This is a genomic window from Polaromonas sp. P4_F4 (assembly GCF_056401355.1).
In genome coordinates this window covers 112729-226276 of sequence record NZ_JBFUJO010000006.1, presented here as the reverse complement: position 1 = coordinate 226276, position 113548 = coordinate 112729, and the positions used below count along the sequence as shown (strand labels likewise).

Genomic DNA, 113548 nt, shown 5'->3' with positions numbered 1-113548 from the left:
CGCTCCCAGGCTGGCAGGACATAGCTGAAGATCCAGGCGATCAGGGCGCCGAGCAGGGTGTCGGCCAGCCGTTCGCCCACCGCGAAAGTGAATTGCTCGCCGGCCAGCAGCAGGTGGGCCTGCAGCAGGCCGGAAACCGTCGCGGCGATGGAGGTGAAGAGATAGCGGCGCAGGGCAAAGGCATGCGCCAGCCCCATGCTCAGCGCCACCACGAAGAAGATGCTGCGGGCGCCCGGATGGATGGCCAGTATCGCCATGACCAGCCCGCAGCCCAGCAAGGTGCCGCCCACGCGCGCATTGCGGCGCTGCACGGTTTGCGCGAGGTTGCCGCGCATCACGACGACGATGGTGAGCAGGATCCAGTATTCATGCGCCACCCAGGGCAGGCGCAGGGACACGAGGTAGCCGGCGCCGACTGCCAGCGTGGCGCGCAGCGCATAGCGCAGCGTGGGCGCGCGCCAGGTCAGCTGGCCCAGCAGCGGCTTCCACGACCAGGTGGTGGCGCTGACAAAGAGCTGCCATTGCGTGCGCACGGCCGCCAGCTCGGGTGCCAGGTCGCCACGCGCCAGGGTGGCAATTTTCACCGCCTCGTCGTTGATGTGGCCGATGCGGTCCGCCATGTTGTGCAGCAGCGCCACGGTATCGGGTAGCTGTGTTTGCAGCGGATCGGGCTCCAGCGCGTTCAGCAGGGCGGTGCGCGGCGGCAGCACGCCGGCCAGCTGCGCGCGCAGGTCGTCCATGGCGTCAATCGCATGGCCTGATTTGCCCAGCAGCAGGGACAGGCTGAGCGCCTCCAGCCCGCTGGCGGTGGCATTGAGCGCCTGCTGCAGCGCCGGCAGGGTAGCGGTGCCGGCGCTGTGGTCCAGCAGGATGTCGAGGTCCAGGTCGCAGGCCAGCTGGTGGTCGCGCGCTTCGAGCAGGCTGAGCAGCATGGCGGCCAGGCGCTGGCGCGGCGGCGTGGTGGGCGACTCCAGCACCACGTCGCGCGTGTTTTGCAGGTGGTCTGCCAGCTCTGCCTGCTGCTGCAGCATGCTGGCCAGCAGCGCCTGGTGGTCGGGCTGCGGGGCGAAACGCCGGGCCTGGGTGCGCAGGATTTGGGCAAAGCTGTTCAGGCATTCGGCCAGCAGCTGGGTGCGATAGCGCTGGTTGAGCAGGTGGGTGGTGAGCACGGCCCAGAGCAGGTACAGCACGGCGCCGGCCAGAAACCAGCCGGCATCCAGGGCGATCTGCTCCAGCGAGTCGACAGGTGGCGCGGCCATCGAAAACAGCATGGCGAACATCAGTGAAAAGCAGATGGGGCCGCCGCGCTTGCCCCAGGCCATCATCATGACGGCCAGGAAGGTGCCGGCTACCAGCACCACGCCCAGCAACACCGCGTCCTGGCGCACCAGCTGCACCAGCACGAACAGCGGCACCCCCAGCAGCGGGGCGGGCAGCATCTGCATGATCTTGCGCTTGCGCGGGGCGGGTACATCCGGCAGGCTGGTGACCAGGACGCCGACCGCGGCGGTAGAGGCCGCGGCCAGGCCGGCAGCCTCGAAGATGGCCAGCATGATCAGCACCAGGCCCAGCGAGACCGTGAGGCCATTGGCTACATACTGGCTCAGGACGACCCGCAACCAGCTTTTCGCCTGGCCCTGCAGGCGTGCTGCCAGCGGCAGCGGGGTGTTCAGGGCAGGCTGGGTGCGGTTCATGGTGCGTTGCACACACTTTACCCAATGGCGGCTGGGTGATGTGCGGCAAGTGGGGTGCTTGATGCGTGGTAAATTGCCCTGGTTGCCGGAATGCCGTCAATTCATTGCAATTGATGCCTATCCCACTCCAACGAAAGAACGCAATGACCGAACAGAGTTCACCGACCCCTACAATCCCGGAAACCCTGAGCGAATGCGACGTACTCGTGATCGGTGGTGGTCCGGCGGGGGCCACGGCAGGGGCGCTGTTGGCGCAACGGGGGCACAAGGTGGTGGTCCTCGAAAAAGAACACCATCCGCGCTTTCACATCGGCGAGTCGCTGCTGCCGGCCAACTTGCCATTGTTTGAAAAACTCGGCGTGGCTGATGCCGTCAAGGCCATCGGGATGGAGAAATGGGGCGCCGAATTTGTCTCGCCCTGGCATGAGGCCAAGAGCCAGACCTTCAAATTCGGCGACGCCTGGGACAAGTCCATGCCGTTTTCCTACCAGGTGCGGCGCTCCGAGTTCGACGAAATCCTGATCCGCAATGCCGCCCGCCTGGGCGCCGAAGTCATTGAAGGCTGCCGCGTCAAGGACGTCGCGTTTGCGGCCGACCATGGCAGCGCTACGGTGCATGCGCAGCACGAGGATGGCCGCGTCCAGCACTGGCGCGCCCGCTTTGTGGTGGACGCCTCGGGGCGGGACACCTTGCTGGGCAAGCAGTTCGACGTCAAACGCCGCAATCCCAAGCACAACAGTTCTGCGCTTTATGGTCACTTCACCGGTGCCAGCCGGCATCCGGGCCAGGACGAAGGCAACATCACCATCTTCTGGTTCGAGCATGGCTGGTTCTGGTTGATCCCGTTGGCGGACGGCTTCACCAGCATCGGTGCCGTGGTCTGGCCGCATTATTTGAAGAGCCGCACCACGCCCGTCAGGGATTTTTTCCTCGACACGATTGCGATGTGCCCGGCCCTGAGCGAGCGGCTGGCCCACGCGACGCTGGCCTCCGAAGTGGAGGCGACCGGCAACTTCTCTTACGCCTGCGACCGCACGCACGGCCCCAACTACGTGATGATTGGCGATGCCTTCACCTTCATTGACCCGGTATTTTCGTCCGGCGTCATGCTGGCGATGCAGGGCGGCTTTGTCGGGGCCGAGACGGTCGATACCTGCCTGCGCGAACCCGCCAAAGCCGCGTCGGCACTGGCGCATTTTGACCAGCAGGTGCGGTTGGGCCCCAAGGAGTTTTCCTGGTTCATCTACCGCGTGACCAACCCGACCATGCGCGACATGTTCATGGATCCGAGCAATGTGTGGCGCGTGAAAGAAGCGTTGCTGTCAATGCTGGCCGGCGATATTTTTGGCAAAACACCGATCTGGCGGTCACTGGCGGTGCTCAAGGGCATTTTCTACATTGCATCAGCCTGGAATCTCAAACGCTCGTGGCAGGCCATGCGCATGCGCAAGGCCAACATTCGCGTCGTAGAGGGTGCTGAAACGGCTGCGCGCTAGGGCCGGCCACAGGCCTGACTTTATGGAACACAAGCCCCATGCTGTGCTGAACGAACACCTCAAGCTGCACGCCGCTCGCAGGGCCCTGCATGAAACCATCAGGCTGCACTTGGGCTTCGCGCTGCTGGGCGTGATCTGCCTGACCGTGACCTTGCTGGCCTTGCCGATGCGCGCGCTCTTGCCGCGCGCGCTGAGCAAGCGGATAGGCCGCAAGCTGGTCAACCTGCTGGCCCGGGGTTACTTGCGTTTTCTGGTACTCATGGGGGCCTGCCGCTTTGACCTGGCCGCGCTTGATGTGCTGCAGGGAGAGCCGGCCATGTTAATAGCGCCCAATCATCCCTCGCTGCTCGACGCCGTGATGATTTTGTCGCGCCTGCCCAATGCGGCCTGCATCATGAAGGCCGAACTGGTCAACAGTGTCTTTTTTGGCGCGGGGGCACGGCTGACCGGCTACATCCGCAACACGCCGATCCGTACCATGGTGCAATTGGGCGTTGCCGATTTACGCCAGGGCAGCCATTTGCTGCTGTTTCCGGAGGGCACGCGCACCAACCGGTTTCCAGTGGGTGCGATGCAGGGGACGACGGGGCTGATCGCCAAAAATGCCGGCGTGCCGGTGCAGACGGTGTTTATCGAAACTGATTCGGCTTTTCTGGGCAAAGGCTGGTCGGTGTTCTGGACGCCTAAAATGCCCATCACTTACAGGGTCCGGCTTGGCAAGCGGTTTGATCCGCCCCAGCATACGGCGCATTTTGTCAGCGAGCTGGAGCAATACTTCCAGGCGGAGCTGGCGCATGCGCAGTTGCCCGACTTTCCTGCCAAGGCGCCGCCGGCCTGAACCGGGCCGCTTTCGCTTTTTCTCTATCTTTCTTTCCTGTCCATGAATGCTTTGTTGCCCAGCGCGTCCCGCACGCATCTTGTCCTGATTCCCAGCTACAACCCCGGCCCCAAGGTCTATGACACGGTGCGTTCGGCGCGCGCGCAGTGGACGCCTGTCTGGGTGGTGGTCGATGGCAGCACCGATGCCAGCGCCGAGGGCCTGCAGGCGATGGCGGCGCAGGATGAAGGCCTGCGGGTGATCGTGCTGCCGCACAACGTCGGCAAGGGCGCTGCCGTGCTGCACGGGCTGGACCTGGCCGCGGCGCAAGGCTTCACGCATGTGCTGACCATGGACTCCGATGGCCAGCATCCGGCGCCGCTGATTCCCGACTTCATGGCCACCTCCGCCGCCCAGCCCGCCGTCATGGTGCTGGGTGAGCCGGTGTTCGCGGCCGATGCGCCGCGCCTGCGCGTCAACGGCCGCAAGCTGTCGAACGGTTGGGCCAACCTGGAGACCCTGTGGGCCGGCATTGGCGATTCGCTGTTCGGCTTTCGCGTCTACCCGATTGCGCCGCTGCGCGAGGTGATGCATGGGCAGCGCTGGATGCGCCGTTTTGACTTTGACCCCGAGGCGGCGGTGCGCATGTGCTGGCGCGGCGTCAAGCCGGTCAACCTGCCGGCCACCGTCAGATATTTTCGCGCCGACGAAGGCGGGGTCTCGCACTTCAACTACCTGCGCGACAACCTCTTGCTGAGCTGGATGCACTCGCGCCTGTTTCTGGGGTTTGTGCTGCGTCTGCCCGTGTTGCTGGCGAGGCGCTTGTTCGGGCGCCCATGAACAATCCTGGGAGTTTTTTGCTGGAGCGGCAGCTGAGCGCAGCCAGTGGGTGCTGGCGGTTCAGGCTGGGCTGGCGCTTCTCCCCCTGGTGACGGTGTTCGTCCCAAAGCCAGTGTTCATGATGCCTGCCTTCCTGCGGCAGGCCGTCAACTGGCGTTCCCGGGTTTGATCGCCTGGTATTCCGAAAACACGCCAACCTCCAGGTGTTGCTTGACCTGCGTCAGCCCGGCCGCCCTCAGTGTGGCCATGACCTGTTCGGGAGGGACGCAGGCTTCTATGCTGTCCCAGTAGTAACGCCAGATTGTTGCTGTATCTTTTTCCCGGGAAATAAACCGTGTCAGCAGCGGTATCACACCCCGCATGTAAGTTTTGAGCAGCCACTGTCCCAAGCCGCTTTTCGCCTGGGTTATTTCAAGGATGCACAGGCGGCCTCCGGGCTTCAATACCCGTTGAAACTCTGCAAACGCCACACCCAGGTCACTGATGTGGCGAAGTGCATAGCCCATGCTCAGGAAATCAAAGTGGTTGTCCGGAAAGGGCAATGATTCGGCCCGGCCCTCCATCAGCACCATGGTCTTGGGCAGCTTGCTGGCTGCCATCATGCCGGGGCTGGGATCAACCCCGGTGACCAAGGCGGGATCGCCGGCCAAGAGGCAGGCCTGCGCAGCAACCAGGCCGGTTCCCACGCCCACATCGAGCACTTTCATGCCCGCTTGCAAACCGCCCCGGATCAGGGCCTGGTGCCGGTAACGGGAACCGGTGCCCCATGCCAACATCGCCTCGATACGGTCGTAATCCGCAGCGGTATTGTCAAAGATCTTGCGCAAATAGGCTTGCCTATCCTGCTCTGTCTGGTAGTAATCAGTGAGCGGAATATGGGGTGCATGCGTCGTAGGGACGGGTTCGGAAGTCTTCATGGGGTATTTACCTCTAGACCTGAAACGGCAGTTGGACGCGCCGGGGGTGGGCCGTCATGGGCGTGCGTTGGCAAGGTGCGACGATGACGCAGGCTGATGTCTGCAAGGAGGAGCAACGCGGCCAGGCGTGCCCCGGGGGGCTTGATGGGGTGCGTTGTGCTCTCCCCTTGAGGTGATTGCCCTTGACGCTGGATCAGCCAGTTTTACACGTCTTTTTCAACAGTCAAGCGGATAACTGCTGGTTCGGGGGTCAGATCATGCCGCCATTGATGGAAATGATCTGCCCGCTGATGTAAGCCGCCCGCTCTGATGCCAGAAAACCGACGAGGTCGGCCACTTCATCGGCCCGGCCGGCCCGCTTCATCGGCACCATGCGTTCGATGACGTCGGAACTGAAGCTGCTATTGCTCATGGCCGTGTCAATGATGCCCGGCGCCACGGCGTTGACGGTGATGCCGCGGCTGGCCACTTCGAGGGCCAGCGATTTGGTGGCGGCGTGCAGGGCTCCCTTGGCCGCTGAATAGTTGACCTGGCCCCGGTTGCCGGCCACGGCGGCCACGGAGGTGATGGTGATGATGCGGCCCCAGCGGGTCCGTATCATCGGCAGCGTCAGGGGTTGGGTGACGTGAAAAAAGCCGTTGAGCGACACATCCAGCACGCGCTGCCATTGGGACAGCTGCATGCCGGGGAACACGGCGTCGTCGTGGATGCCGGCGTTGTTGACCAGCACCTGGATGGGCCCCTGTTCGAGCAGGGCCTCCAGTGCAGCCGCCGTGGCGGAGGCATCGGTGACATCAAAAGCCACGGCCTGCGCCTGACCGCCGTCGGCCGCGATGCTGGCCGCCACGGCCTGCGCCGTGGCCAGGTGGCTGTTGGCATGAACAATGACGCTGAAGCCGTCGGCCGCCAGGCGCCGGCAGATGGCCGAGCCGATGCCGCCGCTGCCGCCGGTGACAAGTGCACGTTTGAGGGGAGGGGTCATGAAGGTGTCCTGGAAAGGCCGGAGGGTTCAGCCCGCGCTGCCGCTGCCGTTGTTGACGGGGCTCGGCAAGAGGGCCGCATCGAGCACGACAACCGCACGCCCGCTGAGCAGGGTCTGGGTTCCGGCCTGCACCGTGAAGCTATAAAGCACGGTGTTGGCGTCCCCGGTCATCCGCTCCGCGCTGACGGTCAGGGGGCCGGGCACCGTGTCCAGCCGTTCGACATACAGGTTCACGCTACGCATGCTGGCCAGGTAGCCGGCGCGCGGTGGCGAGCTGCCGCCGACAGTGCCCGCAGCCGCCTCCGTCACCAGGGTGCCGTGCACCGCCATGGCTTGCGCCGCATATTCCACGCCGCAGGCCGCTCCCAGCCGGCCATGAGCCCGCAGCGGGTGGTCGGGGGCGCGATGGCTGCTGGCCTGGCAACGGATGTGGCTGTCGTCCCAAGCCGTGACGGTGTCGAGCAGGCACATGCTGCCCTGGTGGGGAATGCGGCGGGCGATGTCGTCCCGGTTCAGGGGCTGCCTGTTCATGGCGGCGCGACTTCCAGCGCCAGTTGCGTGCCTTCCAGGTAATCCAGTACCAGCGCTGCCGCCTGCTGTTGGGCAAGAGCCTGCAACAGAGGCAAGGCGCGGGCGGCCGGAATGGTCTGGCGCAGGAACTCCAGCCCGGCGTCGCTCATCACAGTGGCCGCAGCCGTGGTCAGGCCGTTGCCGCCCTGCAGCGTGATGCGGGCCACGCTGCGTGCGCTGGCGCCGGGGCGGATGACCAGCGCCACGCCCATCGTGTCGGGAACCGGCCGCTTGCTGCGCAGCGGTTCCGGGTAATCGGTGTCGTAGGCCACCAGCAGCACCGGGGTGTCGTCGATGACGGCCTGCGTCATCGCTTCCAGCAAGCTGGCGGCAAAGCTGCCGTCGTAGGCGCACAGCACCGACGAAGAGGGCATGGCGCCGGTGGAAATACTCCAGTAACCTGACGCCGCGTTGTGCACCGAGTTGTGAAAGCGGGTGGGTGAAATCAGCCGGTCGCTGGAGGCCAGCGCCGAGCAGATCTCGTGGCAATTGACACCGTCACCACTCGAGGACGTGAATACCGAGGGCAGTTCGGCGGCGCTAAGTCCGGCCGCGTCAACCGCCTCATGGCCGACCGCCAACGAAACCTTGATGACCGCACCGGCACGCCGGCGTTCCGCCGGTGGCAGCGACATTGGCGAGGGAAGCAGGGTTTTTTGCGGGGCATAGGGCGCCAGGCCAGCCAGGTGCTGGCGGCCTTCTTCCCAGCTGGAAAAACCGGGGCCTAACAGTCCTATGCCCTCGACAAAAACCGTGAGCGGGTTGGCGGCGGGTGGGTTGGATGCAGTCATATCCGGCGTTTCACGTATTCGGCATTCAGCCGGCGCGGCCAAAAACAAGGCTGCAGTTGGTGCCGCCGAAACCGAAAGAATTGCTGAGCACATGCGTCAGCGCCTGATCGCGGTTTTCCAGCAGGTAGTTGACCGGCAGGCTGGGGTCCACGCTGTCGGTGTTCACGCCGCCGGGCATGAAGCCCTGTTGCAGGGCCAGCGCGCTGATCACGGCCTCTATGCCACCGGCGGCTCCGAGCGTGTGGCCGGTCGCCCCCTTGGTGGAGCTGCAGGGCAGCGCATGCGCGCCAAAAACGGTGGCGACGGCCTTGCTCTCCGCCGCGTCGTTGGAGGGGGTGGCCGTGCCGTGCAGGTTGATGTAGTCGATCGCGCCGGGCTGCAGGCCCGCGCTGGCCAGTGCCTGCCGCATCGCCATGACTGCGCCCAGCCCGTCCGGATGCGGCGCCGACATGTGGTGCGCGTCGCTGGATTCACCGGCGCCGCGCAGCAGCACCGCGCTGGCGTCCAGACTGCCAGGCGTCCTCTCCAGCAGTGCAAAGGCCGCACCTTCGCCGATGGAGATGCCCTTGCGCGCGGCGTCAAAGGGTTGGCACGGGCTGCGCGATAGCAGATCCAGCGAGTTGAAGCCGTACAGCGTGGTCAGGCACAGCGAATCCACCCCGCCGACGATGGCCGCGTCAATCAGCCCGGCGGCCATCATGCGGCGGGCCGAAGCAAAGACCTTGGCGCTGGAAGAGCAGGCCGAAGACACCGTCACCGCCGGTCCTTCGAGACGGAAATACTCGCGCACGAAGGCTGTCACCGAGAAGGGGTTGTGCGTGGATGCATAAATAAAGCTGGCGGGCAGCGCGCCGGTGGCGGGGTCCAGGTCGCGGTAGGCGAGCTCGGTCTGCAGGATGCCGGAGGTGCTGGTGCCCAGAAAGATGCCGATTCGCCGGTGTCCTACGCGTGCGGCCACGTCCTGTACCGCCTGCTCGAAATTGTCTTGCCGCAGGGCCAGCCGGGCCAGCCGGTTGTTGCGGCAATCGAATGCCTGGAGTCCGGCAGGCAAGGCTTCGTCGGCCAGGCCCTCGACGGCCCCAATCCAGGTGGGCAGGTCAGCCGAATCGAAATCGCAGGGCTTCAGGCCGCTGCGCTGCGCCCGCAGCGAAGCCAGCGTCTCGCCCAAGCCTTGGCCGATGCAGCTGGTGGCGGTGAAATGGGAGAGCCAGAGCGGGTTCAGAAAAAACTAGCCAATCAAAAGATGAAGTGAGATGTTAGCAAATACAGGCGTGGGGGCGTCGGGCGCCGCTAAAAAGAAGGCTTGGGCAAAGGAGGAGCCTCAGCGCCTGCCTGAAAAACAGGCATTGACCCCCGCCCAACGAGACCCCAAGGACAGGGAAAATGGCCAAATAATGCTGTTTATTGATGTTTCCTAAAAACATGACAACCGCCGAGCAACTCGAGCGTTATGTCTCCCAGGAACGATCCTGGAGAATGTTGGCATGGTGCAAAAGCGATTGAGCGAAGCGGCGAAGAAGCGCTTGCGGGCCGGGCACATGCTGCTGGCGGGCAAGGGCTGCGCGGAAGTGGCATTGGCCGTGGGCGTGGCGCGGCAAACCGTGTACACATGGAAAAGGCTGCTCAATGAGGGCGGCATCGATGCCTTGCGAGCCGTGCCAGAGCGCGGGCGGCCGGCCCAGTTGGATGAGCAGCAGCTGGCGGCTGTGCGAAAAGCCCTGCTGCAAAGCCCGACCGAGCATGGATTCGGAACCGAGTTGTGGACCCTCAAGCGGGTGGGTGCCGTCATCGATCGTATGCACGGCGTGCTCTTTGGCCAGACGCAGGTCTGGCGCATCCTGGGCAGCCTGGGCTTCAGCGCGCAAAAACCCGAAAAGCGCGCCATCGAGCGCGACGAAGAAGCGATGCGGCAGTGGACGCGGCGCACTTGGCCCGCGCTCAAAAAAAGGCCCAGCGAGAAGGCCGGCTGATCGTCTTCATCGACGAATCGGGCATCAGCGAACGCCCAACTCGAGTGCGTACCTGGGCCCCCAAGGGGCAAACCCGCCGCTGCTTGTCATCTGGGATGGCCTGAAGGCGCAACGCAGCCGTCTGGTGCGCGACTACCTGGACAGTCTGAACGGGCACATCCAGATCGCGTTTCTGCCGCCGTACGCACCCGATCTCAATCCGATGGAGTACCTTGCAGGACGCCTCGCAGCGTTCGAACGGCGATTTCTTCTAGCCCGGCGTTGATTAGAACTTGCAATAGAGGCTGAACCTGATGTGCTAGGTCCGGTCTGAATGCAAACGGAAATTCTTCATCCATGTATAGGCTTTGGCACATCTCCAGTTGAATGGCATGAATGCTTTGGTCTGGATTACCGTAATGCCGGGTGATATAGCCCCCCTTGAAGCGGCCGTTCAAAACGTACGAGAAATCATGTGATTTGTTCGGCTCGGTCAGCGGCTTGAGCACGGCCGCCATGATTGATGCTGAGCACGTTGCGCCGGCATTGGTGCCGAAATTGAAGTCCGGCAGCTTGCCTTCGAACAGGCGCGGCAGCACGCTGGCAATGGAGTGCGCTTCCCACAGCAGCACCTGGCCGTGCAAGGCCCGGAGCCGGTCCAGCTCGGCGCGCAGGGCGTCGTGGTAGGGCTGCCAGTAGGCGGCGCGGCGCCGGCTGATCTCGGCGGCATCGGGTTCGCGGCCCGGGGCGTAGAGGGGCACGCCCTTGAAGGTTTCCGTGGGGCACAGGCCCGTGGTGGTCTGCCCGGGGTAGAGGCTTTCGCCGTGGGGCGGGCGGTTCAGGTCGATGGCGTAGCGCGAGACCGTCGCGCCCAGCACCGAGGCGCCCATGTCCTTGGCAAAGGCATAGAGCCTGTCCAGGTGCCAGTCGGTGTCGCTGACGATGCCGGCCTCGGGTGAGAAGGCGGAGGCGATTTCATCCGGCAACAAGGTGCCCAGGTGCGGGATGGAAATCAGCAGCGGGGCATCGCCCTGGTGGAGCGTGAACAATGGGTGGGTCATGGTGGGTGGGCTTAGAACGTGTTTACGATCTCTTTGGGGGTTCAGAAACCAGAATGGCATCGACTGGCAGCTGGGGCATGCTCTTGCGTATCGCGGGCAGCGTGTCGTGGTTGAGCGCGGTTTGGGTGATGCGGACAATGTCGTCGGCCATCGGCGACCATTCTTCTTCACGGCACAGCAGGTAGAAGTCGCGGCGGCCCAGGCCGGCGCCGGGGATGGCCAGCAGATCAACCTGGCCCAGCCAGGCGCGCGATTGCCACAGGCATAGCGGCGTGCTGATGGCCCAGCCCAGACCGGCGGCGACCAGGCTCAGCATGGGGTCGGTGGCATCGAACTCGAAGCGCCTGGGCGCGTCCACGCCCAGGTGGCGCAAAAAGCGTTCGATCTGTTGGCCAATCACGGAGCGCTGGGAGTAGCGGATCAGCGGCAAGTCTCCCGCTATGGCAGCCTTCAGCCCACGGGCTTCGGCCAGTGCCGACGGCGCCGCGCCGCGCGGAAACACGGCCACCCAGCTTTCTGAGAACAGCAGGCGCTCGGTGATGCGGGGGTCCTCCTTCGGGACTTCGGTGCAGATGGCCAGGTCCAGTTCACGCGCCAGCAACTGCTGGTTCAGGCCAGGCGTCAGGCCCGACCAGAGCTGCAACTGCCGCGCCGACCCGGACAGCGCATGCACCAGCGCCGGCCCCACCGTGGCGGCAAAAGAGTCCACACAGCCCAGGCGCAGCTGGGTGTGGTCCAGGCGGATGCTGGCACGCAACTGCTCGGACACGGCGCGGGCGCTGGACAGCAAGCCGTCGGCCATGTCCAACAGCCGTGTGCCGGCGCGCGTGGGGCGAGCCGGGCGCACCTCGCGGTCAAACAGGGTCACGCCATAGTTGCCCTCCAACACGCGGATCATCTGGCTGACGGCACTCTGGGTGATGCCCAGGCGCTGGGCGGCCAGCACCATGGAGCCGGCTTCACACACCGTGACAAACGTTGCCAGCGCCCGTAAATCGGGCAAAACCTGACCGCGCCGCGCGTTGTCGGGCGACGCCGCGGTTGGCGTGGGCAAGGACGAAGAAGGCGGCTGTTGGCTGCGCATGGTGTACCCCGACGATGGTGGTCGCTCCATGGTTGCAAGAGCAACTTATGAAGCAAAACTAATATTTTGAATTAGTTTTCGTTTATCTCCAAAGTGCAGCCGCCGCCCTATTTACGCTTGCAGCTATTCAAACCTCCTGGGAAATTGACATGGAAAACTTCGATGCCATCGTGATCGGTGCTGGCGTGATCGGCAGCTCGGTCGCCTACCATCTGGCGCGCCTGGGGTGCACCAAGGTGCTGGTGCTGGACCGCACGCAAATCGGCGCGGGAACGACCTCGCAGTCCAGTGGCATTCTGCGCACCCACTATTCCGTGATTGAAAACGTGCGCATGGCGCAGGCCTCATGGAGGGTGTTCAATGATTTCGCCAACTACCTAGGCGATGAAGACGCCGCCTCTGGCATGGTCAAGTGCGGCTATGTCATCGCCGCGCCTGAAGGCCCCAAGCTCGCGCCATTGCACGCGGCATTGGAGGCCCAGCAGGCTCAGGGCATCGAAGTACGCTTCCTGGGGCAAAGCGAGGCCCGCAGCCTGTTGCCGATTGCGCGCTTCGACGATGCGGCGCTGATCGGCTACGAGCCCGAAGCCGGCTTTGCCGACGCCTACCTGGTCGCAACCAGTTTTGCGCGCAGCGCCCGCCGGCTGGGCGTGAAGATCAAGGAAGGCGTGGAAGTCCACAAGCTGCTCCTCGAAGGCGGCAAGGTCGCCGGCGTCGAAACCTCGCAGGGCACCTTCCGCAGCGGCACGGTGATCAGCGCGCAGAACATCTGGGCCACCGACATTGAACGCTGGACAGGCATTCCGAGCCCGGTAGTGCCCGAGCGCCACAGCGTGCTCGCCCTCGAGGGCCCTGAGGCCTACACCTTCAAGATGCCGGTCTACAAGGACCTGGGTTCGCCAGGCATGCTGTACTGCCGCAGCTACGGCGGCAAGCAGATGCTGGTCAGCGAGGGCGTTGTGGGCGAAACCCTGCCCAAGCCCGACAACGAGCAGGGCGACATCAGCATGGATTACATGGTGGAAGTCGGCGCCCAGGTGGCCGAGCGTTTCCCCAGCTACGAGACGGCGGGCGTGGCCTCGTCATGGACCGGTGTCTATGACGTGACGCCTGACTGGAACCCGGTGCTGGGCCGCCTGCCCGATGTGCCAGGCTTGGTAGTGGGCTACGGGTTTTCCGGCCATGGCTTCAAACTCTCGCCGGCCGTGGGCCTGGTGCTGGCGCAATCGGCCCTGGGTCTCGCGACCGAGGTCGACATCGCGCCTTACGCACTGGAGCGTTTTCGCACCGGCCAGCAACTGGTCGGCAAGTACGGCCTGGGCGCCGTGTCCTGATCGGCCCTTCCTCCCTTCCTCCTTTCTGAAGTCATCCCATGCACATCCTCGTTCTCGTCAAGCGCGTCGTCGACCACAACATCAAGGTCCGCGTCAAAAGCGATGGCTCGGCCGTCGACACGGCTGGCGTCAAGATGTCCATCAACCCCTTCGATGAGGTCGCGCTGGAGCAGGCCGTGCGCCTGAAGGAGCAGGGCCTCGCCAGCCGCGTGACGGCCGTGACCTGCGGCGCGCCCATCGCGCAGGACGTGCTGCGCACCGCGCTGGCCATGGGGGCCGACGCCGCCATCCTGGTCGATGCGCCCGCCGCGCTCGACCCGCTGGGCGCCGCGCGCCTGTTCCGCGCCCTGGCCGAGCAGGAGGGCGCCGGCCTCATCCTCTGCGGCAAGCAGGCCATCGACGACGACCTCGGCGCCACCGGCCCCATGCTGGCCGCTTTGCTCGACTGGCCGCAGGCCGTCGCCGTGAACCGGCTGGCGATTGAAGCGGACGAGTTGCAGGTCTCCACCGATGCCGATATGGGCGCCGAGCAACTCGCGCTCAGCCTGCCCGCCGTGCTCAGCGTCGACCTGCGCCTGTGCGATCCCCGCAACATCACCTTGCCCGCCATGATGCGGGCGAAAAAAGCCACCATCACCACGCTGCCCGCCGCCTCGCTGGCCGAGAGCGGCCAGCCCTGGGTGCAGCTGCTGGGCGTGGCCGAGCCCGCGGCGCGTGCGCCCGGCGTGCGACTGGCTGGCATGCCCGCGCTGGTCGATCGCCTGCGCGGCCTGCCGGCCTTCCAGGCGGTCTGAACCTTTCGCCCGTCCGCTCATTCGCTGAAATTCCCGGAGTCTTCTGATGAACATCCTCGTCCTGGCGGCCTGCGACGGCCTGCAACTCGACCCCTCTACCGCCCACGTGGTGAAGGCGGCCACACGGCTGGCCGCTATCGCTGATACGCAGGTCCACCTGCTGCTCATCGGCCACGGCCTGACGGCCGCTGCCACCCAGGCCGCGCAGCTGCACGGCGTGGATATGGTGCTCGTGGCCGATGACCCCGCGCTCGCGTCGCCCGGCGCCGAAACCCGCGCCCGCCAACTGGCCGCCATGGCCGCCGGTTATGGCTGGGTGATCGCTGCGCACACCCTGGCCGCGCGCGCCGCGCTGCCGCGTGCGGCGGCCCTGTGCAACGCGGCCTACCTGTCGGATGTGACGCGTGTCGACGGCGACACCCTGGAACGCCCGGCCTATGCCGGCGTCGTGTTGACGCAGGTCCGCTCGACCGCGCTGATGACCTTTCTGACGGTGCGCGCCAGCAGCTTCAAGCCGGTGGGCCACGCCGAATCAGCCGTGGCCATCACCCCGGTGCCCGCCGTGGCGCCGGACACGCGCACACGCCTCCTCAGCCGGGAGGCGGCCGCCAGCACGCGGCCGGACCTCGGCCGGGCGCACATCGTCGTGGCCGGCGGCCGGGGTGTGGGCTCGCGGGAGAGCATGGCCAGGGTCGAGGCGTTGGCCGACTGCCTGGGGGCCGCCGTGGGCGCCTCGCGCGCCGCGGTGGACGCGGGCTTTGCCGCCAACACCGTGCAGATCGGCCAGACCGGCAAGACCATCGCGCCGCAGGTCTATGTGGCGCTGGGCATCTCCGGCGCCATCCAGCACCTGGCCGGCATCAAGGACGCCGACTGCATCGTCGCCGTCAACAAGGACCCGGACGCCCCCATCTTCCAGATCGCCGACTACGGCGTGGTCGGCGACCTCTTCGACGCGCTGCCGGCCCTGCAGGCCGGCCTGCCGGCTGCGCCGGTCGCATCGCTTGCATCGGCCGCGGCCTGAGCCATGAACGTCGCCGCTTTGCCCGCGGGGCTGCGCCGTTTTGCCGTGTCGGACCTGGTGGCCGAGCCCTGGCGCAATGGCGGCGGCCAGACACGGCAGATCGCCGCCTTCGGGACGGGTGATGGCGGCTGGGACTGGCGCGTCAGCCTGGCGGACATCCGCCGCGACGGCCCGTTTTCTGTCTTTGCCGGCATGGATCGCCAGGCGCTGCTGGCCGATGGCCGGCAGCTCACCTTGCGCGCCGATGCCGCTGCCTTGCGGTTCACCCGGCTCGGCGACGGCCATGCCTTCGACGGCGAGCTGGCGCTGGCCACCGAGCTGGGCGAGGGCCCGGTGCGCCTGTTCAATGTGATGACGCGGCGCGGCCAGGCAACGGCCGCCGTCAGCGCCCACCGGAGCAGCGCCGAGCTGTCGCTGGCTGAAAGCGGCGCCCTGGTGGTGCTGGTGGCCTTGGGGGAGTTCAGCCTGTCGTTTCGCGGCACGCGTGCGGCCTCGGCTATCGAGCAGCATGTGGGGCTGGGCGAAGGCCTGCATTTCCATGGCTTGGCGGGCGCCTTGCGCGTGGAGGCGCTCAGCCTCGATGCCTGTCTGCTGGTGGCGCAGCTCAGCCCTTGAACGCCGGCTTGGCGTTGTCGCTTTCTTCCCCCAAAAACAATTCAAGCCCACCCCGATGAACACCGAAGAAATCCTGGCCCAGTTCGGCCCCCGCGAAGCGATGGAATACGACGTGGTCGTGGTGGGCGGCGGCCCCGGCGGCCTGGCCACGGCCATCCGGCTCAAGCAGCTCGCCGCTGAAAAAGGCACGGAGCTTTCCGTCGTCGTGCTCGAAAAAGGCTCCGTGCCCGGCGCGCACATCCTCTCCGGCGCCGTGATGGACCCGAAGGCGCTGACCGAACTCTTCCCCGACTGGAAAGAACTCGGCGCGCCCTTGAACCAGCCCGTCACCGCCGACGAAGTCCTCTTCCTCAGCGAGACCGGCGCCGTCAAGATACCCGACTTCTTCGTGCCCGCGTGCTTCTACAACGAAGGCAACTACGTCATCAGCCTGGGCAACGTCGTGTGCTGGCTCGCGCAGCAGGCCGAGAACCTGGGCGTGGAAATCTTCCCGGGCTTTCCCGCCGCTGAAGTGCTCTACAACGACGACGGTTCCGAAGATGGGGGCTTACCTTCGGTAAAAGGTGTCGCTACCGGCAACCTCGGCATCGGCAAGGACGGCCAGCCCACCGACAATTTCCAGCTCGGCATGGAGCTGCACGGCAAGTACACCGTGTTCGCCGAAGGCGCGCGCGGCCACCTCGGCCGCCAGCTCATCAATCGCTTCAAGCTTGACGAAGGCAAGGATCCGCAGTCCTACGCCCTCGGCGTGAAGGAGCTCTGGGAAATCGATCCGGCCAAACACAAACCCGGCCTCGTGATCCACACGGCCGGCTGGCCCATGGCCAGCGACACCTACGGTGGCGGCTTCATGTACCACCTGGAAGACAACAAGGTCACGCTGGGTTTGGTCACGGGTTTGGATTACACCAATCCCTACCTCAGCCCCTTCGAGGAAATGCAGCGCTGGAAAACGCACCCCAGCATCAAGGCTTATTTGGAGGGCGGCAAGCGCGTCAGCTACGGCGCGCGGGCTATCACCGCGGGCGGCGCGCTCAGCCTGCCCAAGACGGTGTTCCCCGGCGGCGCCCTGGTCGGCTGCGAAGCCGGTTACCTCAACGCCAGCCGCATCAAGGGCAGCCACGCTGCGATCAAGTCCGGCATGCTCTGCGCCGAAGCTGCTTATGACGCCGTCATTGCCGGCCGCCAGCACGACGAACTCGCCGGTTACCCCAAGGCCTACGCCGAGAGCTGGCTGGCCAAAGAGCTGGACCGGTCGCGCAACTTCAAGCAGTGGTTCAAGAAGGGCGTGTATGTCGGCTCATTCATGACCGGCATCGAGCAGTGGCTGCTGCCCAAGCTGGGCATCAAGAGCCCTCCCTGGTCTATCCACCGAACCGAGCCCGACCACGCGCGCCTCAAGCCCGCGGCCGAGTGCAAGTCCATCGCCTATCCCAAGCCGGACAACAGGCTCACCTTCGACCGCCTGAGCTCGGTGTTCGTCTCCAACACCAACCACGAAGAGCACCAGCCCGCGCACCTGACGCTCAAGGATGCGAGCGTGCCGGTGACCATCAACCTGGCGAAATACGCCGGCCCCGAGAGCCGCTACTGCCCGGCGGGCGTCTACGAGTTCGTGAAGAACGCCGACAACACCGACCGCCTGCAGATCAACGCGCAGAACTGCGTGCACTGCAAGACCTGCGACATCAAGGACCCGACGCAGAACATCGTTTGGGTCACGCCCGAAGGTGGCGGCGGGCCGAACTACGCGGGCATGTGAAGCGTCTGGCGCGTAGGCGTTTTGTGCGTTAAATAAAAGAGGCCAGCTTGATGGCCTCTTTTTCATTCCGGGTTGCGCGGATAAATGATGATGGAAAGGAACTTGATCGGGCATTGCGTCAGGTTCTCCGGCCCGTGCGGCACGTCGCCCTGAAAACTCAGCGAGTCGCCCGGCTGCAGCACATAGGTCTGCTGGCCACAGCGGTACTCGATCACACCTTCGAGCATGTACAGGAATTCCGTGCCGGGATGCTGGAAGGTCGGGTAGCGCTGGCTGTCGTCGTCGATGGTGATGAGAAAGGGCTCGAAGAGTTTGACGGGCCCTTGGTCGTATGCCAGAAGGTGGTAGGTGTGCCCGTCTTTGGTGCCCCGACGCACCACTTCCATGCCTGCACCACTTTTGACGTGCTGCGCGGTTGCAGCAGTTGCGTCGTACTTGCTGAACAACATGGACATGGACACGCCAAGCGCGCGTGCAATGCGAGCCAGTGTGTCCATGCCAGCCATGGTGCTGCCGGTCTCTATCTTCGAGAGCATTCCCCTGCTAAGGCCGGCCTGTTCAGCGATCTGGGCGATGGTCAGACCGTCGCGCAGGCGCAGCTGGCGGATGGCCGCGCCGACGGATTCTTCGAGGGAGGGGGGCTGGATTTCAACGGGAGTGGTCATGGTGGGCAGTGCTTTTGAGCAAGTTTAATGCACCAAAAAAATAGTTCGCAGTAGGCATAAATGTTGCATCACAGGAATTAATGCGATAAGCTTCAACCATGGAGCAAGTCGTTCCCCGTAGTGCGTTGCACTATTTTGTTAAGACCCAAGGAGCTTGTTCCATGAAGTCAGATCCCACCTCCCGCCTGGCCGCGCCGGCCGGTACGCTGGTCCCCTCGCCACGCTTCGACACGGTCGAGGCGGCGCAGGCCTATTTGCTTGAGCAGGGCGTCAGCTACGTGCTGGCCCAGTTCGTAGACATCCACGGCGTGGCCAAGGCCAAGTCGGTACCGGTAGCGCATTTGCCTTCCATCATGAAAGAGGGCGCGGGCTTCGCCGGTTTCGCCATCTCCGGCGTCGGCATCGAGCCGCACGGCCCCGACTTCATGGCCAAGGGCGACCTCTCCACCCTGTCGCTGGTGCCTTGGCAACCGGGTCTGGCACGCATGGTTTGCGAAGGCCATGTCGAGAACGAGCCTTGGGCCTTCGACAGCCGCGTGGTGCTGCGCGGCCAGATCGAGCGACTGACGGAACGCGGCTACACGCTCTTCACCGGCCTGGAGCCCGAGTTCTCGCTGCTGCGCCGCGACGACAAGGGTGCGCTCGCACCGTGCGATCCCAGCGACACGCTGGCCAAGCCCTGCTATGACTACAAGGGCTTGTCGCGCACGCGTGCCTTCCTGGAGCGCCTGTCCAACGACTTGCGCGCCGTGGGCATGGACGTCTACCAGATCGACCATGAGGATGCCAACGGCCAGTTCGAGCTGAACTACACCTTCACCGACTGCCTGACCTCGGCCGACCATTTCGTCTTCTTCAAAATGGCGGCGTCGGAGATCGCCAACGACATGGGCCTGCTGTGCTCCTTCATGCCCAAGCCGTTTGCCAACCGTCCCGGCAACGGCATGCACATGCACATGTCCATCGGCGACGGCAAGAGCAACCTGTTTTGCGATAAGAGCGATGCACGCGGCCTCGAACTCTCCGAGCTGGCTTATCACTTTCTCGGCGGCCTGCTGGCGCATGCACCGGCGCTCACCGCGCTGTGCGCGCCCACCGTCAACTCCTACAAGCGCCTGGTGGTTGGTCGCTCGCTCACCGGCGCGACCTGGGCACCCGCCTACATCACCTACGGCGACAACAACCGCTCCAGCATGATCCGCATCCCCAAGGGCCGGCTGGAGCTGCGCCTGCCGGACGGTGCGGCCAATCCCTACCTGGCCACCGCGGCCGTCATCGCCGCGGGCCTCGACGGCGTGGACCGCAAGCTGGACCCGGGCGTGCCGCGCAACACCAACCTCTACGAGTGGAGCGAAAGCGAACTCAGCGAGGCGGGCATCGGCCTGCTGCCGCAGAACCTCGGCCTGGCACTCGACGCCCTGGAAGCTGACACGCTGGTCTGCGATGCGCTGGGCCCGGTCGCCCAGGAATTCCTCAAGCTCAAGCGGATGGAGTGGCTGGAGTATCAGCGTCACGTCTCCGATTGGGAAATCAAGCAATACCTCGAATTCTTTTGAAAGGGAAACGCCATGTGCGGAATAGTTGGACTTTTGGTGAAAACGCCGGCGCTGCGTGAGCAGCTCGGCGAACTCATGGTGCCCATGATGATCGGCATGACCGAGCGCGGCCCCGACTCGGCCGGCCTGGCCGTCTTCACGCCGCCGCTGGCCGATGGCCGCCGCAAGGTCAGCGTGTTCTCCGGCCTGGTCAAGGGTGGTGCTACGTACGACTGGCAGGCCCTCGTCGCCGCGCTGAACGGCGCGTTCGGCGTGAACGCCTCGGTCGAGGCCAAGGGCAACCACGGCATCATCGCCTTCGACGGTTCGCCCGACACGGTCAAGGCCTGGCTGCACGGCTACCAGCCGCTGCTGCAGGTGTTCTCCGCAGGCCAGAGCATCGACCTCTACAAGGACATCGGCACGCCCGCCGAAGTCGCGGCGCGCTACCGCTTCGCCGACTTCAAGGGCAGCCACCTCGTCGGCCACACCCGCATGGCGACCGAGTCCGCTGTAACGGCCGACCGCGCTCATCCGTTCACCGCCGGCGAGGACTTCTGCCTGGTGCACAACGGCTCGCTGTCCAACCCCAACGGCATCCGCCGCATGCTGGCGCCTTACGGCATCCAGTTCGACACCGACAACGACACCGAAGCGGCGACCCGCTTTCTGGAGTGGCGCCTGCGCGAGGGCGACAGCCTGAAGGACGCGCTGCAAAAGGGCTTCGAAGTGCTCGACGGCTTCTACACCTTCCTGATGGGCACGCCCAACGAACTCGCGCTGATCCGCGACCCCTTCGCCTGCAAGCCGGCGGTGGTGGCCGAGACCGATGACTACGTGGCCATCGCATCCGAGTTCCGCTCGCTGGCCCACCTGCCCGGCGTCAAGCACGCCCATGTCTTTGAACCCGCCCCGGAGGAGATGTACGTATGGAAAGCATGAAATTCGACCTCGCAGCCACGCCGCTGCGTGAGGTGAACCAGTTCCTGCACAAGCAGGCCAAGCCCGGCCTGTCGGTGCAGATCGACAACCCCAACGGCGCCCATGCGATTGCAGCCGGCATGAATGCCGACGTCAGCATCACGGTGGAAGGCCATGCCGGCTACTACGCCGCTGGCATGAACCAGATCGCCAACGTCATCATCAACGGCAGCGCCGGCACCGGCGTGGCCGAGAACATGATGAGCGGCAAGGTCCACGTCAAGGGCTTCGCCTCCAACGCCGCCGGTGCCACGGCCCAGGGCGGGCTGCTGGTCATCGACGGTGATGCCGGCCTGCGCTGCGCGATCTCGCTCAAGGGCGCGGATGTGGTGGTGGGCGGCTCGGTAGGCAGCTTCTCGGCCTTTATGGCGCAAGCCGGCAACCTGGTGGTGCTCGGCGACGCCGGCGAAGCGCTGGGCGACTCGCTCTACGAAGCCCGCATCTTCGTGCGCGGGAAGGTCAAGAGCTTGGGCTCCGACTGCGAGCAAAAAACCATGGGCGAGGCCGAGCGCAGCATCCTGGCCGACCTGCTGGCCAAGGCCGGCCATACCGACGTGGACACCGGCGCCTTCAGGCTTTTCGGGTCTGCCCGCACTCTCTACAACTTCCATGTTGACAACGCAGGAGCCTACTGACATGAACGCACCCATTTCCGCCCAGACGCTGGCCGCGCCCGTCGCCGCACAGACTCCGCCGCGCTTTTCGGCAACCTTCGATCCGGCCACGCTGGCCGAGATTCGCCGTGCTGCAGCCACCGGCATCTATGACATTCGGGGCGGCGGCACTAAACGCAAGCTGCCGCACTTTGACGACCTGCTGTTCCTTGGTGCGTCGATCAGCCGCTATCCACTCGAAGGCTACCGCGAGAAGTGCGGCACCGACGTGGTCCTGGGCACGCGCTTTGCCAAGAAGCCCATCCACCTCAAGACGCCGGTCACCATCGCCGGCATGAGCTTCGGCGCGCTGTCGGCCCAGGCCAAGGAAGCCCTGGGCCGCGGCGCCAGCCTGGTCGGCACCAGCACCACAACCGGCGACGGCGGCATGACGCAGGAAGAGCGCGGTCAGTCCAAGACCCTGGTCTACCAGTACCTGCCGTCGCGCTACGGCATGAACCCCGACGACCTGCGCAAGGCCGACGCCATCGAGGTCGTGATCGGGCAGGGCGCCAAGCCGGGCGGCGGCGGCATGCTGCTGGGCCAGAAGATCAGCCCGCGCGTGGCCAAGATGCGCTGCCTGCCCGAGGGCATCGACCAGCGCTCGGCCTGCCGCCATCCGGACTGGACCGGCCCGGACGACCTGGAGATCAAGATCCTCGAGCTGCGCGAAATCACCGACTGGGAAAAACCCATCTACGTGAAGGTCGGCGCGACGCGCCCCTACTACGACGTGGCCCTGGCGGTGAAGGCCGGCGCCGACGTCGTGGTGCTCGACGGCATGCAGGGCGGCACGGCCGCGACGCAGGAGGTCTTCATCGAACACGTCGGCATTCCCATCCTGGCGGCCATCCGGCCGGCGGTGAAGGCGCTGCAGGACCTGGGCATGCACCGCAAGGTGCAGCTCATCGTCTCGGGCGGCATCCGCAACGGCGCCGACGTGGCCAAGGCTCTGGCGCTGGGCGCCGACGCGGTAGCCATCGGCACCGCCGCGCTGGTGGCCCTGGGCGACAACGACCCGCGCTGGCAGGACGAGTACGCCCGGCTGGGCACCGTGGCCGGCGCCTACGACGACTGGCATGAGGGCAAGGACCCGGCCGGTATTACCACGCAGGACCCGGGCCTGGCTTCGCGCCTGGACCCGGTGCAGGCGGGGCGCCGCCTGGCCAACTACCTGTCGGTGCTGACGATGGAAGCCCAGATCATTGCGCGGGCCTGCGGCAAGTCCCACCTGCACAATCTGGAGCCCGAAGACCTGTGCGCGCTGACCCTGGAGGCCTCTGCCATGACGCAGATTCCCATGGCTGGCACGAGCTGGTACCCGGGCGTTCAGGGCTTCTGAACGGTAGTGCGTCGGGTCATCTGGCGGTCGTTGAACATTGAGCTCAATGAACGAGCCGAAGCGCCGCATGGCGGCTTCGGTCCAGATGCGCCGACGGCTGTCCTGCACGTTCTCCTCGACCACGCCTTTTTTCCAGCCCGGGGCGACGTTGCAGAAGTCGGGGTCGAACAGGTAATGGCAGACCATAGCGCCAAAGCGAGCGTTGACGTTACGCGGCTTGCCGCGTCGCACCCTGGCCACGGCAGCATAGCTACAAACATGCGCAAGTTGAATGAGATGATCGAAAAGTTCCTGTCAGGAAAAACTGGCATGGACGTTGCTGAAGGTCCTGCGCACTTTTTCAACCCTTAAAGGACTTTTGCCATGAAAAGATTTCCTGCGGCGCTTGCCATATGCAGCGCCTTCGTTCTCAGCTCGGTCGCCTACGCGGCCGACGCTGCGCCACTGCCCAACAAGGGCGATACCAGTTGGATGATTGTTGCAACCTTGCTGGTCATCATGATGGCCGTGCCCGGCCTGCCCCTGTTTTATGGCGGCATGGTGCGCACGAAGAACATGCTTTCGGTAATGATGCAGGTCATGGTGACCTTCGCTCTGCTGGGCGTGTTGTGGTGCCTGTATGGTTACAGCCTGGCTTTTACCGAAGGCAACGCCTTCTTTGGGGGCTTCGACCGTGCGTTTCTCAAGGGTGTCACGCCCGACAGCGTGATCGCCACGTTCAGCAAGGGCGTGGTGATTCCGGAATTCATCTACATCGCCTTCCAGATGACGTTTGCGGCCATTACGCCCACCCTCATCATCGGATCGCTGGCCGAGCGCGTGAAGTTCTCGGCAGTGCTCGCCTTCATGGTGTTGTGGTTCACCTTCAGCTACCTGCCTATTGCCCACATGGTGTGGTACTGGGCCGGCCCTGACGCTTACACCAGCGCCGAAGTGGCCGACAAAGTCGGCGCCACAGCAGGCTTCCTGTTCCAGAAAGGTGCCATCGACTTCGCGGGCGGCACGGTTGTGCACATCAACGCGGCAATGGCTGGCATCGTGGGCGCTTTCCTGATTGGCAAGCGCGTCGGTTTCAACAAGGAACCCATGACACCGCACAGCCTGACGATGACAATGATCGGCGCCTCACTGCTGTGGGTGGGCTGGTTCGGCTTTAACGTCGGCTCCAATCTGGAGGCGAGCGGCACGGCGACCCTGGCATTCGTCAACACGTTCCTGGCCACCTGCGCGGCCACCGTATCGTGGGTCTTTGCGGAATGGATCCGCAAGGGCAAACCCTCCATGCTGGGTGCGGCATCTGGTGCGATTGCCGGCCTGGTGGCCATTACGCCCGCCTGCGGCTATGTTGGCGCCATGGGCGGCCTGGTGATCGGCTTGCTGGCCGGTTTGGCCTGCTTCTGGGGCGTTACGGGGCTCAAGCGCATGCTGGGCGCGGATGACAGCCTGGATGTGTTCGGCGTGCACGGCGTGGGCGGCATTCTGGGCGCCTTGCTCACCGGCGTATTCGTGTCGCCCAAGCTGGGCGGTACCGGCGTCTACGACTACGTGGCCAACAAGGTCGCCGACTTCGACATGACGACCCAGCTCATCAGCCAATTGTGGGGCGTGGGTGTGTCGATCGTCTGGTCGGGCGTGGTGTCGTTCATCGCCTTCAAGCTGGTCGATATGACCATCGGCTTGCGCGTCACGGAAGACGAAGAGCGCGAAGGCTTGGATATCGCCTCGCACGGCGAAAAGGCCTACGACCACTGAGCCGGAATTCGCAGATTCTGTGGCCAAGGCCCTGGCGCTGGGCGCCGACGCGGTAGCCAGGATGGCCGTCAAGGCATGGATCGTGCTTAAGTATTATGGTATTCCATAATATTAGAAGACGGTAAGGGTGGTTAAATCCACGCCACAGGGCTTCTGAAAGCCACATCCGCTGGCCACAGGCAGTCGCTGGCTCGGGGAGCCGCGGAGGGCCGGCCTGCATCGCCAGGCACTGTGTGTGTTTGCCGTGAGCGGCCCGAGAGCCGCAACGGTCGATGCGCAAGGGATTCATCGTTTTTGACATTTACTTTTTGTTGTCGCCATGAAAACTCTGTCTCTTCCTTCCTCCGCCACCTTCGGCCGCCTGGCCGCGCTGGCGGCCAGTGCCTTCGCGTTCTGCCTCGCGCCTACCTTCTCTGCGCAGGCGGCCTGGCCGGAGCGCAGCATCACGCTGCTGGTGCCTTTCGCGCCGGGTGGCAGTTCGGACAACGTGGCGCGTACGATCGCGCCCTTGCTGAGCGAAAAGCTCGGCAAGCCGGTCGTGATCGAAAACGTGGCCGGTGCGGGCGGCATGCTCGGCACCCAGCGTGCCGTGCGTGCAACACCTGACGGCTACACCATCTTCCTGGGCTCTGGCTCCGAAATCCTCATCAACAAACTGATCAATCCCAAGGTGGGTTATGACGGCATGAAGGACCTGTCGCCCGTGGTGTTTGTCGCCACCGGCCCGATGGTGCTGGTGGGCAGCCCCAGCCTGCCGGCCAATTCGGTCGCTGAAGTCCTCGCGCTGGCCAGGGCCAAGCCGGGGGCGCTGAGCTATGCCTCCGCAGGCAACGGCACGCCGATGAACGTGGCCGGCGAGTTGCTGAAGATGCGTGCCGGCATCTTCATGACACACATCCCCTACCGGGGCGCGTCGCCGGCCCTGGTCGACGTCATGGGCGGGCAGATCGAGCTGGGGGTCTCCACCCTCAGCGCCGCACAGCCCTTCATCAAGTCGGGCAAGCTCAAGGCTTTTGCCGTCACCGCGACCAAGCCCAGTGAACTGGCGCCGGAGATTCCCGCCCTGGGGCAAATCAAGGGTCTGGAGGGTTTTGACCTCGGCGTGTGGTTTGGTCTCTTTCTGCCCAACAAGACGCCGCCGGACATCCTGCAGAAAATCCAGCAGGCAGCGCAGCAGGTGTTGACGGATGCGCAGGTCCAGAAGCGGCTGACGGAGCAGGGCATTGTGGCCTCTGGTGCCTCTGCCGAGGCGCTGGGCAAGTTCATGGCCTCGGAAGTCGAGAAGTACCGCTCGGTGGTGAAGGCGGCCAACATCCGCGCCGACTGACGCTCACGCAGATCTGTGCCCTGGCTCAAGAACTTCACGATGCGCCGTTGAAAAGGCGGCCTGGGTGAAGGAGGGGGCCTCAGCCCCTGCCTGAAAAACACGCATCGCATTCCACCAAACGAGACGCCAGGGACAAGGCAAATGGCTGGATAATCTTGTTAGGTATTATGGTATACCATAATACCGAAAACGGTAAAACATGATCCAATCAACGCAAAAGGAACTTCTATGAGCGCTCTCCAACTCCGAAAAATCGTCACCTACACCGAAGACATTCGCCTCGAGGGTGGCCGTGTGGCGGCCCGTCCGCTGCAACTGTTTGCCGCGGCGGCCGTGCTGGCCAACCCTTGGGCCGGGCGCGGTTATGTGGACGACCTGAAGCCTGAAATCCATGCCATTGGCCCCCAACTGGGCAAGCTCCTCACCGACAGCATCCTGTCCATGGCAGGCTCGGGCGAGGTGGTCGAGGGCTACGGCAAGGCGGCCATCGTCGGAACATCGGGCGAGCTGGAGCACGCCTCCGCGCTGATCCACACGCTGCGCTTCGGCAATCTCTACCGCGAAGCCGTCGGCGCCAAGAGCTACCTGGCCTTTACCAATGTGCGCGGCGGCCCGGCCTGCCCGATCGCGATTCCGCTGATGCACAAGCATGACGAGGGCATGCGCTCGCACTACCTGACGATCCAGTTCTCCATCGTCGATGCACCGGCTCCTGACGAAATCGTCGTGGCACTGGGCGCCTCGATTGGCGGCCGCCCACACCACCGCATCGGCGACCGCTACCAGGACATCAAGGAGATGAACGCCAATGCAAGCTGATCTGCACGCCGATAGGGGCGTTGGTTCGCGTGCTGATTTTTCACCGCCGACGCCGACCGCCTCCGGGGTGACGCCCCAGGGCACGGCCTGGCGCCGCTACGGCCACGGCGCGTCTGTGGTGCTGATCCACGGTGTCGGCATGGCCAAGGAGGTGTGGACACCCCAGGTCAACGACCTGGCCGCGGACTTCGATGTACTGGTCTACGACATGTGGGGGCATGGCCAAAGTGCTTTGCCCGAAGGACCGTTGGCGCTGAGCGAATATGCGCAGCAGCTCCTGGACCTGATCGACATGCTGGGCCTGCCCCGGGTGCGCGTGGTTGGCCACTCCATGGGCGCCCTGGTGGCACTGGAGTTCGCGCTGGAGTACCCCTCGCGCTGCGCCGGTGTGGTGGCCATGAACGCGGTGTTCTCGCGCAGCGAAGAGCAGCGTTTTCTGGTGCGGCAACGCGCCAGCGAGCTGCTGCGCCACGGCACGCAGGCCAACCTGGACGACACCCTCAAGCGCTGGTTCGGCAGCCCCGGCAACCCGGACACCGCGATGGCCGAAGCGCTCTCGCGCAAGCTGCTGCAGGAGGTCAACCACCAGGGCTATGCCACGGCCTACCAGGTCTTTGCCACGGCCGATGCGGTGCACGCCGCGCGCCTGCCCAGCCTGCAGCCGCCGGCGCTGTTCTTCACCGGTGAGCTCGACCCCAACTCGACGCCAGCCATGTCGCACGAGATGGCCCGTCTGGCGCCGCGTGCTGCGGCACATGTGCTGAAGGGGAACCGTCACATGATGAGTCTCACGGCACCGGAGGAGGTCAGCCTCGTCCTGCGCGATGCATTGAACAACTTCACGGAGCAGGTGCCATGAACGACAAACCCCAAGCCTCTCAAGTCCAAGAGGCCCCGCAAACCATCGATGTCCGCTCCTTCCGGGACGGACTCGGTTGTTATCCCACCGGCGTCACCGTCGTGACGACGCGCGATGCCGACGGCCAGCCGCGCGGCTTCACCGCCAACTCTTTTACTTCGGTGTCGCTGGCCCCGCCGCTGGTCTCCGTCTGCCTGGCGAAGACCGCGCACAGCCATGCAGTGTTTTCTGCGGCGCCGGCCTTTGCCATCCACGTGCTGAGCGAAGCGCAAAAGCCCATTTCCAGCCTGTTCGCATCGAAGGCTGCGGACAAGTTCGAGCAATGCCAGTGGACCGAAGGCCGCTCGGCCGTGCCGCTCATCAAGGACAGTCTGGCCACCTTCGAGTGCAAGGCCTGGCAGCTGGTCGATGCCGGTGACCACACCATCCTCATCGGTGAGGTCGTCGGTCTGGAGCACAGCCCGGGCCGGCCTCTGGGCTATTGCCGCGGTGCCTATGTCGGTTACCAGGATGTCGCCGCGGTCAACGCCAGCGGCAGCGGCAACGCCCACATCCATGCGCTGATCGAAACTGACGCCGGCGTGGTTCTGCTGCGCCATGGCGACGGCGGCTACGAGTTGCCCGGAGCCTCGCGCCTTGGCACGCCCAGCGGCAACGACGGCCTGTATGGTGTGCTCAAGGCGCTCGGCCTGCATGCCACGCTGGACTTTGTGTTCTCCGTCTATGAAGACGCGCAAGGTCCGTGTGTGATCTACCGCGGCCGCGCCCCTGACGCCGGCCACGGCGACGCGCGCCTGCACCACGTGGCGCTGCAAGACCTTGCCGGCCTGAAGGCGGTCGACGACGCCACGGCCGCGGTGCTGACGCGTTATGCGCGCGAGCGCGCCGAAGACAGCTTCGGCGTCTACGTCGGCGATGCACAGCGCGGCGACGTCACCCCGCTGGCCCACGCCGCCTGATCCCGGCCTGCCTCCCGGTCACCGACTCCAGACTTCAACCTCCCACAAAGCCCGCCATGAAATTTTCATTGTTCGCTCACCCCGAGCGGTATGACGACAGCGTTTCCCATCACCAACTGCTGGAGGAACTGACCGAACTGACGCTGATCGCCGAGCGTGGCGGTTTCGAGACCATCTGGGTCGGTGAACACCACGCGATGGAGTACACCATCGCCCCCAATCCGTTTGTGAACCTGGCCTACCTGGCCGCGAAGACCTCGCGCATACGCCTCGGCACGGGCACCATCATTGCGCCGTTCTGGCACCCGGTGCGACTGGCCGGAGAAGCCGGCCTCTGCGATGTGGTCAGCAACGGACGGCTGGACCTGGGCATCGCGCGCGGCGCCTACCTCTTCGAATACGACCGCCTGCTGCCCGGCCTCGACGCGATGAGCGCCGGCGCCCGCATGCGCGAGATGGTGCCCGCGCTGCAGAAGCTGTTTGCCGGCGACTACGCGCACGACGGCGAGTTCTGGAAGTTCCCTGTCAGCACGCCTGTGCCGCGCCCGATCCAGCAACCGCATCCGCCGATGTGGATCGCCGCGCGCGATCCGATGTCGCACGACTTCGCCGTCGCCAACGGCTGCCATGTGCAGGTCACCGCGCTGGCCGCCGGCGATGCCGAAGTCGCCGAGTTGATGAACCGTTTCGATGCCGCCTGCGAGGCTCACCCCGAAGTGCCGCGCCCCGAGATCATGATGCTGATGCACACCTATGTGGCCGAGACCGAGGAAGAGCTGTCGCGGGGTGCACTGGACCTGCAGAAGTTCTACACCTACTTCGGAAAATGGGCGCGCCGCGAGCGGCCGATCAAGAACGGCTTCATGGAAGCGGTCCGCCAGGAAGAGCTGGACGCCGCGCCGGCCTTCGCCCCGGACAAGCTGCGCCAGAACCTGGTCATGGGCACGCCGGCGCAAGTCATCGAACGCCTGAAGGCGTATGAAGCCCTGGGCTACGACCAGTACAGCCTGTGGCTGGACAGTCATATGGACTTCGAGCGCAAGCGCCGGTCGCTGCAGCTGTTCATCGACGAAGTCATGCCTGCCTTCGCCTGAGCAAGCCTCTCCTCAAACCGATTGACCATGGCCATGCAGCAATTCCAGCAATACATAGACGGCGCTTTCGAACACGCGGAAGAGTCGTTCGAAAGCCTCAACCCTGCCAGCGGCCTGGCCTGGGCCATGATGCCTTCGGCCAGCGCCGCCGACGTGAATCGCGCAGTCGAAGCCGCGCACCAAGCCTTCAGCGATTCCGCATGGTCACGACTGCGTCCCACGCAGCGCGGAAAACTCCTGCATCGCCTGGCCGACCTGCTGGCGGTTAACGTCGAACGGCTGGCCGCGCTGGAGACCACGGACACCGGAAAGATCCTGCGCGAGACCCGTGCGCAGATCCTCTACATCGCGGAGTACTACCGCTACTACGCGGGCATGGCCGACAAGTTGCAGGGCGCGCACTTCCCGATCGACAAGGAGGACATGGAGGCTTATACGCGGCGCGAACCCATCGGCGTCGTGGCCGCCATCGTGCCCTGGAATTCTCAGCTCTTTCTGAGCGCGGTGAAGCTGGCGCCAGCATTGGCGGCCGGTTGTACCGTGGTGCTCAAGGCTTCCGAAGATGGACCCGCGCCGCTGCTGGCCTTTGCCGAACTCATTCATGAGGCCGGTTTTCCTGCCGGTGTGGTCAATGTGCTGACCGGCTTCGGCGCGACCTGCGGCCTGACGCTGACCAGCCATCCGCTGGTCTCCAAGATCGCCTTCACGGGCGGGCCGTCGACCGCGCGCCACATCCTGCGTAACTCGGCCGAAAACCTCGCCACCACGTCGCTGGAGCTGGGCGGCAAGTCTGCGGTGATGGTGTTCGAGGACGCCGACCTTGACAGCACCGCCAACGCTATCGTGTCGGGCATCTTTGCCGCCTCCGGCCAAAGCTGCGTGGCTGGGTCGCGTCTGCTGGTGCAGGCTAGCGTGCATCAGGCTCTCGTTGAAAAACTCGTAGCCAAGGCCCAGGCCATACGCATCGGTGACCCGCAAGACCTCGCCACGGAAATGGGCCCCTTGGCCACGGCGCGCCAGCGCGAACACATAGCGCGTGTGGTGCAAGCCAGTGTCGCGGCGGGTGCCCGTTTGCTGACGGGTGGCCGTGTACCCCCGGCGCAGGCCTCTGGCTTCTATTACGAACCCACCATTCTCGATTGCGATAGCCCGAAGACACCCTGTGTGCAGGAAGAGTTGTTCGGCCCGGTGCTGAGCGTGTTGAAGTTCGATGATGAAGAGCACGCCTTGCGGCTGGCCAACGACAGCCGTTATGCGCTGGCTGCGGGCGTGTTCACCCAAAACATCGCGCGTGCGCACCGCCTCGTGCGCCAGGTGCGCGCCGGTGTGGTGTGGGTCAACACCTACCGTGTGATTTCGCCCATGGTGCCCTTCGGAGGTTATGGCGAAAGTGGGCTGGGCCGTGAGGCCGGCATGGAAGCCATGCTCGACTACAGCCGAACCAAATCGGTCTGGATCAACACCAGCGATGCGCCCATCGCTGATCCCTTTGTCATGCGTTAACCCGAGGGCAATGTCATGTTTTATGAACTGCGGACCTACCGTCTCAAAATCGGTGCCGTGCCTGCCTACATTCAGTTGGTGCAGGAAGAAGGACTGGCGATTCAGAAGCGCCATCTGGGGCAACTGGTGGGCTACTTTTCGACCGACATTGGTGCGCTCAATCAGATCGTTCACCTCTGGGCTTTCGAGAGCCTCGATGACCGCGACAGACGTCGCACGGCTCTGCTGATGGACCCGCTGTGGAAGGCATTTTTGCCCAAGCTGCAGATCTTGATTGAAGAGATGGAGTGCAAGATTTTGAAGCCCATGCCGTTCTCGCCGCTGGTGTGATCGGCACGGCAATCAGTCCTATTTCTTTTACACGCGCTTGAACTGGCCCTGTTATTGCAAGCGTGACACGCGTAGTTCCCTTGGTTCCGTTCGATATTCAACACATGGAGTAGTTATGAAAACACTGTCTTTGAGCCGCCGCCATCTGACGGCCCTTGCCCTCCTCTCCCTTGCCTCCCTCGCCATTCCATTGGCAGGTCATGCGCAATCATCGCAAATCGTCTTCACCAGCTGGGGTGGCACGACGCAGGCGGCGCAGAAGAAAAGCTGGACCGATCCTTTCACCGCCAGCAGCGGCGTGAAGGTCGTGATGGACGGCCCGACCGATTACGGCAAATTCAAGGCCATGGTCGAAAGCGGCAATGTAGTGTGGGACGTGGTCGATGTCGAGGGTGACTTCGCCGCCCGCGCCGCCAAGGACGGCCTGCTCGAACCCATTGACTACAACGTGGTGCAAAAAGCCAGCCTGGACCCGCGCTTTTCCGGCACGCACCAGGTCGGCAGCTTCTACTACTCCTTTGTGCTGGGCTACAACAAGGACACCTTCAAGACGGCCCAGCCCGCCAACTGGACCGACCTCTTCGACATGAAGGCCTTTCCGGGCAAACGCACGCTGTACAAGTGGTCCGCCCCTGGCGTGCTGGAGCTGGCCTTGCTGGCTGACGGCGTGCCGGCCGACAAGCTCTATCCGCTGGACCTGGACCGTGCGTTCAAGAAGCTCGATACCATCAAGAGCCAGATCGTCTGGTGGACGGGCGGCGCGCAGTCGCAGCAGCTGCTGGCGTCGGGTGAAGCACCCCTGGGCATGTTCTGGAACGGGCGCATCAATGCCATCGAAAGCACCGGCGGCAACGTCGGCATGTCCTGGAACCAGAATCTGACGGCCGCCGATGTGCTGGTGGTGCCCAAGGGCAGCAAGAACAAGGCGGCCGCGATGAAGTTCCTGGCTGCGGCGAGCAGTGCCAAGGCGCAGGCCGACTTCGCGGTGGAGACTTCCTACGCCCCCATCAACAAGGACGCCAAGGCCATGATGCCGGCGGCCGCCGTCAAAAACCTGCCCGACCAGTTCACCAAGACGCAGATCAACCTGAACATGGCGTACTGGGCAGAGAACCGCGACGCCATCGGAAAACGCTGGTACGCCTGGCAAGCCCAGTAAACCGGGCCGGGCAGGGTGAAGCCGAGCGGTCGTCGACACGGCCGGCTCTCTTCACCGGCCCGTGATTCCGGCCGCATTTTTGCCACGTCGAAGACGACCTCAACACGCTTATTTGCCATGCCCAACCCCAGTTCCGCTTCCCTTCCGTACGGCGCTGCCAGGCCGGCCCCGTCGATCAACCCGGCCGGACGGGTCAAGCGCGCCTCCGGCTTTGCCTGGCTGTGGCCGGTGCTGAGCCTGCTGGCGCTGTTCTTTGTGGTGCCGGTTCTGATGCTGCTGCTGCGCAGCTTCATGGAGCCGCAATGGGGCTTGCAGAACTACCGGGAACTGGTCGGTTCGTGGACCTATGCCAAGGTGATGCTCAACACCTTCACGGTCGCCAGCCTGGTCACGGTGTTCACCGTGCTGGTGGGTTTTCCGGTGGCCTGGCTGCTGGCGATTCTTCCGCGCGGCTGGGCCAAGCTGCTGATGAGCGTGCTGCTGCTGTCGATGTGGACCAACCTGCTGGTGCGCACCTACGCCTGGATGGTGCTGCTGCAGCGCACCGGGGTCATCAACCAGATGCTCGTGAAGTGGGGCGCCATCGATGCGCCGCTGCCGCTGGTCAACAACCTGGTGGGCGTAACGATAGGCATGACCTACATCATGCTGCCCTTTCTGATCCTGCCCCTGCACGCAACGATCAAGGCGATCGATCCATCGACGCTTCGCGCTGCCACCATTTGCGGCGCCAGCGCCTGGCAATCCTTCTGGCGGGTGCTGCTGCCGCTGGCGGCGCCTGGCCTTGCCAGTGGCGCGTTGATGGTGTTTGTGATGTCACTGGGTTATTTTGTGACGCCGGCCTTGCTGGGCGGGACCAACAACATGATGCTGGCCGAACTGATCGCGCAGCTGGTGCAGTCCCTGCTGAATTGGGGGCTGGGCGGCGCCGCGGCACTGGTGCTGATGGTTGTGACGCTGGGTCTATATGCGCTGCAGTTGCGCCTCTACGGCGGTGTTCAAGGCAAGCGTAACGCTGCCGCCTGATTGACTGGAACTCCCGACATGCTGCTCGAATTTCCCCATATCGGCCGGCCCCTCAAGGTGGGGCTCCTGTTCATCGCTGTTTTGACCGTGGTGTTTCTGCTGGCGCCGATTGTGTTCATCGTCGCCTTGTCTTTCGGCAGTTCGCAGTGGCTGGCCTTTCCGCCGCCGAGCTGGACCACACGCTGGTACCAGCAGCTCTGGGCCGAGCCGGGCTGGATAGAAGCGACCTGGAACAGCCTGAAGATCGCCGTCCTCGTCAGTGTGCTGTCGGTGGTGCTCGGCTTCTTCACCGCCATGGCTTTGGTGCGCGGACGATTCCGCGGCAAGGCCATCCTGCGGGCCTTCTTTCTGACGCCAATGGTCATGCCCGTGGTCGTGCTGGCCGTGGCGCTGTATGCGGTGTTTCTGCGCATCGGCCTGACCGGCACCCTGCCGGGTTTTGTGCTGGGCCACCTGGTCATCGCCTTGCCGTTTTCGATCATCGCGATCTCCAATTCGCTGGAGAGTTTTGACTTCGCGCTGGAAGACGCGGCGCGCATCTGCGGCGCCAGCGAATGGGCCGTACGCTGGCGTGTGACGCTGCCGTCGATCCGGCTGGGCCTGGGCGCCGCCGCGCTGTTCTCTTTCCTGATCTCCTGGGACGACGTCGTGCTGGCCATCTTTATGGCGACGCCGGGCGCGGAAACCCTGCCGGTGCGGATCTGGGCCGCGCTGCGCCAGGACCTCTCGCCGGTGATCGCCGCGGCCTCGGCTCTGCTGATCGGCATCACGCTCCTGTTCATGCTGCTGTCCGCGCTGCTGGGCACCAGGGCCACGAAATCCCCCACCTGATTGATTGCCATGTCCACACCCAACGATGTATTTCTGAGCCTGCGCGACCTGCGCAAGACCTACGGAGCCGCGGTCGCGATCGACCATGTTTCGCTGGATATCCAGCGCGGCGAGTTCATGACCTTTCTCGGCCCCAGCGGCTCGGGCAAGAGCACGACGCTCTATATCACCGCCGGCTTCGAAGACCCGACCGAAGGCAGCGTGGTGCTCAACCAGAAGAACCTGCTCAGCGTGCCGCCCAGCCAGCGCAACATCGGCATGGTGTTCCAGCGCTACACCTTGTTTCCGCACCTCAGCGTGGCCGAGAACATCGCCTTTCCGCTGCGCGTGCGCAAATGGAGCGAAGACAAGGTCCGCGAGAAGACCGCGCGTATGCTCAAGCTGATCCACCTCGATGACTTCGGCCATCGCAAGCCCGCCGAGCTGTCAGGCGGCCAGCAGCAGCGTGTGGCCATCGCCAGGGCGCTGGCCTATGACCCGCCCATCCTGCTCATGGATGAGCCCTTGTCTGCGTTGGATAAAAAGCTGCGTGAAGAGCTGCAGAGCGAGTTGCGCCGCATCCACCAGGAAACCGGGGTCACCGTTCTCTACGTGACGCATGACCAGGAAGAAGCGTTGCGCCTGTCGGATCGCATCGCCGTTTTCAACAAGGGCCGCATCGAGCAGGTTGGCTCGGGCACCGATTTGTACGAGACACCTGCCACGCGGTTTGTCGCCAGCTTTATTGGCAACTCCAACTTTCTGCCCATAGAGCTCAGCTCCCGCGGTACGGACGAGACGGTCTACACGCTACCGAATGGCGGCCGTGTCAGATCCGGTGCCGCAAGCCAAGTAGTGGAGCAGGGCCGCAAGGCGGTACTCATGGTGCGTCCCGACTGCATGCGGCTGAAATCGGTCGCTCAGGCCGGCGACGGCGCCAGCCTGGCGGTGCGGGTGCGTGATCGCAGCTATCTCGGCGACACCATCCAGTACTCCGTGGTCACACCGTGGGACCAGGAAATCACCGTGCGCATGAACGCCAGCATGAGCGATGGCAAGATCTGGAACAACGGCGATGAAGTGACCGTGGCCTGGGACGCCTCACGCGGCATGGCGTACCACGACCCGGCCTGAATGCAATGCCGAAGGCCAACATGAAACTCCTGCCACCCGCAGCGCTTCCCGTGCCGGGAGCCTTTGCCGATAATAGACACGATGCAGTGCGCGTTCACAAGACGCGCACACCCGAGGATATCCAGAGTAGAGGAAAGATCGTGACACCCATGGCCGATAACATCAAGGTAGACCGGAACCAGAAGACACTTCGCGAGCTCACGCTGGAGAAAGTTCGTTCGGCGATCTTTTCCCAGTATTTCAAGCCTGGCCAACGCCTGGTGGAGAGAGCCCTGTGCGAAGAGCTGGACGTCAGCCGAACGGTGGTGCGGGAAGTGCTGAGGCACCTGGAAACAGAAGGCCTGGTTGAGTCTGTGCCCCAGCAGGGGCCCATCGTTGCCGTCATCGACGCGGACACGACCCGTCAGATCTACGAACTGCGCGCCCTGCTCGAAGGCCATGCGGCGGCGGCCTGCGCCCTGCGCCGTGACGAGGCCAGCCTCATCCGCATGACGTCCACGCTGCAGCGTATCGAGGCCGCCTTTGAAGCCAATGACCTGCAGGGCGTCATGGAGCAGACCGGAATTTTCTACCACACGATGTTCCAGGCGGCCGGGGACACCGTGGCCTGGGGCGTGGTGAACTCACTGAACGCACGTATCAACCGTCTGCGGATGATCACCATCGCCAGCCGCCAGCGTGGCTCGGCGGCGCCTGCGGAAATGCACCGCCTGTTGTCGGCCATCCGCGACCAGGACCCCGATGCCGCGCGGAACGCCGCGCAAACCCACATCCTGAACGCACAGGCCATCGCCATGGCCAGCCTGGAAAACAACGCGGTCTGATGCCTGTGGCCTAGGTTTTCTCTAGGTTTTCTTCTTCCCTCCGTCAACCTTCATTAACCCGTCCTCCCTGCTGATCAGTGCTGGCTTCTGCCAGCCCTGGAGGGCGGGGTTAGCCTCCGGAATTGCTTCATGACCACTGCCGCTTCCTCCTCCTCTCCCTTCACTGCACTGCGTGATGCCAGCCTTCTCCAGACTCATGCACTTATCAATGGCCACTGGGTGGCCGGCGCGCAACGATTCGACGTGATCGATCCGGCAACCGGGCACAAACTGGCTGATGTGGCCAACCTTAGCGCAGCCGAGACCGACGCCGCAATTGCCGCCGCGAATGCCGCTTGGCCAGCCTGGCGCAGCAAGACTGCCAAGGAGCGCAGCATCATCTTGCGGCGCTGGTTCGACCTGTTGATGGCTCACCAGGATGACATCGCCCGCATCATGACGGCCGAGCAGGGCAAGCCCTTTGCCGAGGCCAAAGGCGAGGTGGCCTACGGTGCGAGTTTTGTCGAGTGGTTCGCCGAAGAAGCCAAGCGCGTCAACGGCGAAACCCTGCCGCAATTTGCCGCCGACCGCCGCCTGATGGTGCTCAAGCAGCCCATTGGCGTATGCGCGGCGATCACGCCGTGGAATTTCCCGCTGGCGATGATCACACGCAAGGTGGCTCCAGCACTGGCGGCGGGTTGCACGGTCATCATCAAGCCGGCCGAACTGACGCCGCTGACGGCACTCGCGGCGGCCGAACTGGCCCTGCGGGCCGGCATTCCGGCCGGTGTGCTCAACGTGATCACCTCCGACAGCCAGAATTCCATCGCCGTTGGCAAGGCCCTGTGCGCCAGTGATGTGGTGCGCCACTTGAGCTTTACAGGCTCCACCGAGGTCGGGCGCATCCTGATGGCCCAGTCGGCACCCACGGTCAAGAAAATGTCGCTCGAACTGGGCGGTAACGCCCCTTTCATTGTGTTCGACGACGCTGACATTGACTCAGCGGTCGAAGGTGCGTTGGTCAGCAAGTACCGCAACGCAGGCCAAACCTGTGTCTGCGTCAATCGGTTTTATGTGCAGGACGGGGTGTACGACGAGTTTGTCAGCAAGTTCGCAGCCAGAGTAAAGGCCATGAAAGTAGGCAATGGCTTCGACGAGGGTGTGGTGCAAGGTCCGCTGATAGAAAGCGCTGCAGTGGACAAGGTACAGCGGCACATCGATGACGCTGTAAAAAAGGGCGGCAGATTGGTGACCGGTGGTCACAGGCTGCAAGGCCTGTTCTTCGAGCCGACAGTAGTCGCCGATGCAACGCCTAACATGCTTTGCGCGCGTGAAGAAACTTTCGGCCCGTTGGCACCTGTTTTCCGTTTTAGAACCGATGAGGAAGCTATCCTCGCGGCCAACGACACTGAGTTCGGATTGGCGAGCTACTTCTACAGCCGCGATATCGGCCGCATCTATCGGGTGGCTGAGGCGTTGGAGTACGGAATGGTTGGCATCAATGTCGGCATCCTTGCCTCAGAGCACGTGCCATTCGGTGGCGTCAAGCAATCCGGCCTGGGCCGAGAAGGCTCGCATCACGCTATGGACGACTATCTGGAGATCAAATATCTGTGCATAGGCGACGTTCTTTGAGTGTTGTTGTCAGTTGCCGAAAGTCGAATGGGTGGATTTCTCAGATGCGGAGCTCTCGGGTTGTGATTTCCGGGAAGCGGTCTTTGTCGGTGGTCATCGAGCGACAACAACTATGGATGCCTGCGATGCAGTGACAGCCAGGCGGCCAGCCCGCCGAGCACGAGGCCTCCGGCGACGTCCACCACCACGTGCTGACGGACTGCCAGCGTCGAATAGATGATGCCGGCGCACCACGTCCAGTTGACCAGGTGTATCCACAGCGGCGCACGGAATCGCCGCATCAGGTGATGCAGCCAGAAACCCGAGAAAAACGCGGTGGCGACATGCAGGGAGGGGCAGGCATTGCCAGAGGCATCGATATTTTTGAGAAGGCCCATATCGGGATACCGGGTCCAGTCGATATCGGGCGTGGGTGCGGCCGTGGGCCAGAAATAAAAAATGGACAAACCGGCCACGCACATCAGCGCCATGGCGGCGCCATACCGGTAGAGTTCGCGCCGGTTTGCAAAAAAGGCCGGCAGCATGGAAACATAGACCCACAGCGACACATACAGCGGCAAGGCCAGCGGTTCAAAGCGAATCAGGTGATCCAGCCCGGTGACAGGCATCACCGTCGTTGCGTAGGCAGGGTTCCTGAGCAGGTAGAAGTAAGCGCCAAAAAACAGGCTGATGAAAATCGTCGTGCCGATGCTTTTCAGATACAGGTGTCTGGGAATCACCTCGGCAGCTTGGTGGTACCAGGCTGCCTTTGGATTGTTTGGATTGTCTGGACTGTTGTGGATCACGGCGCGTACTCCACCGGTCGGCTGTTGCCTGGCCACCCTCCGGGCAAGCCGGCTTGATGCAGGCTTGCTGGCCGGCAACAGCGGGTGGTCATGACAGGGCCTGGCGCAAGGTGACAACACGCAGACCGGCGGCTGCAGCGGCGTCGAGCACGGCGGGCAGCACTTCAAGAATGATCGGGACACCCCGGGATGTGCGCGCGGCATGGCCATCGTGCAGCAGCAGGATGGCGCCCGCCCGCAGGCCGCGCAGCAGGCTGCTTTTCACGCGCTCGGCATCGTCGATGCGGGTGTCGAAACCCCGCGCGGACCAGCTGGCGAGCCTGAGCCCGAACCGGGCCAGTACCGGCTCCAGAAAGGGGTTGCGCAAGCCGGCCGGGGCACGGAAGAACAAGGGGCGCTGACCGCAGATCCGGGTGAGCGTCTCTTGCGCGGCGTGCAGTTCCCGCGCCAGGCCGCGTGGGCCCATCACGGAAAAATAATGGCGGTGATGCTGGCTGTGGTTTTCGACGGCATGTCCGCGGCTGACGATTTCGCGGCACAGGTCCGGGTAGCGCGCGGCCAGTTCGCCGATGCAGAAAAAGGTGGCCTGCACCGCATGGCGATCCAGCAGGTCCAGCACCTGCGGGGTGACGACGGGGTCGGGGCCATCATCGATGGTCAGGGCGATTTCATTTCTGGCCGTGGCGGCGGCGGGCAGCCGTGTCCAGTTCGGCCCCAGCCAGTGGCTGCGCGGCCACAGGCCAGCGGCGGCAATCAGCAGGTGATTGGCCACCACGGCGGCCAGCGCCCAGGGCCACAGCCCGGGTACGGTGACGACGGCGACCAGCGCCAGCCCATGCAGCGCAAGGGATGCGCGGATCAGCGGCGTGGAGTGCCAACGCGGATCAGGCACGGGATGGCCTCGCAAAAATCGCTGCGTACACCAGCGCCAGGATGACGCCCGGTGCCACGGTGACACCCATGGCGTGCAGTATGGATACCTTGGAAAAAGCCAGCAGCCCAAAACCTGCAACGGTGGTGAGGTTGGCCAGCAGCATCGAGGCAAGGGTGCGGTGGGAGATCGGCTCCAGCGGCTCGGGGCGGTCAAAAAACAGCGCGTAGTTGGAGCCCACGGCCACCACCAGCAGCAGGCCCACCAGATGCAGGATGCTCAGTTGCTGGCCAAACAGGGCCAGCCCCGCGGTGACCGTAACCACGGCGGCAGCCAGGGGGGCGATGGTGCGCAACACGCGCTGCGGCGATCGGAACACCACCAGCAGCAGCCCGACAATGGCGACCAGCCCGCCCAGCGAGAGCAGCGTGGCTTCATGCAGGTAGCCCGAATACAGCCGGTCGGATTCGGCTTTCATGTCGACAAACAGCACGTTCGGCAGGCCCGTGGCGCCCAGGGCGGCGCGAATCTTCCCGGCGTTGATGCCGGCGCCTTCAGGGGCCTTGAGCGGCAGCAAGGCCGTCCAGCCGCGGTCTTGCCGGAGCAGCAAGGCATCTACCGCCATGGCCATGGAGGTCCGCTCCAGGTCGCCCGCCTGCAGCAAGGGCCTGCTGCGGGTGACTTCAACGTCGGCAAGAAATGGCGTGAACAGTTGCGCGCGCACCGGCAGCCCCTGAACGGCCTCTGCCAGGCGCACCTGCAGCGGGCCGGGCGGGGGCAGGCTGGCCTGGCGGGCGCGTTGGGTCGCCGCGCTCGGGAGATAGCGGCTGGGGCTTTCAAATCCGGCGAGTTCGCCCTGATCAACCTGCGTCTGCAGCAGCGTGGCCACCTGCTCGGAATAATGCAGCACGGATTCCCGGCTTGTGCCGGACACCACCACCAGGTAACGCACATCAGGCGCGCCCATGTCGGCACGCAGGCGCTCGTCCAGCGCCACCTCAGCTTGCGACACCGGGCTCAACGAGGAAATCTTCTCATTGAGCAAGGTGGCGCGCTGGCTCACGAGGACGGCGCAGGCGCCCAGCAAGAGGATGGCCGCCGGCCAGCGCAGTGCCCCGGCGCGCAGGGTCAAGCGGCTCAGCACGCGGCCTATGGCCGATACATCATGGATGCGAAACTTTGCCGGCAGCAGGTGCGGCAGCACAAAACGGGTCATGGTCGCCGCCGCGACCAGGCCGGCAATCGCATACAGGCCAAGTTGCGCCAGACCCGGAAAGCCCGACAGCAACAGCGATGCAAAGCCGAATATTGAGGTCAGCACGCCGAGCCGCACCGTGGGCCAGAAGCGCTTGACCCAGTTTTGCGGGTCGGCACCGGCCTGTTCGGATTGCACAAAGAGGTAGATCGAATAGTCCACCGCCTCGCCGATCAGCGCCGTGCCGAATCCCAGGGTAATGCCGTGCACCGTCCCAAAGCCCAGGCTCACGGCCGCAATACCGGCCAGCACACCGCTGAGGACGGGTAAAAAACCCAATGCCAGCGCCGTCAGGGAGCGGTAAACCAGCAATAGCAGCGTGGCAATGAGCACGACGCTGATCAGCGACAGGCGGCTGACCTGGCTCTGGATGGTCTCGCGTGAGGTCACGGAAAACACGCCGGGGCCGCTCATCACCAGCCGCGCGGCGGGGCTGGCCTGGGGTGCCGCGTCAAACGCCTGCCGGATGGCGGCCATGGCCCGCTGCTGGGCATCGGTGTCGGAGCCTGCCGCACGTGTTTGCAGCAGCATCAGGGCGCGTGCACCGTCGCGTGAAGCCCAGGCGCCGTCGACCAATGGCGGGCGTTTGCCGCTGTCGAGTTCGCCGAGCAGCTGCACCATTTCACCGGTCGGGTCGCGGGGCAGCAAGGACTTCATCAGCAAGCCGGCCGGCGAGGCCAGCAGGTCGATGCTTTCGCCCAGGGCCGCATGCAGACCCTCGGCGCTGAAGCGTTCAGGCGTCACGGCGGAGCTGAGCAGGTAGCGGTTGTTGAACAGGTAGGCGCGGTCGCGCTCGGTGTTGACGGGCTCGCCATTGTTGACGGAGATAAAAGCAGGATCGGTGCGCAGGCGCTGGGCGACCTCTTTGGAAAGCCTGGCGCGGGTGGGGGCGTCCGCACCTTCGATGCCCACCAGAATCAGGCGCGAGGCCAGGCCCTCACGCAGTTGATCCATCAGCAGTTGCTGCTCGGCCGTGGGATTGCGCGGCAAAAATGCCGACAGGTCGGTGGTGATGGTGGTCCGGCTGATGATGGCGCCGCAGGCCAGCAAAAATGCCAGCCAGATCCAGACCGGCAAGAACTGGCGCCGGAACAACCTTGCCATCATGGCGCGGCCAGCTTGTCGATGAGCATCACCGAGCGGTCCTTGTCGGTCTGCTCGATTTCAATCGACTTCACCTCGGCACGGCTGCCAGCAATGCGGATGCGCTGCACCACGTCCAGCATCTTTGTTTCGATCGGACGCAAGGTCAGCGTCCAGCGCTCCTCGCTGCCTTCCAGGTCCAGGTTGTAGATGCGTTTGAGCGCGACCGTGTCGCCGGCCAGGGTGCCGCGTATGCTTTCGGTGAACGCGGCCAGTTCGGGATGTTCCTGCAGGCTCAGCACCATGCGGCGTTTGCCGCGCTCGACGGTGAGGTTGCCGCCTTCAATCAGCAGCGACTCGGGCCTGGGCTTGAGGGTGCGTTTTTCCAGCCGGTCGGGGGCGGTGTAGAGCAGCTCGCCGGATGATTCCACCGGCTTGTCGAGCAGCGCGATGTATTTGGTTTCGACAAAGCTGGCGCGGCCCGACTTGTTCTGGGCCAGCCCCTGCATCAGCTGCGCCACATCCCAGGCGGCGAGGGCCGGTGCGCAGCACAGGCCCAGCAGCAGGCCGACCCCGGCCAGAAAGACCTTCAGGCCTGGCACGGGCCTGATCATCCGGGATTGCGTTTCTGGCGTTTCAAGCGTTTGAATCATGGGGGGAAACCGGGTTTGCGGCGGGCAACGGATTGTCCGCCAGCCAGAAGTCAAAAAAGTTGAACCAGTTGTACGGCGCCGTGCGGCAATGCTGCTCCAGCAGCAGCGCGTAACGTGCCATCGCGGCCTGCACCGCGGCCTCGCGTCCGCCCGCGGCAATGCTGGAAAAATCGGCCAGCGTTTCAAAGTGGATATCGTAGCGATTGCCGCCACGGTACAGCCCGACCATGAAAAACACCGGACGCCGCAAGATGGCCGCCATCCGGAACGGCCCCACGGGAAACTCGGCGGGCTCGCCAAGAAACGGCACGGGACGGGTTGCGTCACGGTTCAGGCGGCGGTCGGCGAGCATGCCGACAACGCTGCCGGCCGACAGCAGGTCGTTGACGCGGAGCATCGAATCGGCATGGCCCAGCGGGACGATGTCCTGCTGCGCTGCCGGGTTGATGGCGCTCAGGGCGGCGTTGAGTTTGCGCGCGTTTTCCTCGTACATCACCATGGCCACGCGCAGGCCGGGTTGCCGGCGACCGATAGCGCGCAGGACTTCAAAACTGCCGGCATGGGCGCCCATCAAAAACACGCCTTGGTGCGCAGCGGTGAGTTCAGCCACCAGGTGTTCCTGGTGAACGCGGATGTCGAACAGGTTGAAGCGGTCGTTGATCAGGTAGATCCGGTCATGAATGGTCGAGGCAAAGCTCAAAAAGTGCCGGAAAACATGGCGCCAGCCGACCCGTGCAGCACCGGGCAGCCCGAGCACGCGGCGCAGGTAATCCCGGGAGGCCCGGCGCGCCGCCGCGTCGGCAAGCAGGAAATAGGCAGCGATGCCGTAAAGCACAAAGCGGCCGGCACTGCGGCCCAAACGCAGCGAAATCCACGTCATCACGCGCAGCATCAGCATGTTGCTGGGCTCCGGGCGTTGCCGCCAGGCGGCTTGTTGCTTCGTCCCGTCGGGCGACCGGAGCGAGCCTTCTGGTGGGTGGCCCGGCGAAGGGTTCATGGAGTGGTCCCGAAGACAAAAGTGCCGCTCGCCACCGGGCGTTGGCCGCAGGCGATCTCAAAGCGGGCGGGGCCCTTGTCGGTGCGGGTGTAGGCGATGGTCAGTGTCTCGCCGGGCTGCACCGGGCTCAGGAATTTGGCCGAGGCAATCTGGCAATGCAGGGCTGGCCCGGCCGCCGGTTGCTCGCCCGGGGTCTGGCGCGCCTGCTCCACCGCATGCAGGGCCGCATCGAGCAGCACCACGCCCGGCACAATCGGCCTGCCCGGAAAGTGCCCGGGGAACGCCGGGTGATCGGCGGCAATGGTCAAGGTGGTTTCACCCCGCATGGTGGCCCGCTCCCCGGCCCGCAGGCGCCTGATGCAGCCGGGCCAGCGCCTGGAGCGCTTCGCGCGGGAGTTTTCCGGTGCTGTTGCGCGGCAGGGCGTCCAGCAACACCAGGGGGCGTGGCAGGAAGACCGGGTCAATGCGCTCTTTCAGCGCAGCCTGCAGTTCGGCAGCCGACAGGCCGGGCGCTACCGCAAAGGCCATCAGGCGCACCACGGCGCCGTCACTGCTGTCGTCGGGCATGAAAAAAGCGCCGTCCAGCACGCCGGAAATGCAGGTCAGTTGATGGTTCAGGTAGGCCAGCGAATTGCGCTTGCCGGCGATGTTGATCAGGTCGCCCAGGCGCCCATGCAGCAAAAACCGCCGGTCGTCGATCAGCTCGAGCACGTCGTGCATGGGCATGGCCTGCGCGACATGGCCCCCGCCAGCCCAGATGCGGTCGCCCCGCGGCGTCAGGCTGACGTCGGGGAACAGTTCCCACTCACGGGTCTGGGCGCTTCGCCGCGAGGCGATCTGGCCGGTTTCGGTGGAGCCGTAAATTTCAAATAGCGGGGCGGCAAAACGGCTTTCGCAGGTTTGCGCCAGTTGGGGCTCCAGGGGCGCGGTGGCCGACAAGAGCAGGTCCAGCGCAGGCAGGTCAGCGCCTGAGGACATCAACACCCGTAAATGCACGGGCGTGGTGACGAGCAGCCGGGGGCGGGCGACGGCGCGGATGGCACTGACGATGTCGGCGGGGTAAAACGGGTGTCCGGCGTGGATGGCCGCGCCGCTTTGCAGCGGCAACAGCACCGTGGATTCAAAGCCGAACATATGCTGGGGCGGCACGGTGCCCACAATGCTGTAAGGGCGGCCTTCATCCAGGCCCAGGCCCAGGCCCAGGCCCAGCCGCAGCGCCTCGGCGCGAGCACCCTGCGCCAGCGCCCCCCAGGTCTTGCGGTGCGGCAGCGGCACGCCGGTCGAGCCCGAAGTGAACACATCGGCCACCGGCTGGTCACCGGGAAGGTGCGGAATGTCGCAGGGCGCGTCAGCGTCGACCTCTGCCGGACCTTGTGCAAAGGCTTCCTGGTAAACAAAGCGCGGCAGGCTTATCTCATGAAAGGTGTCGGACAGGCAGAACACATCGGGTGCAATGGCCTGCATCTGGCGCATCATTTCCGGCGTGTGGGTTGGCGGCAGCAGGCTGATTTTCCGGGTCAGCAGCGCAGCGCCCAGACCCACGGTGAAGTGATAGCGGTCGGTGCAGGCATTGAGCATGTGCTTGCCGGCCGGCAGCGCGGCAGCCAGATGCCGGACGTCGCCGAGAAACTGGCGCACGGTGATGCCCTGGCCGTCGCGCCAGGCCAGGATGTCGTCAGAACTGCGGTGGGTCAGGAGCGCAAAAGTGGGCATGGACAAAGGCGGCTTCTCAGGAACTTCTCAGGAAGATGGCGGCAGCCCGCCCGAGCTGGCCTGGCGGTAGGCGCGAATGGCCTCCAGCGGCCCGGCCCGGTCGGCGGGCGCCAGAAGGCACAGGCGTGCCACGTACTCCGCCGCAAACATGACGATCAGCAATGGCAGGTTCAGCAGGTTGGCAAAGGCTGACCAGATGGCGACCGGCGCCAGCCAGAACAGCAGCAGCGACAGGGCCGTCATCGCACCGAAATACAGCGTCCAGGCCCAGGTGACCTGGCGGGTGTAGCGCGCCAGCGCGGGTGACAGGTGGCCATGCACGATGGCTGCGAAACGCGACACCATCGGGACCTGGCCGGCGCGCAGCGTGCGGCCGAAGGCCAGGCCGAGCAAGGCTTGTATGCCTGCGTGCTGCAGCAGAAAAACCCAGTTGTAGTGCTGCACCAGCCAGTCCGCCATGCCGTAGAGAGTGGCCGAGCCCGCCAGACACAGCAGCAGCATCCAGGGCCGCTGCGGCGAACGCCAGGCCAGCACCAGCGCCAGGCCAATCAGCGGCGCAATGGCCACGGCCGCATCAAGCAGGTCGGGGGTGGGGTCCGCCGCCGCCAGATGGGCGAGGATGGAGTAGGCAGCGCAGAAGGCGGCAATGGCCGCCCAGCGAGCGCTGCGCAGCAGTGTTGCCTTCAAGCCGGGTTTCACTTCGTTCTTTGCAGCGCGATGTGTTCGCTCAGGCTGCGCAGCGACTGGAAGATGGCGGTGTTGTCTTCATGGTCTGCGCGCAGCTGCAGGCCGTAGCGTTTGGACACTACCAGGGCGATCTCCAGGATGTCGATCGAATCGAGGCCCAGGCCGTCGCCATACAGCGCATCGTCGGGCTGGATGTCGGCGGCTGCTGTTTCGAGGTTGAGCGAGGAAACCACCAGTTCGGCGACTTCGCGCATCAGTGCGGCATCGGCTGCAGGGGTGGTAGCTGGTTGTGAGGAAGATTCAGGCATCGAGGACATGGACATGGGTTTTCAGAATTTTCGGGTGACGCGCCGGGGGTGCCTGCACCAAGGTTCGGTTATGTTTTTATGTTTTGATGGTAACTGACATTCACTGCCTGTCATCAGCGGGGTCGCTGCAGGTGTACAGCCCTGCAGGGCGCCAGCCGCAGACGAAACAAGACGTAACCCGTGTGATTGGCGCACGCCGCTTTTTGGACTGCCGCGACGGGGCTGGTGAAACAGAAGGCGCAAAGTGGCCGGAACGAGCCGGGCTTTGCGTGGAATGCCCCGTATTATCCTATGGATGCGCCAGCGCGGCCGGCCCCAGCGTGAACGCGAATGTCGTACGTTCGCCCGGCGTCGACTCGGCACGGATGCGCCCGCCATGGCGCTCGATCAGCCGCTTGACGATGGACAGGCCCACGCCGGTGCCGGCGAAATCTTCAGCGCGGTGCAGGCGCTGGAAAGGCGCGAACAGCTTGTCCGACTGGGCCGCATCAAACCCCACGCCGTTGTCGCGCACGAAAATTTCGGTGCCGTGCGGCCCCTCCTGCGTGCCGATCTCCACGCGCGGCGGGCTTTGCCCGGCGGAAAACTTCAACGCATTGCCGATCAGGTTGTTGAAGACCTGGCCCATCAGCGTCGGGTCGGCCTGCACCACGGGCAGCGGGCCGGCACTGATGTGGCTGTTCGGACAGGCTGGTGCCAGCTCGCGTACCAGCTTGCCCACCAGCTCGTTGAGATCGACCGGCCGGAAGGTCATCTCCACGCGCTCGGCGCGTGAGCACGCCAGGATGTCCTCGATCATGCGATCCATCATCGCCGCCCCGGCGATGATGCGGGCCAATTTGTGACGCCCGCTGTCGGACAGGGCGGATGCTTCCGAGCGTTCCAGCAGCATGGCAAAGCCGTTGACGGTGCGCAGCGGGCCACGCAGGTCGTGCGACACGCTGGCGCTGAAGGCTTCCAGGTCGCTGACGGTGCGCTCCAGCGCCGCCGTGCGTTCCTTGACCAGTGCTTCCAGGTGATGGCGGTGGAGGTCCAGTTCGGCGCTGATGCGGCTGCGCTCGGTGATGTCGCGCGAGATGCCGAAGACGCCGGTCACCTCGCCCGCCGTGTTGCGCAAGGGGCCCTTGGTCGTGAGGAAGGTGGACAGCCCGCGCGGAGTGGGGAGTTCCACCTCGTAGCTGACGGTGCGGCCCTGCGTCATGGCTCGCGCATCGCTGGCGGCCAGGCGGGCGGCTTCGGCGGGCGGAAACAGCGCGCGGTCGTCGTTGCCAATGATTTCTTCCATTGTTTTGCCCAAGGCCTCGCAACCCGCCTTGTTGCACAGCAGGTAGCGGCCTGCCCTGTCCTTGGCGAAAATCGAGTCGGTCGAGCCCTGCGCGATGGCATCCAGCAGTTGCAGCGCGCGCAATTTCTCTTCCTGGTGGGCGCGTTCGATGCGCGCAAACTGCAGGGCCTGACGCTCGCGGAACCAGTAGGCGCCCACCCCCATCGCAAGCAGCGCCAGCACCCCCGCTGCGGCGATCCACAGCGCGTTGCGCCACGCATCGGCATAGGCCTCGTCGTGGTCGATCTTGGCCATCAGGAACCAGTCCGTGCCCGCTATCGGGCGGAGCACGCCCAGCACCGGTTGGCCCCGGAAGTCCAGTGCGTCGACGGCCTGGCCGAGCGGCACATCGCCGCGTATGACCTTGGCCGCCAGCAGGTCGGGCGAGGACAGCGGCAAGCGGCTTCTCGAATGGGGCTCGACCAGAAAGTCGCCTTCGCGCCGCACCAGCACGGAGGTCGCACTGCGGCTGGGCAGCGGCCATTCGCGCAGCGTCGGAAACAGAAAGTCACGGGGGTCAAGTCTCACCACCAGTGCTGCGCGCGCCGGCGTGCCGGCGAGGTTGAATGGCGACACCACGTCGATCCGCGGTGCCGGCGGCGCGCCATCGTGCCCGTAGAGATCGGTGTACTGTGGTTTGCCGCTGTCAATGGCTCGCCGGGCCGCTTCGCGCAGGAGGGGCGACGCTTGCTGTTCCGCGTTGGGCGTGCCGGCGACGATCTGGCCTTGATCGTCCATCACCAGCACGCTGTGGCCTCCGCTGGCCTGGAGAAATTGGGACAAACGGAACAACAGCCGGTCATGGGCAGTGGTTTCACCCCCATCGCGCCAGCGCAAGTAGAGTTCGACCATCGGGCTGTGGCCGGCGAACTCTGCCCGACCGATACGCTCCTGCAACCAGGTGGTGACCTGGCCGGCGCGCAGGGTGGCCATGGCCTCGATGCGGGCGGCCTCGCGTTCACGGTACTGGTCGTAGCTTTCCGCAATGGTCCATGCCGTCAGCGCCACGACGGCGGCCATCAAGAGCGACAAGGGCCAAAACAACGCCCGAACTCCTGCGACTGCGGCGCGGGTCGGCGCAGGCGTCTGGACTGGGCTGTCGTTGGCCATATTCAGGTCCTCCGAACCCACCCGGGCAACTCGACTGCCTACCGGGAGGGCACCTTACTGGCATCGAACCCGCAGCAGGGCTGTCGTGGTTCCGGGGTCATTCTAGTCCGCGGCTTTACATTCGGGCAAGCGCGGCCGCGCCAGGTGCGGCGCCGTTTTCTTGCCGGCGCTGGCCGGTCAGGGCGGCGTTGCCGGCCGGTTTCTTCAGGGTGTGGCTGAAAGAGGCCTCACCGGGGGGGGCTCTCAGAGCTTGGGGCCGGCGGCAGGTATTTTTCGCGCACGGGTGAGGGTTCGCGCAGGCGGCGGTGCGGCGCCGGCGTCTGCCGCCGGGGCCGGTTCGGCCTCTTCTTCGGCCCCATCCACGGCCGGGCGGTCGCTGGAACGCTCGACAGCGTGTGCGACCTGCATCTTCTGGGCGGCGCCGGCAAACTTGCTGTATTTGGCCAGCGTGGCCACCATCTGGCCGTAAATGCGCGGGTTGCCGGCCAGGCATTCGCCATGGTCCATGAAGTCGGCTTCGCCGGTCAGGTTGCCGATCAGGCCGCCGGCTTCGGTGACGAGCAACGAGCCGGCCGCCACGTCCCAGGGTTTGAGGCCGGTTTCAAAGAAGCCGTCGCTGTAGCCGGCCGCGACATAGGCCAGGTCGAGCGCTGCCGCGCCGGGACGGCGCACACCGGCGCACTGGCTCATGATTTCGCCCAGCATGTTGAGATAGGTTTTGAGCTTGTCGCCGGGACGGTAAGGAAAACCGGTGCCGATCAGGCACTCCTGCAGTCGGGTGCGCTTGGCCACGCGGATGCGGCGGTCGTTGAGGTAGGCACCACGGCCCCGGGTGGCGCAAAACAGGTCGTTGCGGGTGGGGTCGTAGACCACCGCCTGCTCGATCTTGCCCTTGACGGCCAGCGCGATGCTGACGCAGTACACGGGAAAACCGTGGATGAAGTTGGTGGTGCCGTCCAGCGGGTCGATGATCCACACGAATTCGGAGTCTTTGGCGCCATGCTCGCTGCCCGATTCTTCGGCCAGAATGCCGTGGCCGGGGTAGGCCGTCAGCAGGGTTTCGATGATCGCGGCTTCAGCGGCCTGGTCGACTTCAGTGACGAAATCGTTGGTCTGCTTGACCGAGACGCGAACGGCTTCGACATCAAGGGCGGCGCGGTTGATGATGGCGCCGGCGGCGCGCGCAGCCTTGATGGCCACGTTGAGCATGGGGTGTAGATTGCTGGACATAAAGGGTAAGAAAGAGCGGGCAGAAAGCTGCGACCAGGACTGCGGCCCGGTAACCGGGGCAGGCGACAATATCCCCATTTTACCGGCATCGCCCGAATAGCCCCTGAAACAGGACGGCGAGAGCCGCCCCATTGCAACATTTACCGATGAAAACCCGTTTTGTCCTGATCAACACCAGCCACGCCGGCAATGTGGGCGCTGCGGCGCGCGCCATGAAGGTCATGGGCTTTGACGACCTGGTGCTGGTGGCGCCGCGCTGGGCGAACGTACTGAACCGTGAAGAAACCATCCAGCGGGCCAGCGGCGCGCTCGATGTCCTGAAAAATGCCCGGATTGTGGCCACGCTGGATGAGGCGCTCGATGGCATGGCCCACCTGTGTGCCACCGCCATGACGCCGCGCGACTTTGGCCCGCCGACCCGTGCGCCGCGCGAGCACTTCAGTAAATTGCTATTAAACGATGAGCCTTCGTCGTCCGAAAATAAAGGTCTGCAACCCGATTCGGTGGCCTTCCTGTTTGGCTCTGAGCGGTTTGGCATGCAAAACGACGATGTGTACCGCTGCCATGTGGCCCTGAGCATTCCGACAGACCCGAAGTTCGGCTCGCTCAACCTGGGCGCCGCGGTGCAGTTGATCGCCTATGACTGGCGCCAGGCGCTGGGGGGCTTTGCCGTGCAGCCGGCCACGCCTGAGTCCAAACTGGCGGACGCCGCCGAGGTGGCCGGCATGCTCGGGCACTGGGAAAAAGCGCTCACCGACATTGGTTTTCTGGACCCGGCCTCACCCAAGAAACTGATGCCGCGACTGAACCAGCTGTTCAACCGGGCGCAGCTCAGCCCCGAGGAGATCCACATCCTGCGCGGCGTGGCCAAGGCCATGTCGAGGACGGCGAATAAAGCTGTGCCGTCCGCGGTCAAAACGCCCGCGCCAGCAGACACGCTGGACCACCAGTAGACTCGGAGCCATGTTTTCCAGACTCCGCTCCGACATCCAGTGCATCCTCGACCGCGACCCCGCCGCCCGTACGGCCTGGGAAGCGCTGACCTGCTACCCGGGCCTGCATGCCCTGGTCCTGCATCGCCGCGCGCACTGGTGCTGGAACCACGGCTTCAAATGGCTGGGCCGCTTCATCTCGCATCTCTCGCGCTGGTTCACCGGCATTGAGATCCACCCCGGCGCCAAAATTGGCGAGCGCGTGTTTTTCGACCATGCCATGGGCGTGGTGGTGGGAGAAACCGCCGAAATCGGCGATGGCTGCACGATCTACCAGGGCGTGACGCTGGGCGGTACCTCGCTCTACAAGGGTGCCAAGCGGCATCCGACCCTGGGCAAGGACGTGGTGGTCAGCGCCGGCGCCAAGGTGCTGGGCGGTTTCCTGGTCGGCGACGGCGCCAAGATCGGCAGCAACGCGGTGGTGATCAAGCCCGTGCCCGCCGGGGCCACGGCCGTGGGCATCCCGGCGCGCATCATTCCGTCCAAAACCGGTGAAAGCGCTGACGTCACGACGACCCCATTTTCGGCCTACGGCATCACGCTGGAAGACGACCCGCTGTCGCAGGCCATGCACGGCCTGATCGACAACGCGGCGGGGCAGGAGCACCAGATCTCGATGCTCTGGCAGGCAATTGAAAAGCTTTCCGGGCCTCAGGCCACCAGCACCCGGGAGTGCGTACCCAAGGATGCAGCGCTGCACGAGACCTTTGAAGCCGACAAGCTGAACCAGTTGGTCGGAAAATAAGCCCAGGACAACCAGCTTCTCAGGTCGCGCTCAGCGACCGTTCCAGAAAGTCGGCGGCTTCAAGGCAGGCACGGTCCGCGTGGGGAGCGCCAATGACCTGCAGGCCCATGGGGCAGCCGTTCACGCCCACGGCGCCCGCCACATTCAAACACGGCAAACCCAGCAGCGTCCAGGCGCGATTAAACGTGGAGGTACCGGTGCTGCCATAGCCCGGCGGTGCTTCGTCGGGGGCGCTGGGCGTCATCAGCACATCAAACTGGCCAAACCAGTCGGCGCAGGCCTGTCGGCCCTGCCACGCGGTCTGCTGCGCGGCTTCATAGGTTTGCGCACTGATGTGGCGCGCAGTCATGAGGTAGTCGCGCAGAATGGCCGACAGCGCCTCGGGTTGCCGGGCCAGCTGGTCAACCTCGCGCGCCAGTGCACGCCAGGCCTCGTAGCCCTGGATCACATCCTGCGCTTCAAACACGTCTTTCATCCAGGCCGGCAGGGTGATGCCCAGCACCTTGGCGCCGGCGGCCCGCAAGGCCTGGCTGCCGGCGTCGATCGCCCGCTGGGCGCTGGGCGATACGGGGCTCCAGGGGTAAGCGTCGGGCACGCCCACCACCCATGACTTTGCAGGTCTTGCCTGCACCGCTGGCAGCGCCAGCGCATGTCCGCTCAAGGCCTGCGCAAACCACGCCACCTCGGCCACGCTGGGGGCGAACAGGCCCACGGTATCGAGCGACCACGAAAAGCATTTGAGGCCGGCTGTCGGCAACAGGCCGAAACTGGGCTTGAAACCCGTGACGCCGCAGTACGATGCGGGGCGAATGATGGAACCGCCGGTTTGCGTGCCAACCGCAAAAGGCACCAGACCCGCGGCGACAGCAGCCGCCGACCCGGCGGAGGAGCCGCCCGGCGTTCGGCCCGGCGCATTCGGGTTGCGCGTGGCGGTGGGATGCAGAAAGGCAAATTCCGTGGTGCTCGATTTTCCGATCACCAGCCCGCCGGCGCGGCGGATCACGCTGACGATGGCCGCGTCACAACGTGGTTGGGCGCCGGCGTAAAGTGCCGAGCCGTAGCTGGTGGGCAGGTCGGCTGTGTCGAAGATGTCCTTCACGGCCACCGGCAGGCCCTGTAGCGGGCCACCGGCTTCCTGGAGCTGCTCCAGCTGCTCGCGCGCGGCGCCGGGGTTCAGCAGCGCGACAAAGGCGCCCAGCGAAGCATTCTGCGCATCAATGCGCGCCAGGGTGTCGGCCAGCAGCGTGGTGGCGTCAAGCTTGCCCGCCGCCAATTGCGCGGCGATGGCAATGGCTGACGGCGCGGCGAGAGTCATGGGGCTGGTATGCCCGGTGTGCTCGGTATGCCCGGGGTACGAATCGCCGACTTGGGCCGGAAGGCCTTGCAAACCGCCGGGTCGGTTTCGAGGTAGGGGCCGCCGATCAGGTCAATGCAATAGGGCACGGCGGCAAAGATGCCGGGCACGACCGACTCGCCGGCTTCATTTTTCAGGCCTTCCAGCGTTTCCTGGATTGATTTGGGCTGGCCGGGCAGGTTGAGGATCAGGCTGTGGTCGCGAATCACCGCGCACTGTCGCGACAGGATGGCGGTGGGCACAAATTTGAGGCTGATCTGCCGCATCTGCTCGCCAAAGCCGGGCATTTCCTTGTGGGCAACTGCCAGCGTGGCCTCCGGTGTCACATCGCGCAGTGCAGGGCCGGTGCCGCCGGTGGTGAGCACCAGCGAGCAGCCGGCATCGACCAGCCCGATCAGCGTCGCGCTGATGCCAGCCTGCTCGTCCGGGATCAGGCGCTCTTCAAAAGTGATGGGGTTGCGCAAGGCGCGGGTCAGCCAGTCCTTGAGCGCCGGCAGGCCCTTGTCGACGTAGACGCCGGTCGAGGCACGGTCGCTGACCGACACGATCCCCACCTTGACGGCGTCGTACATGCCAGGGGCCGGGGTCGCGCTCATTGGTCAACCTCCGCACTACGCGCTGCGGTGCCATTCGCCTTGGGAGCGGCCCGGCGGCTCATGGATTAACCTCCGCGCTGCGCGCTACGGTGCCATTCGCCTTGGGAGCGGCCCGGCGGCTCATGCGTCTGCCTCCGGTGCCATGGCTTGCTTGACCAGCTGGAAAATCTCGCGGTAGGACTTGCCGTGGCGCGGCGCTTCGCCGGGCTTTTCGGGCTTGGCATCCTTGCGGGCCTGGCGGATGAGGGTGCGCAGCTGCTGCGAGTCGGTCGCGGGGTAGGCCGTGAGCCAGTCGCCCAGCGCGTCGTCCGAGGCGATCAGTTTGTCGCGCCACTGCTCGGCCAGGTGCAATTGCAGCGTGAGCTGCGCCGAGCCGCTTTGCTGCTCGTTGATGGCTTCGCGGATCGGGCCGGCATCGAGGGGGCGCATCAGCTTGCCGATGAACTGCATCTGGCGGCGCTTGCCCTCGAAATTGGTGATTTTTTTGGCCTCGGCCAGCGCATCCAGGAGTTTGTCGGGCAAATCCAGTCGGGCCATCAGGTCGGCGCGCAGGGTCAGCAGGGCTTCGCCCAGGGCCTGTTTTTCATCGGCCTCTGCTTTCAGTTGGGTTTTGCTGGGCGGGCCTGTTTCTTCGGCAGCGATTTCTTCGGGTTTGACGAAGCGGCCGTTGGACCAGTATCCCTTGATGGCCTTGGTAGTCTTGGTGTTCATAGCAGTCAGTATCATAGCTACCCATATGACCCAAAAGCCTTCCACCCGCCATTCCACCCCTTCAGCCAGCAGCGTTTCCGGCCTGAAGAGCCGCACCACCCGCGAGCCTGAATCCGGTTTCAGCTACCACCGCGACTTTTTCGAGGAGCTGGTGGACACTGCGCTGGACCATGCGAAGAAGCTGGGCGCCAGCGATGCGGCGGCCGAAGCGTCGGAGGGCTGTGGCCTGTCCGTCAGCGTGCGCAAGGGTGAACTCGAAAACGTGGAACGTAACCGCGACAAGTCACTGGGCATCACGGTGTACATCGGCAAAAAGCGCGGCAACGCGGCCACCAGTGATTTTTCCAAAGCCGCGATCCAGCAGACCGTGAAGGCGGCCTACGATATTGCGCGCTTTACCGCGGAAGATGAGACCTCGGGCCTGCCCGACGACCGCGACATTGCCCGCGAGTACCCGGCGCTGGACCTGTTCCACCCCTGGGCCATCACGTCAGAAGAGGCGGCTCACCTGGCACTGCAATGCGAAGCCGCGGCCATGGGCACCAGCCGGCTGATTACCAACAGCGAGGGAGCTGGCGTGTCGGCCCAGCAAAGCCATTTTTTCAGTGCCCATACCAAGGGATTTCGCGGTGGTTATGCCAGCTCGCGCCACAGCATTTCGGTGGCGCCCATCGCGGGCAAGGGCAACCAGATGCAGCGCGACGCCTGGTACAGCTCCATGCGCGACGCCAGCGAACTGGCCCGCCCCGAGGCAGTGGGCCGTTATGCCGCCGAGCGCGCGCTGGCGCGCCTGAGAAGCCGGAAAATTCCCACCACACAGTGCCCGGTGCTGTTTGAATCACCCCTGGCGGCCGGCCTGCTGGGCGGTTTTGTGCAGGCTGTCAGCGGCGGTGCGCTTTACCGCAAAAGCACGTTTTTGGCGGACAGCCTGGGCAAGGCTGCTTTCCCCAGGCACATCGACATTTACGAGGACCCGCACCTGATCAAGGGCAAGGGCAGCGCGCCCTTTGACGAAGAGGGTGTGAAAACCAGCGCCCGCAAAGTGGTGGATGCCGGCCGGGTGGAAGGGTACTTCCTGAGCACCTACTCGGCGCGCAAGCTGGGCATGCGCACCACCGGCAATGCCGGCGGCTCGCACAACCTCACGCTGACCAGCCGCCACACGCGGGCAGGAGATGACCTGGATGCCATGCTGCGCAAGCTGGGCCGGGGGCTGTTTGTGACCGAACTGATGGGGCAGGGCGTGAACTACGTGACCGGCGACTACTCGCGCGGTGCGTCCGGCTTCTGGGTCGAAAACGGCCGGATTGCCTTCCCCGTTGAAGAAATCACCATTGCCGGCAACCTCAAGGCCATGCTGATGGGGATTGAGTCCGTGGGGGCAGATATGTACACTTATGGTTCTAAATCCGTCGGCTCGATTTTAGTAAATCGTATGAAAGTGGCGGGAACCTAGGTTATAAATTGAATAAAAAAGTACTAATTTCCTCTGCCCTGGCGGCATCGCTTTCCCTGCTTTCGCTGTGCCACGCACAGTCGCCCCCGCCGCCTAATCTGCCTGCGCCAGTCGCTGCACCCTTGCACCCCTGGCAAGCGGCATTGCCCCGGCTCACCGCCGAAGCGTATTTCACCAACCTGCAGGACGGCGCGAAAATCGAGACGCCGTTTCGCATGACCTTCGGGTTGGCGGGTGGCTGGGGGCTGGCGCCCATCAGCAAGCCCATCGCGGGGAAAAGCGGCCACCACCACTTGCTGGTCAATCGCGAACTGCCGCTCGACTTCAAGCAGGCCCTGCCTTTCAATGACCAGTACATCCACTTTGGCAAGGGGCAGATGGAGACGGTGCTGAACCTGGCGCCAGGCGTCTATTCGCTGCGGCTGCTGCTGGCCGATGACAAGCACCTGCCGCATTTCGTCTACAGCAAGCCCTTGAATATCACGGTGACGCGCCACAACAAGGACGTGGACCCCAAGAGCCTTGTCAAAAAAGGCATCAGCCTGCTTAACATGGCGCCGGATGCACGGCTGAAGTCGCCTTTCAGGGTGCAGTTTCAGGCTTCCGGGCTTAACGTCGCTCATCTGAGCCAAAAAGAAAAGGACACCGGCCATTTTCGGCTGACGCTGACGCCTCAGGGTGGCCTCAAGCCGGCGGAAATGAATTTTGCCAATGGCCAGTCCGAGGTATGGCTGGCGCCGCCGAGCGGTGCCTACACCCTGAAGCTGGATTTCATGGACAACGTCAACCCGGGAAAAACACTGGTTGAACCGGTGTCGGTGCCTGTGCGGGTGGAGTAGCGCAGGTGGAGTAGTACAGGCTCAACCGGCCAGCGCTGCCTTCACCGCGGCAGACACCTGGCCCATGTCTGCCTTGCCCGCCAGCCGGGTCTTCACGGCGCCCATGACCTTTCCCATGTCACCGGGGCCGCTGGCGCCCAGCTCGGCCACGATGGCTTTGACCGCGGCAGTGACTTCGTCGGCGCTCAGGCGCGCGGGCAGGTAAGCCTGCAGCACTTTCAGTTCGGCCGCTTCCTTGTCGGCCAGGTCGGTGCGTGCGGCCTTCTGGAACGCCTCGATGGAATCCTTGCGCTGCTTCATCAGTTTGTCGACGATGGCGACCACCGCCACATCGTCGAGCACCACGCGCTCGTCAACCTCTTTTTGCTTGATGGCTGCCAGCAGCAGGCGGATGGTGCCCAGGCGCTCCGTGTCCTTGGCGCGCATGGCGGTTTTCATGTCTTCGGTGATCTGGTCTTTGAGTGACATTGCGGGCTCCTGAGGGCGGTGGGGGAATGGGGCGGGGGAACGGGAAGCCAGGGGGGGCAGCGTGAAAGCGGCAAGGCCCGGCAGCAGGAGCAGGTGCCAAAAACACAAAAGCCCGCTAGAGCGTCCTCTGGCGGGCTTTGGGTGGCCGTGAGGCGCTACCGATCGGGGATCAGTACAACTTCTTGGGCAACTGCATGGCGCGGATGCGCTTGTAGTTACGCTTGACGGCGGCAGCCTTCTTGCGCTTGCGCTCGGCCGTTGGTTTTTCGTAAAACTCGCGGGCGCGCAGGTCGGTCAGCAGGCCGAGTTTTTCAATGGTGCGCTTGAAACGGCGCAGAGCCACGTCGAAGGGCTCGTTGTCTTTTACACGGATAGTGGTCATTGATGAATTGATCCAAAAGGTGCATCTTTAAGTGATCTGATCAGGATCAGGCCAGATGCGGGTTTGCTAGCAAAGCCTTGGATTATAGACCAGAAATATGGCCCCCACGCTTGTTCGCTTCGCGTAACTCGCTGCCCCCCGAGGGGGCCGCTGCGCCTGCGGTCTGGCAAAGCCAGTCCCGCGGCCCCGGCTGGGTTGGAGAGTCCCCACGTCGCTCACTGCGTGTAGCTCCGTCCCCCCGAGGGGCGCTGCTGAGGGGCTGCGGATCGGATCAGGCCGACATCCCGGTTTGGCGCTGCGCCAGTGCCTGCGCACAGGCGAAAGCCGACGCCCAGGCCCACTGGAAGTTGTAGCCGCCCAGCCAGCCGGTCACGTCGACCACTTCGCCGATGAAATACAGGCCCGGCTGCTTCGACTCCATGGTTTGCGAGGACAGGTCGCGGGTGTCGACGCCGCCGACGGTGACTTCCGCCTTTTTGTAGCCTTCCGAGCCGGTGGGCACAAGCTCCCAGTCAGCCAGGCGCTGCGCCAGCGCCAGCAGGGCCTTGTCGGTGGCCTCGCTGATAGGGCGCTGCAGCGCCGGGTCCTGGCTAGCCCAGGCGTCTGCCAGGCGGCTGGGCACCAGGCTGGCCAGTTCGTTGGCGATCAGTTTTTTCGACGTGGCCTTGGCGCGCAGCAGCAACGCGGGCAAATCAACGCCGGGCGCAAGGTTGACGCGTACCGGCTGGCCTTCGCGCCAGAAACTGGAAATCTGCAGCACCGCCGGGCCGCTCAGCCCGCGGTGGGTGAACAGCAGGTCTTCCGAAAACACCACCGCCTTTTTGCGCTGTTTGGGCGTGGCCTCCAGCGGGCTGGTGTCAATCCGTACCGGCAGCGCCAGGCCTGCCAGCCCGGCATAAGGCGCCCAGCCATCCCCGTCAAAGGTCAGTGGCACCAGGGCGGCCCGGGGCTCCACCAGGCGCAGGTTGAACTGCCTGGCGATGCGGTAACCGAAATCGGTGGCACCGATTTTGGGAATGGAGAGCCCGCCCGTGGAAATGACCACCTGCCGGGCTTCGATGGGACCGCGGTCGCTCTGCATCAGATAGCTGCCTGTGCCCGTCTGCTCCGGGCCGGCCATGCTTTTGATGCTGCAGGGCTGCCACCGTGTCACCTGGCCGGCAGCGCACTCGGCCAGCAGCAGGTTGATCACGTCTTCGGCCGAATGGTCGCAAAAGAGCTGTCCCTTGTGCTTTTCATGGAAGGGGATGCCGTAGCGCTGCAGCAGTTCCATGAAGTCCTGCGGCGTGTAGCGCGACAGGGCCGAGCGGCAAAAATGCGGGTTCTCGCTGAGAAATTGCGCCGGGGAGGCCTCGCGGTTGGTGAAGTTGCAGCGGCCGCCGCCCGAGATGCGGATCTTCTCGGCCACCTTTTCGCTGTGGTCGACGAGCAGCACCTTCAGGCCCAGCTGCCCCGCGATCCCGGCGCAAAACAGTCCAGCCGCGCCCGCGCCGATAACCACCACATCAAATTTCTGAGTCAAATTGGCCTCTAGCCCGGGTAATACACAAACGACGAGCGCAAATAGCTATAAAAAGCATAGCAATACGTGATGGATGTTTTGGCCTGTCCGCCAAAAAATCCCGCCGTCAGGCCGTGGCCGACAGCTGCGCTTTTAAAACACGAAAGTGTAGCCCGCCGGCATGGTGGCTTGCAGCTTGTGCCGGGAGCTTGTCGGCTTATTGCTTGACGATCACGGGATGGATAGTGAAAACATTTGGATGCTTCGGATTCACCGTGACGCGCACCCAGTGGATCAGCGGACTGCCAAAGGTTTCCAGGCGGGTCAGGTTGGGCAGCAGTTTGCCGGGGCTGTACAGCGGCTTGTCCACCTTGAAGAAATGCGTGTCGCCATGCACCAGCAAGACCTGGCCGGCGAACTGTTCCGTCTCGGCGGTCAGCTTGTCGATGAAGTTGCGATAGCCGCTGAACCTGGCCGCCTTGCTCTCGTCGAGGTCTTCGGTTTCCGGCAAGTCAAACCCAGGATCGGCCTGCATCACCAGAACGATGCCACGCGCTTTCTGCTCCCTGGCGGCCTGAAAAGCCTGCTGCATCCATTGCACGTTGGCCGCGTCGCGCTCAAGGTACTCGGCATTGCCAGCCTCGCATTGAACGGCGGTGCGGGCGCTTTTAAACGTGCAATCCCGTTCGTCCAGGATCAGGTTGTTGTTGCTGCCGGGCATATTCAGGGAGACGAAGACAACCCGGTGATGGCTGAAACGGGTGTTTTCATAAAACTTCTCGGCTGGCTGGCCTTGGTGGATCAGCGGCATCTGGCGCTTGCCCAGGCTGCGGGACGTGGGGAACATGGTTTTACGCAGATGGGCCAGACGCTCCAGCGCATCGTAGCCGCCGTTGTTGAGGCGGTGGCAGTCGGTCCATTCGTTGTCCCCGGGCACATACACGACGGGTCGTCTCATCTGGCCAAACATGGCCAGTGCCGACGTGTAAATGTCATCGGTGCACCGGGAACTGCCGTCCTTGATGTCGCCGTCATACAGCGAGAAGGCGATGTCGGACTGGTTGATGCTTTTGAGCAGTGCGGGAATTTTGGCGTCGTCACCGGCTTTCTGGTACGGCATGTCGCCCCACAGGCCGAATGAGAAGCTTTGCGCCTGGGCGCAGGCCACACTGAGCGCCAGCAGGGCGCCGGCCAATAGGCGGGTTGACATGGGCATCGTCCGATCAAAAATGCGGAGCATAGCCGGTCTGCATGTCAAGTCCATGAAATTCGAAGCGAGTGCGTACGGGAGGCGAAGCGCGTCGCGTTCAAATATGGAGTGGGGCGAGTAACGAAGCACGCCGGCACTCCTGCATGCCACCTCGTGGCTCAACGGTCATCGCGGACCGCAGGGCTCAGGGGCCTCAGCGCCTCAACCAAACTCCCGCAGGTTCTGCTCTTCCGGTTGCTCGGCCAGCAGGGCCACGCCGCGCAGTACATCGCCCACCACGATCACGCTGGGGCTCTGCAGGTGCTCGCGAGCGATCGTGGTGCGCATGCTGGCCAGGGTGGTGACCGCGTGGCGCTGGCCGGGCAGGCTGGCATTCTGGATGATGGCCACCGGGGTGTCTGCGGGCAGGCCCTGCAACAGCTGGTCCTGGATGTGCTGTGAACCCGTCACACCCATGTAGATCACCAGGGTGAGCCTGGCTTGCGCTGCCGTTGCCGCCAAGGCGGCCCAGTTGGTGCCGGCATCACCGGGCTTGGCGTGGCCGGTCACAAACACCACGCCATGCGCATGCTGGCGGTGCGTGAGCGGCACGCCCAGCGAGGTCACGGCGGCCAGCCCGGCGGTGATGCCGTTGATGACTTCCACCTCCACGCCGGCAGCCTTCAGGTGCTCGACTTCTTCGCCACCGCGGCCGAAGATGAAGGGATCGCCGCCCTTGAGTCGTACGACGTTTTCGCCCTCCCGGGCCGCCATGATCATGAGCTTTTCGATAAAGGCCTGCGGAGTGGATTTGCAGCCGCCGCGCTTGCCCACATGGACAATGCGCGCGCCGGGTCGCGCAAAGGCGACGATTTCGTCACTGACGAGGTCGTCGACCAGCAGGACGGTGGCGTTCTGGATGGCCTTGAGGGCCTTGAGGGTGAGCAGCTCCGGGTCGCCCGGGCCGGCGCCGACAAGAAGGCACTTGCCGCCGGGCATCAGGTTGCGTCTGTCATGGTGGGCGGGTTGGATTTTGCTTTTCATAGTTGCGAGACCAGTTGCAAGATATGTTCCACCTGCCGGGCAATCGATGCGGGTACGGCATGTGTACCCGAGAGGACCGCGCGGATATACGCGGCGGTGCTGGCGCTGTCGATTTCTTTAGGCAGGTCTGGCACGCTGGCCAGGGTGCCCGGCTGCGCGGCCTGCAGCAGAGTGCGCCGGCCGGCGATAAAGGCTTCCATTTGCGGTGTGCGGCGCGCGTCCGCCACCACCTCGCCCTCGGTGCCGCGCAGCAGCAGGGCGTTGGCTCCGATGAGCTCGAAGATCTGCCCCATGGAAATCGCGTATTCGGGATGGGTGTAGCTGCTGACCACCAGCGCCTTGCCCAGGCAGGGGTTCATGATCTTGACCAGGCTGTGCGCCGGGTTGCGCAGCCCCACGGCACGCCGCACGTCCAGCAACTGCTTGAGGCCGGGGCAAAGCAGTTCGGTGGCGGCAAAGGCCACCTCGCCGCATGCGATGGTTCTGGTAGCTGTCAGCGCGTGGATATCAAGGGCTGAGAGCACGTCTGATGCAAAAATCCGGCTGGACTCGGTGGCTGTGCCGTGCACCAGCACCGGCAATCCTTCGCGCGCCAGCAGCAGCGCCAGCAGGGGCGTGAGCACCGGCAGCTTGCGGGCGCCGTTGTAGCTGGGCAGCACGACCAGGGGTCGGTCGGTAGCGGGCAGGTGGCTCAGCCGCTGGTAGGTGGCGTCCAGAAAGCCCGCCATCTCTTCCGGGGTTTCGCCCTTGATGCGCATGGCCAGGCAAAAGCCGCCAATTTCGAGATCGGTCACCGTGCGGTCCAGCACCTGGCCGAACAGGTCGCTCGCCTGTTCGCGCGTGATCGAACGCGCGCCCTGCTTGCCACGACCGATGACCTTGATGTACTGACTAATGCCCATGAGGCAATTGTCTGTCAAGAAAGATAACTTTTCATTATGAGCTTAAGCGAGCTGCCGGATCGGGATCACCGTACGCCCGGCGGGCCCCGCCCCGGGAGGTTGCCCACTTCTGGCGGAGCGCACCAGCCGTTTGAGTTCAGGGACACAGGAGCCGCAGTTGGTGCCGCATTTCAGTGCGCCCTGCAGCGAGGCCAGGCGCTCCTCGTCGGTGCCCAGGTAGCCGGCTCCGCCCTCACCATGGCTGAGCGCGGTCAGGTGATCGGCGATGGCCGTGTCAGTCACGTTCAGACAGGTGCAGACCTGTTTGCCGCGCGACTGCACCGTGACAGGCGGTTTGGCGCCGGGCAGCAGCAGCAGGCGACCGTAGGTCTGTGCCGGGAGTTCGTCCTGCAGCAGGGTCTTGATCCACGCCTGGGCGCTGGTGTCGCCGGCGAGCACAAACCCGGCCAGCTCGGCCTGATCGCCGTTGCGAACCAGCCGCACGGTGCGGTGCTGGCCTTTCTTTTTGTCGGCATAGCGCAGCGCGTCGCTGCCGGCCAGACCCAGAATGCGTTCGATGCTGGCCAGCGTTTCGGCGGACGGTGCTTCATCGGCTGCGGCGCGAAACAGCAGGCCGGTGCGTTCGCGGCTGCTCTGCGCAAGCGGCGTGTTGTTGGAAAAGGGCACGCAACTGGAGAAGGGAAACGCCGCCATCAGCGGCTTGAGCTGTTCCCGCGCACCCAGCGCGTCGTCCTCGGGCAGCCAGGCCATGGCCAGCAGCGACCAGGGCAGTTCGGCCTTGAGGATTTTGACCGCGGCATGCTTGAGCTCGGGTTGCTTGGAGCTGGGGCAGTAGGCCGAGGTGGTGAGGGCGTTGACGCCGGCCAGCGGTGCGCCGGTGCTGGACCGGCCGCTCAGGTACTCCTCGCCCCAGTGCATGGCCATGAAGGCCTGGCTCATGCCGATCTCGCTGCTGGACTGCACCGGCACCACGATGGAGCCGCGCTTGGAGGTGACGTGAACCAGGTCGCCTTCATTGAGCAGACGACGAGCCATGTCCTGCGCGTTCATCTGGATGGCCGGCTCGGCCACATGGCCGAACAGCCGCCCCAGCGTGCCGGTGCGGCTCATGCCGTGCCACTGGTCGCGCAGGCGCCCGGTGGTCAGCGAGAACGGATAGCGGGATTCGCGCGGCTCGGCCACCGGCTTGTAGACGGTGTTGACGAATTTGGCCTTGCCATCGGCGGTGGGGAAGATCCCGTCTTCGTACAGGCGAACCTTGCCCGTGGTTTCACCTTCGCGCAGGGGCCATTGCTGGGGCGATTCTTCCAGCATGGCGTAGCTCATGCCGGTGATGTCGAGGTCGCGGCCGCGGGTGGATTCGCGGTGTTCGTTCCAGATGGTTTCAACGCCAGCCGCTTCATCGCTTAGCGAATAAGGAAAGAGCGAGCCTGTTTGCGCACCCTCACTCCTGCCCTCTCCCAGAGGAAGAGGGAGTGAAGAAGGTGAATTGCTTTTCTCTTGTGTCTCTTGTATGACTCCCTCTCCCGTTGGGAGAGGGTTGGGGTGAGGGCTCTGCGCTCCCAGCAGTTTCTCCAGCCGCTGCGCAAAGGCCACGGCAATCGACCAGTCATGCCGGGTCTCGCCGGGGGCGGGCACGGCCGGCCGCACACGGCTGATGCGGCGCTCGCTGTTGGTGACGGTGCCGATTTTCTCGCCCCAGGTGGTGGCGGGCAGCAGCAGGTCGGCGTAATCGCAACTGCTGGTGGTGGCGAAGGCTTCCTGCAACACGACGAACTCGGCCCGCTCCAGCGCGCGGCGCACGGTGGCCTGGTCGGGCATGGACTGGGCCGGGTTGGTACAGGCAATCCACAGGGCCTTGATTTCGCCGTCGGCGGCGGCCTGGAACATTTCGACCGCTGTCTTGCCGGGGGCTTCGGGAACGCTGGGCACGCCCCAGAGCGCGGCAACTTCAGCGCGGTGGTCTGCATTGGCCAGGTCGCGGTGGGCGCTCATCAGGTTGGCCAGTCCGCCGACCTCGCGGCCGCCCATGGCGTTGGGCTGGCCGGTGAGCGAGAAGGGGCCCGCACCCGGTTTGCCGATCTGCGCCGTGGCCAGGTGCAGGTTGATGAGCGCCGCGTTCTTCGCGGTGCCGCTGCTGGACTGGTTCAGGCCCTGGCAGTACAGGCTCAGAGTGGCGGCCGAGGTGGCAAACAGTTTGGCCGCCGTGAACAGGTCTTCTTTCCTGATGCCGCAGGTTTCGGCGACCAGATCGGGCGTGTAGTCGCGTACCGTGGCCTTGAGCGCCTCAAAACCGCTGGTGTGGGCAGCAATGTAGTCTGCCTGGACCCAGCCTTCCCAGAGCATGATGTGCAGCATGCCATTGAAGAGCGAGACATCGGTGCCGGGCTGAATGGGCAGGTACAGGTCGGCAATCTCGGCCGTGTCGGTGCGGCGCGGATCACAGAAGATGATCTTGAGCTGCGGGCTCTTGGCCTTGGCATCTTCAATGCGCCGGAACAGGATGGGGTGTGCGTACGCCGTGTTGCTGCCCACGATGAAGATGCACTGCGCATGGTTCACGTCGTCGTAGCAGGCGGGCGGGGCGTCGGCGCCCAGCGTCTGCTTGTAGCCGGCCACCGCGCTGCTCATGCACAGGCGCGAGTTGGTGTCGACGTTGTTGGTGCCGATCAAGCCCTTGGCCAGCTTGTTGAAGACGTAGTAGTCCTCCGTGAGCAACTGACCCGAAATATAAAAGCCTACGGCATCCGGTCCGTGGTCGCGGATGATCTGCGCAAAGCTCTCGCTGGCGAAGTCCAGCGCGCTGTCCCACGACACGCGTTGCGCCGCCTCGCGGCGGTGCTCGCGCCGCATTGGGTACAGCAGGCGCGTTTGCCGCGTGACAGGCGCCGAGGCCGTCAGGTGCAGGGTCGAGCCCTTGGTGCACAGGCGCCCGAAATTGGCGGGGTGGTCCGGATCACCGCGCACACCCGTGATCTGGTCCCCTTGCGATTCGATGATCACACCACAGCCGACACCACAATAGGGACAGGTAGATCGCGTATCAGCCATGGTCAGCGGAGCTCCGGCTGTATGTGGACGTTAACACAAAGCGATCAGCTGCCCCGGCGGCTGGATGGCAGCAGGGGCGGAGGGATCGCGTTTCTTGCACGGCGGTGTTTGTCATTGAATTTGCGACGTCCCCTGGGCTCACGCCGTGTGCGGTGTCTGCACGTTGAAGCTTTCGTCGCCGATGGCGCCCGACGATGCACCCGGGCCGGCGCGTGGCGGTTTCACATCGACCGCCAGCGTGGCCAGCTCGACCGCATCCAGGAACACGTCGCCAGCTTCCACCTTGCACGCAAACTTCGTGGTGCAGCCTACGTCTGGCGCCTTGGCGCAGCCGTCATCCAGGCCAATCGTCCAGTTGTGAAGCGGGCAGGCCACGCTGGTGCCAAAGACAATCCCCTGCGACAGGGGGCCGCCTTTGTGCGGGCAGCGGTCGAGCAGTGCAAACACCTGGTCTTCGGAATTGCGAAACACGGCGACATCGATGCCTTTTGCGCGCGCCACCCGGCGCGAGCCGAGTACGGGGATCTCATTGACCAGGCAGATTTTTTTCCATTCACTCATGATGGGGCTCTTTATGCGTTGATATTGGTGTACATACCGGTGATGCGGTCCATGACGCTCAGCAGGTTTTCGCTGGACACGAACACATCGGCCATCATTTTTGGCGAGGATCGCACGCCGTCCAGCCGCTGCAGGCCCTGGTCGAAGAAGATCCACTGCGCGTCGGCGAGGGTCTGTTCTTCCTTGATCTTCGAGGTCGCCTCGGGCGCTTTGCGCAGCACTTCCAGCGCGGCCACGAATTCAGCGCGCGACTTTCCGATTTCCGCAATGCTGCCCTGCGGGTCCACATGCAGCGCATTGGCCAGGTAGAACTTGGCCATGCGCTGCGACAGCATGCGCTGGCGGCCCGCGATGTTGACGAGCTTGCCCAGCGTGGCCTTGCCTGCGGCCTGCTCGTACTGCATCGTGCCCTGGTGGGCCAGCGCCAGGATATTCGCGTCCAGCTGGATCAACTGGGGCGCGTGTTCCTTGCCGGGCACGGTGCCGACCAGCACGGACTTGAATTCGCTCCAGGCGCCTTCGAGCTTGGCGTAGGTGTTGCGAATGTCCGGGCTGGGCGCATAGGCCTTCAGCTCGACCAGCTGGCGGTCGAACGTGGCCATCGAGCGGTCCAGCACCTGCTGGGCACTGCCGGCTTCCACTTTTTGGATGAGGGCCAGGTAAGCCTTGCTCATGCGCTGCGACAGCATGCGCAGGCGACCCGCCTTGTTGATCGCATCGTGTATATCGGCCACCTGCGAGTGAGCCGTCACGCCGACCAGGGCCGCAGACGCAATGAAAATTCTTCGCTTGATCATCAGTATTCCTTTGTTCTTTGTTATGTCTGCGCGCTCAGGCCGGCAGCTTCTCAAACTGGCGGGTGTCCACCGACGCCTTGTCGGCTTCGAACCACGGATCGGGTTCGCCGTCCAGTGCAAACTGCAGCTGCTCCCACAGCGCCTTGCGGCCGGCGTGGTCCTCCAGAATGCGCTTCTTGACGTAGTCGAGGCCGACGCGGTTGACATAGTGCACGGTGCGCTCGAGGTACCAGCCTTCCTGGCGGTACAACTCGCAGAAGGCGCCGGTGTATTCCAGCACTTCCGCTGCGGTCTTGAGCTTGGTGAAGAAGTGGGCAACCTCGGTCTTGATGCCGCCGTTGCCGGCAATGTACATTTCCCAGCCCGAATCCACGCCGATGATGCCCACGTCCTTGATGCCGGACTCCGCGCAGTTGCGCGGGCAGCCGCTCACCGCGAACTTGACCTTGTGCGGCGCGTACATGCGCCACATCGCGCGCTCCAGGTCCTTGCCCATCTGCGTGCTGTCCTGCGTGCCCATGCGGCACCATTCGCTGCCCACGCAGGTCTTCACCGTGCGCAGCGCCTTGGCGTAGGCGTGGCCGGAAGGCATGCCGATGTCCTTCCAGACGTTCTGCAGGTCTTCCTTCTTCACGCCGAGCAGGTCGATACGCTGGCCGCCGGTGACCTTGACCGTCGGGATCTTGTACTTGTCCACCGCGTCGGCGATGCGGCGCAGTTCGTCGGCGGTCGTCTCGCCGCCCCACATGCGCGGGATGACGGAATACGTGCCGTCTTTCTGGATGTTGGCGTGGCTGCGCTCGTTGATGTATCGGCTTTGCGGGTCGTCCTTGGCTTCCTTGGGCCACGTGCTGATGAGGTAGTAGTTGACGGCCGGGCGGCAGGTGGCGCAGCCGTTGGGCGTCTTCCATTCCAGGAACTTGTGCACACTGGCAATGGTGAGCAGCTTGTTGGTGCGGATGGCGTCGCGCACGGCCTGGTGGCCATGATCGGTACAGCCGCACATGGCCTTGAGCTTGGGCGTGGCTGAATAGTCACCGCCGGCGGTGAACATCAAAATCTGTTCGACCAAACCGGTGCAGGAGCCGCAGGAGGCGCTGGCCTTGGTGTGCTTGCGCACTTCATCCAGGGTGAACAGGCCTTTTTCCTTGATCGCCTTGCAGATCGTGCCCTTGTTCACGCCATTGCAGCCGCAGACCTCAGCCTCGTCGGGCATGGCGGCCGCCTTGTTGTGGCCTTCGTGGCCGGCATCGCCTATGTTGGATTCGCCAAATACCAGCTTGTCCCGAATGTCGCCAATACTGCGCCCATCGCGCAACAGCTTGAAGTAGTAGCTGCCGTCGACGGTGTCGCCGTAGAGGCAGGCGCCAATCAGCTTGTCGTTCTTGATCACGAGTTTTTTGTAGACACCACCGAAGGGGTCGCTCATCACGATTTCTTCGGTGCCTTCGCCGCCCATGAACTCGCCGGCCGAGAACAGGTCGATGCCGGTGACCTTGAGTTTGGTGGAGGTGAGCGAGCCCGTGTAACGGCCAATGCCGAACTGCGCCAGGTGATTGGCGGCCACCTTGGCCTGCTCGAACAGCGGCGCCACCAGGCCGTAGGCGATGCCGCGGTGCGCAGCGCACTCGCCCACCGAGTAAATGCGGGCATCGGTCACGGTCTGCATGGTGTCGTTGACGACGATGCCGCGATTGCAGTGCAGGCGCATCTTTTCGGCCAGTTCGGTGTTGGGGCGGATGCCCACGGCCATCACCACGAGATCGGTGTCGAGCTCGGTGCCGTCCTTGAACTTGATGGACTTGACACGGCCATCGGCACCGCCGGTGAGTTCCTGGGTTTGCGCGCCAATCATGAATTTGAGGCCGCGGTCTTCCAGCGACTTTTGCAGCAGCTTGCCCGCTACATCGTCGAGCTGGCGCTCCATGAGCCAGGGCATGACGTGAACCACGGTAACCTCCATGCCGCGCAGCATGAGGCCATTGGCCGCTTCCAGGCCCAGCAGGCCGCCGCCGATCACCACGGCTTTCTTGTATTTCTCGGAGGCTTCGATCATCGCGTTGGTGTCTGCAATGTCGCGGTAGGCGATCACGCCCTGGAGGTCTTTGCCGGGCACCGGCAGGATGAAGGGGTTGGAGCCGGTGCACATCAGCAGCCGGTCGTATTTCTCTTCGGTGCCGTCGTCGGCGCGCACGACGCGGCGGACGCGGTCGACTTCAACAACCTTCTTGCCGGCGTGCAGCGTGATGTGGTTGTCCTTGTACCAGTCCCAGCTGTTCAGCACGATCTCGTCGAGCGTCTGCTCGCCGGCCAGCACCGGGCTGAGCAGGATGCGGTTGTAGTTGGGGTGCGGCTCGGCACCGAAGACGGTGATGTCGTACAGCTCGGGTGCGACCTTGAGCAATTCCTCGATGGTGCGAACCCCCGCCATGCCGTTGCCGACCATTACCAGTTTCGATTTTTTCATGGGGTCACTCCAGTGGATTCAATGTTGTAAGTGCAAGCGTCATGCCAAACCTGCCGCGACTGAGCGCCGGCAACGCAGGGCCGACCAGTCGCAAGGCCGTGGTCTCGCAGCTGCCCACGCGGGCAGCCGAGCCTATGGCTTTGCAGCCCGATGGACTATGGAAAAATGAGGTAGGAACCATGATGCTCTCTCCTGTCAAACAGGGAACCGGCGGTAAAACCGGTATGAGGCACATCAATACGCACGTCGTTATGCGCAGAACCCGCAGTGCTTTCGCTAAGGTTGGGCGCTCCGTTACGCCCGCGATTGTTAGTGCAAAATCTGTGCCAGATTCCCGGCCCGAAAGCTGCATGGCATCGGCGGGGGCGGCTTCAGGGCGCGCGGCGGGGTGTCGCACAGGCCGTTTTTCTCTCATACTCCCTCTTAACCCATTGATTTTTATGACTTCCGTATGACTTCCGCATTGGTACATCTGAACGGCCCGCCGGGCGTGCATCCGCTGGCGTCCGACCTCGAGGCGGCCGGAATCCAGGTTCTCGGCTGCATCGAGGAGCGCAGCAAACTGGTGCAGGAGGTGCTGCGGCACGCACCAGACCTGGTGATTTGCCATGACTCGATGCCGGATGAGGAGCTGTTCAGGGCACTGCAGGTCATTGGGGAGACCTCGCCGCGTCCCGTCATCGTGTTCACCAGTGACGGCGACGCCGAAAAGCTCACGCGGGCCTTGGCTGCGGGTGTTCATGCCTATGTCATCAATGGCTATGGCCAGCAGCGCCTGCGCTCGCTCATTCATCTGGCCCAGGCCCGCTTCAGCCGCGAGCAGGCCTTGCGGGCGGAGATGTTTGAGGTGTCACGCCGCCTGGAAGAGCGTAAGGTGGTGGACCGTGCCAAGGGCATCCTGATGCGCGCGCGCCAGGTGTCGGACGACGACGCGTTCCAGATGCTGCGCACCGCCTCCATGCACACCAACCAGCGCCTGGGCCAGGTGTCGCAGCAGATCATCCATTCGGCCCGCTTTGCGGAAGACGTCAACCGTTCCGGACAGTTGCGCATGCTGTCGCAGCGGCTGGTCAAGCTGGCCTTGCAGCAATTGGCTGGGGTGCAGGTCGCGCAGGCCAAAGAGCACCTGAAGGAGTCCGTTCTGCGCATTGACGCAAATATTGCGGCCCTCGGCAAAAGCCTGTCCCAGCCCACCTTTGGGGACTTATTGGGGCAGGTCGTCCAGACGTGGGGCCAGCTCAAGCAGGCATTGCAGGACGAACCGCAGGCTCGCCACATGGGCCCGCTCGACGAACTCGCCGAGCAGCTGCTGCAGGAAGCCGAGCGGCTGACCAGCAGCCTGGAAAATGCGGGTGCCATGCCCCCGCTGCAGGTCCTCAACCTGGCAGGCCGCCAGCGCATGCTCAGCCAGCGTTTCGCAAAATATGCCCTGCTCGAGGCGATGGGGGGCAGGGCCGCCACGTCGCGCTACATCGAGGGCATGGCCGAGTCCCGGGTGGCCTTCGAGCAGGCGCTGAAATACCTGAACGAAATCCCCCTCACCAGCGGGGACATCCGCACCTCGCTGGACGCTGCCGCCGCGTGCTGGGAGCAGATGCTGACTGGCGCCGCACCCGTCGGGCAGGGTGCCCCGGAACTGCTGGCGCGCCTGGAGCGCCTGGCCGTGGCCAGCGAGGAATTGCTGGATGCATTCGAGAAGCTGTCGGTGCATTACGAGCGCAGCATGCAGATGCTGGTGGGGTAACGGGCGTGTTTTATATTGCAGTGCACCAAATTCGGGCATGGGACTTGCTTATGTTGGTGCATGGCATTTGACCTGGACATTGGCTTCGCAACGCTTGCGGGCCGCAAAGACAGCAACGAGGATTTCTGCGCAGCCATGCTGCCGGAGCCCGGCCGGGAGGGAATGGGTTCCATTGTGGCGATTGCCGACGGCGTGAGCACCGGCGGCATGGGCAAAGAGGCGGCGCAAACCACCGTCACCAGCCTGGTACGCGATTACTACGGCACGCCTGAAACCTGGGACACCACGGTGGCGCTGGACCGGATCATTGGCGCGCAAAACGCCTGGCTGGCGGGCCTGAACCGGCGCAGGCATCCGGCGATCGGACTGACCACCCTGACGGCCGTGGTGTTGCGGGGGCAGTCGTATTCGCTGGCCCATGTCGGCGACACCCGCGCTTACCTGCTGCGTGCCGGGCACCTGGTGCAGCTGACCAGCGACCATGTGGTCGATCACCCGGACTTCCGGCACCAGCTGCTGCGTTGTGTGGGTGCGGAAGACCGCCTGGTGGTGGACTACTCCCAGGGTGACCTGCAGGTGGGCGATATTTTCGTGCTGCTGTCTGATGGGGTGCACAACGTACTGTCGGGCAAGCGGCTCGATGCCCTGGTTTTGCCCGCCAGCATTCCCGGGCATGCCGGAGACACCGGGGTTGACGCGAAAACCCTCAGCCAGCAGCTGGTTGATGCCGCGATGGCCGCAGGCACGACGGATAACGTCACCGCCCTGGTGGTGCGCGTGCTGGGCTTGCTCGATGCGAACCTGCAGGATGAAAACCGCCAGGCGCTGGCCTTGCCGGTGCCGCGGCGGCTCAAGGTAGGCAGTGTGCTGGATGGCCTGTCCGTGACGGCCCTCGTTGCAGACAATGGCGTCAACCTGCTCTACCAGGTACGGGATGTCGCGAGCCAGAAACTCTATGCCATCAAGACGCTGCACCCCGCACGGGCGCAGGATCCCGAGGAGCGCGCCATGCTGGCCCACGAAGCCTGGCTGGCCAAGCGCATGCAGTCGTCTCGCGCGGCCGACCATCTTGTCAACCTGCATGACCATCCGCCGGGCGTCGAGGCAGCCAGTGCCTTTTATCTGCTCTACGACTGGCATGCCGGTGAAACGCTTCAGCAGCAACTCGACCGCAAGCATGCCTTCAACCTGCCGCAGGTCCTGACGGTGGCCACCCAGGCTGCGAAAGCCCTCGGCCGCCTGCACCGCCAGAGTGTGATCCACCGCGACATCAAGCCCGCCAACCTGCACCAGGGTGAGGACGGAATTCTTCGCGTGCTCGATCTGGGGGTTGCCCTGACGGGCCGCGAGCCCGAGGCCATGCGCCAGCTGCATGCCGGAACGCCCAGCTACATCAATCCCGAGCAGTGGGGTTTTGGTGTCAAGACCGGCGGGGCCAGCAGCGACCTGGCCGCAGAGTTGCCTGATGCGCAAAGCGACCTGTTCGCGCTCGGCGTGACGCTGTACCAGCTGCTGACCGGCAAGCTCCCGTATGGCGAGGTGCTGCCCTATCAGGCGGGGCGCTACTACCACGACCCGATTCCGCCAAGCCGCCACAACCCCGAGGTACCGATCTGGCTGGACCATGTGGTGTTGAAGGCCGTGGCGCGCGACAAGCGCCAACGCTTCGAGACGGCCGAGGAGCTGCTGCTGGCGCTGGAACGGGGCGCCTCGCGGCCATTGACGGCGCCGCCCGCATCCCGCCTGATCCAGCGGGATCCCGCTGCGCTGCTGAAGGTCGGCCTGGTGATCAGTGTGGTGGTGAACCTGCTGCTGATTTACTGGCTGCTGTTCCTGCCGAAATAATCATGGCGGGCCGCGTGGCGCGCTGCATGGCGCCACAGCCCGGCAAGTGAGCACGGAAAAAGGACAGGGCAGAGGGTAGGGGAGTTTCCGGCCATCCGGCTTTCCACCTCCCACCCTGCTTCAGCTTCAGCGTGGCCCTGGTATGCAGGCGCTTACTTCTTGCTGCGGATTTTCATCAATTCGTTCTGCGTTTCGATCCAGGTCTCCATGCCGACATCCGCACCGATCAGGGCGTAGACCTTGGTCAGCTTGTTGCGCATGCGCGAAGCTTCGCCGTCGGACAGTTCGTTGACCTTCATGCCCTTGGCCTTGAGTTCGGCCACGGCTTGCGCGGCTTCCTGGCGGGTGTCCTTGCGCTCGAAGTCGCGGCTGGCCTTGGCCGCGTCCATCAGCACCTTCTGCTCGTCTTTCGAGAGCTGATCCCACCATTTCTTGCTGACCAGAACTATCCACGGGCTGTACACGTGATTGGTCACGGTCAGGTATTTCTGCACCTCATAAAACTTGCTCGACAGGATGGTGTTGTAAGGATTTTCCTGGCCATCCACCGTGTTGGTCTCCAGTGCGCTGAACAGCTCCGAGAAGGCCATGGGAACGGCGTTGGCGCCCAGCGTCTTGAAGCTGGTGAGAAAGACGTTGTTCTGCATCACCCGCAGCTTGATGCCATCGAGGTCTTCCATCTTGTTGACCGGGCGCTTGCTGTTGGTCAGGTTGCGAAATCCGTTTTCCCAGTACACCAGGCCGACCAGTCCCTTGTCCTGCAGCTTGGCCTTGACTTTCTCGCCAATCGGGCCGTCCAGCAGCTGGTCCGCCTCGCGCGCGTTGCTGAAGAGGAAGGGCGTGTCCCACAGCGCCATCTCCTTGGTAATGCCCACCAGCGTGGCGGTGGATCCCACCATCATCTCCTGCGCGCCGCCAATCAGGGCTTGCTGCATCTGCGTATCGGGGCCCAGCGCTGCCGCGCCGATGGCCCGCACCTTCATCTTGCCGCCGGAGGCCTTTTCGACCTGGTCGGCAAAGACCTTGGCGGCGCGGCCCTGGTTGCTCTGCTCGTTCAGGCCATAGCCGAAGCGGATCAGGCGGGGTTTGATGTCTTGCGACAGGGCGGCAAACGACGCGGTCAGCGCGGCTGCGGCGGTAAGGGCCATCAGGGTACGGCGGAAATGAATCACGGAAGTCTCCTTGGTTTGGAAGTGAAAATGAAAGAGGTCAGAGAAAGCGGTCAGCGCATCCACGCAACGGGTGCGGTGACGATCTGCGGGAACATGACGAACACGGAAAGGATCAGCAGGTAGGTGACGAGGAAGGGGTTGACCCCCTTGATGACCTGGTGCATCGACAGCCGGCCGACGCCCGCCACGACGTTGAGCACGGTGCCGACCGGCGGCGTGATCAGGCCGATGGCGCCGTTGAGGATGAACATCAGCCCGAAGTACACCGGGTCGATGCCGGCCTTGACCGCGATCGGCAGCATGACCGGCGCAAAGATCAGGATGGTCGGCGTCAGGTCCAGCGCCGTGCCGATGATGACCAGCGTGACCATCATGACGGCCATCAGCAAGCGGGGGCTCTGCACCAGCGGGCCCAGCCAGGACACCAGCACGCTGGGCAGGTCGGCCAGCGTGATCATGTAGCTGGCGACCTGCGCACCGGCGCACAGAAACATCACGATGGCGGTGGTCTTGGCCGCCCGAACCAGCACACCATGCACTTCGGTGAGTTTCATTTCGCGGTGCACAAACAGGGCCACCACCAGCGCGTAGAAAGCAGCCACCACGGCAGCTTCTGTCGGCGTGAAGATGCCCGACTTCATGCCGCCGATGATGATGAGGGGCATCAGCAAGGCCCAGAAAGCCTTGGCGGTGGCGCGCAGGCGCTCTGCCATGGACAGGGGCTCACCGGAAGGCAGCTCGATCTTGCGCAGCACCAGCTTCCAGGCCACGATGAGGCCCGCACCCATGATCAGCCCCGGCACGATGCCGGAGATAAACAGCGCCGATATCGACGTGTTGGTGGTAACGCCGTAAATCACGAAGGGCATGGACGGCGGGATGATGGGCGCGATGATGCCGCCCGAAGCAAGCAGGCCCGCGGAGGTGTGCATCGGGTAGCCCTGCTGGCGCATCATGGGCAGCAGGATGGTGGCCAGCGCGGCCGTGTCGGCCAGCGCCGACCCGCTCATGCTGGCCATCAGCACGGCAGCGCCAATGGCGACAAAGCCGAGGCCGCCGCGGATGTGGCCCACCCAGGCCTGGGCCATGGCGATGATGCGGCGGCTGATGCCGCCCGAGTTCATCAGCTCGCCGGCCAGGATGAAAAACGGAACCGCCAGCAGCGGAAAGCTGTCCACGCCGGCCACCAGGTTTTGCGCCAGCAGCTGCGTGTCCCAGAATCCGAGCACCCAGGCCATGCCGGCGCCTGTCAGCACCAGCGCCAGGGCCATGTTCATGCCGATGCCCATCAGCAGCAGCATGCCCGCGGAAAAAATAATGAATGCCAGGCCTTCGTTGCTCATGCTGCTTACTCCACTTCCACACCGTGACCGAGGTCCAGCGGTGTGCGTTTAATCAGTTCGACGAACGCCATCAGCCCGATGGCTGTCGCGCACAAAAAGGCCGGCAGGGGCAACAGCGCCGTCGGGTAGCCCAGCACCACGGAACGGCTGTCCATGCCGACAACCACCTGTTGCCACGCGCCCCAGGCCAGCAAGGCGCTGCCCAGCAGCACCAGCAGCCGGATCAGCAGCGTCATGCCTGTCATCAGGCGGGGCCGGTTGCGCAGGGCCCCGACCAGCGACGTGAATGCCATGTGTTCGCCGGCCGGGTAAGCGGCCGTGGCGCCAATGAAAACCATCCAGACGAACAGCAGGCGGGAAAGCTCTTCGCTGGCTGCGACGCCGCTGCCGAAGCCATAGCGCAGAACGACGTTGACAAAGACGGCAACCGCCATCACGCCCAGGCAAATGGCCATGGCGGTGTTGCTCAGCCGCCGGAAAACGCCGGACGGTTCTTCCTGATTCATGCTTGCTCCTTGGTGCCCAGCCACGCGGTGACTTCGGCTTGCAGTTGTGAAATGGGGGCCAATGCATCGACGGACAGCACGCCGACCTCGCCGGTGGGCGGCTCCAGTGCGGCAAACTGGCTGTCGACCAGGCTGGTGGAAAAGAAATGCGTCGCGGCGCGGGCTTGCACGCGGGCCTGGGACTGCGCACGGCTGATCTCAAGGTAAACAAACCGCAGCCCGGGGGCGGCTTGGCGCAGCCGTTCGCGGTAGCTGCGCTTGAGCGCCGAGCAGGTGAGGACCAGCCCGCCGGGATGTGCCCGCAACTCGGCACTGAGCCTGCCCAGCCAGCCATCGCGGTCCGCGTCGGTCAGTGCGATGCCCTGGCTCATTTTGGCCAGGCTCTCGGAGCTGTGGTGGTCATCTCCCTCAATCAGCTGCAGGCCGGTGAGTTGGGCAACCGCCCGTCCCAGGCTGGACTTGCCGCAACCGGCCACACCCATGATGACGATGGAATCACTCATTTTGAAAATTGGATAGCGCTATCCCAATGGGTTTAAAAAAATAGCGGCCGATTTTGGACTTCTCCCCCAGAAGAATTTCACTTCCAGTTAGGGAATTCCCATGGCTCGCTTACGTTTGGATAGCGCTATCCTATGCGAATATGATCATTTGCCAACTCAGTAGTTACCCTAAACCATGAACTCACACCCAGCACGACCCCGTGCGACTGGCCGCGTGACGCTCGCCGATGTGGCGCAAGCAGCCGGCGTGAGTCCCATCACGGTTTCGCGTGCCCTGCGGGGCGAGCGAGCGGTCGACCCCGAGCTGGTGGCCCGTGTCCAGGCGTCGGCCAGCAAGCTGGGCTATGTGCCGGACCCGGCGGCGCGGGCGCTGGCGTCGCGCCACAGCTCCCATGTGGCGGTGCTGATACCGATGCTGTCCAACGCCCTGTTCGTCGACCTGCTCGAAGCGGTCCAGCGGACCTTGCGTCCCGCCGGCTTCCAGACCCTGATTGGCATCACGCACTACGATGCGAGCGAGGAAGAGCATTTGTTGCGCGAGCAGTTGCTGCACCGCCCGGCCGGGCTCATGGTGACCGGACTCGAGCGCAACGACGCCACCCGCGCCCTGATCCTGCAGAGCGGCGTTCCCTGTGTTCACCTGATGGACGCGGCCGGTGTGCCGGGCCTGTACTGCGTCGGCTTCTCGCAGGCCGATGCCGGTGCCGAGATGACGCGCCATTTGCTGCAAAGAGGTCGCCGGCGGATCGCGTTTGCCGGCGCGCAGCTGGACCCGCGGACGCTGCAGCGCTTGGAGGGCTGGCGCCGTGAGCTTGGCTCAGCAGGTCTTTATGCGCCGCAGCTTGAATGGCTGAATCCGGCGCCTTCTTCACTCGCACTCGGTGCGCAAATGTTTGAGCAAATCATGGGGCAGCAGCCTGCGGTGGACGCGGTGTTCTTCTGCAATGACGACCTGGCGCAAGGCGCTTTGCTGGCCGCCTTGCGCCTGGGCATTGAAGTGCCGGGGCGGGTCGCTATTGCCGGGTTCAACGACTTGACCGGAAGCGACCAGATGCTGCCGACCCTCACCACGGTTCGCACGCCGCGCGCTGAAATCGGCACGGCGGCTGCCGGCATGCTGCTGGCCCTCATGCATGGTGATCCGGTGGCGGAACCCTGCGTGAATGTAGGCTACGAACTGGTGGTGCGCGGTAGCACCTAGTACTCCGACCCTGAAATATCGAAACATGAAAGCGCGCCTTCGAACCCATGCCGTCGTTGCAAATCCTCGCCATAGCTAGGGCTATGTCTGCGGTTTGCGCCTAGGCCTGGGCCCGAATCCATCGCTTTCATTGTGTTCCGATACCTCTGTGTCGAAGTACTAGTCACGCAAGAGAGCAAGAGGTTTTGTGCCCGGCTCAGGCGCTACGCGCTCTACCGCCTTTTTGTCTTCGGCTACTTGCTGCGCGGGTTTCCCTCCGCGTCGCGAATCTAGTGTGGTGTTGCACGCTATCCGGCACCTAAAACCGCGTCTTTTCGTCCATGGCGGCGTTGCAAATCCGCGCAATAGCGGGGCTATTGCTGTGGTTTGCGCCTTGCCCTGAACAAAAATCCATCGGTTTTATTGGTGCCGTCAAGCATGCAACACCACACTGCCTGTGACGAAAGCGGGGTCACGCCGGAACGACGCGCGCACGACCTCCCTTTTAGCCTCGCAGAAAGGATGGCAAAAGGTGCTGGGCACCTTTTATCGCTTCGCTCTCACGCGCTTCGCGCGCGGCCACCCTTTTCCGCCCAGGTGCGGGTCCAGCGGATCTGCATGACGCGGAGCATCGCCAGCATGATCAGCGACAGCACGGCAAAAAATATGAAGCCCCACATGTAGGTCGTGGTGTATTGTTTGGACAGGCCCATGGCATTGGGAACAAGGCCGCCGCCCAGTGCGCCGATTTCGCCAATCATGGACCCTGCGACTGCAGTAGCCAGCGGCCAGCGCAACGGCACCAGCTGGAACAGCGCGCCGTTGCCGGCGCCGAGTGCCGCAAAGCACAGCATCAGCAGCAGTGTGGTGGCAACCAGGGAGGAGGTGGCCAGGCCGCAGGCAATCAGCGTGACGGCAATCGTCAGCATCACCACACTCAGGGTATTAACGCCACCCCAGCGGTCCGAAATCCAGCCGCCAAAAATGCGCAGCGCCGCGCCCATGAAGGCCGCGAGCATGGACAACTGGCCGGCCTGCACCTTGCTCACGCCGAACTGGTCGTAGTAGTAGGACGGCAGAAAGGTCGCCAGGCCGATGAAGCCGCCGAAAGTCACGGCGTAGAGCAGGCTGAAGGCCCAGCCGTCTTTTTCGAACAGGCACGCCACGTGTTCGCGCAGGCTGGCGTGGCTGTCAACGTCGTCTGGCTCCTTAGCAAACAAAATCATGGCGGCCATCGGCAGCAGCATGGCCAGCGCGGCAATGCCATAGACCGACTGCCAGCCGAAACGCTGGGCCAGCGCGGGCGCTACCAGCACCGAGACGGCCGTGCCCACGTTGCCCGCACCGACCAGACCCATGGCCAGGCCTTTGTAGCGGGCCGGGAAAGAGCCAGAACCCAGGCTGAGCGCCACGCCAAAACTGGCGCCGGCAATGCCGAGCAGCACACCCATGGCCAGCAGGCTGTTATAGGAGTCGACCAAAAAATAGCCGAACAGCAGCGCGACCATGATCATGCCCATCTCGACCAGCGTGGCGTTTTTTCGGCCGATGTACTGGGCCAGCACGCCGAGCGGAAAGCGCATCAGGGCCCCGGCAAAAATAGGAATCGACAGCATCACGCCTTTTTGCGTGGGCGACAGGCCGTAGGTTTCTGAAATGAAGGGCGCCATGGCGCCGTTCATGACCCAGATGCAGCACGAAAACGCGAAGTAGAAAAACGCTGCGCCCAGCGTTGGCCCGTGGCCAGCCTTGAGAAAATTACGAAACCCCAGCATGGTGCAAACCTTCTATGAAGATGATTGATTCACAGAATGAGTGCGAAAATCATGCCACCTTGGGGCATGGAAAGTGCACTGTTGCGGCGCAATTCTGGCCGAAAAACCGGGGTATTTTGGTGCGGCGCACAAATACCGTGCGCGCCCATGCCGTAGCAGGGCGGTTTGTTTGTCCAGGCGCTGTTTTGGCGGTCTGTCTGCTGTCCGCTCCTGCTATCTGTGTCGTCCGATCAGTGCCTGCGCTCCATGTCCACGCACACCAGGGCCTCGTAGTGGCTCCAGCGCAGGGTGATCACATACGGATGCTTGCGCACCCTCGCCTTGATGCCTTGCACGCCCTGCAGCTTGATGGGAACCGAGATCTGAAGTTCCGGTCCCAGGGCCTTGCGGGCATTGCCGGCCAGGGTGTTGGCGATTTCGCCGACAGCGTCCAGCAGGTTGCTGTCGCTCAGGTCGGTCTCGTGCTGCAGCAGCAAGATCTCGCGCACCAGTTTGGCCGGCATCGAGACGATGACATGGCCGTTGTGGCTGCCTGAAAAAGTGACGAGGCCGTTGAATTCAAAGCCTTCAACATCGCCCGTCCCGAGAAAGGCCGAGGTGATCTGGGGCTCTTGCCGGGTGGTGACCTTCAGGTAATGCCGGATGGAGTCAATGAACAGTTTGAGGTCGGTTTCGTTGAGCGTGGCCACAAAGCTCTCCTTAGCGGGCATCGGCAACGTCGAGCAATGCCATTTGCAGCTCTTCGTCGGTAAAAGGTTTGGCAACAAAGCCGCGCGCACCCAGCTTGAGCGCCTGGATCGCGGTTGATTTGTCGCTCAGGGCACTGACCACCAAAATGTTGATCTTCGGATCAAATCTCAGCAGCGCCTGAATGCATTCGATGCCGTCCATTTCGGGCATGGTCAGGTCCATGGTGACTACCTCGGGGTGCGTGGCCTTGGCAATGCGCACAGCCTCCACGCCGTTTTTGGCAAGGCCCGCCAGCACGACGCCCTTGAGGCCGCCATTCTGGACCACCCGCGAGATGCGGGTCCGGATCATGTTGGAATCATCAACGATCAACAATCGCATGGTGCGGCTCCTTTTTGTGTTTTTTCTTGAAATGCAAACGTTTCCCCTGAGGCGAAGCGTCTCGCGAGCCGCGGCCCGCAAGGCCTCGGGAGCTACACGCAGTGAGCGACCGTGGGGGCTCTTCCCTCCAGCAGGGGCCGCGGGACTGGCTTTGCCAGACCGCAGGCGCAGCGGCCCCCTCGGGGGGCAGCGCATTACACGAAGTGAAAAGCGTGGGGGCCATATTTTTAGCCCGCAAAACTGATCTTGAATTCGGTGTGCTGGCCCGGCGTGCTCGACAGCAGCAAACGTGCGCCCAGGCTCTGCACATTCGCCTGCACCAGGTCCAGGCCCACGCCGCGCCCGGCATGCCGGGACGTGGCCAGGGCGGTGGAGAACCCGGGCTTGAAGATGTGCGCGATGACCTGCTTGTCGCTGAAACCCTGCAACTGCTCTGCGGTGTACCAGTTCAACTCCAGCAGGCGTTGGCGCACCTGGGCTGCATTGAGGCCGGCGCCGTCGTCGCGAACACTGAGCAGCCACTGGCTGCTTTCATCGCGGGTGAGGTTGACCGCAATTTGCCCTTCAGCGGGCTTTTGTGACGCGAGCCGGGTAGAGGGTGCCTCGACGCCGTGCACCACGGCATTGCGCACCAGCTGGATGGCGATTTCGCGCACCAGGTCGACTTTGTCGGCCGCCATGTCCAGGGCACTGCTCATGCGCACGGTGGCATTGATGCGTTTGCCGCAGTCGTTGCCTACATCGGTGGCCAGTTTCGTCAGCGCAGCGTTCAGGGCATGCGTCGAGCCCTCCGTCGACCGGGTCTCGCCGCCTGTTTTTCTCCGGCCCAGTGCCTTGAACGAGGCGACCTTGTTCAGCAGGTCCTCCAGCGGCAAGGGCAGGGCCAGCAGCGCGTCGCCGGTCGGGGCGCCGCTGTCCTTGAGTTTTTGCAGTTCGTTTTCGAACTGGTGGGCCAGCGTGGCCAGAATCTCCAGGCCCAGGGATGCCGCATCGCCCTTGATGGCGTGGACGCGGCGGTATGCACCGTCCACGGCCTTGAGCACCTGTATTTCGGAAGCGGCGGACGAGGTGCTTCGCAAGAGGTCGTTCACCTCCAGCAGCGAAGCTTCGGCCCGCTCGACAAACGCCCGCATCATGGCCGGATCGGTTTCAAAGGCCTTGAGCATCATGGACAGCTCTTTTTGCGAGCGCTGACGCTCGCTGGCCAGCCGGGCCTGCAGTTCCACTTTCTCCGAGATGTCCTGTACGGTCACCAGCAGGTGGTGAACGGTGTCATCTTCCTGCACCCGGTTGAAGTGAAAGGACAGGTAGCGGGTGGTGTCCTGGCCCAGCCGGTTCCTTACCGTGAGTTCCACCTCGGCCAGCGGGTTGATGCCCTGGACCAGCTGTTCCTTGACGTGCGGCGAGAACAGGAGCTGGACATAGTCCCGCGCGTCGTTGAGCGCCTTCTCTGAAACCAGGGTGGACAGCAGTTCAAAAAAGTTCTGGCCAGGCACCAGTGACCTGCCGAACAATTCATGGGCCGACCGGGAGAGTTGTGAGCCCAGGCGGTTGTCGGGCGTGAGCAGGAACAGGCCTTCGCGCACGCTGACAAGAATCTCGCGATTCTCCTCATTGGCGGCCTCGATGGCGGCGTCCGAGGTATTGAGGCGGCGCAGGAACTTGAACAGGATGAAGGCGAAGTTGAGCAGGGCCAGGATGATGCCGCCGGTTTGCACCATGCGCAGAATGCTGGCGCGCGATCCGCCTATCTGCTGGGTTTCAGTGACGAAGTCATTGGCAATGCCCAGCAGCTTGATGTTGTTGGCCTGGCTGTAGGCGAGCGCTGCGGCCAGTTCTTGCGGTGTGAAATTGTCGCTGGCGAGCAGAGGTTGCAGCAGGTCGTAATAGGGTTTCCACAGCGCATCCACCTTGCTTTCCAGCTCGCGCCCGCGGCTGGACACCACGGGTTCCAGGTAGACCGGTTTGCCGTCGCCGCCGGGAACCGTCCCGCCGTCCCGAAAAGCGGTCTGCGAGATCTGGAAGATCTTGGTGCCGGCGCGCAGCTCGCTCAGCGTCTCGGGTTTGTAGGCAATGCCCGCGACGCGCATGGCGTCAAGCTCCAGCAAGGTCCGTGCGACGCGCTGCGAGACATAACGCTGGCGGCCTGACAGGTTGATGGCGACGGTGTCCTGGTCAATCTTGAACGAGGTGTAGAAGTTCAGGACCAGAACACCCAGGTCGAACAGCAGAAATAGGGCCACCGCAATGATGATTTCCCGGTATTTCCCCAATGAAGCAAGGCCGCGGGAGCGCGTTCGCTGTGTGCTGAGCGACCGGCTCTGCAGGGCAGCGGCCTTCCTGGATCCTGGGGCAGGTAATACGGCAGACATTGGAAATCCTTCTTGGCGGGAATTTGCGGAGCGACTCAGCTCATTGTTCAGGCAGCTTTCTCTACATGAGCCTGGCGCGTGTAAAGAAAATCAATCACGGCCTTGCGGTACTGCAGGTACTGCGCGCTTTCAGCCAGCGCCACGCGGTTGCGCGGCCTGGGCAGCTCGACACTCAGGACTTCACCAATGGTGGCGGATGGGCCATTGGTCATCATCACGATGCGGTCGGAGAGCAGCACGGCTTCATCCACGTCGTGCGTCACCATGACCACCGTGCTTTGGGTGCGGGCCACGATCTCCAGCAGCTCGTCCTGCAACTTGGCGCGGGTCAGCGCGTCGAGGGCGCCGAAGGGCTCGTCGAGCAGCAGAACCTTGGGTTCCATCGACAGCGCGCGGGCAATGCCCACACGCTGCTTCATGCCGCCGGAGATTTCGCCGGGGCGCTTTTGTGCGGCCGGGGTCAAACCCACCATGGCCAGGGCCGCATCGGTGCGGGCCTTGAGCTGCGCCTTGCTTTCGGTTTCTGCAAAGACGCGTTCCACGGCGAGGTAGACGTTCTCAAAGCAGGTGAGCCAGGGCAGCAGGGAATGGTTCTGGAACACCACGGCGCGCTCGGGACCGGGCCCCGAAATTTCGCGGTTGGCGCACAGCAGGCTGCCCTGGGTGGGGGTGGTCAGGCCGGCAATCAGGTTGAGCAAGGTGGACTTGCCGCATCCCGAATGGCCAATCAACGCGACGAATTCACCGCGGGCGACCGTGAGGTTGATGTTTTGCAGCGCGCGGAACGGGCCCTTCTTGGTCTTGAAGGTCTGCTCGACACCCTGGATTTCGATGTACTTGGTGGTGAAAGATGTGCTCATGGTCGTCATCCTCGGTTGTTGGGGGTCTCAGGTTTCAGTTCTTCAGTTCTTCAGTTCTTCAGTTCTTCAGTTCTTCAGTTCTTCAGTTCTTCAGTTCTTCACTTCTTCGAAGGTGAAGGCGGTGGCGAGCTTGATCAGCGCAAACTCCAGCACCAGCCCCACAATGCCGATCACAAAAATCGCGATGATGATGTTCTTGACATTCAGGTTGTTCCACTCGTCCCAGACCCAGAAGCCGATGCCGACGCCGCCGGTCAGCATTTCTGCTGCCACGATGACCAGCCAGGCGGTGCCCACGGCCAGGCGCACACCGGTCAGCATGTAGGGCAGCACGGCGGGGAAGAGGATCTTGCTGACGATCTTCCATTCGGACAGGTTGAGCACCCGCGCCACGTTCATGTAGTCCTGCGGCACGCGCTGCACGCCTACGGCGGTGTTGATGATCATGGGCCAGATCGAGCAGATGAAGATGGTCCAGATGGCGGCCGGGTTGGCGCCCTTGAACACCAGCAGGCCGATCGGCAGCCAGGCCAGCGGCGATACCGGGCGCAGCAGGCTGATCAGCGGGTTGAACATGCGGCTCAAAAAGTCGAAGCGGCCGATCATGAAACCGACCGGAATGCCGACGATGGCCGCCATGCCGAAGCCCATGGCCACGCGCTTGAGCGATGACAGCACGTTCCAGCCCACGCCCTGGTCATTCGGCCCCTTGTTGTAGAAGGGGTCGCTGAACACCTGCACCGCCTGCGTGAAGGTGTCCCTGGGCGAGGGAATGCTGGCGCCAGTGCCCACGGAGACCAGCTCCCACACCAACACCAGCAGGCCCATGCCCAGCAGGGGTGGCAGGATGGCGAGCCAGAGAAATGACGAGTCCCATGGCTGCCGGGCTGTGGCGGGGGCTGCTGGGGCCGTGATGACGGACGGGGCTGGATTCTTCATGTCATGGTGGGCTGGCGCCCCGGGTTTGTGCGCGGTGGCAGCTATCGGATGTGCAGCGCTTCGTTCGCTGCTTCGAGCGGCTGGCGCTGCGGCGTCCAGCGGATTGTGGAATACGGCACTGACCATGGTGTCACGTCCTTTGGTGGGAGATTGATGAATGCTCAGCGGCTATTTCAGGCGTGGACCTTGAAGCCATCGGCGTACTTTTTCGGATCCTTGCCGTCCCATACCGTGCCGTCGATCAACTTGCTGGTGCGCATCGCGTCTTTCGGAACGCTGACTTTGGCCGCCGTGGCGGCCTGCTTGTAGATGTCGATCTGGTTGATCTGTTTGGCAATGCCGAGGTAGTCGGGGTGGTCCTTGATCAGGCCCCAGCGCTTGTGTTGCGTGAGGAACCACATGCCGTCGGAGAGGTAAGGGAAGGTGACCGCGCCGTCGTTGAAGAATTTCATGTAGTTCGGGTCATCCCAGGTCTTGCCCATGCCGTTCTGGTAGCGGCCCAAAATGCGCTGGTTGATGGCGTCCACGCTGGTGTTGACATAGGCCTTGTCGGCCACGGTCTCGGCCATCTTGTTCTTGTTCTGCAGGCCGGCATCGATCCACTTGCCGGCTTCGATGATGGCGGCGGTGACGGCGCGTGCCGTGTTGGGGTATTTCTTGACGAAATCGCCGGTGGTGCCCAGCACTTTTTCCGGGTGGTCTTTCCAGATGTCCTGGGTGGTGACAGCCGTGACGCCAATGCCGTCAATGATGGCGCGGTGCCCCCAGGGCTCGCCGACGCAGTAGCCGTCCATGTTGCCCACGCGCATGTTGGCCACCATTTGCGGCGGCGGCACGGTGATGACCTTGGCATCCTTCATCGGGTTGATGCCGTTGGCGGCGAGCCAGTAATACAGCCACATGGCGTGCGTGCCGGTCGGAAAGGTCTGGGCGAAGGTGTACTCGCGTTTTTCGCTGGCCATCAGCTTGGCCAGACCCGCGCCGTCGACGGCACCCTTGTCGGCCAGTTTCTTGGACAGCGTGATCGCCTGGCCGTTGTTGTTGAGGGTCATCAGCACGGCCATGTCTTTCTTGGGGCCGGCGGTGCCCATGTGCACGCCGTAAATCAGGCCGTAGAGCACGTGGGCGAAGTCGAGCTCGCCGTTGACCAGCTTGTCACGCACGCCGGCCCAGCTGGCTTCCTTGGTGGGAATGATTTTTACGCCGTATTTCTGGTCAATGCCGAGCACCGAGGCCATGACCACCGAGGCGCAGTCGGTCAGCGGGATGAAGCCAATCTTCACTTCCTTCTTTTCAGGGGCGTCCGAGCCCTGGGCGTAGACGGCAGCACGCAGGGCCGGGTTGATGCCCACGGCACCCACTGCGGCAGCCTGCAGGACGGTACGGCGTGTCAGGGAGGATTTCAGCAGATCAGTCACGGTTTTGACTCCAGAAGTGAAAAACAAAAAAGCAAAAAACAAAAGAGGAAAACAAAAAAGGCGCTCGACCCGGGCAAACACAATGGATGTGAGTGCAGGGTGCGAACGCCTTTGTTCAGGGAGGACATTCCACTTCGCCGTTGAAGTGATATGCCCGATAGGGAGTTCAATGCAAGACCTGTGCCAGCAGGTTCTTGTGCTTCACATAGACTCACGACAGACGCGAGATGGCGCCTGGACCATTTGCCAATGGGCGCAACCAGCTACTGAATTGATAGCGTCGTGGGCCGCATGCGAGACCGGCTCACGATTTTTTTGATTCCGCACTGTATTTGTGCGGCGCACCATTTCGGAGCCAGGCCTGGCGGTGCGCCTGCATCCCCTGGCCGTTTTGATGTTGGGTCGGTGCGTCCATCAGGGGCCGCCTGGAGGATCCCTAGCCGCATTGCCCCACGTAACCGCATGCCGTGCAGAAGTCGCAGCCATCCTTCCTGATGACGGTCGGGTTGCCGCATTCCGGGCAGGCCTTGCCGGCCAGCGTGGCGGGCGCTTCCGCGTTCCTGGGGGATTCGAGCACGCCCATCTCCCGCAGTGGAAAGCCTTCTTCATTGAGGATGCCAAGCATGGCATAGCGGTGAATGATCAGGCGTGCCATGTAGGCTACGGTCGAGGGCCAGGTCTGCTGGCGTCGCTCGCCGTGTGGCAGGCCCGGCACAAAAGCCATGAAGTGACCCAGCGGCTCGGCGTAGTTGAGCAGCTTGCGCAGCTTCATGCCGATCCATGCCGGATCAATCACCCGCATGTCCAGCGACAGCAGGCGTGCCAGGCCATCGAGCGCGCGTGGGTAGTTGCCTGAAAACCCCACGGCACAGGGCCGGGTGACGGTGCTGCCGTCCGGACCCGGCAGGGTCACTTCTTTCAGCGTGAGGGTGAAGTTTTCGCCGGTGGCCGGGTTCTCGATGTCCACCGCCCAGGCCAGCGTGCCCGAGGGGCCGGTTTTCGGCTCCTCGCGGCTGAACATGGCGTCCATGACCGGCGTGATGCCGGCCTTGACGGCCGGCTGCAAGGACTTGAGCTGGTCGCAGCGCCAGCGGATGACCGCTGCGGTGGCCGCCACAACGCCCGGGAACAGGCGCAGTTCGCCGTGCGGTGGAAACGGCATCTCGAAGGCGCGTTCTTCGGCCACCGTAGCCAGCGCGTCCAGCTTGAGTTGCAGCCATGCCGGGTCGTTGGCGCGCAGATCCATCGACAGCGTCTTGGCCATTGCGCCCAGGCCACGGGGCTGTTCGGCACCGTTGACCCAGACTTCAAAGGGCTGCGACGCGCCGCCACCCTCAGGTGCGAGTTCGCCGACGAACAGCGCAAAGTCGCCGAAGGGGTGGTGCACCATGAAAGTCCAGGCCGGATTGCCCCCCGGCAACTCGGGCCGGCCCGGCCAGCGCAGGGACGAGAGCACAGGCGCGGGCAGGCGCTCCAGCGCCAGACGCCGGTTGGCATCGTTGATCTGCAGCGGAGCGGCCGTGGGGCCGACGCTGAGCACCGAACCCAGCACGGCATTGGGCCGGTAGGTGGCCAGCCCCTTCAGGCCGGACTGCCAGGCTTCGAGGTAGAGGTTCTGGAAGTCTGCGTAGGGGTAGTCGGCCGGCACATTGACGGTTTTTGAAATCGCCGTGTCGATGTAGGGTGCGACGGCCGCCACCATGGCTTCATGGGCCTGCGCGCTCATCTCCAGTGCCGTCACGAAGGCCGGGGTCAGCGCAGCGTCGTCGCCGCGCAAATGGCGGTAAAGCCGCCAGGCGTGGTCTTCCACCGCGTATTCCTTGAGGCTGCCGTCGGGCATGCGTTTCTTGCGGGTGTAGCGCCAGCTGAAGGCGGGCTCGATGCCGTTGCTGGCGTTGTCCGCAAACGCCAGGCTGATGGTGCCGGTGGGCGCGATGGACAGTAGGTGCGAGTTGCGCAGCCCATGCGCGCGGATGCGCTCCTTGAGCGGCTGCGGTAAACGTGAGGCAAAGCGCTGGCCGCTCAGGTACAGGTCGGCATTGAACAGCGGGAAGGCGCCGCGTTCGCGCGCCAGTTCCACCGAGGCGTCGTAGGCCGCATCGCGCATGACTTCGGCGATGTGCCGCGCCATGTCGCGGGCCTCGGGCGTGTCATAGCGCAGGTTGAGCATGACCAGCGCATCGCCCAGCCCGGTGAAGCCCAGGCCGACGCGGCGCTTGTTGCGCGCCTCTTCCTGTTGCTGCGGCAAGGGCCAGACCGTGACGTCCAGCACGTTGTCGAGCATGCGAACCGCCACGCGGGCCATCTCGGTAAACGCGGCCTCGTCGAAGCGGGCTTTTTCATCAAAGGGATCCAGCACAAAACGGGTCAGGTCGATCGAGCCCAGGCAGCAGCATCCGTAGGGCGGCAGCGGCTGCTCGGCGCAGGGATTGGTGCTGGAAATCGTCTCGCAATACGACAGGTTGTTGTCGTGGTTGATGTGATCGAGAAACAGGACACCTGGCTCCGCATGGTCATAGGTCGAACGCATGATCTGGTCCCATAGATCCCGCGCCCTGAGTTTGCGGTAGACCCACAGCCCGTTGTCGGGGCCCTGAAACGCCCCTGCGGCTTTCTGCTCCACGCCGGGCTGGGCTCGATGAACCAGTGAGACCTCTGCATCGGCGACAACGGCCTCCATGAAGGCGTCGGTGACCCCCACCGAAATGTTGAAGTTGCGCAGGTCGCCGTCATCCTTGGCGTGGATGAACTCTTCGATGTCGGGATGGTCGCAGCGCAACACGCCCATTTGTGCGCCACGCCTGGAACCGGCGGATTCGACCGTCTCGCACGAGCGGTCAAACACCCGCATGTAGCTGACCGGCCCTGAAGCACTGCTCTGGGTGCTGCCGACCCAGGCGCCGCGCGGGCGGATGCGCGAAAAGTCGTAGCCGACGCCACCGCCGCGGCGCATGGTTTCCGCCGCCTCCGTGAGGGCGGTATAGATGCCGGGGTGGCCGTCTTCCGTCTGCGAGATGGAGTCCCCGACCGGCTGCACAAAGCAGTTGATCAGCGTGGCCGACAGGTCCGTCCCCGCAGCGGACTGGATGCGTCCGGCCGGCAGGAAGCCCTGCTGCAAGGCTTGAAGGAAGCGGCCTTCCCACTGCTGGCGCAGCTCCGGCGCTTCAGCCTGCGCCAGGGCGCGCGCCACGCGCTGGGTGACATCCAGGATGCTTTTCTCCGTTCCCTTGCCATATTTCTCCAGCAGAATCTCTTCGCTGATGTCCTGAGGGGGGAGGGCATGGACGGCGGGGGCAGGTTTGGCTAGCTGGTCTGGCATGAGGCGGTTCCGGTGAATGGCTTGACGCATCGTACGGGTGGGATATGCCGGTCAGTTTGATTCAGCACAAACCTGGGGAAACCAATTTTTGCAGGATCGCCGTTCTACTTCAAGGGCGGTCTCAAGGATGAAGGGCAACACCCCCGCCGCACAGCAAGCGGGATATGCGTGAGATATGCGTATGAAAGGTATGCGCATGAAATCAGAGCCAAAGCAGAGCCAAAGCAGGGCCAAAGCAGCCGTGGCCTGGATACGCAGCCCCGCAGGGCTATTGCCGTTGGGTTAGTGGGCTACCGGGCTATTGGGCGTGAGTCCGGCTGAATGCTGGTGCCATTGCCCGATGAGTCAATCGCCTGCCCACCCGGCAAGCCGGGCGATCTCGGGATTTGGTGTGTTGCGCACCACATTTGTGCAGCGCACCATTTCGGCTGCGGGCCAGTTCAACCGAGCAGGTCGGCCGCGTCGAGCATGCGCTGCGCCACTTCACCAAGGCGCAGACCTTTGTCCATGGCGGCCTTGCGCAGTTTTTCATAGGCCACCTGCTCGGAAAGACCCTGGCGCTGCATCAACATTCCCTTGGCCCGGTCGATGATCTTGCGGTCGTGCAGTTCGGTTTTGGCATGTGCCAACTCGCGCCTGAGTTTCTGTTCGTATTCAAACCGCGCCATGGCGACGTCCAGAATGGGGCGTATCCGGTCGGGTGAGAGGCCCGCCACGATATAGGCAGACACGCCGGCAGCCACCGCATCCTTCACATGCGTGGTGTCGTTGTCGTTGGTGAACAGCACGATAGGGCGCCGCTCGTCGCGGGTGGCCATGACCACATGTTCCAGCGAATCGCGGGCCTCGCTCTCGGCGTCCACAATGATCATGTCGGGCTGCAGCTGGGCCAGCCGCTCCTCGAGAAAGGTGTCTGCCGGTAGCACCGCCACGATGTTGTAACCGTTTTCGAGCAAGCCAATACGCAACTGGCGAGAGCGTTCGATCAGCGCCAGGGCGGCCTCATCTGCTGCGTCGGATGTGGACAAATCCGGCGCAATCACAACAAGACGCAGGGATTGGGGCGATGACATGCGCCGTAACGTGCAAGATTCGCGCCAGTTTGGGGCTGCCCGTGCCGGTTTCTGCCGCCGGATGCTCTCCCAAGCCGGGGAGAAGCTCAAACCTTACACTTGGGACGATGCTAGTCCTTGGAATTGAATCGAGTTGTGACGAAACGGGTGTGGCGCTGGTGGATGCCGCCGGCAGCGATGTGCCGCGCCTGCTATCGCATGCCCTGTACAGCCAGATCCAGATGCACCAGGCGTATGGCGGCGTGGTGCCGGAACTGGCCAGCCGTGATCACATCCAGCGGGTCCTGCCCTTGACGCGCCAGGTCATGGACGAAGCCGGGTGGACGCTGGCGCAGGTGGATGTGGTGGCCTACACGCGCGGGCCGGGGCTGGCCGGCGCGTTGCTGGTGGGCGCCGGTGTGGCCTGTTCGCTGGCGGCTGCGCTGGGCAAGCCGGTGATGGGCGTGCACCATCTGGAGGGGCATTTGCTGTCGCCTTTCCTGAGCGCCGACCCGCCGGTGTTTCCGTTTGTGGCCCTGCTGGTTTCCGGCGGGCACACCCAGCTGATGCGGGTGGACCGTGTCGGCAGCTACGAGCTGCTGGGAGAAACCATTGATGACGCGGCGGGCGAGGCCTTTGACAAGTCGGCCAAGCTGATGGGTTTGCCTTACCCCGGCGGGCCGCATCTGGCTGACCTGGCACGGCAAGGCGATGGCACCGCCTTCAAATTGCCCCGGCCCCTGTTGCACAGCGGAGACCTCGATTTTTCGTTCGCGGGGCTGAAAACCGCGGTGCTGACCCAAGCCAAAAAACTGGGGCCTGAGCTGGAAAACCGCAAAGCGGATCTGGCCGCGGCCACCCAGGCTGCCATTGTGGAGGTGCTGGTCAAAAAATCGCTGGCCGCCATGGCGCAAACCGGCCTGAAGCGACTCGTCGTCGCGGGCGGTGTGGGTGCCAATGCCCTGCTGCGCAGCCAGCTGAATGCGGCCTGCCAGCAACGCGGCATCCGCGTGCATTACCCGGAGCTGCACCTGTGCACGGACAACGGCGCAATGATTGCGCTCGCCGCCGGCATGCGCCTGCAGGCCGGCCTGGAAACGCTGCAGCGTGGCTACACCTTTGACGTGAAACCGCGCTGGAGTTTGACCCCCACGGTCGCTCGCTCCGCGTAGCTCCCTGCCCCCAGAGGGGGCCGCTGCGCCTGCGGCCCGGCAAAGCCGGTTCCGCGGCCCTGGCTGGTATAACTTCCCGCCCCTCGTGGGGACCGCCGGCGAACATTCCAGCGGATACTCGGCCCTGATCAGGGATTACTGTATGTCGAGGTGGGTGACGTTGCTGACAGGGATTTTTTTGCCCAGCGTCAGCGTCAGCACGCCGTTTTCAAGTTTTGCGCTGCTGTTGGCGACGTCAATTTCAAGGGGAAAGCGCCAGGCTGCCTTGACGCTGCGGACGGCCTCAGCCTTGCTCGCCACGCGCACCACATCGCCTTCAATGCCAATGTCCAGCTGTTCTTTGGCCAGGCCCGGAACGTCGAGCTGCAGCGTATAGCTTTTCTCCAGGTCTTCCACGGTGGCGGACCTGGCCGCACCCGTGTCAGACAGCGACAAGAAGGTGTCATTGAGGAATTTTTCCAGTGCGCCATTGCTGACAACGGGCGGGTAGCTGCGCTGGAAGCTGCGGGCGGGACGGGGGGCAACGGAGTAAAACATGCGGGTTCCTTTGGTCGATGGGTGGGGAGGTTTTCCCCTTACACTGCGCGGCGTTCACCATGATTGCCGCATGCACATCAATTAGGTGTACAGACGATTTATTCAAGCGAAAAACCGGGATGTATTTATTCATGCAAAAACTCTTGAAACGCGTCGCACTGGCCCTATGTCTGGGCGCTGCTCTGGCCGCCCAGGCGCAGTCCGTCGCCCAGCCGCCGGTGCGGATCGCGCTCATCGAGAGCCTGTCCGGGCCATTCGCCAATACCGGTGAAGCGGTCTTTCGCAACCTGGTCTGGGCCACGGAGCGTGTCAATGCGCGCGGTGGCGTCAAGCTGCCCGGCGGTGCGCGCAGCCTGGCGGTCGAGCGCTATGACAACAAGGGGCAGAACGAGGAAGCCCTGGCGGCCCTGCGTTCGGCCATCGATGATGGTGTGACGGTGATCGCGCAGGGCAATTCATCGGCCATTGCGGCGGTGCTGATCGATGCCATCAACAAGCACAACGAGCGTGAGCCGGGCAAGCGCGTGCTGTTCCTGAACTATTCGGCGGTCGACCCTATCCTGACGAACGAAAAGTGCAGCTACTGGCATTTTCGTTTCGATGCCCACGCCGACATGCGCATGGCGGCCCTGATGGATGTGCTCAAGGATGACAGGGCGGTGAAAAGCGTCTACCTGATCGGCCAGGACTACAGCTTTGGCCAGGCGGTGTTGCGTGAGGCCCGCAAACAGTTGGGCGCGCAGCGTCCCGATGTGCAGATCGTCGGGGACGAGCTGCATGCGCTGGGGCGCGTGAAGGACTTCATTCCGTACGCTGTGAAAATCAAGGCCAGCGGCGCGCAGGCGGTGCTCACCGGCAACTGGGGCAATGACCTGACGCTGCTGATCAAGGCCGCGAAGGAAGTGGGTTATGAGGGCAAGTTCTACACCTTCTATGGCAATGCGCTGGGCGTACCGGCGGCGCTGGGCGATGCGGGCGTGGGAAAGGTGATTGCGGTGGCGGACTGGTTTCCCAATGAACCCGGCAATGCGTCCGAAGCGTTCTACCAGGCGTTTCGCCAGCGCTTTCCGAAGCCGCAGGATGACTATGTGCACATGCGCATGCAGCTGATGATGGAGGCTTTTGCGCAAGGTGTTGAAAGGGCCGGCTCGACGGAGTCGGGCGCCGTGGCCGCGCAGCTTGAGCGGGCTGCCGTGGCTGTTTCAGGTCACAAGGGCGCGATGCGTGCGGCCGACCACCAGTTCCAGCAGCCCCTGCTGGTGGCGATGATGGGCAAGCAGGGCGCGCCCGGCGTGAAATTTGATGTTGAAGGGTCGGGCTATGGTTTTCGCGTCATCAAGACCATCGCGCCCGAGCGGGCCGAGCAGCCGCACAGCTGCCGGATGGTGCGGCCCTGAGTTATCCCTTATCCCGTGAGTTAGCGCAACAGGTCCATAACAGGTCCATCCATTGCACCTGCTGCATCCACTGAATTGAAAGGCAAGCATGCGACAGGCAGTATTGAATCTTGAGGAATCGATGATCCGCCAGGTCGCCAATGCCGGCATGGGCCGCACCGACGTGCTCAAGTTCTGGTTTGGCGAGAGCGACGAGGTCACGCCTGCTTTCATCCGCGACGCCGCGATGGCTTCGCTGCAGCAGGGCGAGACTTTCTATGCCCACAACCTGGGCCTGCCCGAGTTGCGGGAAGCCATTGCCCGCTACGCCACCGCGCTGCGTTGCCCGGGTGCCGCCCCCATAGGTGTTGGGCGCATCGCCGTCACGTCGGGCGGCGTGAATGCGCTCATGCTGGCTGTGCAGGCACTGGTGGATGCCGGCGACGAGGTGGTGGCCGTGACGCCGGTCTGGCCTAACCTGACGGCGCAACCAGCCATCCTGGGTGCCCGGGTGAAGTGCGTCAGCCTCAGGCCGGTAGCGGGGCAGTGGCAGCTCGACATGGCGGAACTGCTGACGGCCATCACGCCCGCGACCAAGCTGCTGATCGTGAATGCCCCCAACAACCCGACCGGCTGGACGTTGACGCGCGCCGAGCAGGAGGCGCTTCTGGCGCACTGCCGGCGTACGGGCACCTGGATTCTGGCCGACGAGGTCTATGAGCGGCTGTATTTCGAAGCCACACCGAACGGCTGCGCCCCCAGCTTTCTGGATATTGCCGCCCCGGAGGACCGTCTCGTCGTCGTCCACAGCTTTTCGAAGAGCTTTCTCATGACGGGCTGGCGCCTGGGCTGGCTGGTGATGCCGGCTTCGATGACGCCGCACATGGGCAAGCTGGTGGAGTTCAACACGTCCTGCGCCCCGGTGTTTGTCCAGCGGGCCGGGCTGGTGGCGATTGAGCGCACGGCGGACATCACGCCCCGCGTGGTGGGCCACCTGAAGACCTGCCGCGACACGCTGATTCCCTTGCTGCAGGCCGTGCCCGGTGTGCAGGTGGCGCCGGCCAAAGGCGGGATGTACGCCTTTTTCAGGCTGGAAGGGCAGGCGGGGTTTAACGATTCGCTGGACACGGCCAAACGGCTGGTTGTCGAGGCCGGGCTGGGCCTGGCGCCAGGCAACGCCTTTATGGTCAACCCCACGCCCGAAGCCCAGGGCTGGCTGCGCTGGTGTTTTGCCAGCCAGGACGTGGCCAGGCTGGGGCAGGGCGTGGATCGCCTGCGGCGCTGGCTTGGGCTATAATCCAAGGCTCTGCGTAGTCGTACGGCCTTTTCAAGGCTGGCCTGCCAGAACACGACGAAGGCGGTCAACTCCCATGTCGGGAACGCTGCCTCGCTCGCAAGTGCACAAGTTGCAAGAGGAAAAACATGATCGAGAAATCAATCAAGGCCGAGATTGTCAAGGCCAACGCACGCGCTGCCAACGACACCGGCAGTCCTGAAGTTCAAGTGGCGCTGCTGACCGGCCGCATCAACGAGCTGACCCCCCATTTCAAGGCCAACGCCAAAGACCACCATGGTCGCCGCGGCCTGCTGCGCATGGTGAGCCGCCGCCGCAAGCTGCTGGACTACCTGAAGTCCAAAGACGCCGACCGTTACACCGCGCTGATCGCCAAGCTTGGCCTGCGTAAATAAACGGTAAAACGATTTGAGAGCGCCTGAGTTAGTTCACCTAGCTCAGGCGCTTTTTACTTCGGAGCAAGGCAAAACGAACGCGCGCTGTGTCATTCCACAAGAAAAGTCCTCATCACCCCGTGATTCAGGCGTTTTGTGGAATGGCATCGTGTTCAGCCAGCCCCGCTCCGGGCCCCAGGGTGCAGCCTCATGCACCCGCATCTAGTGGAGCAATAACATGAGCATTTTCAACAAAGTCACCAAATCCTTCCAGTGGGGCCAGCACAAGGTCACGATGGAAACCGGTGAAGTCGCACGCCAGGCCAGCGGTGCCGTCGTGGTTGACATGGACGGCACCGTGGTGCTGGCCACCGTGGTCGCCAAGACCGATGCCAAGCCCGGCCAGGACTTCTTCCCCCTGACCGTTGATTACCTCGAGAAAACCTATGCAGCCGGCCGCATTCCCGGCAGCTTTTTCAAGCGCGAAGGCCGCCCCAGCGAATTTGAAACGCTGACGTCCCGCCTGATCGACCGTCCGATCCGTCCGCTGTTCCCCGAAGGCTTCTTCAACGAAGTGCAGGTCGTGATCCACGTGCTGTCGCTGAACCCTGAAGTGGAGGGCGACATTCCTGCGCTGATCGCTTCGAGCGCTGCGCTGTCGATTTCCGGCATTCCGTTCAATGGCCCGATTGGCGCCGCACGCGTGGCCTATATCGATGGCCAGTATGTGCTGAATCCCGGCAAGACCCAGCTGAAAGATTCCAAGATGGATCTGGTCGTGGCTGGCACCGAAGCCGCTGTGCTGATGGTCGAGTCCGAAGCCCAGCAGCTGTCTGAAGAAATCATGCTCGGCGCCGTGGTGTTTGGCCACGAGCAGGGCAATATCGCCATCAACGCGATCCATGAACTCGTGCGCGACGCTGGCAAACCGGTCTGGGACTGGCAAGCGCCCGCGAAAGACGAGCCGCTGATCGCCAAGGTCAACGAACTCGCTGGTGTCAAGCTGCAGGCCGCCTACCAGATCCGCAGCAAGCAGGCGCGTACGCAAGCCTGTCGCGTGGCCTATGCCGACGTGATGGCCGCCCTGAAAGCCGACGGCGTGGAATTCGACGGCGTGACCGTTGAAGGCATGCTGTTCGACATCGAAGCCAAAATCGTCCGTAGCCAGATCCTGGCCGGCGAGCCACGCATTGACGGCCGCGACACGCGCACCGTGCGTGCCATTGAAATCCGCAACAGCGTGCTGCCCCGTACCCACGGCTCCGCCCTGTTCACGCGCGGCGAAACCCAGGCGCTGGTCGTGACCACGCTGGGCACCGAGCGCGACGCGCAGCGCATTGACGCGTTGTCGGGCGACTACGAAGACCGCTTCATGCTGCACTACAACATGCCTCCGTTCGCCACCGGCGAAACCGGCCGCGTTGGCAGCCCGAAACGCCGCGAGATTGGCCATGGGCGGCTTGCCAAGCGCGCGCTGATCGCCGTGCTGCCCACCAAGGAAGAATTCCCGTACACCATGCGCGTGGTGTCTGAAATCACCGAATCCAACGGCTCCTCGTCGATGGCTTCGGTCTGCGGCGGCTGCCTGTCGCTGATGGACGCCGGCGTTCCGATGAAAGCGCACGTGGCTGGTATCGCCATGGGCCTGATCAAGGAAGAAAACCGCTTCGCCGTGCTGACCGACATCCTGGGTGACGAAGATCATCTGGGCGACATGGACTTCAAAGTGGCCGGTACCACCTTCGGTATCACCGCGCTGCAGATGGACATCAAGATCCAGGGCATCACGAAAGAGATCATGCAGGTCGCGCTGGCCCAGGCCAAGGAAGCCCGCATGCACATCCTGGGCAAGATGCAGGAAGCCATGGGTGAAGCCAAGGCCGAGGTGTCTGACTTCGCGCCGCGCCTCTACGTGATGAAGATCAATCCCGAGAAGATCCGTGACGTGATCGGCAAGGGTGGCGCCGTCATCCGTGCGCTGACCGAAGAAACCGGCACCCAGATCAACATCGAAGAAGACGGCACGATCACCATCGCCTCCAACGACAGCGCCAAGGCCGACGAAGCCAAGCGCCGCATTGCCGAGATCACCGCGGAAGTCGAAATCGGCAAGGTCTACGAAGGCGCCATCACCAAGATCCTGGACTTCGGTGCACTGGTCAACCTGCTGCCCGGCAAGGACGGCCTGCTGCACATCAGCCAGATCGCCCACGAGCGTGTCGAGAAGGTCACCGACTACCTGAGCGAAGGCCAGATCGTCAAGGTCAAGGTTCTGGAGACCGATGAAAAAGGCCGCGTCAAGCTGTCGATGAAGGCCTTGCTGGACCGTCCTGCCCAAAATCAGGATCAGGACCGGGGTTAATCTTTTAACTGCTATTGATTTTGTAGCCGTCAGTCCCTGAATATGCGGCCTGACGGCGCAAATGATCTGGAATCCCTATGAAAGCCATTGAAATCACCTCCTATGGTGCGCCTGAGGTGCTGCGTCTGGGCGAACGCCCTGACGCGCAAGCCGGCGCCGGTGAAGTGTTGATTCGCGTCAAGGCCAGTGGCGTGAACCGCCCGGATGTCTTGCAGCGGACGGGGAACTACCCGGTCCCGCCTGGTGCTTCGGATATTCCCGGCCTGGAAGTGGCGGGTGAGATTGTGGCAGGTGATGCCGCAGCGATGGCGGCGGCCGGTTTCAAGATCGGTGACCGCGTTTGCGCGCTGGTCGCGGGTGGCGGCTATGCGGAGCTCTGCGTGGCTCCCGTGGGGCAATGCCTTCCCGTGCCCACGGGGAACGGCCGGGAACTGAGCGATGCGGAAGCGGCCTCGCTGCCGGAGACCTTCTTTACGGTCTGGAGCAATGTCTTTGAACGTGCGCGCCTGCAAGCCGGCGAGACGCTTCTGATTCAGGGCGGCTCCAGCGGCATTGGCGTCACGGCCATCCAGATGGCCAAGGCGCTGGGCGCCAGGGTTGTGGTGACAGCGGGCAGCGATGACAAGTGCGCAGCCTGCCTCGCATTGGGTGCCGACCATGCAATCAACTACAAGACCGCCGACTTCGTTGAAGAAGTGAAGAAACTGACGAACGGCCAGGGCGTCAATGTCATTCTTGACATGGTGGCCGGCAGCTACGTCTCCCGTGAAGTCGAAAGCCTGGCCGAAGATGGCCGTCTGGTCATCATTGCATTGCAGGGCGGTGCCAGGGCGGAAGTCAATGCCGGCCTGGTTTTGCGCCGGAGGCTCACCATCACCGGTTCGACGCTGCGGCCCCGTCCGTTGGCGTTCAAGGCCGCCATTGCACAGGCGCTCAAGGAAAAAGTCTGGCCGCTGATTGCCAGTGGGGCGATCAAGCCCGTCATTCACAGCACCTTTGCGGCGGTGGATGCAGGCAGTGATACGGGCAGCGGTGCAGCCCGGGCCCATGCACTGATGGAGTCCAACCAGCATGTCGGAAAAATCGTTTTAACCTGGTAATCAAGGCCAAGCAGGATGAAAAAGCTGATTGCGGGAAACTGGAAGATGAACGGCAGCCTGGCTGCCAATGCCGCGTTGCTGGAGGCGCTGGGGGAAGGGTTGAAAGACCTGAGCCTCCCGCTCACCTGCGAGGTGGCCGTATGCGTACCCGCGCCCTACCTGGCGCAGGTTCACAGCCTGACGTCGGGCCAACCCAGCCTGTCGACCCTGGCGTTGGGGGCGCAGGATGTCTCCGCGCAAGCCTCCGGTGCCTACACCGGCGAGGTCAGTGCGGCCATGCTCAAGGATTTCGGCTGCCGCTATGCGATCGTGGGCCATTCCGAGCGTCGCCAGTACCACGGCGAAACAGATGCGCTGGTGGCCGACAAGGCCAGGGCTGCACTGGCGGCAGGGATCACGCCCATCGTCTGCATTGGTGAAACGCTGGCCGAGCGCGAAGGCGGCCACACGGAAGAGGTGGTCAAGCGCCAGCTCGCGGCGGTGATTCATGTCAACGGGCACTGCATCAGCGAGATCGTGGTGGCCTACGAACCCGTCTGGGCCATAGGCACTGGCAAAACGGCCTCGCCCGAAGAGGCGCAGGCGGTTCATGCGGTGCTGCGGGCCCAGCTCAAGGCGGCGACCGACCATCCGATGCGTGTGAAAATTCTGTATGGCGGCAGCATGAATGCGGCCAATGCGGCGACGCTCTTGGGCCAGCCCGACATCGATGGCGGCCTGATAGGCGGCGCCTCGCTCAAAGCCCCGGATTTTTTAAAAATTATTGCTGCAGCCCAGGTTTGACCGGCGCAGAACGCTATTAAATTAGGAGTAAATATGAACGTTGTATTGACCGTTGTCCTTGCCCTGCAAATGCTCGCCGCCTTAGGCATGATTGGCCTGATCCTGGTGCAGCACGGCAAAGGCGCCGACATGGGTGCAGCGTTTGGCAGCGGCGGCTCGGGCAGCCTGTTTGGCGCCAGTGGCAGCGCCAACTTTCTGTCCCGCACCACCGGCGTGCTGGCCGCGGTGTTTTTTGCCTGCACCCTGCTGCTGGCGTACTTCGGCAATGCGCAGCCGCGCACCAGTTCCAGCGTGCTGGAAGGGGCTGCTGTCTCGGGGTCCGCTTCGGCGCCCGCGCCCGCCGCGTCCGGGCCTGCCGCACAAATTCCGGGCACCACGGCACCTGCGGGCGCCAGGCCGGCAGTTCCTGTGCCGCCTGCACCCGCCGCATCGGGGGCTGCGCAAATCCCGACGAAATAACGTGATTAAAAGGTGTCGCGCCCAGCCGGGAGTGGCGCGATTTCAGGTTAAACTCTAAAGCTGTCTGGGAAGCTCAAAACCGCAAGGTTTCCTCATGCCATCCAGACAGCTGAATACCGCGGACGTGGTGAAATTGGTAGACACGCTATCTTGAGGGGGTAGTGCCGAAAGGTGTGCGAGTTCGAGTCTCGCCGTCCGCACCAGATTGACAAGCATCGGCAGCGGCGCTTTGGGCGAAGCTGTCGGGGCAAACGGCAAGCTGAAACAAGCCGCGCAGGTGGCTTTTCAGAAGTTGAATCCACGATGAACCTCGATCAATACCTTCCTGTTCTCCTGTTTATTCTGGTCGGTGTGGGTGTCGGTGTGGTGCCCCAGGTGCTGGGTCGTTTGCTGGGCCCGGTGCGTCCCGACAGCGAAAAAAATTCCCCCTACGAGTGCGGCTTCGAAGCTTTCGAGGATGCCCGCATGAAATTCGATGTGCGCTACTACCTGATCGCCATCCTCTTCATTCTTTTTGACCTCGAAATCGCGTTCCTTTTTCCCTGGGCGGTTGCGCTCAAGGAAGTCGGTCCGGTGGGTTTCTGGTCGGTCATGATTTTCCTGGGCATTCTGGTCGTGGGCTTTGTCTACGAGTGGAAAAAGGGTGCGCTGGACTGGGAATAAGAAAAGATCCCGAGGGTTCTTCGCGACGAGGTCGCCACCAAATCCACCAAATAAGGTACGGGTATGTCACTTGAAGGTGTTTTCAACGAAGGCTTCATGACCACGAGTTACGACTCGGTGGTCAACTGGGCCAAGACCGGGTCGCTGTGGCCCATGACTTTTGGTCTGGCCTGCTGCGCCGTGGAAATGATGCATGCGGGTGCGGCCCGTTATGACCTGGACCGTTTCGGCATGCTGTTTCGCCCCAGCCCGCGCCAGTCCGACCTGATGATTGTTGCCGGCACGCTGTGCAACAAGATGGGGCCCGCCCTGCGCAAGGTGTACGACCAGATGTCCGAGCCGCGCTGGGTGCTCTCCATGGGCTCCTGCGCCAACGGAGGCGGTTACTACCACTACAGTTATTCCGTGGTTCGCGGTTGCGACCGCATCGTTCCGGTGGATGTCTATGTGCCGGGCTGCCCGCCCACCGCCGAAGCGCTGTTGTACGGCATCATCCAGTTGCAGCAGAAAATTCGCCGCACCAATACGATCGCGAGGGCCTGATGCTGTCCTCGTTTCCCGTTTCCGCCACGCAGCTTGGCGACACCATCGCGGCGGTGCTCGGCGACAAGGTCAAGAGCCTGAAGATCGCGCTGGGTGAGGTGACCGTGACGGTCGGCGCCGCCGATTACCTCGCGTCGGCCGTTCTGTTGCGCGATGCGGCAGGCTGCCGCTTCGAGCAGCTGATTGACCTGTGCGGCCTGGACTACTCCGAATACAAGGATGGTCAGTACGATGGCCTGCGCTACTGCGTTGCCACGCATCTGCTGTCGGTCAGCCTGAACCAGCGCGTGCGGCTCAAGGTGTTTTGCCCTGACGACGATTTTCCGGTCGTTGATTCGCTCAACGGTGTGTGGAACTCGGCGAACTGGTTCGAGCGCGAAGCGTTTGACCTCTACGGCATCATCTTTGAAGGCCACAACGATCTGCGTCGCATCCTGACCGACTACGGTTTTATCGGCCATCCTTTCCGCAAGGATTTTCCGACCACGGGCCATGTGGAAATGCGCTATGACGCCGAGCAAAAGCGCGTGATTTACCAGCCGGTCACCATCGAGCCCCGCGAGATCACGCCGCGCGTGATTCGTGAGGACAACTACGGTGGCCTTCAATGAGCCCCCACGCTCGTCACTGCGTGAGCCTGCGGCAGTTCGCTGCCCCTTGCACTAAAGAGTGGGGCGCTGCCTTGCTTGGGGCGGCCCGGCGCGGCGGCATTAGCACTGCAAAAATTTGGTAGACCATGGCTGAAATCAAAAACTACACGCTCAATTTTGGACCGCAGCATCCGGCGGCACATGGCGTTTTGCGCCTCGTGCTGGAGCTTGATGGTGAGGTCATCCAGCGCGCCGACCCGCACATCGGCCTGCTGCACCGCGCCACTGAAAAACTGGCCGAAAGCAAAACCTACATCCAGTCGCTGCCCTACATGGACAGGCTCGACTATGTGTCGATGATGTCCAACGAGCAGGCCTACTGCCTGGCCATCGAGAAATTGCTGGGCGTGGATGTGCCCATACGTGCGCAATACATTCGCGTGATGTACGCGGAAATCACGCGGCTGCTCAACCATCTGCTGTGGCTGGGTGCGCATGGTCTCGATTGCGGTGCGATGAACATCCTGATTTACTGTTTTCGCGAACGCGAGGCGCTGTTTGACATGTACGAGGCCGTCTCGGGTGCGCGCATGCATGCGGCCTACTTCCGGCCGGGAGGTGTTTACCGCGACCTGCCCGATACCATGCCGCAGTACCGGGTCAGCAAGATCAAGAACGCCAAGGCCATTGCGGCGCTGAACGAAAACCGCCAGGGCTCCCTGCTCGACTTCATTGACGACTTCGTGGCCAAATTCCCCAAGCTGGTTGACGAGTACGAAACCCTGTTGACCGACAACCGCATCTGGAAGCAGCGCACCGTGGGTGTGGGGGTTGTGTCGCCCGAGCGCGCGCTCAACCTCGGTTTCACCGGCCCCATGCTCCGGGGCTCCGGTTTTGCCTGGGACCTGCGCAAGCAGCAGCCCTATGACGTCTACGACCGCATGGATTTCGACATTCCCGTTGGGAAAACCGGCGATTGCTACGACCGCTACCTGGTTCGCATTGAGGAGATGCGCCAGTCCAACCGCATCATCAAGCAATGCATCGACTGGCTGCGCGTCAACCCCGGCCCGGTGATTACCAGCAACCACAAGGTCGCGGCACCTGACCGCGAATCCATGAAGACCAACATGGAAGAGCTGATTCACCACTTCAAGCTCTTCACCGAAGGTTTTCACGTGCCCGAGGGCGAGGCCTATGCGGCTGTCGAGCATCCCAAGGGTGAGTTCGGCATTTACATCGTCAGCGATGGCGCCAACAAGCCATACCGCCTGAAAATCCGCCCGCCCGGCTTCCCGCACCTGGCGGCCATGGACGAAATGTCGCGCGGCCACATGATCGCCGACGCCGTCGCCGTGATCGGCACCATGGACATTGTGTTCGGTGAAATTGATCGCTAAACCTGATGATTTCAACCATGATTTCTGAACAAACCAAAGCCCGTTTTGACCGCGAGGTTGCCAAGTACCCTGCGGACCAGAAGCAGTCAGCCGTGATGGCCTGCCTCACGATCGTGCAGGAAGAGCAGGGCTTTGTCAGTGCCGAGAGCGAGAAGCTGGTGGCCGACTACCTGGGCATGGCGCCGATCGCCGTGCACGAAGTCACCACCTTCTACAACATGTACAACCAGCAGCCGGTGGGCAAGTACAAACTCAATGTCTGCACCAACCTGCCGTGCCAGTTGCGCGATGGCGCCAAGGCGCTCAAGCACCTGGAGCACAAGCTGGGAATTTCCATGGGCCAGACAACGGCCGACGGCCTGTTCACGCTGCAGCAGTCCGAATGCCTGGGGGCCTGCGCGGACTCCCCGGTGATGCTGGTCAACGACCTCACGATGTGCAGCTTCATGAGCGATGAGAAACTGGACCAGCTCATCGATGGTCTCAAATCCGCCGAGGCGAAATAAGCATGACGCTCTCAAGCAACCTCCCTGACACTGCGGCGCAGAACGTGCTGGCGCAATTTGCGGCAACGGGCGTGCAGACCTGTTTTCATGGCCGGCATATCGAGCCGCAAATTCTTGCAGACCTTGATGGCAGCAACTGGCGTCTGAAGGACTACGAAGCGCGCGGTGGCTACCAGGCCCTGCGCAAAATCCTCAGCAAGGATGGTGGCGAAGGATTGACACCGGACCAGGTGATTGCCGAAGTCAAGGCGAGCAGTCTGCGCGGCCGTGGTGGCGCGGGTTTTCCGACCGGGCTGAAGTGGAGCTTCATGCCGCGCCAGTTCCCCGGGCAGAAGTACCTGGTGTGCAACTCCGACGAAGGCGAGCCGGGCACCTGCAAAGACCGCGACATCATGCAGTACAACCCGCACAGCGTGATCGAGGGCATGGCGATTGCGGCTTATGCGATGGGCATCAGCGTCGGCTACAACTACATCCATGGCGAGATTTTTACGACCTACCGGCGCTTTGAAGAAGCGCTTGACGAGGCCCGGGCTGCCGGCCTGATCGGCGAGAAGATTCTCGGCAGCAGCTTCACTTTCCAGCTCCATGCCTCGCATGGTTTTGGGGCCTATATTTGCGGCGAAGAAACCGCTTTGCTGGAATCGCTGGAAGGCAAAAAAGGCCAACCCCGCTTCAAGCCGCCATTTCCTGCCAGCTTTGGTTTGTACGGCAAACCCACCACCATCAACAACACCGAAACATTCGCCGCCGTGCCGTGGATCATCCGCAATGGCGGCCAGGCCTACCTGGAGTGCGGCAAGCCCAACAACGGTGGTACCAAGATTTACTCGGTTTCCGGCGACGTCGAATTGCCCGGCAACTACGAGGTGCCCATGGGTACACCCTTTGCCAAACTGCTGGAACTGGCGGGCGGCGTGCGCAAGGGCCGCACGCTCAAGGCGGTTATTCCCGGTGGTTCATCCGCGCCGGTGCTGCCGGCTTCCATCATGATGGATTGCACGATGGACTACGACTCCATCGCCAAGGCTGGTTCCATGCTGGGCTCGGGCGCGGTGATCGTGATGGACGACAGCCGTTGCATGGTCGAGTCGCTCAAGCGCCTGTCATACTTTTACATGCACGAGTCCTGCGGGCAATGCACGCCCTGCCGCGAAGGCACGGGCTGGCTGTGGCGCGTCGTGGACCGTATCCATAACGGCCACGGCAAGCAAACCGACATGGACCTGCTCAACTCGGTGGCCGACAACATTCAGGGCCGCACCATCTGTGCGCTGGGTGATGCCGCCGCGATGCCGGTCCGCGCGATGATCAAGCATTTTCGCCATGAGTTCGAGGCCATGATCAAAACACAGACACCACAAGCCGCCTCAGCCCAAGCTGCAACACCGGCCTGATTGCGGAAAGAAAACATATGGTTGAAATAGAACTCGACGGCCAGAAAGTGGAAGTGCTCGAAGGCAGCACGGTCATGCATGCTGCTGAAAAAGCCGGCACCTACATTCCGCATTTTTGCTACCACAAGAAGCTCTCCATTGCGGCGAACTGCCGCATGTGCCTGGTGGACATAGAGAAGGCGCCCAAGCCGATGCCAGCCTGCGCCACGCCGGTGACGCAGGGCATGATCGTGCACACCAAGAATGAAAAAGCCATCAAGGCCCAAAAGGGCGTGATGGAGTTTTTGCTGATCAACCACCCGCTGGATTGCCCCATCTGCGACCAGGGCGGCGAATGCCAGCTGCAGGACCTGGCCGTGGGTTACGGTGGCGGCGAGTCGCGCTACGAAGAAGAAAAACGCGTCGTGTTCCACAAGGACGTGGGTCCGCTGATTTCCATGCAGGAAATGAGCCGCTGCATTCACTGCACCCGGTGCGTGCGTTTTGGCCAGGAAATCGCCGGCGTGATGGAGCTGGGCATGTCGCACCGCGGCGAGCATGCTGAAATTGAAACATTCGTTGGAATGTCGGTGGACTCCGAACTGTCCGGAAACATGATCGACCTCTGCCCGGTCGGTGCGTTGACCAGCAAGCCGTTTCGCTACAGCGCCCGTACCTGGGAGCTGTCGCGCCGCAAATCAATCAGCCCGCACGACTCCACCGGCGCCAACCTGATTGTCCAGGTCAAGAGCAACAAGGTCATGCGTGTGGTGCCGCTGGAGAATGAAGACGTCAACGAATGCTGGATCGCCGACCGCGACCGATTTTCCTATGAAGCCCTGAACAGCGACGAGCGGCTGACCACCCCGATGCTCAAGCAGGGCGGGGTATGGAAGACGGTCGACTGGCAGACTGCGCTTGAATACGTGGCCAATGGCCTGAAACAGATCAAGGCCGATCACGGCGCCGCCAGCATCGGCACACTGGCCAGCCCCCACAGCACGCTGGAAGAACTGTACCTGGCCGCCTCGCTCATGCGCGGCCTGGGCAGTGAGAATATCGACTACCGTTTGCGCCACGCGGAATTTTCGGCGTCTCCGTCCATCCGCTGGCTCGGCACCTCCATTGCGTCGCTGTCGCAATTGCAACGCGTGCTGGTGGTCGGCTCCAACCTGCGCAAGGACCACCCCCTGTTTGCGCAGCGCATTCGCCAGTCGGTTCGCAAGGGATGTACGCTCAGTGCCATCAATTCGGTAGCCGAACTGGCTTCGGCAGATGCTTGGGCCATGCCGGTGACCCACGCGCTGATGGCCGGACCGGACACCTGGGCGCAGGCTCTCGCCGATGTGGCCACGGCGATTGCCGCCGAAAAGGGTGTGTCCGCACCTGCAGCCGGGCAGGCCACCGATGCCGCCAAGGCGATTGCCACGTCATTGCTGGGTGGTGAGCGCAAAGCCGTCCTGCTGGGCAATGCCGCGGCCCACCATGCCAATGCATCCAGCCTGCTGGCTCTGGCTGGCTGGATTGCCAGGCAGACCGGCGCGACCGTTGGCTACCTGACCGAAGCGGCCAACACCGTAGGTGCTCAGCTGGCGGGTGCCTTGCCGGGCAACCATGGCCTCAATGCCGCGCAGATGCTGGACGGCAAGCTGAAAGCGGTCATCCTGCTGAACAACGAACCCGAGTTTGACTCGGCGGCAGGCGCCCGGGCCAAAGCGTCGCTGAATACCGCCCAGATGGTTGTCACGCTGAGCCCCTTCAAGGCCAATATGGACTTCAGCGACGTGCTGTTGCCGATCGCTCCGTTCACGGAAACGCCCGGTACGTTTGTCAACGCAGAGGGGCGCGTGCAGGGTTTTCATGCGGTCGTCAAACCTCTGGGCGAGACGCGTCCGGCCTGGAAAGTCTTGCGCGTCCTGGCCAACCTGCTCGGTTTGCCTGGTTTTGATTTTGAGTCCTCGCAGGATGTGCTCAAGCAGATTGCCGGCGTGGACGCTGCTCTGGTTCCAGCCGACAGGCTGGGCAACGCCAGCGAAGCCGACATCACCTTGGTCGCAGCAGGCCCTGTACCCGCCGTTGCCAAAATTTACCAGCTTGACGGACTGGTCAGGCGTGCCACCTCGCTGCAGCTGACCGCCGATGCGCGCCAAGGCGCCCGGCTTGAACCAAGGCTGGAAGGAGCCGGCGCATGATTGACACAGTGTATGGTTTTGGCCAGGGCTTGATGGGTGGCATCTGGCCGGCCACGGTCTGGCCCGTGTTGTGGGCGCTCATCAAGATCGTCTGCGTCCTGCTGCCCCTGATGGGCTGCGTTGCCTATCTCACCCTGTGGGAGCGCAAGGCCATCGGTTTTACCCAGATCCGCCTGGGCCCCAACCGCGTGGGTCCCTCCGGCCTGTTGCAGCCGATTGCGGATGCGCTCAAGCTGCTCACCAAGGAGATCATCATCCCGACGGCCGCCAGCAAGGGCCTGTTCGTGCTGGGACCGATCATGACCATCATGCCGGCGCTGGCTGCCTGGGCGGTCGTGCCTTTTGGCCCCGACGTTGCACTGGCCAATATCAATGCCGGACTGCTGTTCCTGATGGCCATCACCTCGATGGAGGTGTACGGCGTGATCATTGCGGGCTGGGCCTCGAACTCCAAGTACGCCTTCCTTGGGGCCATGCGCGCGTCGGCCCAAATGGTGAGCTATGAAATCGCCATGGGCTTTTGCCTGGTGGTGGTTCTCATGGTGTCGGGCAGCCTCAACATGACCGACATCGTGATGAGCCAGGGCAAGGGAACTTTGGCCAGCCATGGCTGGACTTTCCTGTCCTGGAACTGGCTGCCGTTGTTGCCGATCTTTGTCGTGTACTTCATCTCCGGCCTGGCCGAGACCAACCGCCATCCGTTTGACGTGGTCGAAGGCGAGTCCGAAATCGTGGCCGGCCATATGGTCGAATACTCGGGCATGGCCTTCGCAATGTTCTTCCTCGCCGAATACGCGAACATGTGGCTGGTCGCCATCCTGGCCGTGCTGCTGTTCCTGGGCGGCTGGTTGCCGCCCGTCGAAGCCCTGAGCTTCATTCCGGGCTGGATCTGGTTGGGCGCCAAGACCTTTGTTGTGGTCACCATGTTCCTGTGGGTGCGCGCCACCTTCCCGCGTTTTCGTTACGACCAGATCATGCGCCTGGGCTGGAAGATCTTCATTCCCGTGACCCTGGTCTGGCTGGTGGTCGTTGGGGCCTGGATGCAGACCCCCTACAACATCTGGAAATAAACCATGTCTTCCGCAGTCGCCTCCGTCAAGGATTTTGTTTCGAGCTTCATGCTCACCGAGCTGTTCAAGGGCATGGCCCTGACCGGCAAGTACATGTTCAGCCGCAAGATCACGGTTCAGTTTCCCGAAGAGAAAACTCCGCTGAGCCCGCGTTTCCGGGGACTGCACGCGTTGCGCCGTTATGAAAACGGCGAAGAGCGCTGCATTGCCTGCAAGCTTTGCGAGGCGATTTGCCCGGCACTGGCCATCACCATCGAATCTGACGTGCGGGACGACGGCAGCCGTCGCACCTCGCGCTACGACATCGATCTGACCAAATGCATTTTTTGCGGTTTCTGCGAGGAAGCCTGCCCGGTGGACGCAATTGTCGAGACCCACATCTTTGAATACCACGGTGAAAAACGTGGTGACCTGTATTTCACCAAAGAGATGCTGCTGGCCGTGGGCGACCGCTATGAGGCCGAAATTGCCGCCAACAGGGCGGCTGACGCCAAATACCGTTGAACCACCTCGCCACGCAAGCCGGCTCAAGAAAGAATCCACAACAACATGGACGCTAAAACAGGTCTTTTTTATGTCTTTGCCGCGGTGCTGCTGTTTGCGGCATTCCGGGTGATTACCGCGCGCAATCCGGTGCATGCAGCGCTGTACCTGGTGCTGGCATTTTTCCAGGCGGCCGCCGTCTGGATTTTGCTGAAGGCCGAGTTTCTGGCCATCACGCTGGTGCTTGTCTACGTCGGCGCCGTCATGGTGCTCTTTCTCTTCGTGGTCATGATGCTGGACATCAATCTTGACAGCGTGCGCAAGGGCTTCTGGAAGCATTTCCCGCTGGCCGGCTCGGTGGGTGCCATCATCGCGCTGGAGATGTCTTATGTGCTGATGGGGGGGTTCCGCGAGCCTCCCAAAGTGGCCACTGCACCGGGACAGATTGGCGCGCAGGTCTCCAACACCAAAGAGCTGGGAAAGCTCCTGTATTCGGAATACCTCTACCCGCTGGAAGTTGCGGCGGTGATCCTGCTGGTGGCCATGATTGCCGCCATTGCACTGACCTTGCGTGAACGCAAAGACTCCAAATACATCAATCCTTCCGATCAGGTCCGGGTCAAGCGGGGAGACCGGGTCAGCCTGGTCAAGATGAAGTCTGTGGTCGCCGCACCTGCTACTTTGGGTACGGCAACTCCCATCGAGGAAAAACAATCATGATGCTCACGCTGGGACATTTTCTTTCGCTGGGCGCCATGCTGTTTGCGCTGTCGGTCATCGGTATTTTTTTGAACCGAAAAAATCTGATTATTTTGCTCATGGCCATTGAGCTCATGCTGCTGGCGGTCAACATGAATTTTGTGGCGTTTTCCTACTACCTGAACGACATGGCCGGGCAGGTGTTTGTGTTTTTCATCCTGACCGTCGCCGCCGCCGAATCCGCCATCGGCCTGGCCATCCTGGTGCTGCTGTTCCGCAACAAGTCCAGCATCAACGTCGACGAACTCAACACGCTCCAGGGTTAAAACAATGAGCGCAACCCTTTCTGCATCAACATTGCTGGCCGTTCCGCTGGCACCGCTGGCCGGCGCCTTGCTGGCCGGTATTCTGGGCACCTCCTTTGGTGGCAACTGGATAGGCCGCCGCCTGTCCCACACCTTCACCATTCTGGGTGTGCTGGTGGCTTTCGTCATCTCGGCCATGACGCTCAAAAGCGTGGCGCTTGAGGGGGCTCGCTTCAATGAAACGCTCTACACCTGGATGGTGGTGGGCGGTCTGAAGATGGAAATCGGCTTCCTGGTCGATGGTCTGACGGCCATGATGATGTGCGTGGTGACTTTTGTCTCGCTCATGGTGCACATCTACACGATTGGCTACATGGAAGAGGACGACGGCTACAACCGCTTCTTTGCCTATATTTCGCTCTTCACTTTCTCCATGCTGATGCTGGTGATGAGCAACAACATGCTGCAGCTGTTCTTCGGCTGGGAAGCGGTGGGCCTGGTTTCCTACCTGCTGATCGGCTTCTGGTTCAACAAGCCGAGCGCCATTTTTGCCAACATGAAGGCCTTCATCGTCAACCGTGTGGGGGACTTCGGCTTCATCCTGGGTATTGGTCTCATTGCAGCCTACGCCGGTACGCTCAACTATGCCGAAGCCTTTGCCAAGGCGGACGAGCTGTCCAGACTGGTGTTCCCGGGAACCGGCTGGATGCTGATTACCGTGATCTGCATCTGCCTATTTATCGGCGCCATGGGCAAGTCGGCCCAGTTCCCACTGCATGTGTGGCTTCCCGATTCCATGGAAGGCCCGACCCCGATTTCCGCGCTGATTCATGCGGCCACCATGGTGACGGCCGGTATCTTCATGGTGGCGCGCATGTCACCGCTGTTTGAGCTCAGTGATACCGCACTCAGCTTCATCATGGTGATCGGAGCGATCACGGCACTGTTCATGGGCTTTCTCGGCATCATCCAGAACGACATCAAGCGCGTGGTGGCTTACTCCACCCTGTCGCAGCTGGGTTACATGACGGTGGCGCTGGGTGCTTCCGCCTACTCCGTGGCCGTGTTCCATCTGATGACGCACGCTTTCTTCAAGGCCCTGCTGTTTCTGGCAGCCGGCTCGGTGATCATCGGCCTGCACCACAACCAGGACATCCGCTGGATGGGCGGCGTGCGCAAGTACATGCCCATCACCTGGATCACCTCGCTGCTGGGATCGCTTGCGCTGATCGGCACACCGCTGTTCGCCGGCTTTTATTCCAAGGACAGCATTATTGAGGCCGTGCATGAAAGCCACCTGGCGGGCGCCGGTTTTGCACATTTCGCGGTGCTGGCCGGCGTGTTCGTGACGGCCTTCTATTCCTTCCGCATGTACTTCCTGGTGTTCCACGGCAAAGAGCGGTTTGACCAAAACCCCGATGGACATCACCATGACGCCAGCGAGGAGCCGGATCCGCACCACCATCGCGAAGAACATCAGCCACCGCACGAGTCGCCGTGGGTGGTCACGGTACCGCTGATTCTGCTGGCCATTCCGTCGGTGGTCATCGGCTTCATGACGATCCAGCCCATGCTGTTTGGCGAGTTCCTCAAGGACGCAATTTTCTTCAATGCCGAAAAGCATCCCGCGATGGAGGAGTTGGCCAAAGCCTTCCACGGCCCGGCGCAAATGGCGTTGCACGGCCTGATGACGGCACCGTTCTGGCTGGCGCTGTCGGGCGTGGTGCTGGCGTATTACATGTACCTGGTCAACCCCGCGCTGCCCGCGCGCATCAAGCGCGCGGTGCAACCCCTCTACACCTTGCTCGAGAACAAATACTACTTCGACTGGTTCAATGAGAACGTGCTGGCCCGCGCAACGCGTGCGATAGGTACGGGTCTGTGGCGGGGCGGCGACGAGGCGCTGATCGACGGCGCACTGGTCAACGGCTCGTGGAAGCTGGTGGGCTGGGTATCGGGTGTCGTGCGCCGTTTGCAATCGGGCTATATCTACCACTACGCCTTCGGCATGATTGTCGGCGTCTTTGTGTTGATGACGTATTTCGTCTGGCTCAATAAATAAAACATCAAGGAAGAACAAGAATGGGTTTGTTGAGCCTTGCCATCTGGATGCCGATTATTTTCGGTGTCGTGTTGCTGGCGCTGGGTCGTGACGAGCAGGCACGCAGTGTGCGCTGGATCGCGCTGATCGGTGCCGTGGTCAGTTTTCTGGTGACATTGCCCCTATATGACGGCTTTCAGCTGGGTACTTCGGCCATGCAGTTCGTCGAAAAAGGTCCCTGGATACAGCGCTTCAATGTCAATTACCACCTCGGCGTGGACGGCATCTCGCTGTGGTTTGTGCTGCTGACCGCTTTCATCAATGTGGTGGTCATCATTGCCGGCTGGGAAGTGATTACGACGCGTGTGAATCAGTACATGGCGGCCTTCCTGATTCTCAGCGGGCTCATGATTGGCGTGTTTACCGCGCTGGACGGCCTGTTGTTTTACGTGTTCTTCGAAGCCACGCTGATTCCGATGTACCTGATCATCGGTATCTGGGGTGGCCCGAACAAGATCTACGCCGCTTTCAAGTTTTTCCTGTACACGCTGATTGGCTCACTGTTGTTGCTGGTTGCGCTGATTTTTCTGTACAACAAGTCGGGCGGCAGTTTTGACATTCTCACGTGGCACAAGCTGCCGCTGGGCGGTACGGTGCAGACCCTGCTGTTCTTCGCCCTCTTTGCCGCGTTCGCGGTGAAGGTGCCGATGTGGCCCGTCCACACCTGGTTGCCCGACGTGCACGTCGAGGCCCCCACAGGCGGCTCGGCCGTGCTGGCTGCCATCATGCTCAAGCTGGGCGCATATGGTTTCCTGCGTTTTTCAATGCCGATCGCACCGGACGCCACCCACGAATGGGCCTGGCTGATGATTGGCTTGTCGCTGATTGCCGTGATTTATGTCGGGCTGGTAGCCCTGGTGCAGCAAGACATGAAAAAACTGGTGGCCTATTCGTCGGTGGCGCATATGGGTTTTGTCACTCTGGGTTTCTTCATCTTCAGTGACCTGGGTGTTTCAGGCGGTATCGTGCAGATGATCTCCCACGGTTTTGTGTCGGGCGCCATGTTCCTGTGCATCGGCGTGCTGTACGACCGCGTTCACTCGCGCGAGATCGCCAGCTACGGCGGCGTGGTCAACACCATGCCCAAGTTTGCAGCGTTTTCCTTGCTGTTTGCCATGGCCAACTGCGGCTTGCCGGGCACGGCCGGTTTTGTCGGCGAATGGATGGTCATTCTGGGCGCTGTCAAGTCCAACTTCTGGATGGGCGCCGCCGCCGCGACGGCACTGATTTTTGGTGCCGCCTACACGCTGTGGATGTTCAAGCGTGTCTACCTCGGGCCGGTCGCCAACGATGACGTCAAGGCCCTGACCGATATCAACAGCCGTGAATTTTTGACGCTTGCCTTGCTGGCGATCGCCGTGCTGTACATGGGTATTTATCCCAAACCGTTTACCGACGTGATGGACACCTCGGTGGCGGACCTGCTCAAGCATGTGGCCGTATCGAAACTGAACTAGGCAAAGAATTCAGATGATTGACAAACTCTCCTGGATCACGGTTTATCCTGAAATCGTCCTCGTGGTCATGGCCTGCGTGATTGCGCTACTGGATCTCGGGGTGAAAACCCCGCGCCGCACCGTTACCTATGTACTGACCTTGCTGACCCTGGCCGTGGTCGCTGCCATGGAAGCTTTCTATGCGCTGGGCGGTCAGACTTTTTACGGCTTTGGCAACATGGTGGTCAGCGACCCGATGGGCGGCTGGCTCAAGTGTTTTGCCAGCATCAGCCTGATGGTCACGCTGGTCTACAGCCGGCCTTATGCCGCCGATCGCGACATGTTGCGCGGTGGCGAGCTGTTCACGCTGGGCCTGTTTGCCTTGCTGGGCATGTTCGTGATGATCTCGGGTCATAACTTCCTCGTGATCTACATGGGCCT

102 protein-coding genes, 1 tRNA gene and 2 pseudogenes (2 of these 105 running past the window's edge) are annotated in these 113548 nt (G+C 63.3%); 57 read left to right on the top strand and 48 right to left on the bottom strand.

Annotated elements, in window-relative coordinates; genetic code table 11:
• Window positions 1–1694, bottom strand: partial view of an FUSC family protein gene (locus AC1DUR_RS09370; protein WP_477718621.1) — the 5' portion only. The gene continues 532 nt to the left of window position 1, outside the view; the window shows 1694 of its 2226 coding nt (coding positions 1–1694); the start codon lies at window positions 1692–1694; its stop codon lies beyond the left edge, outside the window.
• Between the two features lie 143 nt (window positions 1695–1837).
• Between AC1DUR_RS09370 and AC1DUR_RS09365 the strand changes: the two genes are divergently transcribed.
• From AC1DUR_RS09365 to AC1DUR_RS09355, 3 genes are read left to right on the top strand one after another with little or no spacing between them, the layout of a single operon-like run.
• Window positions 1838–3190 (top strand): NAD(P)/FAD-dependent oxidoreductase, encoded by a 1353-nt coding sequence (locus tag AC1DUR_RS09365; RefSeq protein WP_477718620.1) that lies wholly within the window; start codon window positions 1838–1840, stop codon window positions 3188–3190.
• 22 nt (window positions 3191–3212) lie between these two features.
• Window positions 3213–4028, top strand: coding sequence for a lysophospholipid acyltransferase family protein (locus AC1DUR_RS09360; protein WP_477718619.1), 816 nt, complete (start codon window positions 3213–3215; stop codon window positions 4026–4028).
• Window positions 4029–4070: 42 nt separating this feature from the next.
• A complete protein-coding gene (locus AC1DUR_RS09355) occupies window positions 4071–4847 on the top strand; it encodes a glycosyltransferase family 2 protein (protein ID WP_477718618.1) in 777 nt (258 codons plus the stop codon).
• Between the two features lie 146 nt (window positions 4848–4993).
• Here AC1DUR_RS09355 and AC1DUR_RS09350 read toward each other — a convergent pair whose 3' ends face one another.
• The 5 genes from AC1DUR_RS09350 to AC1DUR_RS09330 form a co-directional block, all read right to left on the bottom strand.
• Window positions 4994–5764 (bottom strand): class I SAM-dependent methyltransferase, encoded by a 771-nt coding sequence (locus AC1DUR_RS09350; protein WP_011484214.1) that lies wholly within the window; start codon window positions 5762–5764, stop codon window positions 4994–4996.
• 250 nt (window positions 5765–6014) lie between these two features.
• Window positions 6015–6746 carry a 3-oxoacyl-ACP reductase FabG gene (fabG, locus tag AC1DUR_RS09345; protein WP_477718617.1) on the bottom strand — a complete coding sequence of 244 codons (732 nt, stop codon included), beginning with the start codon at window positions 6744–6746 and terminating at the stop codon, window positions 6015–6017.
• A 27-nt stretch (window positions 6747–6773) separates the two neighbouring features.
• Window positions 6774–7277 carry a hotdog family protein gene (locus tag AC1DUR_RS09340; RefSeq protein WP_477718616.1) on the bottom strand — a complete coding sequence of 168 codons (504 nt, stop codon included), beginning with the start codon at window positions 7275–7277 and terminating at the stop codon, window positions 6774–6776.
• Window positions 7274–8107 carry a beta-ketoacyl synthase chain length factor gene (locus AC1DUR_RS09335; protein ID WP_477718615.1) on the bottom strand — a complete coding sequence of 278 codons (834 nt, stop codon included), beginning with the start codon at window positions 8105–8107 and terminating at the stop codon, window positions 7274–7276. The genes AC1DUR_RS09340 and AC1DUR_RS09335 overlap by 4 nt, the downstream gene beginning before the upstream one ends.
• Before the next feature lie 25 nt (window positions 8108–8132).
• Window positions 8133–9329 carry a beta-ketoacyl-[acyl-carrier-protein] synthase family protein gene (locus AC1DUR_RS09330; RefSeq protein ID WP_477718631.1) on the bottom strand — a complete coding sequence of 399 codons (1197 nt, stop codon included), beginning with the start codon at window positions 9327–9329 and terminating at the stop codon, window positions 8133–8135.
• 262 nt (window positions 9330–9591) lie between these two features.
• On the opposite strand from AC1DUR_RS09330, the pseudogene AC1DUR_RS09325 reads away from it, so the two are divergent.
• A pseudogene (locus AC1DUR_RS09325) lies at window positions 9592–10291 on the top strand (IS630 family transposase); the annotation flags it as partial.
• On the opposite strand, the gene hutG reads toward AC1DUR_RS09325, so the two are convergent.
• Together hutG and AC1DUR_RS09315 are read right to left on the bottom strand one after the other, a co-directional pair.
• Window positions 10272–11117: an N-formylglutamate deformylase gene (gene hutG / locus AC1DUR_RS09320; RefSeq protein WP_477718614.1), complete on the bottom strand. Its 846-nt coding sequence runs from the start codon at window positions 11115–11117 to the stop codon at window positions 10272–10274. The pseudogene AC1DUR_RS09325 and the gene hutG overlap by 20 nt on opposite strands.
• A 22-nt stretch (window positions 11118–11139) precedes the next feature.
• Window positions 11140–12201 (bottom strand): LysR family transcriptional regulator, encoded by a 1062-nt coding sequence (locus tag AC1DUR_RS09315; RefSeq protein WP_477718613.1) that lies wholly within the window; start codon window positions 12199–12201, stop codon window positions 11140–11142.
• 149 nt (window positions 12202–12350) lie between these two features.
• Between AC1DUR_RS09315 and AC1DUR_RS09310 the strand changes: the two genes are divergently transcribed.
• From AC1DUR_RS09310 to AC1DUR_RS09290, 5 genes are read left to right on the top strand one after another with little or no spacing between them, the layout of a single operon-like run.
• Window positions 12351–13535, top strand: a complete 1185-nt coding sequence (locus AC1DUR_RS09310; RefSeq protein WP_477718612.1) for an NAD(P)/FAD-dependent oxidoreductase — start codon at window positions 12351–12353, stop codon at window positions 13533–13535.
• A gap of 38 nt (window positions 13536–13573) precedes the next feature.
• Complete coding sequence (locus tag AC1DUR_RS09305; protein ID WP_477718611.1) at window positions 13574–14329, top strand: electron transfer flavoprotein subunit beta/FixA family protein; 756 nt, start codon at window positions 13574–13576, stop codon at window positions 14327–14329.
• Between the two features lie 46 nt (window positions 14330–14375).
• Window positions 14376–15353, top strand: a complete 978-nt coding sequence (locus tag AC1DUR_RS09300) for an electron transfer flavoprotein subunit alpha/FixB family protein (RefSeq protein WP_477718610.1) — start codon at window positions 14376–14378, stop codon at window positions 15351–15353.
• Window positions 15354–15356: 3 nt separating this feature from the next.
• Window positions 15357–15968, top strand: coding sequence for a HutD/Ves family protein (locus tag AC1DUR_RS09295; protein WP_477718609.1), 612 nt, complete (start codon window positions 15357–15359; stop codon window positions 15966–15968).
• Between the two features lie 55 nt (window positions 15969–16023).
• The gene (locus AC1DUR_RS09290; protein WP_477718608.1) at window positions 16024–17730 is read left to right on the top strand and encodes an electron transfer flavoprotein-ubiquinone oxidoreductase; all 1707 of its coding nucleotides are present in this window, start codon (window positions 16024–16026) and stop codon (window positions 17728–17730) included.
• Window positions 17731–17792: 62 nt separating this feature from the next.
• Here AC1DUR_RS09290 and AC1DUR_RS09285 read toward each other — a convergent pair whose 3' ends face one another.
• Window positions 17793–18395 carry a helix-turn-helix domain-containing protein gene (locus tag AC1DUR_RS09285; protein ID WP_477718607.1) on the bottom strand — a complete coding sequence of 201 codons (603 nt, stop codon included), beginning with the start codon at window positions 18393–18395 and terminating at the stop codon, window positions 17793–17795.
• A gap of 161 nt (window positions 18396–18556) precedes the next feature.
• Between AC1DUR_RS09285 and glnT the strand changes: the two genes are divergently transcribed.
• Genes glnT through AC1DUR_RS09265 form a run of 4 tightly spaced genes read left to right on the top strand, consistent with a single transcriptional unit; the run spans window position 18557 to window position 22906 of the window.
• Window positions 18557–19951, top strand: coding sequence for a type III glutamate--ammonia ligase (glnT, locus tag AC1DUR_RS09280; RefSeq protein ID WP_477718606.1), 1395 nt, complete (start codon window positions 18557–18559; stop codon window positions 19949–19951).
• Between the two features lie 12 nt (window positions 19952–19963).
• Window positions 19964–20872, top strand: a complete 909-nt coding sequence (locus tag AC1DUR_RS09275; protein ID WP_477718605.1) for a class II glutamine amidotransferase domain-containing protein — start codon at window positions 19964–19966, stop codon at window positions 20870–20872.
• Window positions 20860–21546 carry a protein glxC gene (locus tag AC1DUR_RS09270; RefSeq protein ID WP_477718604.1) on the top strand — a complete coding sequence of 229 codons (687 nt, stop codon included), beginning with the start codon at window positions 20860–20862 and terminating at the stop codon, window positions 21544–21546. The genes AC1DUR_RS09275 and AC1DUR_RS09270 overlap by 13 nt, the downstream gene beginning before the upstream one ends.
• A 1-nt stretch (window position 21547) precedes the next feature.
• Window positions 21548–22906, top strand: a complete 1359-nt coding sequence (locus AC1DUR_RS09265) for an FMN-binding glutamate synthase family protein (RefSeq protein WP_477718603.1) — start codon at window positions 21548–21550, stop codon at window positions 22904–22906.
• 36 nt (window positions 22907–22942) lie between these two features.
• Here the strand turns inward: AC1DUR_RS09265 and AC1DUR_RS09260 are convergent.
• Window positions 22943–23149, bottom strand: a pseudogene (locus tag AC1DUR_RS09260) (IS21 family transposase); the annotation flags it as partial.
• Between the two features lie 120 nt (window positions 23150–23269).
• On the opposite strand from AC1DUR_RS09260, the gene AC1DUR_RS09255 reads away from it, so the two are divergent.
• The 14 genes from AC1DUR_RS09255 to AC1DUR_RS09190 all read left to right on the top strand — a co-directional run bounded on the left by AC1DUR_RS09255 (window position 23270) and on the right by AC1DUR_RS09190 (window position 38116).
• Entirely contained in the window at window positions 23270–24658 is a 1389-nt protein-coding gene (locus AC1DUR_RS09255) for an ammonium transporter (RefSeq protein ID WP_477718602.1), read from the top strand.
• Between the two features lie 319 nt (window positions 24659–24977).
• The gene (locus AC1DUR_RS09250) at window positions 24978–25985 is read left to right on the top strand and encodes a Bug family tripartite tricarboxylate transporter substrate binding protein (protein ID WP_477718601.1); all 1008 of its coding nucleotides are present in this window, start codon (window positions 24978–24980) and stop codon (window positions 25983–25985) included.
• Window positions 25986–26213: 228 nt separating this feature from the next.
• Window positions 26214–26804: an amino acid synthesis family protein gene (locus tag AC1DUR_RS09245; protein ID WP_477718600.1), complete on the top strand. Its 591-nt coding sequence runs from the start codon at window positions 26214–26216 to the stop codon at window positions 26802–26804.
• Window positions 26794–27663, top strand: a complete 870-nt coding sequence (locus AC1DUR_RS09240; RefSeq protein ID WP_477718599.1) for an alpha/beta fold hydrolase — start codon at window positions 26794–26796, stop codon at window positions 27661–27663. Before AC1DUR_RS09245 ends, AC1DUR_RS09240 begins: the two co-directional genes overlap by 11 nt.
• Window positions 27660–28622 (top strand): flavin reductase family protein, encoded by a 963-nt coding sequence (locus tag AC1DUR_RS09235; protein ID WP_477718598.1) that lies wholly within the window; start codon window positions 27660–27662, stop codon window positions 28620–28622. The genes AC1DUR_RS09240 and AC1DUR_RS09235 overlap by 4 nt, the downstream gene beginning before the upstream one ends.
• 56 nt (window positions 28623–28678) lie before the next feature.
• Complete coding sequence (locus AC1DUR_RS09230) at window positions 28679–29716, top strand: LLM class flavin-dependent oxidoreductase (protein ID WP_477718597.1); 1038 nt, start codon at window positions 28679–28681, stop codon at window positions 29714–29716.
• A gap of 33 nt (window positions 29717–29749) precedes the next feature.
• On the top strand, window positions 29750–31219 hold the full coding sequence (locus AC1DUR_RS09225; RefSeq protein ID WP_477718630.1) for an aldehyde dehydrogenase: 1470 nt from the start codon (window positions 29750–29752) through the stop codon (window positions 31217–31219).
• 15 nt (window positions 31220–31234) lie between these two features.
• Entirely contained in the window at window positions 31235–31549 is a 315-nt protein-coding gene (locus tag AC1DUR_RS09220) for an NIPSNAP family protein (protein ID WP_477718596.1), read from the top strand.
• A gap of 115 nt (window positions 31550–31664) precedes the next feature.
• Window positions 31665–32708, top strand: coding sequence for an ABC transporter substrate-binding protein (locus AC1DUR_RS09215; protein WP_477718595.1), 1044 nt, complete (start codon window positions 31665–31667; stop codon window positions 32706–32708).
• A 117-nt stretch (window positions 32709–32825) separates the two neighbouring features.
• Window positions 32826–33734, top strand: a complete 909-nt coding sequence (locus AC1DUR_RS09210; RefSeq protein ID WP_477718594.1) for an ABC transporter permease — start codon at window positions 32826–32828, stop codon at window positions 33732–33734.
• Window positions 33735–33752: 18 nt separating this feature from the next.
• On the top strand, window positions 33753–34565 hold the full coding sequence (locus AC1DUR_RS09205) for an ABC transporter permease (RefSeq protein WP_477718593.1): 813 nt from the start codon (window positions 33753–33755) through the stop codon (window positions 34563–34565).
• A gap of 9 nt (window positions 34566–34574) precedes the next feature.
• Window positions 34575–35678, top strand: coding sequence for an ABC transporter ATP-binding protein (locus tag AC1DUR_RS09200; protein ID WP_477718592.1), 1104 nt, complete (start codon window positions 34575–34577; stop codon window positions 35676–35678).
• A 140-nt stretch (window positions 35679–35818) separates the two neighbouring features.
• Window positions 35819–36502, top strand: coding sequence for a GntR family transcriptional regulator (locus tag AC1DUR_RS09195; RefSeq protein ID WP_477718629.1), 684 nt, complete (start codon window positions 35819–35821; stop codon window positions 36500–36502).
• A gap of 129 nt (window positions 36503–36631) precedes the next feature.
• Window positions 36632–38116 carry an NAD-dependent succinate-semialdehyde dehydrogenase gene (locus AC1DUR_RS09190; protein ID WP_477718591.1) on the top strand — a complete coding sequence of 495 codons (1485 nt, stop codon included), beginning with the start codon at window positions 36632–36634 and terminating at the stop codon, window positions 38114–38116.
• A 110-nt stretch (window positions 38117–38226) separates the two neighbouring features.
• Here the strand turns inward: AC1DUR_RS09190 and AC1DUR_RS09185 are convergent, their stop codons facing one another.
• From AC1DUR_RS09185 to AC1DUR_RS09135, 11 genes are all read right to left on the bottom strand, one after another.
• Window positions 38227–38901 carry a phosphatase PAP2 family protein gene (locus AC1DUR_RS09185; RefSeq protein ID WP_477718590.1) on the bottom strand — a complete coding sequence of 225 codons (675 nt, stop codon included), beginning with the start codon at window positions 38899–38901 and terminating at the stop codon, window positions 38227–38229.
• An 88-nt stretch (window positions 38902–38989) separates the two neighbouring features.
• Window positions 38990–39793 carry a polysaccharide deacetylase family protein gene (locus AC1DUR_RS09180; protein ID WP_477718589.1) on the bottom strand — a complete coding sequence of 268 codons (804 nt, stop codon included), beginning with the start codon at window positions 39791–39793 and terminating at the stop codon, window positions 38990–38992.
• Window positions 39786–42134: an MMPL family transporter gene (locus tag AC1DUR_RS09175; RefSeq protein WP_477718588.1), complete on the bottom strand. Its 2349-nt coding sequence runs from the start codon at window positions 42132–42134 to the stop codon at window positions 39786–39788. Before AC1DUR_RS09175 ends, AC1DUR_RS09180 begins: the two co-directional genes overlap by 8 nt.
• On the bottom strand, window positions 42131–42763 hold the full coding sequence (locus AC1DUR_RS09170) for a LolA-related protein (RefSeq protein WP_477718587.1): 633 nt from the start codon (window positions 42761–42763) through the stop codon (window positions 42131–42133). The genes AC1DUR_RS09175 and AC1DUR_RS09170 overlap by 4 nt, the downstream gene beginning before the upstream one ends.
• Window positions 42747–43760: an LpxL/LpxP family acyltransferase gene (locus tag AC1DUR_RS09165; RefSeq protein ID WP_477718586.1), complete on the bottom strand. Its 1014-nt coding sequence runs from the start codon at window positions 43758–43760 to the stop codon at window positions 42747–42749. The genes AC1DUR_RS09170 and AC1DUR_RS09165 overlap by 17 nt, the downstream gene beginning before the upstream one ends.
• Complete coding sequence (locus tag AC1DUR_RS09160; RefSeq protein ID WP_477721527.1) at window positions 43757–44086, bottom strand: 3-hydroxyacyl-ACP dehydratase FabZ family protein; 330 nt, start codon at window positions 44084–44086, stop codon at window positions 43757–43759. The genes AC1DUR_RS09165 and AC1DUR_RS09160 overlap by 4 nt, the downstream gene beginning before the upstream one ends.
• Complete coding sequence (locus AC1DUR_RS09155; RefSeq protein WP_477721526.1) at window positions 44076–45473, bottom strand: AMP-binding protein; 1398 nt, start codon at window positions 45471–45473, stop codon at window positions 44076–44078. The genes AC1DUR_RS09160 and AC1DUR_RS09155 overlap by 11 nt, the downstream gene beginning before the upstream one ends.
• A 27-nt stretch (window positions 45474–45500) precedes the next feature.
• Window positions 45501–46160 (bottom strand): COG4648 family protein, encoded by a 660-nt coding sequence (locus tag AC1DUR_RS09150; RefSeq protein ID WP_477718585.1) that lies wholly within the window; start codon window positions 46158–46160, stop codon window positions 45501–45503.
• Between the two features lie 8 nt (window positions 46161–46168).
• The gene (locus tag AC1DUR_RS09145; RefSeq protein WP_477718584.1) at window positions 46169–46483 is read right to left on the bottom strand and encodes a phosphopantetheine-binding protein; all 315 of its coding nucleotides are present in this window, start codon (window positions 46481–46483) and stop codon (window positions 46169–46171) included.
• Between the two features lie 274 nt (window positions 46484–46757).
• Entirely contained in the window at window positions 46758–48902 is a 2145-nt protein-coding gene (locus AC1DUR_RS09140; protein WP_477718583.1) for a sensor histidine kinase, read from the bottom strand.
• 243 nt (window positions 48903–49145) lie between these two features.
• A complete protein-coding gene (locus tag AC1DUR_RS09135) occupies window positions 49146–50132 on the bottom strand; it encodes an inositol monophosphatase family protein (protein WP_477718582.1) in 987 nt (328 codons plus the stop codon).
• Window positions 50133–50278: 146 nt separating this feature from the next.
• On the opposite strand from AC1DUR_RS09135, the gene AC1DUR_RS09130 reads away from it, so the two are divergent.
• Together AC1DUR_RS09130 and cysE are read left to right on the top strand one after the other, a co-directional pair.
• The gene (locus tag AC1DUR_RS09130; protein ID WP_477718581.1) at window positions 50279–51085 is read left to right on the top strand and encodes an RNA methyltransferase; all 807 of its coding nucleotides are present in this window, start codon (window positions 50279–50281) and stop codon (window positions 51083–51085) included.
• Between the two features lie 10 nt (window positions 51086–51095).
• Window positions 51096–51869, top strand: coding sequence for a serine O-acetyltransferase (gene cysE, locus AC1DUR_RS09125; RefSeq protein WP_477718580.1), 774 nt, complete (start codon window positions 51096–51098; stop codon window positions 51867–51869).
• A gap of 19 nt (window positions 51870–51888) precedes the next feature.
• On the opposite strand, the gene AC1DUR_RS09120 is transcribed toward cysE, so the two are convergent.
• The 3 genes from AC1DUR_RS09120 to yjgA form a co-directional block, all read right to left on the bottom strand.
• The gene (locus AC1DUR_RS09120) at window positions 51889–53184 is read right to left on the bottom strand and encodes an amidase (RefSeq protein ID WP_477718579.1); all 1296 of its coding nucleotides are present in this window, start codon (window positions 53182–53184) and stop codon (window positions 51889–51891) included.
• Window positions 53181–53819, bottom strand: coding sequence for a molybdopterin adenylyltransferase (gene mog, locus AC1DUR_RS09115; protein ID WP_477718578.1), 639 nt, complete (start codon window positions 53817–53819; stop codon window positions 53181–53183). The genes AC1DUR_RS09120 and mog overlap by 4 nt, the downstream gene beginning before the upstream one ends.
• A 120-nt stretch (window positions 53820–53939) precedes the next feature.
• On the bottom strand, window positions 53940–54530 hold the full coding sequence (yjgA, locus tag AC1DUR_RS09110; protein ID WP_477718577.1) for a ribosome biogenesis factor YjgA: 591 nt from the start codon (window positions 54528–54530) through the stop codon (window positions 53940–53942).
• 25 nt (window positions 54531–54555) lie between these two features.
• On the opposite strand from yjgA, the gene pmbA reads away from it, so the two are divergent.
• Entirely contained in the window at window positions 54556–55986 is a 1431-nt protein-coding gene (gene pmbA / locus AC1DUR_RS09105) for a metalloprotease PmbA (RefSeq protein WP_477718576.1), read from the top strand.
• A gap of 143 nt (window positions 55987–56129) precedes the next feature.
• Entirely contained in the window at window positions 56130–56825 is a 696-nt protein-coding gene (locus tag AC1DUR_RS09100) for a DUF4399 domain-containing protein (protein WP_477718575.1), read from the top strand.
• Window positions 56826–56846: 21 nt separating this feature from the next.
• On the opposite strand, the gene AC1DUR_RS09095 is transcribed toward AC1DUR_RS09100, so the two are convergent.
• From AC1DUR_RS09095 to nirB, 10 genes are all read right to left on the bottom strand, one after another.
• The gene (locus AC1DUR_RS09095; RefSeq protein WP_477718574.1) at window positions 56847–57293 is read right to left on the bottom strand and encodes a GatB/YqeY domain-containing protein; all 447 of its coding nucleotides are present in this window, start codon (window positions 57291–57293) and stop codon (window positions 56847–56849) included.
• A 169-nt stretch (window positions 57294–57462) separates the two neighbouring features.
• Window positions 57463–57675 (bottom strand): 30S ribosomal protein S21, encoded by a 213-nt coding sequence (gene rpsU, locus AC1DUR_RS09090; protein WP_011484193.1) that lies wholly within the window; start codon window positions 57673–57675, stop codon window positions 57463–57465.
• A 271-nt stretch (window positions 57676–57946) separates the two neighbouring features.
• On the bottom strand, window positions 57947–59197 hold the full coding sequence (locus tag AC1DUR_RS09085; protein WP_477718573.1) for a BaiN/RdsA family NAD(P)/FAD-dependent oxidoreductase: 1251 nt from the start codon (window positions 59195–59197) through the stop codon (window positions 57947–57949).
• A 196-nt stretch (window positions 59198–59393) separates the two neighbouring features.
• Window positions 59394–60386, bottom strand: coding sequence for a hypothetical protein (locus AC1DUR_RS09080; protein WP_477718572.1), 993 nt, complete (start codon window positions 60384–60386; stop codon window positions 59394–59396).
• Between the two features lie 201 nt (window positions 60387–60587).
• Window positions 60588–61409 carry a uroporphyrinogen-III C-methyltransferase gene (gene cobA / locus AC1DUR_RS09075; protein ID WP_477718571.1) on the bottom strand — a complete coding sequence of 274 codons (822 nt, stop codon included), beginning with the start codon at window positions 61407–61409 and terminating at the stop codon, window positions 60588–60590.
• Entirely contained in the window at window positions 61406–62311 is a 906-nt protein-coding gene (gene ybiB / locus AC1DUR_RS09070; protein WP_477718570.1) for a DNA-binding protein YbiB, read from the bottom strand. Before ybiB ends, cobA begins: the two co-directional genes overlap by 4 nt.
• A gap of 42 nt (window positions 62312–62353) precedes the next feature.
• Window positions 62354–65362, bottom strand: coding sequence for a nitrate reductase (locus AC1DUR_RS09065; protein ID WP_477718569.1), 3009 nt, complete (start codon window positions 65360–65362; stop codon window positions 62354–62356).
• A gap of 138 nt (window positions 65363–65500) precedes the next feature.
• Window positions 65501–65923 (bottom strand): nitrite reductase small subunit NirD, encoded by a 423-nt coding sequence (gene nirD, locus AC1DUR_RS09060; protein ID WP_477718568.1) that lies wholly within the window; start codon window positions 65921–65923, stop codon window positions 65501–65503.
• Window positions 65924–65934: 11 nt separating this feature from the next.
• On the bottom strand, window positions 65935–66720 hold the full coding sequence (locus tag AC1DUR_RS09055; RefSeq protein ID WP_477718567.1) for a type IV pili methyl-accepting chemotaxis transducer N-terminal domain-containing protein: 786 nt from the start codon (window positions 66718–66720) through the stop codon (window positions 65935–65937).
• A gap of 34 nt (window positions 66721–66754) precedes the next feature.
• Entirely contained in the window at window positions 66755–69187 is a 2433-nt protein-coding gene (gene nirB, locus AC1DUR_RS09050; RefSeq protein WP_477718566.1) for a nitrite reductase large subunit NirB, read from the bottom strand.
• Between the two features lie 451 nt (window positions 69188–69638).
• Here nirB and AC1DUR_RS09045 point away from each other — a divergent pair, with 451 nt between their 5' ends.
• Both AC1DUR_RS09045 and AC1DUR_RS09040 read left to right on the top strand, forming a co-directional pair.
• A complete protein-coding gene (locus AC1DUR_RS09045) occupies window positions 69639–70931 on the top strand; it encodes a type IV pili methyl-accepting chemotaxis transducer N-terminal domain-containing protein (protein WP_477718565.1) in 1293 nt (430 codons plus the stop codon).
• A 60-nt stretch (window positions 70932–70991) separates the two neighbouring features.
• Window positions 70992–72776, top strand: coding sequence for a bifunctional protein-serine/threonine kinase/phosphatase (locus tag AC1DUR_RS09040; protein WP_477718564.1), 1785 nt, complete (start codon window positions 70992–70994; stop codon window positions 72774–72776).
• Between the two features lie 152 nt (window positions 72777–72928).
• Here the strand turns inward: AC1DUR_RS09040 and AC1DUR_RS09035 are convergent, their stop codons facing one another.
• The 4 genes from AC1DUR_RS09035 to AC1DUR_RS09020 form a co-directional block, all read right to left on the bottom strand.
• Window positions 72929–73924, bottom strand: coding sequence for a TRAP transporter substrate-binding protein (locus AC1DUR_RS09035; RefSeq protein ID WP_477718628.1), 996 nt, complete (start codon window positions 73922–73924; stop codon window positions 72929–72931).
• Between the two features lie 74 nt (window positions 73925–73998).
• Window positions 73999–75291, bottom strand: a complete 1293-nt coding sequence (locus tag AC1DUR_RS09030) for a TRAP transporter large permease (RefSeq protein WP_477718563.1) — start codon at window positions 75289–75291, stop codon at window positions 73999–74001.
• Window positions 75292–75296: 5 nt separating this feature from the next.
• Complete coding sequence (locus AC1DUR_RS09025) at window positions 75297–75797, bottom strand: TRAP transporter small permease (protein ID WP_477718562.1); 501 nt, start codon at window positions 75795–75797, stop codon at window positions 75297–75299.
• Window positions 75794–76300 carry a gluconokinase gene (locus AC1DUR_RS09020; protein WP_477718561.1) on the bottom strand — a complete coding sequence of 169 codons (507 nt, stop codon included), beginning with the start codon at window positions 76298–76300 and terminating at the stop codon, window positions 75794–75796. Before AC1DUR_RS09020 ends, AC1DUR_RS09025 begins: the two co-directional genes overlap by 4 nt.
• 175 nt (window positions 76301–76475) lie before the next feature.
• Between AC1DUR_RS09020 and gntR the strand changes: the two genes are divergently transcribed.
• Window positions 76476–77501, top strand: a complete 1026-nt coding sequence (gene gntR / locus AC1DUR_RS09015) for an HTH-type transcriptional regulator GntR (RefSeq protein ID WP_477718560.1) — start codon at window positions 76476–76478, stop codon at window positions 77499–77501.
• A 539-nt stretch (window positions 77502–78040) separates the two neighbouring features.
• Here the strand turns inward: gntR and AC1DUR_RS09010 are convergent.
• The 9 genes from AC1DUR_RS09010 to AC1DUR_RS08970 form a co-directional block, all read right to left on the bottom strand.
• Window positions 78041–79255: an MFS transporter gene (locus AC1DUR_RS09010; protein WP_477718559.1), complete on the bottom strand. Its 1215-nt coding sequence runs from the start codon at window positions 79253–79255 to the stop codon at window positions 78041–78043.
• A gap of 230 nt (window positions 79256–79485) precedes the next feature.
• The gene (locus AC1DUR_RS09005; protein WP_477718558.1) at window positions 79486–79944 is read right to left on the bottom strand and encodes a chemotaxis protein CheX; all 459 of its coding nucleotides are present in this window, start codon (window positions 79942–79944) and stop codon (window positions 79486–79488) included.
• A gap of 10 nt (window positions 79945–79954) precedes the next feature.
• A complete protein-coding gene (locus AC1DUR_RS09000; protein ID WP_477718557.1) occupies window positions 79955–80326 on the bottom strand; it encodes a response regulator in 372 nt (123 codons plus the stop codon).
• Between the two features lie 227 nt (window positions 80327–80553).
• Window positions 80554–82569 carry an ATP-binding protein gene (locus AC1DUR_RS08995; RefSeq protein ID WP_477718556.1) on the bottom strand — a complete coding sequence of 672 codons (2016 nt, stop codon included), beginning with the start codon at window positions 82567–82569 and terminating at the stop codon, window positions 80554–80556.
• Between the two features lie 176 nt (window positions 82570–82745).
• Window positions 82746–83558, bottom strand: coding sequence for an ABC transporter ATP-binding protein (locus AC1DUR_RS08990; RefSeq protein ID WP_477718555.1), 813 nt, complete (start codon window positions 83556–83558; stop codon window positions 82746–82748).
• Between the two features lie 90 nt (window positions 83559–83648).
• Window positions 83649–84623, bottom strand: coding sequence for a nitrate ABC transporter permease (ntrB, locus tag AC1DUR_RS08985; protein WP_477718554.1), 975 nt, complete (start codon window positions 84621–84623; stop codon window positions 83649–83651).
• Window positions 84624–84670: 47 nt separating this feature from the next.
• Complete coding sequence (locus tag AC1DUR_RS08980; protein WP_477718553.1) at window positions 84671–85915, bottom strand: CmpA/NrtA family ABC transporter substrate-binding protein; 1245 nt, start codon at window positions 85913–85915, stop codon at window positions 84671–84673.
• A gap of 436 nt (window positions 85916–86351) precedes the next feature.
• Window positions 86352–89234, bottom strand: a complete 2883-nt coding sequence (locus AC1DUR_RS08975; protein WP_477718552.1) for an adenosylcobalamin-dependent ribonucleoside-diphosphate reductase — start codon at window positions 89232–89234, stop codon at window positions 86352–86354.
• A 440-nt stretch (window positions 89235–89674) separates the two neighbouring features.
• The gene (locus tag AC1DUR_RS08970; RefSeq protein WP_477718551.1) at window positions 89675–90307 is read right to left on the bottom strand and encodes an ANTAR domain-containing response regulator; all 633 of its coding nucleotides are present in this window, start codon (window positions 90305–90307) and stop codon (window positions 89675–89677) included.
• Window positions 90308–90414: 107 nt separating this feature from the next.
• Here AC1DUR_RS08970 and tsaD point away from each other — a divergent pair, with 107 nt between their 5' ends.
• On the top strand, window positions 90415–91458 hold the full coding sequence (gene tsaD, locus AC1DUR_RS08965; protein WP_477718550.1) for a tRNA (adenosine(37)-N6)-threonylcarbamoyltransferase complex transferase subunit TsaD: 1044 nt from the start codon (window positions 90415–90417) through the stop codon (window positions 91456–91458).
• A gap of 135 nt (window positions 91459–91593) precedes the next feature.
• Here the strand turns inward: tsaD and AC1DUR_RS08960 are convergent, their stop codons facing one another.
• Entirely contained in the window at window positions 91594–91995 is a 402-nt protein-coding gene (locus AC1DUR_RS08960; RefSeq protein ID WP_477718549.1) for an Hsp20/alpha crystallin family protein, read from the bottom strand.
• 131 nt (window positions 91996–92126) lie between these two features.
• On the opposite strand from AC1DUR_RS08960, the gene AC1DUR_RS08955 reads away from it, so the two are divergent.
• The 22 genes from AC1DUR_RS08955 to nuoN form a co-directional block, all read left to right on the top strand.
• Window positions 92127–93392, top strand: a complete 1266-nt coding sequence (locus AC1DUR_RS08955; RefSeq protein ID WP_477718548.1) for a branched-chain amino acid ABC transporter substrate-binding protein — start codon at window positions 92127–92129, stop codon at window positions 93390–93392.
• An 88-nt stretch (window positions 93393–93480) separates the two neighbouring features.
• Window positions 93481–94668 (top strand): pyridoxal phosphate-dependent aminotransferase, encoded by a 1188-nt coding sequence (locus tag AC1DUR_RS08950; RefSeq protein WP_477718547.1) that lies wholly within the window; start codon window positions 93481–93483, stop codon window positions 94666–94668.
• A 125-nt stretch (window positions 94669–94793) separates the two neighbouring features.
• Window positions 94794–95060 (top strand): 30S ribosomal protein S15, encoded by a 267-nt coding sequence (rpsO, locus tag AC1DUR_RS08945; RefSeq protein WP_011484170.1) that lies wholly within the window; start codon window positions 94794–94796, stop codon window positions 95058–95060.
• A gap of 217 nt (window positions 95061–95277) precedes the next feature.
• Window positions 95278–97401 carry a polyribonucleotide nucleotidyltransferase gene (gene pnp / locus AC1DUR_RS08940; RefSeq protein WP_477718546.1) on the top strand — a complete coding sequence of 708 codons (2124 nt, stop codon included), beginning with the start codon at window positions 95278–95280 and terminating at the stop codon, window positions 97399–97401.
• Between the two features lie 77 nt (window positions 97402–97478).
• Complete coding sequence (locus AC1DUR_RS08935) at window positions 97479–98501, top strand: NAD(P)H-quinone oxidoreductase (RefSeq protein WP_477718545.1); 1023 nt, start codon at window positions 97479–97481, stop codon at window positions 98499–98501.
• Between the two features lie 15 nt (window positions 98502–98516).
• Window positions 98517–99284, top strand: a complete 768-nt coding sequence (gene tpiA, locus AC1DUR_RS08930) for a triose-phosphate isomerase (RefSeq protein WP_477718544.1) — start codon at window positions 98517–98519, stop codon at window positions 99282–99284.
• Window positions 99285–99317: 33 nt separating this feature from the next.
• Window positions 99318–99743 carry a preprotein translocase subunit SecG gene (gene secG, locus AC1DUR_RS08925; protein ID WP_477718543.1) on the top strand — a complete coding sequence of 142 codons (426 nt, stop codon included), beginning with the start codon at window positions 99318–99320 and terminating at the stop codon, window positions 99741–99743.
• Between the two features lie 118 nt (window positions 99744–99861).
• Window positions 99862–99946: transfer RNA gene (locus AC1DUR_RS08920), tRNA-Leu, on the top strand.
• Between the two features lie 100 nt (window positions 99947–100046).
• Window positions 100047–100406 (top strand): NADH-quinone oxidoreductase subunit A, encoded by a 360-nt coding sequence (locus AC1DUR_RS08915; protein WP_477718542.1) that lies wholly within the window; start codon window positions 100047–100049, stop codon window positions 100404–100406.
• Window positions 100407–100469: 63 nt separating this feature from the next.
• Window positions 100470–100949, top strand: coding sequence for a NuoB/complex I 20 kDa subunit family protein (locus AC1DUR_RS08910; RefSeq protein WP_477718541.1), 480 nt, complete (start codon window positions 100470–100472; stop codon window positions 100947–100949).
• Window positions 100949–101560 (top strand): NADH-quinone oxidoreductase subunit C, encoded by a 612-nt coding sequence (locus tag AC1DUR_RS08905; RefSeq protein ID WP_477718540.1) that lies wholly within the window; start codon window positions 100949–100951, stop codon window positions 101558–101560. Before AC1DUR_RS08910 ends, AC1DUR_RS08905 begins: the two co-directional genes overlap by 1 nt.
• Window positions 101561–101685: 125 nt before the next feature.
• On the top strand, window positions 101686–102939 hold the full coding sequence (locus AC1DUR_RS08900; RefSeq protein ID WP_477718539.1) for an NADH-quinone oxidoreductase subunit D: 1254 nt from the start codon (window positions 101686–101688) through the stop codon (window positions 102937–102939).
• 17 nt (window positions 102940–102956) lie between these two features.
• Entirely contained in the window at window positions 102957–103445 is a 489-nt protein-coding gene (gene nuoE / locus AC1DUR_RS08895) for an NADH-quinone oxidoreductase subunit NuoE (protein ID WP_477718538.1), read from the top strand.
• Window positions 103446–103447: 2 nt separating this feature from the next.
• Window positions 103448–104842 (top strand): NADH-quinone oxidoreductase subunit NuoF, encoded by a 1395-nt coding sequence (gene nuoF, locus AC1DUR_RS08890; RefSeq protein ID WP_477718537.1) that lies wholly within the window; start codon window positions 103448–103450, stop codon window positions 104840–104842.
• A gap of 17 nt (window positions 104843–104859) precedes the next feature.
• Window positions 104860–107013, top strand: coding sequence for an NADH-quinone oxidoreductase subunit NuoG (gene nuoG, locus AC1DUR_RS08885; protein WP_477718536.1), 2154 nt, complete (start codon window positions 104860–104862; stop codon window positions 107011–107013).
• Window positions 107010–108083: an NADH-quinone oxidoreductase subunit NuoH gene (gene nuoH, locus AC1DUR_RS08880; protein WP_477718535.1), complete on the top strand. Its 1074-nt coding sequence runs from the start codon at window positions 107010–107012 to the stop codon at window positions 108081–108083. Before nuoG ends, nuoH begins: the two co-directional genes overlap by 4 nt.
• Window positions 108084–108086: 3 nt before the next feature.
• Window positions 108087–108587, top strand: coding sequence for an NADH-quinone oxidoreductase subunit NuoI (gene nuoI / locus AC1DUR_RS08875; RefSeq protein WP_477718534.1), 501 nt, complete (start codon window positions 108087–108089; stop codon window positions 108585–108587).
• 45 nt (window positions 108588–108632) lie between these two features.
• Window positions 108633–109286 (top strand): NADH-quinone oxidoreductase subunit J, encoded by a 654-nt coding sequence (locus tag AC1DUR_RS08870; RefSeq protein ID WP_477718533.1) that lies wholly within the window; start codon window positions 108633–108635, stop codon window positions 109284–109286.
• The gene (nuoK, locus tag AC1DUR_RS08865; protein WP_011484155.1) at window positions 109283–109591 is read left to right on the top strand and encodes an NADH-quinone oxidoreductase subunit NuoK; all 309 of its coding nucleotides are present in this window, start codon (window positions 109283–109285) and stop codon (window positions 109589–109591) included. Before AC1DUR_RS08870 ends, nuoK begins: the two co-directional genes overlap by 4 nt.
• Window positions 109592–109595: 4 nt before the next feature.
• On the top strand, window positions 109596–111632 hold the full coding sequence (gene nuoL / locus AC1DUR_RS08860; protein WP_477718532.1) for an NADH-quinone oxidoreductase subunit L: 2037 nt from the start codon (window positions 109596–109598) through the stop codon (window positions 111630–111632).
• Between the two features lie 20 nt (window positions 111633–111652).
• Window positions 111653–113128 carry an NADH-quinone oxidoreductase subunit M gene (locus tag AC1DUR_RS08855; protein WP_477718531.1) on the top strand — a complete coding sequence of 492 codons (1476 nt, stop codon included), beginning with the start codon at window positions 111653–111655 and terminating at the stop codon, window positions 113126–113128.
• 13 nt (window positions 113129–113141) lie between these two features.
• Window positions 113142–113548, top strand: the 5' end (the start) of a protein-coding gene (gene nuoN, locus AC1DUR_RS08850; RefSeq protein WP_477718530.1) for an NADH-quinone oxidoreductase subunit NuoN. The gene runs 1096 nt beyond the window's last position; the window shows 407 of its 1503 coding nt (coding positions 1–407); its start codon is at window positions 113142–113144; its stop codon lies off the right edge, out of view.

Bases quoted from the DNA above. Each gene is read 5' to 3' on its own strand.
- AC1DUR_RS09365 (WP_477718620.1), top strand. From the start codon at position 1,838: ATGACCGAACAGAGTTCACCGACCCCTACAATCCCGGAAACCCTGAGC.
- AC1DUR_RS09360 (WP_477718619.1), top strand. From the start codon at position 3,213: ATGGAACACAAGCCCCATGCTGTGCTGAACGAACACCTCAAGCTGCAC.
- AC1DUR_RS09355 (WP_477718618.1), top strand. From the start codon at position 4,071: ATGAATGCTTTGTTGCCCAGCGCGTCCCGCACGCATCTTGTCCTGATT.
- AC1DUR_RS09350 (WP_011484214.1), bottom strand. From the start codon at position 5,764: ATGAAGACTTCCGAACCCGTCCCTACGACGCATGCACCCCATATTCCG.
- fabG (WP_477718617.1), bottom strand. From the start codon at position 6,746: ATGACCCCTCCCCTCAAACGTGCACTTGTCACCGGCGGCAGCGGCGGC.
- AC1DUR_RS09340 (WP_477718616.1), bottom strand. From the start codon at position 7,277: ATGAACAGGCAGCCCCTGAACCGGGACGACATCGCCCGCCGCATTCCC.
- AC1DUR_RS09335 (WP_477718615.1), bottom strand. From the start codon at position 8,107: ATGACTGCATCCAACCCACCCGCCGCCAACCCGCTCACGGTTTTTGTC.
- hutG (WP_477718614.1), bottom strand. From the start codon at position 11,117: ATGACCCACCCATTGTTCACGCTCCACCAGGGCGATGCCCCGCTGCTG.
- AC1DUR_RS09315 (WP_477718613.1), bottom strand. From the start codon at position 12,201: ATGCGCAGCCAACAGCCGCCTTCTTCGTCCTTGCCCACGCCAACCGCG.
- AC1DUR_RS09310 (WP_477718612.1), top strand. From the start codon at position 12,351: ATGGAAAACTTCGATGCCATCGTGATCGGTGCTGGCGTGATCGGCAGC.
- AC1DUR_RS09305 (WP_477718611.1), top strand. From the start codon at position 13,574: ATGCACATCCTCGTTCTCGTCAAGCGCGTCGTCGACCACAACATCAAG.
- AC1DUR_RS09300 (WP_477718610.1), top strand. From the start codon at position 14,376: ATGAACATCCTCGTCCTGGCGGCCTGCGACGGCCTGCAACTCGACCCC.
- AC1DUR_RS09295 (WP_477718609.1), top strand. From the start codon at position 15,357: ATGAACGTCGCCGCTTTGCCCGCGGGGCTGCGCCGTTTTGCCGTGTCG.
- AC1DUR_RS09290 (WP_477718608.1), top strand. From the start codon at position 16,024: ATGAACACCGAAGAAATCCTGGCCCAGTTCGGCCCCCGCGAAGCGATG.
- AC1DUR_RS09285 (WP_477718607.1), bottom strand. From the start codon at position 18,395: ATGACCACTCCCGTTGAAATCCAGCCCCCCTCCCTCGAAGAATCCGTC.
- glnT (WP_477718606.1), top strand. From the start codon at position 18,557: ATGAAGTCAGATCCCACCTCCCGCCTGGCCGCGCCGGCCGGTACGCTG.
- AC1DUR_RS09275 (WP_477718605.1), top strand. From the start codon at position 19,964: ATGTGCGGAATAGTTGGACTTTTGGTGAAAACGCCGGCGCTGCGTGAG.
- AC1DUR_RS09270 (WP_477718604.1), top strand. From the start codon at position 20,860: ATGGAAAGCATGAAATTCGACCTCGCAGCCACGCCGCTGCGTGAGGTG.
- AC1DUR_RS09265 (WP_477718603.1), top strand. From the start codon at position 21,548: ATGAACGCACCCATTTCCGCCCAGACGCTGGCCGCGCCCGTCGCCGCA.
- AC1DUR_RS09255 (WP_477718602.1), top strand. From the start codon at position 23,270: ATGAAAAGATTTCCTGCGGCGCTTGCCATATGCAGCGCCTTCGTTCTC.
- AC1DUR_RS09250 (WP_477718601.1), top strand. From the start codon at position 24,978: ATGAAAACTCTGTCTCTTCCTTCCTCCGCCACCTTCGGCCGCCTGGCC.
- AC1DUR_RS09245 (WP_477718600.1), top strand. From the start codon at position 26,214: ATGAGCGCTCTCCAACTCCGAAAAATCGTCACCTACACCGAAGACATT.
- AC1DUR_RS09240 (WP_477718599.1), top strand. From the start codon at position 26,794: ATGCAAGCTGATCTGCACGCCGATAGGGGCGTTGGTTCGCGTGCTGAT.
- AC1DUR_RS09235 (WP_477718598.1), top strand. From the start codon at position 27,660: ATGAACGACAAACCCCAAGCCTCTCAAGTCCAAGAGGCCCCGCAAACC.
- AC1DUR_RS09230 (WP_477718597.1), top strand. From the start codon at position 28,679: ATGAAATTTTCATTGTTCGCTCACCCCGAGCGGTATGACGACAGCGTT.
- AC1DUR_RS09225 (WP_477718630.1), top strand. From the start codon at position 29,750: ATGCAGCAATTCCAGCAATACATAGACGGCGCTTTCGAACACGCGGAA.
- AC1DUR_RS09220 (WP_477718596.1), top strand. From the start codon at position 31,235: ATGTTTTATGAACTGCGGACCTACCGTCTCAAAATCGGTGCCGTGCCT.
- AC1DUR_RS09215 (WP_477718595.1), top strand. From the start codon at position 31,665: ATGAAAACACTGTCTTTGAGCCGCCGCCATCTGACGGCCCTTGCCCTC.
- AC1DUR_RS09210 (WP_477718594.1), top strand. From the start codon at position 32,826: ATGCCCAACCCCAGTTCCGCTTCCCTTCCGTACGGCGCTGCCAGGCCG.
- AC1DUR_RS09205 (WP_477718593.1), top strand. From the start codon at position 33,753: ATGCTGCTCGAATTTCCCCATATCGGCCGGCCCCTCAAGGTGGGGCTC.
- AC1DUR_RS09200 (WP_477718592.1), top strand. From the start codon at position 34,575: ATGTCCACACCCAACGATGTATTTCTGAGCCTGCGCGACCTGCGCAAG.
- AC1DUR_RS09190 (WP_477718591.1), top strand. From the start codon at position 36,632: ATGACCACTGCCGCTTCCTCCTCCTCTCCCTTCACTGCACTGCGTGAT.
- AC1DUR_RS09175 (WP_477718588.1), bottom strand. From the start codon at position 42,134: ATGATGGCAAGGTTGTTCCGGCGCCAGTTCTTGCCGGTCTGGATCTGG.
- AC1DUR_RS09170 (WP_477718587.1), bottom strand. From the start codon at position 42,763: ATGATTCAAACGCTTGAAACGCCAGAAACGCAATCCCGGATGATCAGG.
- AC1DUR_RS09165 (WP_477718586.1), bottom strand. From the start codon at position 43,760: ATGAACCCTTCGCCGGGCCACCCACCAGAAGGCTCGCTCCGGTCGCCC.
- AC1DUR_RS09160 (WP_477721527.1), bottom strand. From the start codon at position 44,086: ATGCGGGGTGAAACCACCTTGACCATTGCCGCCGATCACCCGGCGTTC.
- AC1DUR_RS09155 (WP_477721526.1), bottom strand. From the start codon at position 45,473: ATGCCCACTTTTGCGCTCCTGACCCACCGCAGTTCTGACGACATCCTG.
- AC1DUR_RS09145 (WP_477718584.1), bottom strand. From the start codon at position 46,483: ATGTCCATGTCCTCGATGCCTGAATCTTCCTCACAACCAGCTACCACC.
- AC1DUR_RS09140 (WP_477718583.1), bottom strand. From the start codon at position 48,902: ATGGCCAACGACAGCCCAGTCCAGACGCCTGCGCCGACCCGCGCCGCA.
- AC1DUR_RS09135 (WP_477718582.1), bottom strand. From the start codon at position 50,132: ATGTCCAGCAATCTACACCCCATGCTCAACGTGGCCATCAAGGCTGCG.
- AC1DUR_RS09130 (WP_477718581.1), top strand. From the start codon at position 50,279: ATGAAAACCCGTTTTGTCCTGATCAACACCAGCCACGCCGGCAATGTG.
- cysE (WP_477718580.1), top strand. From the start codon at position 51,096: ATGTTTTCCAGACTCCGCTCCGACATCCAGTGCATCCTCGACCGCGAC.
- AC1DUR_RS09120 (WP_477718579.1), bottom strand. From the start codon at position 53,184: ATGACTCTCGCCGCGCCGTCAGCCATTGCCATCGCCGCGCAATTGGCG.
- mog (WP_477718578.1), bottom strand. From the start codon at position 53,819: ATGAGCGCGACCCCGGCCCCTGGCATGTACGACGCCGTCAAGGTGGGG.
- yjgA (WP_477718577.1), bottom strand. From the start codon at position 54,530: ATGAACACCAAGACTACCAAGGCCATCAAGGGATACTGGTCCAACGGC.
- pmbA (WP_477718576.1), top strand. From the start codon at position 54,556: ATGACCCAAAAGCCTTCCACCCGCCATTCCACCCCTTCAGCCAGCAGC.
- AC1DUR_RS09095 (WP_477718574.1), bottom strand. From the start codon at position 57,293: ATGTCACTCAAAGACCAGATCACCGAAGACATGAAAACCGCCATGCGC.
- rpsU (WP_011484193.1), bottom strand. From the start codon at position 57,675: ATGACCACTATCCGTGTAAAAGACAACGAGCCCTTCGACGTGGCTCTG.
- AC1DUR_RS09080 (WP_477718572.1), bottom strand. From the start codon at position 60,386: ATGTCAACCCGCCTATTGGCCGGCGCCCTGCTGGCGCTCAGTGTGGCC.
- cobA (WP_477718571.1), bottom strand. From the start codon at position 61,409: ATGAAAAGCAAAATCCAACCCGCCCACCATGACAGACGCAACCTGATG.
- ybiB (WP_477718570.1), bottom strand. From the start codon at position 62,311: ATGGGCATTAGTCAGTACATCAAGGTCATCGGTCGTGGCAAGCAGGGC.
- AC1DUR_RS09065 (WP_477718569.1), bottom strand. From the start codon at position 65,362: ATGGCTGATACGCGATCTACCTGTCCCTATTGTGGTGTCGGCTGTGGT.
- nirD (WP_477718568.1), bottom strand. From the start codon at position 65,923: ATGAGTGAATGGAAAAAAATCTGCCTGGTCAATGAGATCCCCGTACTC.
- AC1DUR_RS09055 (WP_477718567.1), bottom strand. From the start codon at position 66,720: ATGATCAAGCGAAGAATTTTCATTGCGTCTGCGGCCCTGGTCGGCGTG.
- nirB (WP_477718566.1), bottom strand. From the start codon at position 69,187: ATGAAAAAATCGAAACTGGTAATGGTCGGCAACGGCATGGCGGGGGTT.
- AC1DUR_RS09045 (WP_477718565.1), top strand. From the start codon at position 69,639: ATGACTTCCGCATTGGTACATCTGAACGGCCCGCCGGGCGTGCATCCG.
- AC1DUR_RS09040 (WP_477718564.1), top strand. From the start codon at position 70,992: ATGGCATTTGACCTGGACATTGGCTTCGCAACGCTTGCGGGCCGCAAA.
- AC1DUR_RS09035 (WP_477718628.1), bottom strand. From the start codon at position 73,924: ATGGCCCTTACCGCCGCAGCCGCGCTGACCGCGTCGTTTGCCGCCCTG.
- AC1DUR_RS09030 (WP_477718563.1), bottom strand. From the start codon at position 75,291: ATGAGCAACGAAGGCCTGGCATTCATTATTTTTTCCGCGGGCATGCTG.
- AC1DUR_RS09025 (WP_477718562.1), bottom strand. From the start codon at position 75,797: ATGAATCAGGAAGAACCGTCCGGCGTTTTCCGGCGGCTGAGCAACACC.
- AC1DUR_RS09020 (WP_477718561.1), bottom strand. From the start codon at position 76,300: ATGAGTGATTCCATCGTCATCATGGGTGTGGCCGGTTGCGGCAAGTCC.
- gntR (WP_477718560.1), top strand. From the start codon at position 76,476: ATGAACTCACACCCAGCACGACCCCGTGCGACTGGCCGCGTGACGCTC.
- AC1DUR_RS09010 (WP_477718559.1), bottom strand. From the start codon at position 79,255: ATGCTGGGGTTTCGTAATTTTCTCAAGGCTGGCCACGGGCCAACGCTG.
- AC1DUR_RS09000 (WP_477718557.1), bottom strand. From the start codon at position 80,326: ATGCGATTGTTGATCGTTGATGATTCCAACATGATCCGGACCCGCATC.
- AC1DUR_RS08990 (WP_477718555.1), bottom strand. From the start codon at position 83,558: ATGAGCACATCTTTCACCACCAAGTACATCGAAATCCAGGGTGTCGAG.
- ntrB (WP_477718554.1), bottom strand. From the start codon at position 84,623: ATGGTCAGTGCCGTATTCCACAATCCGCTGGACGCCGCAGCGCCAGCC.
- AC1DUR_RS08975 (WP_477718552.1), bottom strand. From the start codon at position 89,234: ATGCCAGACCAGCTAGCCAAACCTGCCCCCGCCGTCCATGCCCTCCCC.
- AC1DUR_RS08970 (WP_477718551.1), bottom strand. From the start codon at position 90,307: ATGTCATCGCCCCAATCCCTGCGTCTTGTTGTGATTGCGCCGGATTTG.
- tsaD (WP_477718550.1), top strand. From the start codon at position 90,415: ATGCTAGTCCTTGGAATTGAATCGAGTTGTGACGAAACGGGTGTGGCG.
- AC1DUR_RS08960 (WP_477718549.1), bottom strand. From the start codon at position 91,995: ATGTTTTACTCCGTTGCCCCCCGTCCCGCCCGCAGCTTCCAGCGCAGC.
- AC1DUR_RS08955 (WP_477718548.1), top strand. From the start codon at position 92,127: ATGCAAAAACTCTTGAAACGCGTCGCACTGGCCCTATGTCTGGGCGCT.
- AC1DUR_RS08950 (WP_477718547.1), top strand. From the start codon at position 93,481: ATGCGACAGGCAGTATTGAATCTTGAGGAATCGATGATCCGCCAGGTC.
- rpsO (WP_011484170.1), top strand. From the start codon at position 94,794: ATGATCGAGAAATCAATCAAGGCCGAGATTGTCAAGGCCAACGCACGC.
- pnp (WP_477718546.1), top strand. From the start codon at position 95,278: ATGAGCATTTTCAACAAAGTCACCAAATCCTTCCAGTGGGGCCAGCAC.
- AC1DUR_RS08935 (WP_477718545.1), top strand. From the start codon at position 97,479: ATGAAAGCCATTGAAATCACCTCCTATGGTGCGCCTGAGGTGCTGCGT.
- tpiA (WP_477718544.1), top strand. From the start codon at position 98,517: ATGAAAAAGCTGATTGCGGGAAACTGGAAGATGAACGGCAGCCTGGCT.
- secG (WP_477718543.1), top strand. From the start codon at position 99,318: ATGAACGTTGTATTGACCGTTGTCCTTGCCCTGCAAATGCTCGCCGCC.
- AC1DUR_RS08915 (WP_477718542.1), top strand. From the start codon at position 100,047: ATGAACCTCGATCAATACCTTCCTGTTCTCCTGTTTATTCTGGTCGGT.
- AC1DUR_RS08910 (WP_477718541.1), top strand. From the start codon at position 100,470: ATGTCACTTGAAGGTGTTTTCAACGAAGGCTTCATGACCACGAGTTAC.
- AC1DUR_RS08905 (WP_477718540.1), top strand. From the start codon at position 100,949: ATGCTGTCCTCGTTTCCCGTTTCCGCCACGCAGCTTGGCGACACCATC.
- AC1DUR_RS08900 (WP_477718539.1), top strand. From the start codon at position 101,686: ATGGCTGAAATCAAAAACTACACGCTCAATTTTGGACCGCAGCATCCG.
- nuoE (WP_477718538.1), top strand. From the start codon at position 102,957: ATGATTTCTGAACAAACCAAAGCCCGTTTTGACCGCGAGGTTGCCAAG.
- nuoF (WP_477718537.1), top strand. From the start codon at position 103,448: ATGACGCTCTCAAGCAACCTCCCTGACACTGCGGCGCAGAACGTGCTG.
- nuoG (WP_477718536.1), top strand. From the start codon at position 104,860: ATGGTTGAAATAGAACTCGACGGCCAGAAAGTGGAAGTGCTCGAAGGC.
- nuoH (WP_477718535.1), top strand. From the start codon at position 107,010: ATGATTGACACAGTGTATGGTTTTGGCCAGGGCTTGATGGGTGGCATC.
- nuoI (WP_477718534.1), top strand. From the start codon at position 108,087: ATGTCTTCCGCAGTCGCCTCCGTCAAGGATTTTGTTTCGAGCTTCATG.
- AC1DUR_RS08870 (WP_477718533.1), top strand. From the start codon at position 108,633: ATGGACGCTAAAACAGGTCTTTTTTATGTCTTTGCCGCGGTGCTGCTG.
- nuoK (WP_011484155.1), top strand. From the start codon at position 109,283: ATGATGCTCACGCTGGGACATTTTCTTTCGCTGGGCGCCATGCTGTTT.
- nuoL (WP_477718532.1), top strand. From the start codon at position 109,596: ATGAGCGCAACCCTTTCTGCATCAACATTGCTGGCCGTTCCGCTGGCA.
- AC1DUR_RS08855 (WP_477718531.1), top strand. From the start codon at position 111,653: ATGGGTTTGTTGAGCCTTGCCATCTGGATGCCGATTATTTTCGGTGTC.